The sequence below is a fragment of the Streptomyces sp. NPDC052701 genome (genome assembly GCF_040678355.1).
Classification (GTDB): domain Bacteria; phylum Actinomycetota; class Actinomycetes; order Streptomycetales; family Streptomycetaceae; genus Streptomyces.
Genome location: NZ_JBFATO010000003.1, coordinates 264,701 through 376,965, shown reverse-complemented (window position 1 = coordinate 376,965; position 112,265 = coordinate 264,701). Strand labels below are relative to the sequence as shown.

Genomic DNA, 112,265 nt, shown 5'->3' with positions numbered 1-112,265 from the left:
TACGGACCGGGTTCCTCCGCGCGGCCCGTACGGCGTTCCCCGACCGCCGCGGCCGTCGGGATCCCGGTTTCGCAGCCGGCACGGAGCACGCCGGCCCGACAGGCGGTCGGAACGTATCGATCGCACGGTCAGCGGGGCTCCTGCTCGGCGGTGAGGGCGGAGACGCCGGCGTAGGCGGCTTCGGCGCGACGTGCCTGGGGGGTGTCGTACGGAGCGTGGGCCAGGAAGTCCCGGGTGGGGCCGGTGAAGGCGATCCGGCCGTTCTGCAGGACGGTGACGTGGTCCGCTTCCTCGGCGAGGTCGGCGATGTCGTGGGTGGACATCAGTACGCGGACCTCGGCCGTGGCGAGGCTGACGATCAGATCGCGGAACACGCGCCGTTGGGTGGGGTCCATGCCGGCGGTCGGTTCGTCCAGGAGAAGAACGCCGGCGCCGTGGACGAGGGCGGAGGCGACTCCGACGCGGCGGAGCTGGCCTCCGGAGAGCTGTTTCGCCTTGGCATCGGCGCGCTCTGCCATGCCGACACGGCCCAGGGCGGTGAGTGCGGCGTCCCAGGCGTCCGACTTGGCCATGCCCTTGAGCCAGCCGGTGTAGGCGACTTGTTCCCGGGCGGTGAGCCCCGTCATGGGAGTGATGGTCTGCGGCATCCACGCGACCTGCTTGAGGAAGGCGAGGTCACGGGATGTCGACCGACCCATGCGGACGGATCCCGCCCGGGGTTGGTGAAGGCCGCCGGCGAGCTTCAGCAAAGTGGATTTGCCTGCGCCGTTGGGGCCCAGCAGGACGGTGAAACCGTCGGGGACGGTGTAGGTGAGGTCGGTGAGGACCGGCCGGTTGCTGCGTCCGTACCCGAAGGTGCAGGACTCCAGTCGGATCGACATGGGGGTGCCTTTCAGATGCGGGGGGCGCGGGCGTGGAGGACGAGTCCACTGGCGAAGACCAGCAGGCAGAAGCCGAACGTGGGCAGGAAGCCGGCGGGGTGGAGCGTGACGGCCCATGGCCAGGGGCGGTGGAAGTCGCGGTAGCCGACGAACATCACGGCGAACACCCAGCCCGCCGGGAGCGCGGCGGCGGCCTGCTCGCGCACCGTCCGGCCCAGGAGCATGAGCCCGGTGAGGAACACGGTGTTGCGTCCCGCCACGGTCGCTTCCTGCGAACCGGTGAGCGCGCCGATGGCCAGACAGGCCAGAACGGCAGCCGCAACCACGGCGGCGATCAGAGCCGCGTCCAGGGCGCGGATGTCGCGTTGTGCCGTGGCCTCGATCTCGGTCACGGCCTGGGCAAGGCTGTGGGCGAGCGTGGAGGTGAGGATCAGCGGCACCAGCTGCAGGAGGAAGATCCGGTTCCCCCTGCGGAGAGCAGGCTCGGCAGCTGGACGTACTGGTCGTGCATCATCACGGTGATCACGGTGAACGCGGCCAGCGCCGGCACGAGGACGGCCTGGACTCGGCGGACCTTGAGCCAGAGGGTCACCGTGCGGCCTCCTGCGCGAGGCGGCAGGCCTTCTGCTGCTCCGCGCCGAACCAGTCGCTCTGCCGGTGCCGCGGAAGCCGGCGGGCGTCGTGGGCTCGCTGTTCGACCTTCTCCAGTACCTGGTCGGCGTTTTGGAACGTCCCGCCGTACTCACCGCGCCGCCAGGCCAGGTAGGGCTCGTCGGCGTCGACGACCAGCGCGGCCCACAGCATGGCGGCGTCATGATTGACCACCCAGTCCGCCGGCTGACCGGCTTGGAACGACTGGGGGAAGGAGCAGGGGAAGCGCACCGCGGTGAGCAGTACTCCGTAGCGGACCCCGCTCATCCCGGGACCGTTGTCTCCCGCCTGGTGGGACAGCGGCAGCCACCACTCGGTCCGGGTCGAACGCTTCTTGTGGCGGCCGGTGAGCAGACTGTCCGAGACGGTCGTGGGCACGGTGACTTCCACGCCGGCCCGGCGGAGCGCGGCGATCGACCGGACGATCTGGCTGCGGACCTCGTCCAGCCGGTCCTGAGCCCCGCCGGTGGCGGCGATGCAGACCCGCGGAGCGGCCCCGGCGCAGCGGACGGGCGCGTGGCCGGCGCTGATCGGGCCGTCGCCGTAACCCCAGCCGGAGGCGGTATGGGCACACAGGACCATGACGGCCGCCGCGGCGGCGCCGGCCGCGGCGCGAGCGCCGTGCCGCACCGCGCGTGCGGCGGGCAGCCACCACACGGCCACGGCCACGGCCACGGACGCGGTGAACAGGAACGGGACGAGCAGCGTCGGTGCCCGGTACTGCTCGCCGAAGTCCAGCGACGTATCCGGGGCGCCGGAGACATGACGCAGCCACACCGGGTCCACCTGTCCTGTCTTGGTGATCAGGTAGTGGACCGCGACGGCGGACAGCGGCGCGGAGATCAGCCGCGGGGTGAACTGGCCGAGCGCGCAGCCGATCACTGCCCACGCCACCACCAGCCCCATGCCGAGCAGGAGCGGGGCAAGGGCCTGTGGCGTGGGAACCAGCCGTGTCTCGGCCAGGCGCATCACGACCGGCAGCCCCAGGACGAGCCAGCCGGCACAGACGACCGGGAGGAGGGCATCGGCAGCGATCCGGAACCGGGAGCGTCCGGGAACGAGGGCCCACACGCCGTCCCGTCCGAGGCGCCCGCCCTCCCACACGGCCAGCCCGCAGGTGAGGGCGTAGGCGAAGGCATAGAAGTAGAAGAGGGACCGCGCGACCTGCTGCGGCGCCCACAGGGGCCCGGCGACGACTTCTTCGTACGGGTCCTCGAGGTGGAGGGCGTGGAAGAAGTAGAAGACAACGATTCCGACCCATAGGGGTGCGGTCCACACCGCTGGGGTGGTGCGCAGGCGGGCTCGTAAGTTCACAGGAGGACACCGTTTCCAGAACAGGGCGGGCCGGGAGACACCGCGCGGTGCCTCCCGGCCTCGACGACGTTGCGCTGAAGAAGACGCTCGATCGGCCTTCGTGGTGTCCACGCAGATCTTCCCCACGCCGACCACGGCACGGGGGTGCCCGGAGCCGTTGAGGTGGGCGATGGTGAAGTACCGGTCGTCACCGCCGTCGTAGTGCGCGTCCCACTCGCCCTTCGACGTCCTGCCCGAACCCGTGAAGCAGTTCGTGAACGTCTTCGTGCCCATGTCCTCGTCCTGCCGGAGCGCGATGGCCTGCCACAGCCTCACCCCGGCGGACCTGCCCGCCGCACCGGTCACCTCGCAGGCGATGAACCGGACTTCGGTGCAGTCGTCGTCCGCCCGGTGACGCGACTCCTTCGGGCCCGGCGCCCAGCCGATCGGCTCGCCGGGTTCGAGGCAGCAACCGACGCCGGACGTCAAAGATCAAGTCAGCGGGACAAGGCGTCCCGTACGGCCTCCTCGGTGCGGCCCACGACCGCCGTGCCGTCGTCCGCCGTGATGATCGGGCGCTGGATCAGCCTCGGATGCTCGGCCAGGGCCGTGATCCAGCGCTCGCGCGAGGACTCGTCACGAGGCCACTCCTTCAGGCCCAGCTCCTTGGCGACCGGCTCCTGGGTGCGGGTGATGTCCCACGGTTCGAGGCCGAGGCGCCCGAGCACGTCGCGGATCTCGTCCTCGCCGGGCACGTCCTCCAGGTAGCGGCGGACGGTGTAGTCGGCGCCCTCGGCGTCCAGCAGGGTCAGGGCGCTGCGGCACTTGGAACAGGCCGGGTTGATCCAGATCTCCATGCCGCACACGGTACGCCCAGGGGCCCGGAAACCCGCCTTCCCCCTGCGTCACAGCGCCCCCGAAAGCCTTGTGGCCAGGGGCTTTTGTCAGTGCCGGGCAGTAGAATAGAAGCAGTGTTCGAGGGTGGCGCCGGGGTCGTCGAAGTCCCCGGCGGATGCCCTGACCGCGACAGGAGGATGCCCGTGCCCGCTGCCGCACTCAAGCCGAAGCCGTCGCCCACCCAGTCCACCGCCAAGCGTCCCGTCCTGCTCGACATGCCCTACGCGCCCGTGGAGAAGCGGCCGCTGCCGCCGGGCCGCCCACGCGAGTGGTACATCACCCACAACCGCCGCCTCAAGGCCATGCGCCTGGCCATCGCCCTGCTCGACTCCGGCGTCTACGTGCCCAACCAGGCACGCGACGAGACGATACGGAGCACGGCGGAGCGGATCGGCGTGCACCCGCCCTCGGACACGACGTGCCACATGGTGCGGGCGCTGATGCGGTACTCGCGTTGAGCCGGGCGCCGGGCACCCCGTGTCACGGGGTGCCCGGCGTTCCGCCCTCCGCCGGCCCGTCCGGTCGTGCCTGCGCCGCCCCCGCCGCATCGCGGCGGCCCCCGCGCACCGTCGGCCGCCGCTCAGCCGTACCGCTCCAGCAGTCCTCCCATGTAGGCCTCCAGCCGCTCGCCCAGCACCTCGGGCGTCAGGTCGGTCCGGCCCAGCTCCCGCCACGGCCCGGCCAGTTTCGCCGCGCCCGGGACGTAGGCCAGGGCGTCCAGCAGCCGCCAGTACAGATGGTCCGGCCCGTCGGCCTGCCGGCGGCCGCCCCGCGCCTCGTAGCGGTCCCGGAAGCCGAGGCCGTACTCCGGGCCGTGCAGCAGCGCGAGCGCCGTCGCACAGTGGGCGACATCCAGGTCGGCCGGGCCCCAGGAGGTCTCCACCCAGTCGACGACCCCACTGATCCGCAGCTTTGCGCCCTCCCCGGTGAACAGCACGTTCCCGGGATGGAAGTCGCGGTGCAGGAAGCACCCCTCGTACGGCGGGGGATCACGGCGGATCACGTCCACCGCTCGTGCCCACGGTCCGCCCCGCGGCGCGCGCACCCGATCGGGCGCGGTCCACGCCTGCCAGGGACGCGGGCGCTCCCGCGGGACGATCCGGTGGATCCGCGCGAGCTGGGCCGCCAGCAGCTCCACCCGGGCGTCGAGGTCCTCCTCGTCGACCCGTACCCGGCCCGGCAACCGGGACATCAGCAGGGACGGGTGGTCGCAGTGCTCGGCGGTCGCGTCCACGGCGACCAGCGCGGGAGCCGGCACGCCGGCCTCCCCGGCGAGCAGCGTGAGCACGGACGCCTCACGCGTCAGCAACCCGGGGGCGTGATGCCGGAAGAAGGGTCTGACGAACGTCCGGAGCACCAGGCCGGTGCCGTCGTCGAGGCCGAGGTCCCGCATTTGGGCGCTCCAGCCCCCGCTCAGCAAGCGGGTGGCGTCGACCCTGCGGCCCCGCGGCAGGTGCTTGGTCACCCAGCCGCGGGTCGCCGTCCAGCCCCGCTCTCCCAGGCCGGTCAGCACGGCGGTCACGAACGCCCGCCGGTCCTGCGCGTGATCGCCGAACCACAGCCCCAGCCGGTGTCCGGCGTCCGGGAGTTCGAGGCGCGTGAACTGCGCGCGGGCGGCCAGCGCGTCCTGGACCGCCTCCGTCACGGCGGGCGGTACGACCGCGTCCGTGCCCGGCACCGCGAGCACCGCGCGGCCCTCGTACGCCCGCAGCGCGTCCAGCGCGGGTGACGCGCGCCAGCTGCCGGGCCGGCGGATGATCGCGCTGAAGCGTCCGTCCCCGTCACCGAACGGCACGTCCCACGCCTCGGCCGCGTACACCGCGGGCGCGCACAGTCCCAGCGCCGCCACCCGGTCCCCGTAGTGCCGGACCAGGTCGGCCACCGTCTGGCCGCTCATGCTGAACCCCACCAGCACCAGCGGCCCGTCGGCGGGGGCGTGCGCGTCGATGACGGAGACGGCCTGCTCGAAGCGGCGGCGCAGGCTCGACTCGCGCAGCGCCCCCGTGCTCTCGCCGTGCCCGGAGAAGTCGAAGGCGAGCGCGTGGCAGCCGTGGGCGGCGAACTCCAGGACCAAGGGCCGGAGCCGTGCCCCGTTGCCGTTGCCCGCGCCGTGCAGCACCACGGCGGTGGCCCCGAGCCCCGCGGGACCACCGCCGCCGTGCACCCCGCTGAGCCGTTCACCGCCGTACTCGTGCGTGAAGTGCATGAGATGCGTGATACGTCCGAGATGTTCGAGGTGGTCGTGGCGCGTGGACGGGGTGGGCTCACTCATGGGCCCATTCACCCACGTCCCGCCCGGGCGGTCCCGGGGCCGCGGCCGTCACGACCGGCCCTAGTAGGGCGCCCTGAACTCGAGGTAGCCCAGCAGGACGATCACCGCGGCGACACAGCCCAGCACCACGGCCGTCGACACCCACGACGACCGGCGCGGCGTCACCGGGCCGGGGTCGGCGCGGAAGGGGACCGGGCCGGGCGGATCGTGCTTCCAGCGCGCGGCCAGCATCCGGGCCCGGGCGGAGGGCTCCTTGTGCTCGGCGCTGTCCGCCCACCTCAGGTCGAACTCCCGCTCGTGCTCGTCCGGTTCGGACATCCCCGTTCCCCCTGTCGCACACCAGTGTCAGGAACCATGATTCCGCGTCCGTGCCCGGTCTGTGAAGCGGATCCCGGTCCCCGGACGGCGGCGGGGCCGCCCCCCTCGCGGGAGGCGGCCCCGGAACGCGGTGAGCCGGTTCGGTCACACGTCGAAGTAGAGCTCGAACTCGTGCGGGTGCGGGCGCAGCTGCAGCGGAGCGATCTCGTTCGTGCGCTTGTAGTCGATCCAGGTCTCGATCAGGTCGGACGTGAAGACGTCGCCCTGGAGCAGGAACTCGTGGTCGGCCTCGAGGGCGTCGAGGACCGCGCCGAGGGAGGTCGGGACCTGCGGGACGCCCGCGTGCTCCTCGGGAGCCAGCTCGTACAGGTCCTTGTCGATCGGCTCGGCCGGCTCGATCTTGTTCTTGATGCCGTCCAGGCCCGCCAGCAGCAGCGCCGAGAAGGCCAGGTACGGGTTGCCGGAGGAGTCCGGGGCGCGGAACTCCACGCGCTTGGCCTTCGGGTTCGAGCCGGTGATCGGGATGCGCATGGCCGCGGAGCGGTTGCGCTGCGAGTACACCAGGTTCACCGGCGCCTCGAAGCCCGGCACCAGGCGGTGGTAGGAGTTCACCGTCGGGTTGGTGAAGGCCAGCAGCGACGGGGCGTGCTTGAGGATGCCGCCGATGTAGTAGCGGGCGGTGTCCGACAGGCCGGCGTAGCCCTGCTCGTCGTAGAAGAGGGGCTCGCCACCGCTCCACAGCGACTGGTGGACGTGCATGCCCGAGCCGTTGTCGCCGAAGATCGGCTTCGGCATGAAGGTCGCCGTCTTGCCGTTGCGCCAGGCGACGTTCTTCACGATGTACTTGAACAGCTGCAGGTCGTCGGCGGCGGCGAGCAGCGTGTTGAACTTGTAGTTGATCTCGGCCTGGCCGGCGGTGCCCACCTCGTGGTGCTGGCGCTCGACCTTCAGGCCGGCCCGGTCCAGCTCCAGGGAGATCTCGGCGCGCAGGTCGGCGAAGTGGTCGACCGGCGGGGCCGGGAAGTAGCCGCCCTTGTAGCGGACCTTGTAACCGCGGTTGTCCTCCAGGGCGCCGGTGTTCCAGGCGCCGGCCTCGGAGTCGATGTGGTAGAAGGACTCGTTCTCCGAGGTCTTGAAGCGCACGCTGTCGAAGACGTAGAACTCGGCCTCGGGACCGAAGTACGCCGTGTCGGCGATCCCGGTGGAGGCGAGGTAGGCCTCGGCCTTCTTCGCCACGTTGCGCGGGTCACGGGAGTACTGCTCGCCGGTGATCGGGTCGTGGATGAAGAAGTTGATGTTCAGCGTCTTGTCGCGGCGGAACGGGTCGACCCGGGCCGTCGACAGGTCCGCGCGCAGCGCCATGTCGGACTCGTGAATGGCCTGGAAGCCGCGGATCGAGGACCCGTCGAAGGCGAGCTCGTCGTCCGGGTCGAACGCCTCGGCAGGCACCGTGAAGTGCTGCATGACGCCCGGGAGGTCGCAGAAGCGGACGTCGACGAACTTGACGTCCTCGTCCGCGATGAACTTCTTGGCCTCGTCGGCGTTCTGGAACATCCAGCTCCTCCTACTCCCGACCGTCCCGCCGGGGTGGTAGATCGTTCGTGCGGCCAGTGCGGGTGGCACACGCTGTCCCCGACCCTAAGGACGGGTGATTTCTCGGGCGTGACCCATTTGTTTCGCACAAGTTAACCGGTCCATCTCCCACGGTAGCCCCGCCGCACGCCGCCACACCCCGCCGTCCCCCGGCCGTTTCCGGGCGCAGTACGGTGGACGGGTGGACAACAGGCAAGCAATCGGATCGTGGCTCTCCGGCCCGCGCGCGGCCATGGAAGACGCCGGTGCCGACTTCGGGTACCGGGGCGAGCGGCTCGGTCTGCCGGAGGAGGGACCGGGCTCGATCGCCCGCCCCGGCCGGCGGCTCGGCGCGCTGGCCGTGGACTGGGGCTTGTGCCTCTTGATCGCATACGGTCTCATCACGCACGGCTACGACCAGGCGACCAGCAACTGGGCACTGCTCATCTTCTTCGTGCTGAGCGTCCTGACGGTCGGCACGGTCGGCTTCACTCCCGGAAAGCGCCTGTTCGGCCTGCGGGTGGCCGCCCTCGACACCGGCCGCGTCAGCCCGCCGCGCGCCCTGCTGCGCTCGGTCCTGCTGTGCCTGGCGCTCCCCGCGCTGATCTGGGACCGCGACGGCCGCGGCCTGCACGACCGGCTGGCCCGCACGGTGGAGGTGCGGATCTAGCCCCTCACGGCGAAGGGACCCGGCACCCGCACGACGAAGGGGGCGCCCGGACCGGTCCGGGCGCCCCCTTCGTCGTGCGCGGGTGTCAGCGGGCCCTCGGCCCGCCCTTCGGCAGCTTCATGCCCTTGGGCATCGGACCCTTGGGCAGCGGCATGTTGCTCATCAGGTCGCCCAGGGCGCGCAGCCGGTCGTTGGTCGCGGTGACCTGCGGGCCGGTCAGCACGCGGGGGAGCTTCAGCATGGTGGTGCGCAGCTTCTTCAGCTCGACCTGGCCCTCGCCGGTCCCCACGACCAGGTCGTGCACCGGGACGTCCGCGACGATCCGGTTCATCTTCCTCTTCTCGGCGGCGAGCAGGGACTTCACCCGGTTCGGGTTGCCCTCGGCGACCAGGACGATGCCGGCCTTGCCGACCGCGCGGTGCACCACGTCCTGGTTGCGGTTCATCGCCACCGCGGGGGTCGTCGTCCAGCCCCGGCCGATGTTGTCGAGCACCGCCGCGGCGGCGCCCGGCTGGCCCTCCATCTGCCCGAAGGCGGCCCGCTCGGCCCGGCGCCCGAAGACGATCGCCGTCGCGAGGAAGGCGAGCAGCAGGCCCAGGATGCCGAGATAGATGGGGTGACCGATCAAGAAACCGATCGCAAGGAAGACACCGAAGGTGACGATTCCGACAGCCGCGAGCACAAGGCCGATCTTCTTGTCGGCCCTGCGGGTCATCTTGTAGGTCAGAGCGATCTGCTTCAGTCGCCCGGGGTTCGCAGCGTCCGCTGCGTTTTCCTTCCTCGCCATGCGACGAAGTCTACGTGGCCCCACGAGCGCCGACGACGGCAGTGCCCGGGGGAGCGGGGCCGTCGGGGTCAGGAGGAGCGGCTGGACAGGGTCTGCTCGAGGACGCGCTGCGCCTCGACCCGGTCCTTGGCGCGACGGCGGTCCTCCAGCACGGAGGTCCAGGCGTTGCGGCGTGCGGTGCGCTGGCCGCTGCTCATCAGCAGCGACTCGACGGCACGCAGCGCGGTGGTGAAGGACGGGATCGCGGTGGCGCGGACGGGCGCGGCCTGCATGGTGGAGGTTCCCCCTCGGAACGGCTGCGAGTACGGGTGTACGTGGTGTGACACCAGGGTCACTGATTGGTGTTACCAGGGCGTGACCGGCCGGTCAAACGCCCGTGAAGCCCTGTCGCACGGGCCCCGGACGCCGACGCGGCCCCGACGTGCGCCCTCATCTGCGAGGACGGTCGGGACCGCGCGTTCTCGGCCGTTACCGGCCAGTAGGGTCTTGTGCGGGAATTCACACGTATGCTCCAGCCACCGGCGGGCAGGGGCGGGTGACCTCGGCGTCAGACGGCCTGCGCGGCGACGTACGTGCCCCGCTTCTCGACGGCCATCTGGTAGAGGCGCCCGGCGCGGTACGAGGAGCGCACCAGCGGGCCGGACATCACACCGGAGAAGCCGATCCGCTCGGCCTCCTCCTTCAGCTCCACGAACTCCTGCGGCTTGACCCAGCGCTCCACGGGGTGGTGGCGCACGGACGGGCGCAGGTACTGCGTGATGGTCACCAGCTCGCACCCGGCGTCGTGCAGCTGCTGCAGCGCCTCGCTGACCTCCTCGCGGGTCTCGCCCATGCCGAGGATCAGGTTCGACTTGGTGACCAGGCCGTAGTCGCGGGCGGCCGTGATGACCTTCAGGGAGCGCTCGTAGCGGAAGCCCGGGCGGATCCGCTTGAAGATCCGGGGCACCGTCTCGACGTTGTGCGCGAAGACCTCGGGACGCGCGGAGAAGACCTCCTCCAGCTGCTCCGGGACCGCGTTGAAGTCGGGGGCCAGCAGCTCCACCTTGGTGCGGCCGCCCTCGCGGTGTGCGGTCTGCCGGTGGATCTGGCGCACGGTCTCGGCGTACAGCCAGGCGCCGCCGTCCTCCAGGTCGTCGCGGGCGACGCCGGTGATGGTGGCGTAGTTCAGGTCCATGGTGACCACGGACTCGCCGACGCGGCGCGGCTCGTCACGGTCGAGCGCCTCGGGCTTGCCGGTGTCGATCTGGCAGAAGTCGCAGCGCCGGGTGCACTGGTCGCCGCCGATGAGGAAGGTCGCCTCGCGGTCCTCCCAGCACTCGTAGATGTTGGGACAGCCCGCTTCCTGGCACACCGTGTGCAGGCCCTCGCTCTTGACGAGGTTCTGCATCTTGGAGTACTCGGGACCCATTTTCGCCCGGGTCTTGATCCACTCGGGCTTGCGCTCGATGGGGGTCTGGCTGTTGCGGACCTCCAGGCGCAGCATCTTGCGTCCGTCGGGTGCGACTGCGGACACGTCGGCTCCCTAGCTTCGATTCTTCGGCGTACACCAGGGTACGCCCGTGGTCGGTGGGCCCCTCCGAGGAGGCCAACCCCAGGACCGGAGGGTGCATTCCCCTCCGTCAGGCGGTGGCCCTCTCGATCTCGCGCGGCTTGAGCTCGGCGTTCTCCAGGACGTCCCGCAGGTGCCGCTCGACCACCGGCAGCACCTCCTCGATCGTGACGTCCCGGCCGAGCTCGTTGGCCAGGGAGGTGACGCCCGCGTCGCGGATGCCGCACGGGATGATCCGGTCGAACCAGGAGTTGTCCGGGTTCACGTTGAACGAGAAGCCGTGCATGGTGACGCCCTTGGCCACCCGGATGCCGATCGCGGCGATCTTGCGGTCCTCGCGGCGCTGGCCCGCGTTGGACGGGGCGTACTCCGGGCCGTTCAGGCGCGGGTCGAACTCCTCGTCGTGCAGGCGGGGGTCGAAGTCCAGGGACAGGCCGCCGGACGCGGGCCGCCGCTCGACCGGGTCGCCCAGCACCCACACCCCGCTGCGGCCCTCGACCCGGGTGGTCTCCAGGCCGAACTCCGCGCAGGTGCGGATGAGGGCCTCCTCCAGGCGGCGCACGTGCGCCACGACGTCCACCGGGCGCGGGAGCTTCTGGATCGGGTAGCCCACCAGCTGGCCGGGACCGTGCCAGGTGATCTTGCCGCCGCGGTCCACGTCGATGACCGGTGTGCCGTCCAGGGGGCGCTCGCTGTCCTCGGTGCGGCGGCCGGCCGTGTAGACCGGCGGGTGCTCCAGCAGGAGGACGGTGTCGGGCACCTCGTCGGCGAAGCGCGCCGCGTGCACCCGGCGCTGCTCGTCCCAGGCCACCTGGTAGTCCACGGCCTCGGCACCGAAACCCATACGGACGAACCGCAACTCACTCACGGCAAGCGCCTCCCTGGAAGTCGTAAGGCACGAAACGCGCCCACGCCACTGTACGACCGGTCCCCGGGGGCCGTTCCTCCGGCCGTCGTCCGTCAGCTTCGCGGTCAATCCTCACACGATCGGATGAATGCCTGTCGAAGTGTGCGATGAGGTGTTTACTCTCCGCTACATTCGCGCCGTCCGCGAGGCAAAAAGGGCTGCTCACCGGCGATCCGGGCACCTCGCAAGCACGGAAGGCAGGAGACCGCACCGCAGATGACGGAACGACCCGCGCAGCGCACCCCCAACCGCCAGCTCGCCGCGCTCATCGCAGAAGCGGGGTTCTCCAACGCGGGACTCGCCCGTCGGGTGGACCAGCTCGGTCTCGAACACGGCCTCGACCTCAGATACGACAAGACCTCCGTCACCCGCTGGCTGCGCGGGCAGCAGCCCAGGGGCACCACGCCCGCGCTCATCGCCGAGGTCTTCACCCGGCGCCTCGGCCGCCGCCTGACCGCCCAGGACCTCGGCCTGGACGCCTGCGCCCCCGTCTACGCGGGGCTGGAGTTCGCCGCCACCCCCGAAGAGGCCGTCGACATCGTCGGCGGGCTGTGGCGCAAGGACACCGGCAGCCACGCCGAGCTGCGCAAGATCGCCTTCACCCCGGCCGGGCTGGTCGTCCCCAGCCGGGACTGGCTGATCGGCCGCCCCGACGAGAAGGTGGCCCGCGGCGAGCCGCCCGCCGCCCGGGTCCCGGCGCAGGGCCGGCCCTCCCCGCGGCCCCCGGCGCCGTCCGAGGGGGCACCGGCCTCCGCCGCGTTCCCGGCCTCCCCCGACCGGCAGGCGGCCCGCCGGCGCGGCCCGGCCGAGCGCGCACCCGGCCAGCGGGTCACCGCCGGGGACATCGCCGCGCTGCGCTCGGTCGGCGACCTGTTCCGCACCCTCGACGACGCCTACGGCGGCGGCCACGCCCGGCAGGCGCTCGTGCGCTACCTGGAGCACGAGTGCGAGCCGATGCTGCGCGGCACCTACGGCGAGCAGACCGGACGCCGGCTGTTCGCGGCGGCCGCCGACCTGACCCGGCTCGCGGGCTGGACCTCGTACGACATCGCCGCGCACGGCCTCGCCCAGCGCTACTTCGTGCAGGCGCTCCGGCTCGCGCAGGCGGCCGGGGACCGGGCGTACGGGGCGTACGTGCTGGTCACGATGAGCCGGCAGGCCGTCTACCTCGGCCACGGGCGCGAGGCCGTGCAGCTCGCCCGGGTGGCGCAGCAGGGCGCCGGAACCTCCGTGCCGCCGGCCGTGCAGGCGCTGCTGCACGCGGCCGAGGCGCGCGGGCACGCCGTGCTCGGCGAGGTGCGGGCCTGCACCTCGGCGCTGGTGCGGGCCGAGCGGGCCCTGGAGGCGGTCCGGCCCGGGGACGAGATCCCGCACTGGGCGCGGTCCTTCGACGAGGCGCAGCTCGCCGACGAGTTCGGGCACTGCCACCGGGACCTGCAGCAGTTCCGCGCCGCCGCCCAGCACGCCGAACGCTCCCTGCAACTGCGCGCGCCCGCCTACGCCCGCAGCCGGCTGTTCTGCCGGGTCGTCCTCGCCACCGCCCGCCTCGGCCTCGGCGAACTCGACCAGGCCTGCCGGCTGGCCGCCGAGGCGGCCGGCCAGGCGGCGGAGATGCGGTCGGTGCGGGCGGTGGAGTACGTCCGGGACTTCGAACGCCGGCTGGAGCCCTACAAGGACGCGGCGCCGGTACGGAGCTACCGGGAGAAGGTGGCGGCGCTGGACTGACCGCGCCCCGCCGGGCGCGGGACGGGCGTGGGGCGGGCGCGGGGGACGGCGAGCGCGTGCCGGGACGGGGCCCGGGGACGGCGGCCCCCTCCTCGCCCGGGCGGCGGCGGGTTCCCCGGCCCCGGGACGTCCGCCCGGCGCGGCGGCGGCCCGGGACCGTGCGGCCCGCCCGGCGCGGCGGTGGTCCGGGACCGTGCCGCCCGCCCGGCCCACCGCCGCCGGTTCCCGTGCCGAACCGGCGGCGTGCCCGCTTCAGGCGGCCCGCGGCACGCCGGGCAGCGGATCGGCCCGGTGCATCGGCCCGCCCGCCCCCAGATCCGCCAGGATCGCGGCCGACGCCCGGTGCCCCGAGTGCAGCGCGCCCTGGACCGTGCTGGTGTCCCGGTGGTCACCGCACACGTACAGGCCCGCCAGCAGCCGTACCGGGCGGCGCAGGTCGTGCGGCGGCCGCATGGCGGGGACGGCCTCGGCGGTGTGGTGCACCGCGAGGGTCTCCCAGCGCGCGGTCGAGGTGCCGTACAGGCGGGCCAGGTGCCTGCGTACGGCGGTGTCGACGTCGGGCGGCGGCGGGCCGAGGACCGTCGAGGAGACCAGCGTCCGGCCCGCCGGCGCGCGGGACGGGTCGACGCGGCTGACGACCGCCGTGTGCGCGACCGGGCCGCCCCGGTCGGCGTCGAGCAGCAGGGACGCGCCGGTCCCGGGGGGCTCGTCCGTGGTGTGGTGCACGACCGTCACCGGATGGAAGTCCGGGACGCGCAGGCCGGGCAGCAGCCGGGCGGCGGCCCGGGCGTCCGTGGCCAGCAGGACGGCCCGGCAGCGGATCTCGCCGTGCTCGGCGGTGGTCACCGTGGTCGTGGACACAGAGGTGACGCGGACCCCGGTGCGCACGGTGTCCGGCGGCAGCGTGCGCGCCAGCAGCTCCGGCAGCGCCTCGGCACCGCCCTCGGGCAGGCACAGCCGCCCGCTCGCGAAGGCGCGCAGCGCGAGGTCGGCGCAGCGGCTGGAGGTGGTCAGGCCCGGGTCGCACAGCAGGGCGGCCAGCAAGGGGCGCAGGAAACCGTCGATCGTGCGGGCGGGCAGGCCGCGGGCCGCCAGGGACCGGCCGGCGGGCATCTCCGGGCGGGCCAGCAGCCGTTCGACGGGCGTGCCCGCCAGCCGGGTCAGCGCGGCGCCGAGGCGGGCCTGGTCGAGGCCGGTGCCCAACGGTGCCCCGGTCCGGCCCCTGGGCACCGGCCGCCCGGGCACGGCGGCGGACCGCCTGGGCGGCCTGGGCGCGGACGGCGGCCTCGGAGCGCTCGCCAGGGCGCGCACAGCGTGCAGCGCGCCCCGCGCGCCCCCGGCACCCGCCTGGGCGCCCGCGCGGTGGTGGCGGCCGTCGCTGTGCAGCAGGACCCCCGGCGCGAAGGCGCGCAGGGCGAGCCCTTCCAGACCCGGGGTCAGATGGAGGTCCGGATACGCGGTGGACAGCAACTGCCCGATCCTGTCGAGCCGGAAGCCGTCGACCTTCTCGGTCGCCATCCGGCCTCCCACGTCATGGGCGGCCTCCAGCACCACCGTCGTCACTCCTGCGCTGGTGAGCCGGTGCGCCGCCGAGAGGCCGGCGACCCCGGCCCCCACGACGACGACGTCGGCCTGATACGCGGGCTCAAGCACGTGCCCCTCCTCGAGGTTGCGCGGGCGCTGGAGACGTGATGCCCCCAACCGGCTCTAGAAATAACCGAGTTGTGGTCGAGGGTAGGGACGTGACCGGTCAGGGGGAGTCGCGCACCGGCAGAGCACGGTCGCACGGCGGTCGCATCGGGTCCCTCGGCTATCGCAGCGCCGCACGGATCGCTTCGTCGATCCCCGGGAACGCGAACCGGAAGCCCGACTCCAGCAGCCGTGCCGGCAGCACCCGGGCGCTGCCGAGCACATCCCCGGCCATCTCGCCGAGCACGGTCCGCAGCACGGGCGCGGGCACCGCGAACGGCGTCGGCCGGTGCAGCACGCGGCCCAGGGCCGCGGTGATCTCGCGGTTGGTCAGCGGCTGCGGGGCGGTGAGGTTGAACGGCCCCGACAGGTCGTCGCGGTCCAGGAGGTGGCGGATCGCGGCGACCTCGTCGTGCAGCGCGATGAACGACCAGTACTGCCGCCCGTCCCCCAGCCGCCCGCCGAGCCCCGCCCTGAAGAGCGGCAGCAGCCGCCCCCAGGCGCCGCCCTCGCGGGACACCACCAGCCCGGTGCGGGCGATGACGGTCCGTACGCCCGCCTCCCGGGCCGGCGCGGTGGCCTCCTCCCACTCCACGCACACCGACGGCAGGAAGCCCTCACCGGCGGGCGCGCTCTCGTCGACGGCCCGGTCCCCGGTCTCCCCGTAGAAGCCGATCGCGCTGCCGTTCACGAGGACCCGCGGCCGCTCGCCCCCCTCCAGCGCGGCGACGGCCCCGGCGAGCGCCGCCGTGCCGCGCACCCGGCTGGCACGGATCCGCGCCTTGTACGCCGGCGTCCAGCGGTGGTCGCCGACCCCGGCCCCCGCCAGGTTCACCACGGCGTCGCAGCCGGCCAGCCCGGCCGCGTCGACGGATCCGCCCTCCGGGTCCCAGCGGACCTCGTGCGCCGCGCGGGGCGCACCGCGCACCAGGCGCACCACCTCGTGCCCGTCCGCGGTCAGGGACCGCACCAGGGCGCTGCCGATGAGACCGGACGCGCCGGCCACCGCGATTCGGGAACGTTCCATGGGGACATCCTGCCCGCCGGGCGCCCGAAAACCGTGTGAGCTGCGCGGCTTCCCCACGTAGGGTGACCGGCATGCCCGACGCCATCCGCACCGCCCGCCCCGAGGACGAGGAGGCGCTGCGCCGCCTGGACCGGGCCACGTGGTCGCCGCTGCACGCCGTCACACCGCCGCCCGCGCCGGACGCCCCCTTCTTCCGGGAGCACGCCGGTCCCGCCGACCACCTGGTCGCCGAACTCGACGGCCGTGTCGTCGGCTACGTCCGCCTCGGCTTCCCCACCTCGCTCGCCTCGAACGCGCACGTCCGGCAGATCCACGGCCTGGCCGTCGCCGGGGAGGCCCGTGGCAGGGGCGTCGGACGGGCCCTGGTGCGCGCCGCCGTCGACCGGGCCCGCGCCCAGGGCTTCCGCCGCATCACCCTGCGCGTCCTGGGCCACAACGCCCCGGCGCGCAGGCTGTACGAGTCCGAGGGCTTCGTGGTCGAGGGCGTGCAGCCGGAGGAGTTCTGCCTGGACGGCACCTACGTCGACGACGTGCTGATGGGACGGTCCCTGCTCCAGCGGCTATGAGGAGGTCAGCTCCCCGGTGTCCACCGGGGCCGTCGCGTCCGCCGCGCGCTCGGCGTCAGGGGCGACCTCGGCCGCCGTCAGGACGTAGCCGGTCTCGGCGTCCGAGGTGGAGCGGGCGAAGACCACGCCGTACACCCGGCCGTCGGTGGTCAGCAGCGGGCCGCCGGAGTTGCCGGGGCGGACGGTGGAGCGGATGGAGTAGATCTCCCGGGTGACCGTCCCGTCGTTGTAGATGTTCTGGCCGGTCGCCCGTACGCGGCCGGCGACCGTGGCCGCCTGCAGGTCCAGGCCGCCGTCCTGCGGATAGCCCGCCACGACCGCCTTCTCGCCGCGCCCGGCATCGCCGTCGAAGCGCAGGACGGGCGCCCCGAGGCCGGGCACGTACAGCACGGCCACGTCCTTCTGCGGGTCGAACAGCACCACCCGGGCCTCGTACGGCCGCCCGACCCCGCCGACCCGCACGGTCGGCTCGTCGATGCCCGCCACCACGTGGGCGTTGGTCATCACGCGTTCGCGCGCGTACACGAAACCGCTGCCCTCGCGGCCCTGGGCGCCGGCGACGCCCTCGACCTTCACCGTGCTGAGCCTGGCGGCGTCGGTGGCGGCCGCCGTGACGCTGTCGCCGGAGGGCCGGGCGACCTCGGCGGTCGACTCGCTCTCGAACGGGTTGAAGACCTGGGGGAAGCCCGCCTGCGTCAGCGCGGACGTGGCCCGCGAGAACCAGGCCGGGGTGGTGTCCGGCATCGCCTCCTGCACCGCGCCGAGCAGCCGCGAGTCGCGTATGGCCGAGGTGACCAGCGGGGAGGAGGACGCGCCCAGGACGCTGGCGGCCACCCAGGCCACGATCAGCACGGCGGCCGAGTTGGCCACGGCCCCGCCGACGCCGTCGGCCACCCTCAGCGGCCCCCGGTCCAGCTCCCGCCGCAGCCGCAGCGCCAGCCGCCCCGCCAGTTCGTGGCCCACCACCGCCGGGAGCAGCACCGTGAACACCGCCGTCACCGTCGCCGCCGTGGTCCCCGGCTGCACCGAGTCCATCACCCACGGCAGGATCCACACGCCGACGGCCGCGCCGCCCACGAAACCGGCCAGCGAGACGCAGCCCGCCACCAGCCCGCGCCGGTAGCCGGACGCCGCATAGGCCAGGATGACCAGCAACAGCAGGATGTCGAGCAGGTCCACGCAAGCCGCCTTTCTCCTCGGACCCCTTGGTACGCGGGGGACGGGCCCGGTGATCAGCCACACGCGCGCGTGGCCGCCGGGAACCCGCCACGTGCGCGCGCACCCGGAAAAACGTCGCGGACCCGGACGATGGTTCCGTCGGGTGGCACGGCACACATCGCGGACGGGCCGGATCCGGCCGACAGTGGGACCATGCGTGTCTTCCGAAGACCGCGGGGACCGCGCGGGCGCCGCGCTCCCCGAATACCTGGCATACCCGGCACAACCGGCGGCATACGCGACGCCGACGGTGTACGTGAGGCCGACGGCGTACACGACGGCGCCGCGCGCGCCACCGCGGACCTGCCCGGCACCGCCGCCGGTCCCGGCGATCCGCATGCCGCCGGAGACCCGCATGCCGCCGGAGACCCGCATGCCGCCGGAGACCTGCAGGCCGCGGGCGATCCGGGCACCCCCGGCGATCCGCATGCCGCCGGAGACCCGCACGCCACGGGCGATCCGTACGCCGCGGGCGATCCGGGTATCCCCGGCGATCCGCACGCCGCCCGCGCCGCCCGCGGGCCCCGCGGGGTCCGCCGTGTGCCGGGCGTTCCCGAGGACGCGGCGGACGCCGCCCGGGCCCTGCTCGGCCGCCTGCCGGGGCTCGCGGCCGTCGTCGCCCTGATGCTGTGCGCGCACGGTGCCGAGCGGGCCGCCACGCCCTCCCGCCCGCCCGCGGCCCACCCGTCCACGGCCCGCCCGGCGGCGCCGTACACGGCCCCCAGACCGCGCGTCCTGCCGCGATCGGCGTGGCTGGGCGCCGCCGAGCGTCCCCAGCCGCCCCCGCGCTACGACGACGAGGTCGTCGCCGTCTTCGTGCACCACACCGACTCCCCCAACGGCTACGACTGCGCCGAAGCGCCCGGCCTCATCCGCGCCCTGTACACGGGCCAGACCGGCCCCCGCGACTGGGACGACATCGGCTACAACTTCCTCGTCGACCGCTGCGGCACCATCTACGAGGGCCGTGCGGGCGGCGTCGACCGCCCGGTCACCGGCGCCCACACCCAGGGCTTCAACCACCGCACCACCGGCATCGCCGCCCTGGGCACCTTCGCCGAGGGGGTGCCCGTGCCGTCCGCGATGACCCGTGCGATCGCCGCGCTGGCCGCCTGGAAGCTCGGCCTGAGCGGCACCGACCCGCGCGCGAGCGTCCGCCTGGTCTCCAGCAACGGCCGCAGCCGCTACGCCGCCGGCACCACGGCCACGCTGCCCGCCTTGGCGGGCCACGACGACGGCTACATGACCAGCTGCCCGGGCGCGGCCCTGCGGGCCCGCCTGCCGCAGATCAGGGAGCTGGCGGCCAGGCTGCAGGGCCGGACATGAGACCCGCGGGAACGGCACGCCCGGGCCGCGGGGTCCTCTCGTCCCCGCGCCCCGCGGCCCCCGGCGGAAGCCGACCGGAGGCGGGGACCATGAACGGCGGGCGTACCCTCCACCGGACCCAGCCGGACCCAGCCGGACCCAGCCGGACCGGACCGTCCGGGCCGTCCGGGCCGCGTCACGTCCGGAAACGCGCCCACAGCCGGGGGTAGCGCTCGGCGAGCAGCCCTTCGTCCTCGAGGTCCAGGGGAGTGCCCTCCGGTTCCGCGGGCGCGGGCGGGATGTCCAGATCGGGCGCGACCGTGCCGGTGAGCTGCTCGTACGCCTCGTCCGCCGCGTAGCCGAGCTCCTCGCCGTCGCCGTCCACCTCCTCGTCGAAGTCGTCCAGGAGGTCGGCCAGCGCGTCCGGGTCGTGCAGGGCGCCCTCGAAGACCTCGCGGCCCTGGCCGATCAGCCAGCACCGGAAGAAGTCGAAGGCGTCGTCGCTCGCCCCGTCGAGCAGCACCCAGGCGGCGCCCCACAGGTCCCAGCGGTAGGCGCGGTTGTAGCGGACCTCGAAGTGACGGGCGAAGTCCAGGACCGCCTCCGGGTCCAGCCGCGCGAGCCGCTCCACCAGCAGGTCGGCCTGCTCCTCGGGGTCGCCGTCGGCGGCTTCGCGGGTGGCGTCCACCAGCTCCCAGAACTCGGTCTCGTCCATCACGGGTCCAGCATCGTCCCTGCGGGGGTGGGGCGCACGTGGAGTGCGGCGGACCGTCAGGGGCGGTAGAGCGCCGCCAGCCGTCTCGCGTCCTCGGCGAAACGCGCCCGCAGCCCCTCGGGCGCCAGCACCTCCACCTCCGGCCCGAGCATGGCCAGCTGCGTGTGGGCGACCTCCTCGGACTCCACGGGGAGGGTCACGGTCACCCACCCGTCGGCATCCGGCGCGCCCGCGGCGGAGAGCGCCTCCCGGGCGGACAGCGGATCGACGGCGTACGGCAGCCGGCGCGCGCCCGCCCCGGACAGCCGCACCACGACCTCGGCCCGCAGCAGGGACCGCGCGAACTGCTCGGCCCGCTCCTCCCAGAAGGCGGGCAGGTCGAACTCCCGGTCGCGCTCGAAGCGCTCCTGGCCGGCGTCCACGGCCGTGAAACGGTCGATCCGGTACACCCGGAAGGAGGCGCGCCCCGCGACCCGCGCGCACAGGTACCAGACACCGGCCTTCAGCACGAGCCCGTACGGCTCCAGCTCGCGCACCACCTCGTCCTCCCCGCGCCGGTAGCGCGCGGTGATCCGCCGGTCGTCCCACACCGCGTCCGCGACGGCCGGCAGCAGCTCGGGCGTCTTCGGCTCCCGGAACCAGTTCGGTGCGTCCAGGTGGAACCGCTGCGCCGCCGTCCTGGAGGCGTCCCGCAGGGACGGCAGCAGCGCCGCCGACACCTTCAGCCGGGCCGCCGAGGCCGCGTCCTCCAGACCCATCTCGCGCAGCGCCCCCGGCACCCCGGACAGGAACAGCGCCTCGGCCTCGCCGCGGTGCAGGCCGGTCAGCCGCGTGCGGTAGCCGCCGATCAGCCGGTACCCGCCGGCCCGCCCCCGGTCCGCGTACACCGGCACGCCCGCCTCCGACAGCGCCTGCGCGTCCCGGGTCACCGTCCGCTCGGACACCTCCAGCTCGCGGGCGAGTTCGGCGGCGGTCATCGAGGGCCGGGACTGGAGCAGCAACACCATCTTGATCAGCCGGGCAGCGCGCATACGGCCATCATGCCGGGCACCGCCGACAGCGAAGGGGGGTACGGCCGCCGCCGTACTCCCCCTTCACCGGACGCGGGCCCTCACAGGCCGTACTTGTCGCGGGCCTCCTTCACGGCCGAAGCCTTGACCTCGCCGCGCCGGGCGAGCTGGGCCAGGGCCGCGACGACGATGGACTCGGCGTCCACGCCGAAGTGGCGGCGGGCCGCCTCACGGGTGTCCGACAGGCCGAAGCCGTCGGCGCCCAGCGAGGACCAGTCCTGCTCGACCCACTGCGCGATCTGGTCGGGGACCTGGCGCATGTAGTCGGAGACCGCCAGCACCGGGCCCTCGGCGCCCTGCAGCGCCTGGCGGACGTACGGCACCCGCTCCTCGCCGCGCAGCAGCGCCGCGTCGGCCTCCAGCGCGTCCCGGCGCAGCTCGCTCCAGGACGTCGCCGACCACACGTCGGCCGCCACGCCCCACTCGTCGGCGAGCATCCGCTGCGCCCGGAGCGCCCAGTGGATCGCCGTGCCGGAGCCGAGCAGCTGGATGCGCGGGGCGTTCGCGGGCGGGGTGATGCCCGCCGACTCCGCCGTGTTGAAGCGGTACAGGCCCTTGACGATGCCCTCGTCGATGCCCAGGCCCTGCGGCTTGGCGGGCTGCGGCAGCGGCTCGTTGTAGACGGTGAGGTAGTAGAAGACGTCCTGGTCCTCACCGGGCTTGGCCTCGCCGTACATCCGGCGCAGACCCTCGCGGACGATGACCGCGATCTCGTAGGCGAACGCCGGGTCGTACGTCAGCGCGGCCGGGTTGGTCGCGGCGATGACGGGGGAGTGGCCGTCGGCGTGCTGCAGGCCCTCACCGGTCAGCGTGGTGCGGCCGGCCGTGGCGCCGATCAGGAAGCCGCGGCCGAGCTGGTCGCCGAGCTGCCACATCTGGTCGGCCGTGCGCTGCCAGCCGAACATCGAGTAGAAGATGTAGAACGGGATCATCGGCTCGCCGTGCGTCGCGTACGACGTGGCGGCGGCGATGAAGTCGGCCATGGAACCGGCCTCGGTGATCCCCTCGTTGAGGATCTGGCCGTTGGTGGCCTCCTTGTAGTACATCAGCTGGTCGCGGTCGACCGGCTCGTACGTCTGGCCCTTGGGCGAGTAGATGCCGAGGGAGGGGAAGAGCGACTCCATGCCGAAGGTGCGCGCCTCGTCCGGGACGATCGGCACCCAGCGCCTGCCGGTCTCCTTGTCGCGGACCAGGTCCTTGACGAGACGGACGAACGCCATGGTCGTCGCCACGTTCTGCGAACCGGAGCCCTTGTCGAAGGAGGCGAAGGCCTTCTCGGCGGGCGCGGGCAGCGGGGCGACCGGGTGGACGCGGCGGGCCGGGGCCGGACCGCCGAGGGCGGCGCGGCGCTCCTGGAGGTAGCGGACCTCGGGGGAGTCGGCGCCCGGGTGGCCGTAGGGGACCACGCCGTCGACGAAGTCGCTGTCCTTGATCGGCAGGCCGAGGCGGTCGCGCATCGCCTTGAACTCGTCCACCGTCAGCTTCTTCATCTGGTGGTTGGCGTTCTTCGAGGCGAAGCCCTCGCCGAGCGTGTGGCCCTTGACCGTCTGCGCCAGGATCACGGTCGGCGCGCCCTTGTGCTCCAGGGCCGCCTTGTAGGCCGCGTACACCTTGCGCGGCTCGTGACCGCCGCGGGAGAAGTGGAAGCAGTCGAGGATCTTGTCGTCGCTCAGCAGCTTCGCCATCTCCACGAGCGCGGGGTCCTTGCCGAAGAAGTCCTCGCGGATGTAGGCGGCGTCGCGGGTCTGGTACGTCTGGATCTGCGCGTCCGGCACCTCGCGCAGCCGGCGCACCAGCGCGCCGGTGGTGTCGAGCCGGAACAGCTCGTCCCAGGCGGAGCCCCACAGCGTCTTGATCACGTTCCAGCCGGCGCCGCGGAACTGGGCCTCCAGCTCCTGCACGATCTTGAAGTTGGCGCGGACCGGGCCGTCCAGGCGCTGCAGGTTGCAGTTGACGACGAAGGTGAGGTTGTCCAGCTCCTCGCGGGCGGCGAGCGCGAGGGCCGCCGTCGACTCGGGCTCGTCCATCTCGCCGTCGCCGAGGAACGCCCACACGTGCGAGCCGGAGGTGTCCTTGATGCCGCGGTTGGTCAGGTAGCGGTTGAAGCGCGCCTGGTAGATGGCGGAGAGCGGGCCCAGACCCATGGAGACGGTCGGGAACTCCCACAGCCAGGGCAGCCGGCGCGGGTGCGGGTACGACGGCAGGCCGTTGCCGCCGGCCTCGCGGCGGAAGTTGTCGAGGTGCTGCTCGGTCAGCCGGCCGTCGAGGAAGGCGCGGGCGTAGATGCCGGGGGAGGCGTGGCCCTGGATGTAGAGCTGGTCGCCCGAGCCGTCGCCCTCCTTGCCGCGGAAGAAGTGGTTGAAGCCGGTCTCGTACAGCCATGCGGCGGAGGCGAAGGTGGCGATGTGGCCGCCGACGCCGTACTTGCTGCCGCGGGTCACCATCGCGGCCGCGTTCCAGCGGTTCCACGCGGTGATCCGGGCCTCCATCTCCTCGTCACCGGGCACGGCGGGCTCGGCGGCGGTGGGGATGGTGTTGACGTAGTCGGTCTCGAGGAGCTTCGGCAGCGGGATGCCGGCGCCCTCGGCGCGCTCCAGCGTGCGGCGCATCAGGTACGCGGCACGGTGCGGCCCGGCCGCCTCGGCGACGGCGTCCAGCGAGGCCCGCCACTCGGCGGTCTCCTCGGGGTCGCGGTCCGGGAGCTGGTCGAGCTCGCTCGGCTGGATGGCGTTGGGGTCGGTCATGTCGCCGCCTTCCTCAGTCGAAGGGGGTTCCCTCATCGGTAAGGGTTCGGGGGTGCCCTTGGTCTTTGGCAGGACAGGGCGTGGGGCTCCGGTGCGGTAGCACCGTGCGGCTCGCGCCGCGTGGCCCGTCGGCGACTGTAACTCCCTGATCGATGATCGATCAAAGGGTGAACGCCCAAAAAACACCTCGGACGAAAAATTGGCATCCGGTGCCGCATATCCGGGCACGCGGTGCCGCGTTTTCCCTGCTCACCTGAGTGTCGGGCGGCTACCTTGCGCGGGGGAGACTCATGCCGCCGAGGACTGAGGGGTGAGGACTGAGGGGTGACCGCGGCGGGGGTCAGGCGTGGGCGGCCGTCGCGCCTTTGGTGCCGAAGGTCTTCCAGAGCCGGGCGAGCAGGCGGAGCAGCGCCGCCTCGACGAGGGCGACCGCCACCTGGGTCAGGATCGTGGTGAGGATGTGCGGCATGACCGGACCGCCTTCCGTGCGGACGTGTGCGTACGTCTCCTTTGTGCGCGCCGGCGTCGTCCGGAAGGCGGCACGACGGTGACGTCGAGGTGAACTCTCCCGGACCCGCGGAGAGTGGAGGACCCGCGGAGGGCGGAGGATCAGGCGGACTCGTCGGCGGCGCGGGGAGCGCAGCCCAGGACGTGCTCCTTCACCAGGCGGCCGATGTCCGCGTCCCGCCGCCGGAACGCCTCGACGAGTTCCTCGTGCTCCTCGGCGTAGGACTGCTGGACCGTGCCCAGCCAGCGGATGGACAGGGTCGTGAAGACCTCGATGCCCAGGCCCTCCCAGGTGTGCAGCAGCACCGAGTTGCCGGCCGCCCGGACCAGCTCCCGGTGGAAGCCGACGGTGTGCCGCACCTGGGCCGTGCCGTCCGCCTTGCGGTCGGCCTCGTACAGGGCGGCCACGTGCGGCTCCAGCGCCGAGCAGTCCCGCGCCAGCCGGTCCGCCGCCAGCTCCGCCGCGATGGCCTCCAGACCGGCCCGGACGGGGTAGCTCTCCTCCAGGTCGGCCGCGGTCAGGTTCCGCACCCGCACGCCCTTGTTCGGCGCCGACTCGATCAGCCGCAGCGACTCCAGCTCGCGCAGCGCCTCCCGCACCGGCGTCTGGCTGACCTCCAGCTCGGTGGCGATCCGCCGCTCCACGATCCGCTCGCCCGGCTTCCAGCGCCCGCTGATGATCCCTTCCAGGATGTGCTCGCGGATCTGTTCGCGCAGCGAGTGGACGACGGGCGCGGTCATGGGAGCTCCTTAGGGAGGGGCCCACCGGCCCCCTGAGGGCGTTTGACGCTTAGACAATAAGGCCGTGGCGCTCCGCTGAAGAGGCGCACGGGGGCGCTTTCACGCAGGTGAGACGAGGCTTACACGCGGTCACGCCGCGCCGGCGCGGGCGCGTGGAGCCGCGGGCCGGGGCGCCGCGGTCCGTCCGGCGGCCGACGGCCGGCCGTGCCCACGCCGCAAAGCGGCACGACGGCACGGCCCCGCGTCCCTCCCCGGGGCGCGCCCGCCGCCCGCACGTGCCGGTGCCCCGCCCGGAAGGTCCGGACGGGGCACCGTACAGCCGTACCTGCGACAGGCGTTACAGCCCGAGCTCGACCTCGAACTCGCCCGCCTCCAGGATCGCCTTGACCGCCGTCAGGTAGCGGGCCGCGTCGGCGCCGTCCACCAGGCGGTGGTCGTAGGACAGGGTCAGGTACGTCATGTCGCGGACGCCGATGACCGTGCCCTCCTCCGTCTCGATGACGGCCGGGCGCTTGACGGTGGCGCCGATGCCGAGGATCGCGACCTGGCCCGGCGGCACGATGATCGTGTCGAAGAGCGCGCCGCGCGACCCGGTGTTGCTGATGGTGAAGGTCGCGCCGGACAGCTCGTCCGGGGTGATCTTGTTGCCGCGGACCTTGCCCGCGAGCTCCGCCGTGGCCTTGGCGATGCCGGCGATGTTGAGGTCGCCGGCGTTCTTGATGACCGGGGTCATCAGGCCCTTCTCGGAGTCCACCGCGATACCGATGTTCTCGGTGTCGAAGTAGGTGATGGTCCCCTCGGCCTCGTTGATCTTCGCGTTGATGACCGGGTGGGCCTTCAGCGCCTGCGCGGCGGCCTTGACGAAGAACGGCATCGGGGAGAGCTTGACGCCCTCGCGGGCCGCGAACGCGTCCTTGGCCCGGGCGCGCAGCTTCATCAGGCGGGTCACGTCGACCTCGACGACCGAGGACAGCTGGGCCTGCTCGTGCAGGGCCTTGACCATGTTGTCGCCGATGACCTTGCGGATGCGCGGCATCTTGACGGTCTGGCCGCGCAGCGGGGAGGCCTCCAGGACCGGGGCCTTCCTGGCGGCGGCCTGGCCCCCGGCCGGCACGGCCGCGGCCGGGGCGGCGGTGGCGGCCTTCGCGGCCTCGGCGGCGGTCAGGACGTCCTGCTTGCGGATCCGGCCGCCGACGCCGGTGCCCTTGACGGCGGACAGGTCGACGCCGTTCTCGGCGGCGAGCTTGCGCACCAGCGGGGTGACGTAGGCGCCGTCGTCGGCCGGCTTGGCGGCGGCCGGGGCGGCCTGCTGCGGGGCCGGGGCGGCGGCGGGCGCCGGGGCGGGCGCCGGAGCCGGGGCGGCCTGCTGCGGGGCGGGAGCGCTGGGCGCCTGCGGAGCCGGAGCCGGGGCCGGAGCGGCCGGGGAAGGGGCCGGGGCGGCCTGCTGCTGCGGAGCCGGGGCGGCCTGCTGCGGAGCCGGGGCGGGCTCGGGCTGGGCCGGAGCCTCGGGCTGAGCCGGGGCCTCGGGCTGGGCCGGGGCGGACGCCGGGGCGGCACCGGGGGCGCCGATGACGGCGAGCTTGGCACCGACCTCGGCGGTCTCGTCCTCGCCGACCACGATCTCCAGGAGCACGCCGGAGGCCGGGGCGGGGATCTCGGTGTCGACCTTGTCGGTGGAGACCTCCAGCAGCGGCTCGTCGGCCTCGACGCTGTCGCCGACCGACTTCAGCCAGCGGGTGACGGTGCCCTCGGTGACGGACTCGCCGAGCGCGGGCAGGACCACGTCCGTGCCCTCGGCGGAGCCGCCGCCGGAGGCGGCCTCGGCGGTCGGCGCCGGGGCGGGGGCGGCCTGCTCGGTGGACGGCTGGGCCTGCGGAGCCGGCTCGGGCGCCGGCGGGGCGACCTGCTCGGCGGCGGGGGCCTGCTCGGCGGCCGGGGCCTGCTCGGCCGCGGGGGCCTGCTCGGCCGCGGGGGCGCCGCTGCCGTCGTCGATCACGGCCAGCTCGGCGCCCACCTCGACCGTCTCGTCCTCGGCGACCTTGATGGAGGCCAGCACGCCGGAGGCCGGGGCGGGGATCTCGGTGTCGACCTTGTCGGTGGAGACCTCGAGCAGCGGCTCGTCGGCCTCGACGCGCTCGCCCTCGGCCTTCAGCCAGCGGGTGACAGTGCCCTCGGTGACGCTCTCGCCGAGCGCCGGAAGGGTTACGGAAACCGCCATGGTTTCGGTTGCTCCTAACGGATGGGTCTCCCCCGGTTCGAGCGGAGTCGAGAACCAGGGGAAGCGGAAGTCTGTGTCGTCGCGTTCGTGACCGAGGGTCAGTCGTGCGCGTGGAGGGGCTTGCCGGCCAGGGCCAGGTGGGCCTCGCCGAGCGCCTCGTTCTGCGTCGGGTGGGCGTGGATGAGCTGGGCCACCTCGGCAGGCAGCGCTTCCCAGTTGTAGATCAGCTGGGCCTCGCCGACCTGCTCGCCGATGCGGTCGCCGACCATGTGCACGCCGACCACGGCACCGTCCTTGACCTGGACGAGCTTGATCTCGCCCGCGGTCTTGAGGATCTTGCTCCTGCCGTTGCCCGCCAGGTTGTACTTCAGAGCGACGACCTTGTCCGCGCCGTAGATCTCCTTGGCCTTGGCCTCGGTGAGACCGACGGAGGCGACCTCCGGGTGGCTGTAGGTGACCCGCGGGACACCGTCGTAGTCGATCGGGACGACCTTCAGCCCGGCCAGCCGCTCCGCCACCAGGATGCCCTCGGCGAAGCCGACGTGCGCGAGCTGGAGCGTCGGCACCAGGTCACCGACGGCGGAGATGGTCGGGACGTTCGTCCGCATGTACTCGTCGACGAGGACGTAGCCGCGGTCCATGGCGACCCCGGCCTCCTCGTAGCCCAGGCCCTGCGAGACCGGGCCGCGGCCGACGGCGACGAGGAGGAGCTCGGCCTCGAACTCCTTGCCGTCGGCGAGGGTGACCTTGACACCGTCCTGGGTGTACTCGGCCTTCTGGAAGAAGGTGCCCAGGTTGAACTTGATGCCGCGCTTGCGGAAGGCGCGCTCCAGCAGCTTCGAGGAGTTCTCGTCCTCGGCCGGGACGAGGTGCTTCAGGCCCTCGATGATCGTGACGTCGGTGCCGAAGGACTTCCACGCGGAGGCGAACTCGGAGCCGATGACACCGCCGCCGAGGATGATCGCGGACTTGGGCACGCGGTCCAGGACGAGGGCGTGGTCCGAGGAGATGATCCGGTTGCCGTCGATCTCCAGGCCCGGCAGCGACTTCGGCACGGAGCCGGTCGCGAGCAGGATGTGGCGGCCCTGGACGCGCTGGCCGTTGACGTCCACCGAGGTCGCCGAGGACAGCCGGCCCTCGCCCTCGATGTAGGTCACCTTGCGGGAGGCGATCAGACCCTGCAGGCCCTTGTACAGGCCCGCGACCACGTCGTCCTTGTACTTGTGGACGGCGGGCATGTCGATGCCCTCGAAGCTGGCCTTGACGCCGAACTGCTCGCTCTCGCGGGCCTGGTCGGCGATCTCGCCCGCGTGCAGCAGGGCCTTGGTGGGGATGCAACCCCGGTGCAGGCAGGTGCCGCCGACCTTGTCCTTCTCGATCAGGGCGACGTCCAGGCCCAGCTGCGCCCCGCGCAGGGCCGCGGCGTACCCACCGCTGCCACCGCCGAGGATCACTAGGTCGAAAACGGTGCTGGCGTCGTTCGCCACGTCACGTCCTCCATGCATGTGCGCCACGCCGGTCTCCAGTGACCGGTCGGCGGCTGGTGTCCGGCCGCTCTTTGCTTTCGGCCCTTCGGTGGGGGCCCTGTCCTGCCGAGCCCCATCTTCGCACTTGTCGGCACCGGGGGAGACGCGGGGCCGGTGTGTGAGACGTCCCACGTTCGGCGCCCGACGGTGAGGGGCCCCGCCCTGCCCGCACGCGGGGCCCTCCCACCACGGCCGGCCTCAGCCCAGGTCGCCGGCGGCCGTCAGCTCGGCCAGCCGCACCAGCGTCCGCACCGCCGTGCCCGTACCGCCCTTGGGGGTGTATCCGAACGGTCCGCCCTCGTTGAAGGCCGGCCCGGCGATGTCCAGGTGCGCCCAGGTGATCCCCTCGCCGACGAACTCGCGCAGGAACAGCCCGGCGACCAGTCCGCCGCCCATGCGCTCGCCCATGTTCGCGATGTCGGCCGTGGGCGAGTCCATCCCCTTGCGCAGGTGCTCCGGCAGCGGCATCGGCCAGGCCGGCTCCCCGACCTCCTCGGCGGCCTCGTGCACCGCCGTGCGGAAGGCGTCGTCGTTGCCCATGATCCCGAACGTCCGGCTGCCCAGCGCCAGCACCATCGCGCCGGTCAGCGTCGCGACGTCCACGATCGCGTCCGGCTTCTCCTCGGAGGCGGCCCACAGGGCGTCGGCCAGCACCAGGCGGCCCTCGGCGTCGGTGTTGAGGACCTCCACCGTCTTGCCGCTGTACATGCGCAGCACGTCACCGGGGCGGACGGCGGAGCCCGACGGCATGTTCTCGGCCAGCGCGAGCCAGCCGGTGACGTTGACCTCCAGGCCGAGACGGGCGGCGGCGACCACCGCGGCGAACACGGCGGCGGCACCGCTCATGTCGCACTTCATCGTCTCGTTGTGCCCGGCCGGCTTCAGCGAGATGCCGCCCGAGTCGTAGGTGATGCCCTTGCCGACGAAGGCCAGGTGCTTCTTCGCCTTGGAGTGCGTGTACGACAGCTTCACCAGGCGCGGGGCCGAGGCGGAGCCGGAGCCGACGCCGAGGATGCCGCCGTAGCCGCCCTTGGTGAGCGCCTTCTCGTCGAGCACCTGCACCTTGATGCCGTGCTCCTTGGCGGCGGCCTGCGCGATCGCGGCGAACGCCTGCGGGTCGAGGTCGTTGGGCGGGGTGTTGACCAGGTCGCGGGCGCGGTTGAGTTCCTCGGCGACGGCGGTGGCCCGCTCGATCGCCGCCTTGTACGCCTTGTCCCGGGGCTTGCCGCCGAGCAGCACGGCCTCGGCGAGGGGCGCCTTGCCGTTCTTCGCCTTCGGGTCCTTGCCGCCGTTCTTGTAGGCGTCGAAGGAGTAGGCGCCGAGCAGCACGCCCTCACCGATCGCGCCGGCGTCGGCGGCGTCCGCCACCGGCAGGGCGAAGGCGGCCTTCTTCGTCCCGGCGAGGGCGCGGGCGGCCGTACCGGCGGCCTTGCGCAGCGCCTCGCCGTCGTACGCGGTGTCCTTCTCGGGCTGCGCGCCCAGGCCGACCGCCACCACGAGCGGGGCCTTGAAGCCGGACGGCGCCGGCAGCTTCGTCACCTCGCCCTCGGCACCGGAGGCGCCGAGGGTCTCCAGGACGCCGGCCAGCCTGCCGTCGTACGCCTTGTCCACGGCCTCGGCGCCCGGCGCGACGACCGGGCCCCCGGACTTGGGGCCGGAGCCCTTGGCGACACCGATCACGATCGCGTCGGCCCGCAGGCCGGGCGCCGCGGCGGTGCTGAGAGTGAGAGCAGTCACGGTGGTGAAATCTCGCTTCCGATTGTGTGGTTGCTGTGGTCGGACGGTGTGGGCGACCGGGCCCGACAGCCGACCCTAGGGCCTCTCGTTCGGATCGTGCCGGGCTCGCGGGGTCCGGCACCGCGCCTCGCCGCGTCGGCGTCGGTCGCCAGGGCTTTGCCATGGCGCCCTCCTCCGCCTTGCGACGCACGGCACCGGCCCCGCTCCCCGATCCGGCCCGATCCGAACGAAGGACCCCGGACCCGGGCGCGTCCGGTCCGAGGGCGTGGTCCCGGTGGGGTCTTCCCGGTGCGGCGACCACCCGGGACGAGCCTACGCGCGTATGAGCGTTCGCTCACTCCTGCGAGCGCATACCCGGCGGCGGCGTCGTGACCCCTTCCCGATCCTCGCACCCGGTGAGGTGGGTCACAGCCGCCGGGTTCCGGTGAGCGCCCCGCTCACCGCTTCGCGCGGCCTCCCGGTCGGTCGCGGCGGGGGGCGCGGCCGGTCCGGGAGACCGCCTCCCGGACGGGGCCGCCTCCCGGACAACGGACTGCCTCCCGGACGAACGGGACCGCCTCCGGGCGGACGGGGCGTCCTGCGCCGGGCGGGAGGGGAACGCTTCGGTCACCGCGCGCCGGCCCCTCCCGGCCGGAGGGCTCCGGTCCCGGCGCCTCGCCGTTTCCGTGAACCGGTCGCGGTACGGCGTCTCCGGCGGCTCATCGGCGGCTCATGGGTGTCTCCCGTGGCTCATGAAGCCCCCTCGTTCCCGGACCGAGGGACGAGTCGCGGGCGGGCGGGGGCCGTGGGCGGAGGCTTCCCGGCAACGCACGCCGGCCCGGACTACGGCAGGCAGCACAAGACCAGCACCGCCGTGGCCGCGGTCTCCGCGAGCCCGCCGAACACGTCACCGGTGACCCCGCCGAAGCGGCGGGTGCAGTGGCGCAGCAGGAGTTCGGCGGCGGCCAGGGCGACGAGCACCGCGAGCACCGTACGGACGGCGTCGCGCGCCCCGAGCAGCGCGCCCCCGGCCGCGGCCGCCACGACGACGGCGACCGCGGCGGCCAGCGCGCCGCGCACCGGCACCACGCCCGCGACCGCCGCGCCCAGCCCCTCCGGCCGGGCGGCCGGCACCCCGGTGCGCGCGGCCAGGGTGAGCGCCAGCCGGGCCGTCGTCGCCGCGGCGACGGCCGCGAGCGCCCCCCGCGCCCAGGAGCCGCCGTACGCCTGCGCGAGCGCGGCGACCTGCGCGAGCAGCACGAGGACGAGGGTGAGCACGCCGAACGGCCCGATGTCCGACTGTTTCATGATCCGCAGCGCGTCCTCGGCGGGCTTCGCGCTGCCGAGCCCGTCGGCGGTGTCCGCGAGGCCGTCGAGGTGCAGACCCCGGGTGAGGACGGCGGGGACGGCGGCGGTGGCGACGGCGGCGAGCAGCGGGCCGGCTCCGAGGAACAGCAGCACCAGCCCGGCCGCCGCGGCGGCGGCGCCCACCGCCAGTCCGGCCAGCGGGGCGCAGAGCATGCCGCCGCGCGCGGCGGTCCGGTCCCAGCGGGTCACCCGGACCGGGAGCACGGTGAGGGTGCCGAAGGCGAAACGGAGACCGTCGAGGGGCGAGGCCGGCGAAGGTGGAACCACCGGCGCAGGTTACCCGGAGGTCACGAGAGCGCCCGCAGCCCCTCCGGATAAAGTGCACATATGGGAGATTGGTGGCAGCGGAACATCATCGAGCCGGGCAAGCTCCCGCTGCTCCTCGCCCTCGCCGCGTTCGTCCTGACCTTCCTGGTCACCCGCCTCGTCACCCGGCTCATCCGGGCGGGCAAGGGGCCCTTCGGCAACGTCGAGTCGGGCGGTGTGCACATCCACCACGTCGTGCCCGGCATCGTCCTCACGGTCGTCGGCGGCTTCGGCGCGGTGGCCAGCTCCAGCCACGGGTTCGGCGCGGGGGCGAGCGCGGTCCTGTTCGGCACGGGCACCGGCCTCGTCCTGGACGAGTTCGCGCTGATCCTGCACCTGGACGACGTGTACTGGAGCGAGGCCGGCCGCCAGAGCGTCGAGGTCGTCGTGCTCACCGCCGCCCTCGTCGGCCTGCTCCTGATCGGCTTCTCGCCCTTCGGCGTCGACGACCTCACCCAGGACGAGGAGCAGAGCCGCGCCGGGGTCATCGGGAACACCCTGGTGAACTTCCTCCTCTCGCTCATCGCCCTGAGCAAGGGCAAGACCCGCGTCGCGATCTTCGGCGTGATCGTCCCCGTCGTCGGGCTGATCGGCGCCCTGCGCCTGGCCCGCCCCGGCTCGCCCTGGGCCAGGCGCTTCTACCGCCGCCGCCACCGCGCCCGGGCCCGGGCGACCCTGCGCGCCTACCGGCACGACCGCCGCTGGTCCGGCCCCCGGCGCGCCTTCCAGGACTGGATCGGCGGCAAGCCCGACCCGGAACGCGCCCGCTCCCTCGAACACCGCTGACCGGCCCTTTCGGGCGGGTCAGCCCCTCCCGGCGCTCCCGGCTTCCTGCGCCTCCTGCGCCTCCTGCGCCTCCTGTGACTCCTCGGCTTCCTCGGGCTTCTCGGGCAGTTCCGCCGCCAGTGCCGCCGCGGCCTGCACCAGGGGAAGCGCCAGCAGGCCGCCGGTGCCCTCGCCCACGGTCACGCCCTGGGTGAGCAGCGGCTCCAGCGCCATCCGGTCCAGCGCCTTGGCCTGCCCCGGCTCACCGCTGTCGTGCGCGGCCAGCCACCAGTCCGGCGCCCGGAACGCGATCCGCTGCCCCACCAGCGCGCACGCGGCCGTGACGACCCCGTCCAGCACGACCGGCATCTTCCGCACCGCGCTCTGCAGCAGGAAGCCCGTCATCGCCGTGAGGTCGGCCCCGCCCACCGTCGCCAGCAACCGCAACTGGTCCCCGAGCACGGGCCGGGCCCGCCGCAGCGCGTCCCGGATCGCGGCGCACTTGCGCATCCACGCCAGGTCGTCGATCGCCAGCCCGCCCCGCCCGGTGACGACGGACGCGTCCGTCCCGCACAGCGCCGCGACCAGCACGCCCGCCGCCGTGGTCCCGCCGACGCTCACATCGCCGAGCACCACCAGATCGGTACCGGAGTCGGCCTCCTCGTCGGCCACCGCGACCCCGGCCCGGAAGGCCGCCTCGGCCTCCTCGAGGGTCAGCGCGTCCTCCACGTCGATGCGCCCGCTGCCGCGCCGCACCCGGTGCCGTACGACGTCCTCCGGAAGCGTGGCCGGATCGCAGTCCAGCGCCATGTCGACCACCCGCACCGGCACGCCCAGCCGCCGGGCCAGCACCGACACGGGACGGCCGCCCTCCAGGACCTCCCGCACCAACTCCCCGGCGCCGCCCGCCGGCCGTGCCGAGACGCCCAGCTCGGCGATCGCGTGGTCACCGGCGAACAGCACCACCCGCGGCCGCTCGACCGGCCGCACCGGCACGGCGGACTGCGCCGCGGCCAGCCACTCACCCAGGTCGTCGAGGCGGCCCAGCGATCCGGGCGGCACGATCTGGCGCTCCCGGCGCGCCTCGGCGTCGCGGCGCACCCCGCCGTCCGGACGCTCGATCAGATCGGTGAAGTCGTCGAGATTAAGCGAGCTCATTCGCCGAACAGTACCGGCACCGGCCGACGGGGACGCAGGTCCGTCGCCGCCCGTCCGGCGCATCCGCCCCGGTCCGCGGCCACCACGCCGTCCCGCCCTCCTTGCGCCGGAGACGGCCATCCTCTACGTACCGTTTTGGCGCGGATTGCCGTACATCCTCTGCCTGGGAGCCGCCCATGCCCGCACCGTCCGTCCCCGGCCCCGCCCCGCAGGCGACCACCCGCGTCCACGAGCCGCACCGCGCGGACTGCCCCTGGTGCGGCTCGGCACGGCTGCGCACCCGGCTGCGCAGCGGCGACCTGCGGCGCCACAAACCGGGCCTGTTCACCGTCGACGCCTGCCGGGACTGCGGCCACACCTTCCAAAACCCCCGCCTGACGGCCGAGGGCCTGTCCCTGTACCGCCGCACCGCCCGCGGCGAACCCCTCGACCACGCCACCGAACACGTCCTCGCCCTGCGCGGCAGCCGGCGCCGCCGGCGCTCCGCGGCCCGCGCGATGCTGCGGTTCGGGGAGCCGGAGAGCTGGCTGGACGTGGGCACGGGCCACGGCCGCTTCCCGGCGACGGCCCGGGAGGTCTTCCCGTACACCTCCTTCGACGGCCTGGACCCCACCCTGCGCGTGGAACGGGCCCGCACCGCCGGCCGCGTCGAGGAGGCGTACGTCGGCCGGCTGGCGGATCCCCGCATCACGGCCCGGCTGCGCGCCCGTTACGACGTGGTCAGCATGTTCCACCACCTGGAACGCAGCACGGACCCGCGCGCGGAACTGGCCGCCGCCCTCGACGTGCTGCGCCCCGGCGGCCACCTCCTCATCGAGGCCCTGGACCCCGGGAGCGCGTTCGCCGCGCTGCTGCGCCGGTGGTGGCTGCCCTACGACCAGCCCCGCCACCTGCACCTGATGCCGATGCGCAACCTCCGTGCCGAACTGCGCGAGCGGGGCTGCGCGATCGTCACCGCCGAGCACCGCGCCGCCCACGTCCCCCAGGACCTGGCCGGCGCGACCGCCCTGGCCCTCTCGCACGCCCTGCCCGCCCCGGACACGCCGTGGCGCGCCGTTCCGCCCACCCCGCTCCAACAGCACCTGCGCACGGTCCTGTTGTACGCGGGCGGCCCCCTGGTGGCGGTGGCGGCGGCGACGGACGCCGCCCTCGCGCCCCTGGCGCGCCGCACCCGGCTCGCGAACACCTACCGGATCATCGCCCGCAAGCCGCCGGCCTAGGGCCTGCCGTCGAACTCCCGCCCGCCCCGCCACGCCCTGCACGCGCTCTCGCCGCACCGGGCACGGACCCGGGTACATCCAGCACGAGGGCCCGCGCCCGGCACGCCGGGAGCACGCACCCGACGCCGCGGGGACCGCCCTCCGGGCGGACGACGGGAGTTCGACGACAGGCCCCAGGGACCCTTCGGGCGGGCCCCGGCGTCACCCCCGCAACACCACCGCCTGCCCCGCCACCACCAGCACCACCTGCTCGCACTCGTCGGCGAACGCCGCGTTCAGGCGCCCCAGTTCGTCCCGGTACCGCCGCCCGGACGCGGTGGCCGGCACGATGCCCGAACCCACCTCGTTGGACACGGCCACCACGGTCCGCCGCGCCGCGCGCACCGCCTCCGTCAGCTCCCGCACCCGCGCCCTGAGCGTCCGCTCGCCGCCGTCCGCCCACTCCGCGTCGTCCCACGCCCCGGCCAGGTCCATCGCGTCCGTCAGCCACAGCGACAGGCAGTCGACGAGCAGCGGCGGCCCGTCCTCCTTCAGCAGCGGCACCAGATCGCACGTCTCGACGGTCCGCCAGGACCCCGGCCGCCGCTCCCGGTGCGCGCGGACCCGCGCCGCCCACTCGCCGTCCCCGCCCCGCGACCCGCCCGTCGCCACGTACAGCACGTCCGGGAAGGACTCCAGCCGCCGCTCGGCCTCCACCGACTTGCCCGACCGGGCCCCGCCCAGCACCAGCGTCCGCCGCGGCACGTCGGGCACGTCCTCGTACGCGCCCACCACCAGCGTCGTGCCGTCCGGCACGGCCCGCGCCCCGGCCGCCGCGAGCCGCCGCACGAGCTCCGGGCCCGGCGGCACGTCGTGGTCGAGGTGCACGGCGACGACGTCCGTCGTCGGTCCCGCCGCGCCCACCGCCCGCAGCTTCGCCAGCGCGTCCGGCCGCCCCACGACGTCCGCGAGGACCATGTCGTACGTCTCGGCGGGCTCCTCCAGCCCCGCCGGCGCCCCGCCCGGCGGCAGATACAGCAGCCGCTGCCCGTCCGGGCCGGTCACCGCGTACCCCGTGCCCGGCGCGTCCAGCGCCACCGCCCGCACCCGATGCCCCGTCAGCAGCGCCAGCTCCCGCCCGTCCGGCACCCGGCCGGGCTGCGGCACCCCGGCCGGCACCTCGATCGCCGGTCCCTGGTGCGGGTGCGACAGCAGCACCTGCCGCACGCCGCTCAGGGAGTGGCCCGCGCGCGCCGCCGCGAACGCCGCGCCCGGCGTCAGGTCGAGCAGCAGCGCCCCGTCCACGAGCAGCGCGGTCGCCGCCCGCGCGTGCGAGCCGATCGCGGCGGAGCAGGCCGCGCAGGGACAGTCGGGGCGGGGGAGTCCCGCGGCGGCACCGGTGCCGAGGAGAGTCAGTTCCACGCCCCGATTTTCGCCGGTCGCCGCCGGTCCTGCGCGCCCGGGACGCCCCGGGGCGCGGGCCGTGGCCCGTGCGGCTCTGCCGCGCGGGCGCGACCGGCCCCGCACGGCCCGCACCGCGCCCGGTCACGGGCGATCCCATCCCTGCGCACCCGGCGGAGCGCATAGGCTTCGGGGCAGGAGCCGGACCGTGATCCGGCTTCCGCTGTGCAGTGTGTCCACACACCTGGGAGGCGTACATGGCGGCATGGACGTGGCGGTTCGAGAAGACCGACGGGACGGAGGTCCAGCCCGCGGTGCCGCCGGAGGAGTTCCCCACCCAGGGGGACGCCGAGTCCTGGATCGGCGAGCACTGGAAGGCCCTGCAGGAGGGCGGCACCGACCAGGTGCGGCTGTACGAGGACGCCACGGAGATCTACGGGCCGATGAGCCTGCACGCGGACGAGGCGTGAACCACCGGGCGGGGGCCGTCGGCCCCCGCCTCCGTCGCCGCGCCGGGCTCAGCCCCGCACGCCGCACAGGTGCAGCAGCGCCGCCACCCCGCGGTAGGGGTCCGTCCGTCCGGCCTTCTCCTCGGCCGTGAGCAGTGTCTCCACGTCGGCCGGGATCCCGGCGCCGTCCGCCGCCGTGTCGGTGAAGACGCGCACGCCGTACCAGGCGTGCAGCGGCGCCCCGATCCCCGCGAGGGTCGCCGTCAGCGCGTCCAGCCGGTCGGCCCGCCCGCCGGGGCCCGGGCGGACGGGGGCCTCGTCGTCCGGTTCCGTGCGCGGACGGGGCAGGCGGGCGGTGGTGTCTAAGGCCGCCAGCGCCGCGGCCCAGTCGCCGGCCAGGCCGGGCCGCATGGCGAGCGCGTCGCCGTTGCGCACCAGCAGCGACAGCAGCCCGCCGTGCGCGAGCACCCGCGCCAGCCCCGCCAGCAGCGGGTCCGGCTCCTCGACGTACAGGAGCACGCCGTGGCAGAGCACCACGTCGAAGCTGCCGGGCGGGAAGTGCACACCGGTGTCCCGGCCGTCGCCCTCGATGATCCGCATCCGCTCCCGGATGCCCTCCGGCTCACCGGCGAGTTCCGCACGGACCGCGTCGATCATCCTCGGATCGCGCTCCAGCCCGGTCACCTCGTGCCCCTGGCGGGCCAGCCGCAGCGCCTGCGTGCCCCGGCCCATCCCCACGTCGAGCACCCGCAGACGCCGTCCGACCGGGAACCGCCCCACTATCTGCTCGTCCAGCTGCCGGGCCACCAGCTCCTGCCGTACGACGTCGCGCAGATCCCCCGCCTCGCCCAGCCAGGCATCCGCCGCGCCCCCGGTGGACGGCGTCGTGCTCAGGGCCGCTCTCCGCGCTTGACCTGCGGCTTGGGCAGCCGGAGCCGGCGCATCTGCAGCGAGCGCATCAGCGCGTAGGCGACCGCGCCGCGCCGGTTGTCGTCCGGGAAGCGCTCGGCGAGCCGCTTCTTCAGGCGGAAGCCGGTGACGAACGAGTCGAGCACGATCAGCACGATCACGACCAGCCACAGCAGCAGCGCGATGTTCTGCAGCGCGGGCACCCGCACCATGCTCAGCACCAGGATGACCACGGCCATCGGCAGGAAGAACTCCGCGATGTTGAACCGCGAGTCGACGAAGTCGCGCGCGAAGCGGCGGACCGGGCCCTTGTCACGGGCCGGCAGGTACCGCTCGTCGCCGCTCGCCAGCGCCTGGCGCTGGCGCTCCAGCGCGGCACGGCGCTCCTCGCGGTTGCGCCTGGCGGCCTCCTTGCGCGACATCGACGTGCTGGCGACGCTGCGGCGCTGCGACTGGGCCTGGCTGCGCTTGGGCGTGGGACGGCCCTTGGGGGCCTCCGGATGACGGGGCTGCTTGGAGTCGGTCAGCGGCGCCTTGTCGGCGGCCGGTGCCTTCTCTTCCTTGGCACGGCTACGGAACACAAAAGCCAAGGGTAAGGGCTTGACGGGCATGGACCCCAGCCCGACGGGGAACGATCCGGCAACACCGGTCGTCTGTAAGGGGACAGAGGGGACGTCGTGTACGGCTCCCGTTCCTTCGGGGCGTCCTCGGGTGCGGCTGCGGCCGCCCCCGGGAACCACCTACTCCTCACGCCGGAGCGGGAGCACGCACAGTCGTCCTTGGGGATGAGCGCATCCGTCCCCGAACAGTGCGGTAATGGAAGCAGGGCCCGTACTGTGGGTTCTGTCGCAGAGCTGGAGCTGGACGTCAGAAGGGGGCGCGCGAAGCCCATGAGCGGTGTCATGAAGCGTATGGGGATGATCTTCCGCGCGAAGGCGAACAAGGCCCTTGACCGGGCCGAGGACCCGCGCGAAACCCTCGATTACTCGTACCAGAAGCAGCTCGAACTGCTCCAGAAGGTCCGCCGCGGCGTCGCGGACGTGGCCACCTCGCGCAAGCGCCTGGAGCTCCAGCTGAACCAGCTGCAGCAGCAGTCCTCGAAGCTGGAGGACCAGGGCCGCAAGGCGCTCGCGCTCGGCCGGGAGGACCTGGCCCGCGAGGCGCTCTCCCGCCGCGCCGCCCTCCAGCAGCAGGTGACGGACCTGGAGACCCAGCACGCGACGCTCCAGGGCGAGGAGGAGAAGCTCACCCTCGCGGCCCAGCGGCTCCAGGCCAAGGTCGACGCCTTCCGCACGAAGAAGGAGACGATCAAGGCGACGTACACGGCGGCCCAGGCGCAGACCCGGATCGGCGAGGCCTTCTCCGGCATCTCCGAGGAGATGGGCGACGTGGGCCTGGCCATCCAGCGCGCCGAGGACAAGACCGCCCAGCTCCAGGCCCGGGCCGGCGCGATCGACGAGCTGCTCGCCTCCGGGGCCCTGGACGACCCCTCCGGCATGCACAAGGACGACATCCAGGCCGAGCTGGACCGCCTCTCCGGTGGTACGGACGTGGAGCTGGAGCTGCAGCGGATGAAGGCCGAACTGGCCGGCGGCACCTCCGCCGGGCAGCAGGCCATCGAAGGGGGCACGAGCCAGTCCCAGGCGCAGCCCCAGCAGCAGCCGCAGGACACCCCGCGCTTCGACAAGCAGTGACCACCGGGCGAGGACCGGGGTCCGCGCCGAGGAGGGCGACATGATCGTACGGATCATGGGGGAGGGACAGGTGGTACTGGCCGACCGCCACCTCGCCGAGCTGAACAGGCTGGACGAGGAGCTCCTGGCCGAGATGGAGAACGGCGACGGCCCCGGCTTCCGCCGCACCCTGCGGGCCCTGCTGTCCAAGGTGCGCGAACTGGGCGAACCGGTACCCGACGACTCCCTGGAGCCGTCGGAGCTGATCCTCCCGACGGCGGAGGCGACCCTGGACGAGGTCCGGGCCCTCCTGAACGACGACGGCCTGATCCCGGGCTGACCGGGCCGGCCGTCCCGGCCGCGCTCCGCCGGCAGGGGCCCGGGTCCGTCGCGCGCCCCGCGGGCGGCGCCCCGTGGCGCCGGGCCGCGCGGCCCGGCTTGGCCGACGGCGTACGCAGGGGTGTCCGGCACGGCTACCGTAAAACCCCGTGAGCACCCTCCAGCGGGCCCGATGCCAGGCCAAGGCGCACCCCCTGGCCGTGGACGCGGCCCTGGCGGCAGGTGTCCTGGTGTGCATGGTGGCCGGCTCCTTCATGGACCCGCACGGCCCCGACGGCGTCACCTGGGGCCTGCGCGTCCCCGGCCCGTTCAGCCTGCTTCTCATCGCCCTCGGTGCCGCCGCCCTGGTCTTCCGCCGCCGCGCCCCCCGGACCGTCCTGGCCCTCACCGGCACCGTCTCCGTCGTGGAGGCCGTCACCGGCGACCCCCGCGCACCGGTGGCCATGTCGGCCGTCATCGCCCTGTACACCGTCGCCTCCACCACCGACCGCCCCACCACCTGGCGCTTCGGCCTGCTCACCATGACCGTCCTGACCGGCTCCGCCATGCTGGCCGGGCCCCTGCCCTGGTACGCCCAGGAGAACCTCGCGATCCTGGCCTGGACCGGCATCGGAGCCACCGCCGGCGACGCCGTGCGCAGCCGCCGCGCCGTCGTCCAGGCCATCCGGGAACGCGCCGAGCGGGCGGAGCGCACCCGCGAGGAGGAGGCCCGCCGCCGCGTCGCCGAGGAACGCCTGCGCATCGCCCGCGACCTGCACGACGTCGTCGCCCACCACATCGCGCTCGTCAACGTCCAGGCCGGGGTCGCCGCCCACGTCATGGACAAGCGCCCCGACCAGGCCAAGGAGGCCCTCGCCCACGTCCGCGAGGCCAGCCGCTCCGCGCTCAACGAGCTGCGCGCCACCGTCGGCCTGCTGCGCCAGTCCGGCGACCCGGAGGCCCCGACCGAGCCCGCCCCCGGCCTGGACCGCCTCGACGAGCTCGCCGGCACCTTCCGCAGCGCCGGCCTGCACGTCGAGGTCGCCCGCGCCGACCAGGGCACCACCCTGCCCGCCGCCGTCGGCCTGGCCGCCTACCGCGTCATCCAGGAAGCCCTGACCAATGTGCAGAAGCACGCCGGCCCGAGGGCCAAGGCGGAGATCAGCGTCGTGCGCGTGGGTCCGAACCTGGAGATCACCGTGCTCGACGACGGCGGCGGGGAGGACCACGATCCCGCCTCCGGCGGCGGCCACGGGCTGCTCGGCATGCGCGAGCGGGTCACCGCCCTGCGCGGCACCCTGACCACCGGTCCCCGCTACGGAGGCGGTTTCCGCGTCCATGCGATCCTGCCGGTCCGGACCCGCCCACCGGCCTCGGAGGACCCCGCATGACGATCCGTGTGCTGCTCGCCGACGACCAGGCGCTGCTGCGCAGCGCCTTTCGCGTGCTCGTCGACTCCGAGCCCGACATGGAGGTGGTGGGCGAGGCGTCCGACGGCGCGCAGGCGGTGCGGCTCGCCAAGGAGCAGCGCGCGGACGTGGTGCTGATGGACATCCGCATGCCGGGCACCGACGGGTTCGCGGCCACCCGCATGATCAGCGCCGACCCGGACCTGGCCCACGTCCGCGTGGTCATCCTGACGACGTTCGAGGTCGACGACTACGTCGTGCAGTCGCTGCGCGCCGGCGCCTCCGGCTTCCTCGGCAAGGGCTCCGAACCGGAGGAACTGCTCAACGCGATCCGCATCGCCGCCGGGGGAGAGGCGCTGCTGTCGCCGGCGGCCACCAAGGGCCTGATCGCCCGCTTCCTCGCCCAGGAGGGCACCGCCGCCGACGCCCCCGACCCCGCCCGCTCCGAACGGCTGGGCTCCCTCACCGTGCGGGAGCGCGAGGTGCTGGTGCAGGTCGCCGGCGGGCACTCCAACGACGAGATAGCCGAGCGGCTGGAGGTCAGTCCGCTGACGGTGAAGACGCACGTCAACCGGGCCATGGCCAAACTGGGCGCCCGGGACCGGGCCCAGCTCGTGGTCATCGCCTACGAGTCCGGCCTGGTCCGCCCGAGGGTGGAGTGAGCCCCGTCCGGACGTACTGCGCCGGGAGTATGCGCCGGATAAGGAAATGGACCTCGGGGCTACGGATCGGCGGCTTCCCATGGCTCAGGGTGTAGGGGCGGGCGCTCACATGTGCTGCGCGCCCCGACTCGTGCACTTCTGCCGCTCACAGAAGAGAGACCCCTGACCCATGTCCTGGCTGTCCAGATTCAGCCTCGCGCAACGGACCCTGATCGGGCTGATGTCGATCATCGCGCTCGTCTTCGGGGCGATCGCGATACCCCAGCTCAAACAGCAGCTGCTGCCCAGCATCGAACTGCCCATGGTGTCCGTGCTGGCGCCGTACCAGGGCGCGTCCCCGGACGTGGTCGAGAAGCAGGTCGTCGAACCCATCGAGGACAGCCTGGAGGCGGTCGACGGCATCACCGGCGTCACCTCCACGGCCAGTGAGGGCAACGCCCTGATCATGGCGTCCTTCGACTACGGCAACGACACCAAGCAGCTCGTCGCCGACGTCCAGCAGGCCGTCAACCGGGCCCGCGTCCAGCTCCCCGACGACGTCGACCCGCAGGTCGTCGCCGGTTCCACCGACGACATCCCGACCGTCGTCCTCGCCGTCACCTCCGACCGGGACCAGCAGGCCCTGGCCGACCAGATCGACCGCATGGTCGTGCCGGACCTGAAGGAGATCGAGGGCGTCGGCCAGGTCACCGTCGACGGCGTACGGGACCTCCAGGTCACCGTCACGCCCGACGACGCGAAGCTGGCCAGGGCCGGTCTGACCGCGCAGTCCCTCGGCGAGGCCCTGAAGGCGGGCGGCGCGACCGTCCCGGCGGGTTCCTTCGACGAGGACGGCGCCAACCGCACCGTCCAGGTCGGCGGCGGCTTCACCTCCGTCGAGCAGATCCGCGACCTGATGGTCAGGGGCGAGCCGGGCGAGGGCAGGCCGGTGCGCCTCGGCGACGTCGCCACGGTGAAACAGCAGCCGGCCCCGGCCGACTCCATCACCCGTACCGACGGCAGGCCCAGCCTCGCCGTCGCCGTGACGATGGACCGCGACGGCAGCGCGGTCGCCATCTCCGAGGCCGTCCAGGACAGGCTGCCCGAGCTGCGCAAGGAGCTCGGCTCCGGCGCGACCCTCACGGTCGTCAGCGACCAGGGCCCGGCCGTGTCGAAGTCCATCGAGGGCCTGACCACCGAGGGCGCGCTCGGTCTGCTCTTCGCGGTCCTGGTGATCCTGGTCTTCCTCGCCTCGATCCGCTCCACCCTCGTGACGGCGGTGTCCATCCCGCTGTCCGTGGTCCTCGCGCTGATCGTGCTGTGGACGCGCGACCTGTCGCTCAACGTCCTCACGCTGGGCGCCCTGACCATCGCCGTCGGCCGGGTCGTCGACGACTCGATCGTGGTCCTGGAGAACATCAAGCGGCACCTCGGCTACGGCGAGGAGCGTCATTCGGCCATCCTCAACGCCGTCCGCGAGGTCGCGGGCGCGGTGACGTCCTCGACGCTCACCACCGTCGCGGTGTTCTTGCCGATCGGCCTGGTCGGCGGCATGGTGGGCGAGCTGTTCGGCTCCTTCAGCCTGACGGTGACGGCCGCGCTGCTGGCGTCCCTGCTGGTCTCACTGACGGTCGTCCCGGTCCTGTCGTACTGGTTCCTGCGCGCCCCGAAGGGCACCCCCGAGGACGCCGAGGAGGCCCGCCGGCTGGCCGAGGAGAAGGAGGCCAGGAGCCGCCTGCAGCGCCTCTACGTCCCGGTGCTGCGCTTCGCGACCCGCCGCCGCCTCACCAGCGTGGCCATCGCGGTCGTCGTCCTGATCGGCACGTTCGGCATGGCGCCGCTGCTGAAGACGAACTTCTTCGACCAGGGCGAGGTCGAGGTCCTCACCGTCAAGCAGGAGCTGAAGCCCGGCACCAGCCTGACGGCCACCGACGCCCAGGCGAAGAAGGTCGAGCGGCTGCTCGCCGGCACCAAGGGCGTGAAGGACTACCAGGTCACGGTCGGCTCGTCCGGGTTCATGGCCGCCTTCGGCGGCGGCACGGACACCAACCAGGCCTCGTACCAGGTGATGCTGGACGACTCCGCGTCGGCCGAGGACGTCCAGGACGACCTCGAGAAGGGTCTGGCCGGCCTCAAGGGCATCGGCACCACCACCATCTCCGCCGGTGACGGTTTCGGCGCCCAGGACCTCAGCGTGGTCGTGAAGGCCGCCGACGCCGGCGTCCTGCGCACGGCGTCCGAGGAGGTCCGCAAGGCGGTCGCCTCACTCGACGACGTCACGGACGTCACCAGCGACCTGTCGCAGAGCGTCCCGCGCATCTCCGTGAAGGCCAACGGCAAGGCGGCAGCGGCCGGTTTCGACGACCAGGCCCTCGGGGCCGTCGTCGCCCAGGCCGTCCGCGGCACCCCGGTGGCCAAGGCGGTCCTGGACGACACCGAGCGCGATGTCGTCATCCGCTCGGCGAAGCCCGCGCAGACCCTGAAGCAGCTCAAGGACCTGCGTCTGGGCGCCTCCGTGAAGCTCGGTGACATCGCGACGGTCCAGGTGGTCGACGGACCGGTCTCCATGACCCGCATCGACGGCCAGCGCGCCGCCACCATCACCGCGAAGCCCACCGGTGACAACACCGGCGCGGTCAGCGCCCAGCTCCAGTCGAAGATCAACGCACTGAAGCTTCCCGACGGCGCCACCGCGTCCATCGGCGGTGTCTCCGAGGACCAGGACGAGGCGTTCGCCAACCTGGGCCTGGCGATGCTCGCGGCCGTCGCGATCGTCTTCATGCTGCTGGTGGGCACCTTCCGCTCCCTCGTCCAGCCGCTGATCCTGCTGGTCTCCATCCCGTTCGCGGCGACCGGCGCGATCGGCCTGCTGGTCGCGACCGGCACGCCGATGGGCGTCCCGGCGATGATCGGCATGCTGATGCTGATCGGCATCGTGGTGACGAACGCGATCGTGCTGATCGACCTGATCAACCAGTACCGCAGGCAGGGCCACGGCGTCGTGGAGGCGGTCGTCGAAGGCGGCCGCCACCGCCTGCGCCCCATCCTGATGACGGCCCTGGCGACGATCTTCGCGCTGCTGCCGATGGCGCTGGGCATCACCGGCGAGGGCGGCTTCATCGCCCAGCCGCTGGCGGTGGTCGTGATCGGCGGCCTGGTGACGTCGACCCTGCTGACGCTGCTGCTGGTGCCGACGCTGTACGCGATGGTGGAGCTGCGCAAGGAGCGCCGGGCGCGGAAGCGGGCGGCGAAGAAGGGCGGCGACGGGACCCGGCCGGCGCCGGCTTCCGGGGAACCCGGGCCGGCGCGGGTCTGACCCCGGCGGAGACGGCAGGAGGCCCACCCGGCACCGAGGTGCCCGGGTGGGCCTTTGTCGTGGAGGGAATCGTTACGGCAGCGCCAGCATCCGCTCCAGCGCCAGCTTCGCGAACGCCTCGGTCTCCTTGTCGACCTCGATGCGGTTGACGAGCCTGCCGTCGGCGAGGGACTCCAGGGCCCACACCAGGTGCGGCAGGTCGATCCGGTTCATGGTGGAGCAGAAGCACACCGTCCGGTCCAGGAACACGATCTCCTTGCCCTCGGGCGCGAAACGGTTCGCCAGGCGGCGGACCAGGTTCAGCTCCGTGCCGATGGCCCACTTGGAGCCGGCCGGGGCGGCCTCCAGGGTCTTGATGATGTACTCGGTCGAGCCGACGTAGTCGGCGGCGGCGACGACCTCGTGGCGGCACTCGGGGTGGACCAGGACGTTCACGCCCGGGATCCGCTCGCGCACGTCGTTGACCGAGTCGAGGTTGAAGCGGCCGTGCACCGAGCAGTGGCCGCGCCACAGGATCATCTTCGCGGCGCGCAGCTCGTCCGCCGTCAGCCCGCCGTTCGGCTTGTGCGGGTTGTAGACGACGCAGTCCTCCAGGGACATGCCCATGTCCCGCACCGCGGTGTTGCGGCCCAGGTGCTGGTCGGGCAGGAAGAGGACCTTCTCGCCCTGCCGGAAGGCCCACTCCAGGGCCCGCCGGGCGTTGGAGGAGGTGCAGATCGTGCCGCCGTGCTTGCCCGTGAACGCCTTGATGTCGGCGGACGAGTTCATGTACGACACCGGCACGACCTGCTCGGCTATGCCGGCCTCGGTCAGCACGTCCCAGCACTCGGCGACCTGCTCGGCCGTCGCCATGTCGGCCATGGAGCAGCCGGCGGCCAGGTCCGGCAGGACCACCTTCTGGTCGTCGGAGGTCAGGATGTCCGCGGACTCCGCCATGAAGTGCACGCCGCAGAACACGATGTACTCGGCCTCGGGGCGCGCCGCCGCGTCCCGGGCCAGCTTGAAGGAGTCGCCCGTGACGTCGGCGAACTGGATGACCTCGTCGCGCTGGTAGTGGTGGCCGAGCACGAAGACCTTGTCCCCGAGCCTCTCCTTGGCCCTGCGGGCGCGCTCCACCAGGTCCGGGTCGGACGGCGAGGGCAGGTCGCCGGGACACTCCACCCCGCGTTCGCTGCGGGGGTCGGCCTCACGGCCGAGGAGCAGCAGGGCGAGGGGCGTCGGCTGTACGTCGAGCTCCTGGGTCTGGGCGGTGGTCACGACACGCACCCTTTCTGTTCTGCGGCTCGCCGGGCCCGGCCGGTGGGCCGGGCCCGGCGGGACAATGCGGGACACCGTTTCGACTTTTCGTCGATTTGACGCTATCTATCATAACCGCTTCACGTCACTTTGACGATGGCCATAGCGTCTGTGTGACGTGAATCCCGCGCGGCGCCCGTTCATTCCCGGACGGTGTCCGGAAGACCCCCACTGGAGCCGGTTTCCGCTCCGGGACGCGTGTGCGAGCATGAAGGGGACCGAAGGAACCGAACGACACGCACCCGGCCCGGAATGAATCCGTGGCCCCGCCGGTTGCAACCGTCGGCAAGCAGTCTCCGTACAACCCGGGAGAGATGTAGATGTCCGTATCGGACGAGACCACCACCGTCACCGACGGCATCATCCTGACCGACGCCGCCGCGGCCAAGGTCAAGGCCCTGCTCGACCAGGAAGGCCGCGACGACCTCGCGCTGCGTGTCGCCGTCCAGCCCGGTGGCTGCTCCGGCCTGCGCTACCAGCTCTTCTTCGACGAGCGTTCCCTCGACGGCGACGTGGAGAAGGACTTCGGCGGGGTGAAGGTCGTCACCGACCGCATGAGCGCTCCGTACCTGGGCGGCGCCACCATCGACTTCGTGGACACGATCGAGAAGCAGGGCTTCACGATCGACAACCCGAACGCGACCGGCTCCTGCGCCTGCGGCGACTCCTTCAGCTGAGCCGAGCCCGGCGGCGGACACGACGAAGGCGGCGGCCCCTTCCGACGGGGCCGCCGCCTTCGTCTTCGCGCGCCCTACCGGGTCCGCTCGGGCGGCGCCGGCAGCCGGGCCCCGTCCTTCTGCAGCGGGACCGGCTCGCCGTCCGACCCGACGACCTCGCGGTCGCCGAGCGGCCCGTCCAGCCGCACCGTCTGCTGGTACTGCTTGGCGATCATGATGCAGACCTTGCCCGGCCAGGGCCTCTCGGTCACCGTGACCGTCACCCGGTCCGCGCCCTCGCGCGCCGTCGCCTCGTAGTCGGAGCACACCCCGCCCGAGAAGGTCACGGTCAGCTCGTTGCCCTCGGCCGTGTAGCCCTCCACCTCGACGTCCCGCGGGGCCGGCGCCGAGGTCGGCTCGTCGCCCGGCCCGGTCGGCCGCGGGCTGGGGCGGCCGGTGGGCTGCCCGCCGGGCCCGGGCGCGGCCAGGTACTCCGGCTCGACCGCCGGATACGTCACCGTGAACGCCTCCCCGGCGCCCGCCGCCCGCACCTCGAACAGCCAGGACGGCACCAGGGCCCGCCGTCCCTCCACGACGTGCGCGGCCAGCCCGAACACCGCCTTCTCCACCGTGAGCGGCTCCTGCTGCGGCGCGTCCGCCGACGCCTCGCACGGCTCCTCCCGCCGGTCCTGGAGCGGCACGGGCGAGGCGCAGCCGCCGACGCCCGCGCGCGGGTCGTCCCCCGGCCGCGCGTTCATCAGGTCCAGCGCCTCCCCGGCGCTCACCACGGGGTACGTGTCCCCCTTCACCGGCGCGCCGAGCTGTCCGCTGCCGCCGACCACCTCCCCCTCGCCGCCGACGGTCACCCCCGTCGTCCAGCCGTACGTCGGCAGCCCGCCGACCACGGGATCGGCGTTCACCGTCCGCCTGGCGCCCACGACCTGGCTCGCGTCGCGCCGCGCGTCGTCCTGGCCCACCGCCTTCAGCACGGGCGCGGCCGCCTTCATCGCCGCCTCCTCGCTCACCGGGTCGCCGGCCGGGGAGGCCGGGTCCTGCGCGCACACGGTGGGCTTTCGGCAGTCGTCGGTACCCGGGGCGTACCGGTGGAACGTCCAGGCGCCCGGCGCCTGCCGGTTCACCCGCAGACTCGGCCCCTGGCCGTCCTTGCCGGACCCGGCCTTCCAGACCTGCCCCTCGGCGACGGGCGCCCCGTCCAGCCCGAGGGCCTCGGCCAGCCGGGCCACCTCCTGCCGGGTGACCTCGCCCCGCGCCCGGTACACGGGCGCCGAGCCGGGGCCGTCCGGGAGCGCGCCGCCGGCCCGGTAGACCGCGCCGTAGGGGTCGGGCTCGCCCGGCGCGATGCCGTTCGCACCGGTCTCGGAGGAGCCGTCGAGGACGAGCGGCGGGGGCGTGCCGCCACCGCCGGGCGCCCCGGAGGACGACGTCCCCCCGTCCGGCCCCCCGGAGGCACGGGCGGTCAGGTAGGCCCCGCCGCCCCCGACGAGCAGCACGGCGGCGGTGACGGCGGCGACCATCGCGGACGTACGGCGCCGGGTGGGCGGCGCCTCGGGCGGCCCGCCGTCCGAGGCACCCCCTTCGCCCGCGCCGGGTGCCTCGGCGGGAGGACCGCCGCCGTCGCGCGCGCCGGACGGATCCGCGTCCGCCTCCCGGTCCCCGGCCCCCGGGGCCGCCGCTTCGAGGCCCCCGGTCCGGGCGCCCGGTTCCCCGGGGTCCGAGAGGCCGGGACCCTCCTGGGGGTCCCGCGCCTCGGTGCCGCCGGAAGCGCCCTTGACGTCCCGCGCGTTCTCGGCGGTCCCGTCGGCGCCGGGCCCGGTGGTGGCGTCGTCGTTGTCGGGTCGCTCGGTGTCCACCGCATCGCTCCTTCGGCCGCACAGCTGTCCCGGACGACCCGGCCCCTTCTCGCACGGGCCGCTGACGGGTCGTATCCCGCATCCTCTTTACGGGGGACAGCGATGGGACGCAGCGGGGGAGCACCCGGTTCCCTCCGGGGCCGGCGTCCGCTCAGTCGCCGTAGTCCGACATGGCGTCCAGCAGCCGGGCCGACGCCCGGGGCACGGTCACGCCGTGGATGAGGGAGGGCGGGACCGGCGCGGTGGACACCCGCTCCGGAACCGTCCAGTGGGGTGCCATCCGGGCGCAGTCACCGCGCAGCGACGCCAGGCCCCCTTCGAGGTCGGCCGGGGCGGGGGAGTGGACCTTGAGGTTCGTCATAGCGGCACCGTAAGCACGCCGCGGCTCACGAAGAAAGATCTACTATCGGGTAGTTTTGCCCGCTTCGAAGCCGGCACGCTTCCCGGTAGCGTGAACTGTCAACCTGCCCGTCCGCCGCTCGCCGCTCCTTCCGGCGAGCGCCGCCGCGCCCCACCGTTGCCTCCGGGAGATTCCACGCCGTGCGCATCGCAGTCACCGGCTCCATCGCCACCGACCACCTCATGACCTTCCCCGGCCGCTTCTCCGACCAGCTGGTGGCGGACCAGCTGCACACGGTCTCGCTGTCCTTCCTGGTCGACAAGCTCGACGTGCGCCGCGGCGGCGTCGGCGCGAACATCGCCTTCGGCATGGGCCAGCTCGGCACCCGCCCGATCCTGGTCGGCGCCGCGGGCTCGGACTTCGACGAGTACCGGGCCTGGCTGGACCGGCACGGCGTCGACACCGCCTCGGTCCGCATCTCCGACACCCTGCACACGGCCCGCTTCGTGTGCACCACCGACGCCGACCACAACCAGATCGGCTCCTTCTACACGGGCGCCATGAGCGAGGCCCGCCTCATCGAGCTGAAGACGGTCGCCGACCGGGTCGGCGGCCTGGACCTGGTCCTCATCGGCGCCGACGATCCGGAGGCGATGCTGCGCCACACCGAGGAGTGCCGCTCCCGGTCCATCCCCTTCGCCGCCGACTTCTCCCAGCAGATCGCCCGTATGGACGGCGAGGAGATCCGCATCCTGCTGGACGGGGCGACGTACCTGTTCTCCAACGAGTACGAGAAGGGCCTCATCGAGACGAAGACGGGCTGGTCGGACGCCGAGATCCTGTCCCGCGTCGGCCACCGCGTCACCACCCTCGGCGCGCGCGGCGTGCGCATCGAGCGGACCGGCGAGGACCCGATCGAGGTCGGCTGCCCGGAGGAGCGGCTCAAGGCCGACCCGACCGGTGTCGGCGACGCCTTCCGCGCCGGCTTCCTGTCCGGCCTGGCCTGGGGCGTCTCCCTGGAGCGCGCCGCCCAGGTCGGCTGCATGCTGGCCACGCTGGTCATCGAGACGGTCGGCACCCAGGAGTACCGGCTGCGCCGCGCCCACTTCATGGAGCGCTTCACCAAGGCGTACGGCGACGAGGCGGCGGCCGAGGTGCAGGTGCACCTGGCCTGACGCCCCGCCCGTCAGGAGAGCCGGCGGACCACGTACGCCGACCCCCGGTCCGCCGGCTCCTCGCCCACGTACTCCTGGCCCCGCATCTCGCACCAGGCCGGGATGTCCAGCCGCGCCGCCTCGTCGTCGGCGAGGACGCGGACCGTGCCGCCCATCGGTACGTCGCCGATGACCTTGGCCAGCTCGATCACCGGGACCGGGCAGCGCCTGCCCACGGCGTCCACGACCAGCGCCCCGGCCTCCCCGGCCGTCGCCGTGCCGGCCGGCGCGCCCAGCTTCTCCCGGACCGCCGCCACCGCCCGGGGCAGCACCTCCAGGAACCGCTCGACGTCCTCCCGCGCCGCTCCCGCCGGCAGCGACACCCGCACGTTCCCCTCGCTCAGCACCCCCATCGCCTTCAGCACGTGGCTCGGCGTCAGCGTGCTGCTCGTACAGGACGAACCGGACGACACCGAGAACCCCTCCCGGTCCAGCTCGTGCAGCAGGCTCTCCCCGTCGGCGTAGAGGCACGAGAAGGTGACGATCCCGGGCAGCCGGCGCACCGGCTCGCCGACCACCTCCACGTCCGGCACCAGCCGGGGCACCCGGGCCCGGATCCGGTCCGTCAGCTCCCGCAGCCGCAGGGCCTCCCGGGCCGCCTCCGCCCGGACCGCCCGCAGCGAGGCCGCCGCCGCCACGATCGCCGGGACGTTCTCGAAGCCGGCCGCCCGCCCCGACTCCCGCTCGTCCACCGGCCCCTGCGGCGCGAACCGCACGCCCTTGCGCACGACGAGCAGCCCGACGCCCGGCGGCCCGCCCCACTTGTGCGCACTGGCCGTCAGCAGCGACCAGTCGCCCTCCACCGGCCCCCACCCCAGCGACTGCGCCGCGTCCACCAGCAGCGGCACCCCCGCCGCGCGGCAGACCTCGGCGACCTCGGCCACCGGCTGCCCGGTCCCCACCTCGTGGTTGGCCGACTGCAGGCACGCCAGCGCGGTGTCCGGCCGCAGCGCGGCGGCGTACGACGCGGCGTCCACCGCCCCCGTGCGGTCGACGGCGACCCGGGTGACCGTCCCCCCGCCGGCCTCGTGCACCTCGGCCGCGTGGAGCACCGAGGAGTGTTCGACCGCCGACACGATCAGGTGGCGCCCCACCCGGCGGCGCCCGGCCAGCGCCCCCGCGATCCCGGAGTGCACCGCCCGCGTCCCGGAGGAGGTGAACACCAGCTCGTCCGCGCGGCATCCCACCGCCTCGGCCGCCGCCTCCCGCGCCGCGTCCAGCAGCATCCGCGCCCGCCGCCCCTCCCGGTACAGCCGCGCGGGATCGGCCCACCCCTCGTCGAGGGAGGCCTGCAGCGCCTGCCGGGCGACGGGGTGGAGGGGAGCGGAGGAAGCAGCGTCGAAGTAGGCCACACGGCAACGCTAGACGCCGGCCGGGGGAACGCGCCCCCGGGGGCGCGGGGAAGCGCGCGACCGGCCGCGGACCGTCCGCACGCGCGCACCACGGGCGGAACCGAGCCATGGCCGCCCGGTCCCACCCCTTCGGGGTGACCCGCGGCGCGTATGCGACCCTCCCCGCGAACCCCCGGAGGGCGTCGGCTAGGGTTTGCTCCGCATAAACATCCAAACCCCTGCCCGACGCAGGGCGGCGACCGACCAGCGAGAAGGCCGCAGCCACCAGCGCGGGCGAGACTCTCGGGAAGGCGCTACGTGAGTCCCAACGGCTCCGACCGCTCGCCGCGGCGCCCGATGCGGCGGAAGCTGCTGCAGGCACTGACCGCGGGCCTGGTCCTGGCGACCGCCACCGGTTGCACATACGAGGACTTCCCCCGCCTCGGCATGCCCACCCCGACCACGGAAGAGGCTCCGCGGATCCTCTCCCTGTGGCAGGGCTCCTGGGCCGCCGCGCTCGCCGTGGGCGTGCTGGTGTGGGGCCTGATCCTGTGGAGTGCATTCTTCCACCGGCGCAGCCGCACCAAGGTCGAAGTTCCTCCGCAGACCCGGTACAACATGCCCATCGAGGCGCTGTACACGGTGGTCCCCCTCATCATCGTCTCGGTCCTCTTCTACTTCACGGCCCGCGACGAGTCCGAGCTCCTCAGCATGAAGAAGAAGCCCGACGTCACGGTCAACGTGGTCGGCTTCCAGTGGAGCTGGTGCTTCAACTACGTCGAGAGCGTCGACGGTTCCTCCGGTGACGCCAAGACCTCCAAGGAACTGGACGCCATCCCGGACCGGTACCGGGAGGCCTTCCCGGCCGACGCCGGCGGCGTCTACGACTGCGGCATCCCCGGCACCCGGAACCCGCAGAACGGCAACCCCGGCCCGACCCTCTGGCTCCCCAAGGGCAAGACGGTCCGCTTCGTCCTCACCTCGCGCGACGTCATCCACTCCTTCTGGGTGCTGCCGTTCCTGATGAAGCAGGACGTGATCCCGGGCCACACCAACGCCTTCGAGGTGACCCCCAACAAGGAGGGCACCTTCCGGGGCAAGTGCGCCGAACTGTGCGGCGTCGACCACTCCCGGATGCTGTTCAACGTGAAGGTCGTCTCCCCGGAGCGCTACGAGCAGCACCTCAAGGACCTCGTGAAGAAGGGGCAGACCGGTTACGTGCCCGCCGGCATCGAGCAGGCGGGTCACGAGAAGAACCGGGAGTCGAACATCCTGTGAGCATCCTCAACGAACCCCAGGGTGCCGCGGCAGCAGGGTCCCACTATGAGGACGAGCTGCCGGTCCGGCGCCAGAACCGCGGCAGCGTCGTCATCAAGTGGCTGACGACCACGGACCACAAGACGATCGGCACGCTGTACCTGGCCACGTCGTTCGTCTTCTTCTGCATCGGCGGCGTCATGGCGCTGGTCATGCGCGCCGAGCTGGCCCGGCCGGGCCTGCAGATCATGTCGAACGAGCAGTTCAACCAGGCGTTCACGATGCACGGCACGATCATGCTGCTGATGTTCGCGACGCCGCTGTTCGCCGGCTTCGCCAACTGGATCATGCCGCTGCAGATCGGCGCGCCGGACGTGGCCTTCCCCCGGCTGAACATGTTCGCCTACTGGCTGTACCTGTTCGGCTCCCTGATCGCGGTGGCGGGCTTCCTGACCCCGCAGGGCGCGGCCGACTTCGGCTGGTTCGCCTACACCCCGCTGTCGGACGCGGTGCGCTCGCCGGGCGTCGGCGCCGACATGTGGATCATGGGCCTGGCCTTCTCCGGCTTCGGCACCATCCTCGGCTCGGTCAACTTCATCACCACCATCATCTGCATGCGCGCCCCGGGCATGACGATGTTCCGCATGCCGATCTTCACCTGGAACGTGCTGCTGACCGGTGTGCTGGTGCTGCTGGCCTTCCCGGTGCTGGCCGCGGCGCTGTTCGCGCTGGAGGCGGACCGCAAGTTCGGCGCGCACATCTTCGACGCCCAGTACGGCGGGTCGCTGCTGTGGCAGCACCTGTTCTGGTTCTTCGGGCATCCGGAGGTGTACATCATCGCGCTGCCGTTCTTCGGCATCATCTCCGAAGTGATCCCGGTCTTCTCCCGCAAGCCGATGTTCGGCTACATGGGCCTGATCGGCGCGACGATCGCGATCGCGGGCCTGTCGGTGACGGTGTGGGCGCACCACATGTACGTCACCGGCGGTGTGCTGCTGCCGTTCTTCTCCTTCATGACCTTCCTGATCGCGGTCCCCACCGGTGTGAAGTTCTTCAACTGGATCGGCACCATGTGGAAGGGCTCGCTGTCCTTCGAGACCCCGATGCTGTGGGCGATGGGCTTCCTCGTCACCTTCACCTTCGGCGGTCTGACCGGTGTCATCCTGGCCTCGCCGCCGATGGACTTCCACGTCTCCGACTCGTACTTCGTGGTGGCGCACTTCCACTACGTCGTCTTCGGCACCGTGGTGTTCGCGATGTTCTCCGGCTTCCACTTCTGGTGGCCGAAGTGGACGGGCAAGATGCTCGACGAGCGCCTCGGCAAGATCACCTTCTGGACGCTGTTCGTCGGCTTCCACGGCACCTTCCTGGTCCAGCACTGGCTGGGTGCCGAGGGCATGCCGCGCCGGTACGCGGACTACCTCGCGGCCGACGGCTTCACCGCCCTGAACACGATCTCGACGATCGCCTCGTTCCTGCTCGGCATGTCGATCCTGCCGTTCTTCTACAACGTCTGGAAGACGGCCAAGTACGGCAAGCCGGTCGGCGTGGACGACCCGTGGGGCTACGGCCGCTCGCTGGAGTGGGCGACCTCCTGCCCGCCGCCGCGGCACAACTTCCTCACCCTGCCGCGGATCCGCAGCGAATCCCCGGCGTTCGACCTGCACCACCCGGAGATCGCCGCGCTCGACCAGCTCGAGAACATCGGCCGTGAGGACTCCGAGACGGCGGCCCTCGCTGGCGGCAAGGAGGCCGGCAAGTGAAGATCCAGGGCAAGATGTTCATGTGGCTGAGCGCCTTCATCCTGGTGATGGCGGTCGTCTACGGCTGGTGGTCCAGGGAGCCCGCCGGCACCACCGCCCTCTTCCTGGCCTTCGGCCTGGCGATCATGATCGGCTTCTACCTCGGCTTCACGGCCAAGCGGGTCGACGTGGGCGCCCAGGACAACAAGGAGGCGGACGTCGCGGACGACGCCGGCGAGGTCGGGTTCTTCAGCCCGCACAGCTGGCAGCCGCTCTCCCTGGCCGTCGGCGGCGCGTTCGCCTTCCTGTCGGTCGCCGTCGGCTGGTGGCTGATGTACTTCTCGGCACCGCTGATGCTGATCGGCATCTGGGGCTGGGTCTTCGAGTACTACCGCGGTGAGAACCGCACCCAGTAGCACACACCCGGCACCGCGCGAGCCCGGACACTCCGTACGGAGCGTCCGGGCTCGTGCATGTGCAGCAAATAATGTCCCTCGTACGGGTTATTCGGCGCGCCGCTGTTGACTCGGCTCCCTACGGTGACGGCATGAGCCACACACCGCGCACCTCCACCGTCGCCGGCTGCACGCTGCTGGCGATCGCCCTCGGCGCGACCCTCACCGGCTGCGGCGAGGACGACAATCCGCTCACGGCCGCGCCCTACGACGCGGCGGACCAGATCTCCTTCAGCGGCCCCGGCGCCGCCGGGGGGAAGGCCGACCCGGACAAACCCCTGGAGGTCGTGGCCCAGGGCTCGGACGGGCGCATCACGGACGTCACGGCGGCGGACGCCTCGGGACGGTACGTGGCCGGTGAGCTCTCCGCCGACGGCCGCCGCTGGCACAGCACCTCACCGCTGGCCGCCGACGCCCGCTACACGGTCCGGGTGAGCACCGAGAACCAGGACGGCGCACCCGGCCGCAAGGTCCTCGCCTTCGTCACGGGCAAGCCCACCGCCGAGAAGCGCCTGGACGTCACCTTCGGACCGAAGGCGGGCACCTACGGCGTGGGCCAGCCGCTCACGGCCGAACTGAGCGTGCCGGTCGCCGACCGCGCCCAGCGGGCCGTCGTCGAGCGCGCCCTGAAGGTCAGCTCCACGCCCGCGGTGCAGGGCTCCTGGCACTGGGTGGACGACAAGGAGCTCCACTACCGCCCCGAGGCGTACTGGCCGGCGCACGCCACCGTCCAGGTGCGCAGCAACCTGGACGGCATCAAGATCAACGACCGGCTGTGGGGCGGGAAGGCCGAACAGCTGGAGATCACCACGGGGGACCGGGTCGTCGCCGTCACGGACGCCGCCGCGCACTCGATGACCGTCTACAAGAACGACGAGGCGGTCAAGACCATCCCCGTCACCACCGGCAAACCCGGCTTCGACACCCGCAACGGCGTCAAGGTCGTCCTCGGCAAGGAACGCTTCGTACGCATGCGCAGCACCACCATAGGGATAGCCGAGGGCTCCTCGGAGGCGTACGACCTGCCCGTCCACTTCGCGACCCGGGTGACCTGGAGCGGCGAGTACGTCCACGCCGCCCCCTGGTCCGTCGGCTCCCAGGGCTACGCCAACGTCAGCCACGGCTGCACCGGCATGAGCACCGCCGACGCCGAGTGGTTCTTCGACACCGTCCGCGAAGGCGACGTGGTGGAGGTCGTCAACTCCGCGGGGCACACGATGGAGCCCTTCGGCAACGGCTTCGGCGACTGGAACCTGACCTGGGACGAGTGGCGCGCCGGCAGCGCCCTGGTGGCCGGGGACCCGGCCGGGCCCGGCCCGCAGGACGCGGCGCGGCTGCGGCCGGCGGCCGCGTGACGCCCCGGGCGGCGCGCTCGGCCCCGCCCCCGCCGCGTCCCCCGCGTCACGGGAGGAACCGGACTCCTAGGCGCTCTGCAGCCTCTCCTGGCGCAGCAGGGCGGCCAGGGCCGCCGCGAACTCCACCGGCTCCACCGGCAGCGCCACCGCCGCGTCCGCCCGGCTCCACGTCGCCAGCCACGCGTCCTGGGGCCGGCCGATCAGCAGCAGCACCGGCGGGCAGTTGAAGATCTCGTCCTTGATCTGCCGGCACAGCCCCATGCCGCCCATGGGCACGGCCTCGCCGTCCAGCACGCAGACGTCGATCCCGCCCTTGTCCAGCTCCTTGACGACGGCCGCCGGAGTCGCGCACTCCACGAACTCCACGACCGGGGCGTCCGGGGCCGGCCTCCGGCCGGTGGCGAGCCGCACCTGTTCGCGGGTGGTGGAGTCGTCGCTGTAGACCAGCACCGTGGCGGTCGGCTGCATTGTTCCTCCGTGACGTCAGCGTCTTAAGGACAGGCCCGATGGGCGGATGCTACTCCCTCGAAGGCCACGTCAACACCGGTCCGAAGGGGAGAGACACTCCGAACGGCACCCCCCGGAGTGAGGGCGGGATAAGCGACCGACATAATGTCGGTCGTGGCGACAGCAACGACAGTAGAAACCGGGCACGCGCACCCGTCGGTCAATCGGCCGAACCTCACCAGCGTCGGAACCATCATCTGGTTGAGCTCCGAGCTGATGTTCTTCGCGGCCCTCTTCGCGATGTACTTCACCCTGCGATCGGTGACCGGGCCCGACTTCTGGTCGGAGAAGGCCGACGCCCTGAACTTCCCGTTCTCGGCGACGAACACCACGATCCTGGTGCTCTCCTCCCTCACCTGCCAGCTCGGCGTGTTCGCCGCCGAGCGCGGTGACGTGAAGAAGCTCCGGATGTGGTTCGTCGTCACCTTCATCATGGGCGCGATCTTCATCGGCGGTCAGGTCTTCGAGTACACCGAGCTGGTCAAGCACGAGGGCCTGTCGCTCTCGTCCGACCCGTACGGCTCGGTCTTCTACCTGACCACCGGCTTCCACGGCCTGCACGTGACAGGCGGTCTCATCGCCTTCCTGCTGGTCCTCGGCCGGACCTACGCGGCCCGCAGATTCACCCACGAGCAGGCGACCGCGGCCATCGTCGTGTCCTACTACTGGCACTTCGTCGATGTCGTCTGGATCGGCCTCTTCGCCACGATCTACATGATCAAGTAGCCGGGTCCGCATCCGCGCGCGCTCCTTGGAGCGCACATCCCAAAGCATCGACGCAGAAGATCCTGACACCGGGGTAATCCGTGAAAAAGCTCTCCGCACGACGACGCCACCCGTTGGCGGCGCTCGTCGTCCTACTCCTCGCGCTGGCATGCACCGGGGGGCTGTACGCCGTGCTCGCACCGACGAGCAAGGCGCAGGCCGACGAAACCGCCCAGTCCCTCACCATCGAGGAGGGCAAGAAGCTCTATGCGGTCGGCTGCGCCAGCTGCCACGGCACCGGCGGTCAGGGCACCACTGACGGGCCGCCTCTGGTCGGTGTGGGCGCCGCGGCCGTCGACTTCCAGGTGGGCACCGGCCGTATGCCGGCCCAGCAGCCCGGCGCGCAGGTGCCGGAGAAGAGGAACATCTACACCCAGGCCGAGATCGACCAGCTGGCGGCCTACATCGCCTCGCTGGGCGCCGGTCCCGCCGTCCCGACCGAGGAGCAGTACGGCCCGGAGGGCGCGGACATCGCCAAGGGCGGTGACCTCTTCCGCACCAACTGCGCGCAGTGTCACAATTTCACCGGCAAGGGTGGCGCGCTGACGCACGGCAAGTACGCGCCGAACCTCGAGGGCGTCTCCCCCAAGCACATCTACGAGGCCATGCAGACCGGCCCGCAGAACATGCCCTCGTTCCCCGACACCACGCTGACCGAGCAGAACAAGAAGGACATCATCGCGTACCTGAACGCGGTCAACGGCGAAGAGAGCGAGAGCCTCGGCGGGCTCGAGCTGGGCGGCATCGGCCCGGTGGCCGAGGGTCTGTTCGGCTGGATCTTCGGTCTCGGCGGCCTGATCGCCGTCGCCGTGTGGGTCGCCGCCCGGACCGCAAAGGCGAAGAAGTCATGAGCAGCCAAGACATTCCAGAAGAGAACCTGCCCGTCGCGCAGGACACCGGTCACGGCACGGTAGGCGTCGCGGACGAGAAGAACCCGTTCGCCGACCCGGGCCTGCCGCCCCACGAGCACCGGATCCAGGACATCGACGAGCGGGCCGCCAAGCGGTCCGAGCGCACGGTCACCCTGCTGTTCACGGTGTCGATGCTGGCCACCATCGGCTTCATCGCCGCGTACGTGGCGATCCCGGTCCACAAGGTCGTCTACATCTTCCCGCTGGGCCACATCAGCGCGCTGAACTTCGCGCTCGGCCTGACGCTCGGCATCGCGCTGTTCACCATCGGCGCGGGCGCGGTCCACTGGGCCCGCACCCTGATGTCCGACGTGGAGCTCGCCGACGACCGGCACCCGATCGAGGCGGGACCCGAGGTCCGCGAGAAGGTCCACGCGGACTTCCGCCAGGGCGCCAAGGAGTCGCAGCTCGGCCGTCGCAAGCTGATCCGCAACACCATGTTCGGCGCGGTCGCCCTGGTGCCGCTGTCCGGTCTGGTGCTGCTGCGCGACCTCGGTCCGCTGCCCGAGGAGAAGCTGCGCCACACCATGTGGCGCAAGGGCAAGCTGCTCGTCAACATGAACACCAACGAGCCGCTGCGTCCCTCCGACATCGCGGTGGGCTCGCTCACCTTCGCCAAGCCGGAAGGCCTCGAGGAGCACGACCACGGGTTCCAGAACGAGATCGCCAAGGCGGCCCTGATGATCGTCCGGATCCAGCCGGACGACATCAAGGACAAGCGCGAGCTCGAGTGGTCGCACGAGGGCATCGTCGCGTACTCGAAGATCTGCACCCACGTCGGTTGCCCGATCTCCCTGTACGAGCAGCAGACGCACCACGTGCTGTGCCCCTGCCACCAGTCCACCTTCGACCTCTCCGACGGTGCCCGTGTGATCTTCGGGCCCGCCGGCCACGCCCTGCCGCAGCTGCGCATCGGCGTGAACGACGAGGGTTACCTCGAAGCGCTCGGCGACTTCGAAGAGCCCGTCGGTCCTGCATTCTGGGAGCGCGGATGAGCACTTCAGCCACCAACGAGTCCCGCTCTCGCGGGAAGGCACCGGCCGGCGAGCGTGTCGCCGACTGGGCCGACGGCCGGCTGGGGATCTACTCCCTGGCCAAGGCCAACATGCGCAAGATCTTCCCGGACCACTGGTCCTTCATGCTGGGCGAGATCTGCCTGTACAGCTTCCTCATCATCATCCTCACGGGTGTGTACCTGACGCTGTTCTTCCACCCGTCGATGAACGAGGTGGAGTACCACGGCTCCTACGTCCCGATGCAGGGCCAGCTGATGAGCGAGGCCTACAAGTCGACGCTGGACATCAGCTTCGACGTGCGCGGCGGTCTGCTGATCCGGCAGATCCACCACTGGGCGGCGGTCATCTTCCTCGCCGGCATGTTCGTGCACATGATGCGCGTCTTCTTCACCGGCGCCTTCCGCAAGCCGCGCGAGATCAACTGGCTGTTCGGCTTCCTGCTGTTCGTCCTGGGCATGTTCACCGGTTTCACCGGCTACTCGCTCCCGGACGACCTGCTCTCCGGCACCGGTGTCCGCTTCACCCAGGGCGCGATCCTGTCGATGCCGATCGTCGGCACGTACATCTCGATGTTCCTGTTCGGCGGCGAGTTCCCCGGCGACGACTTCGTCGCCCGGTTCTACTCGATCCACATCCTGCTGCTGCCGGGCATCATGCTCGGGCTCGTGGTGGCCCACCTGATCCTGGTCTTCTACCACAAGCACACGCAGTTCGCGGGCCCCGGACGGACCAACACCAACGTCGTCGGCATGCCGCTGCTGCCGGTCTACATGGCCAAGGCCGGAGGCTTCTTCTTCCTGGTCTTCGGTTTCACCGCCGCGCTCGCCGGCATCGCGTCCATCAACCCGATCTGGGTCCTGGGCCCGTACCGTCCGGACCAGGTGTCCACCGGCGCCCAGCCCGACTGGTACATGGGCTTCGCCGAGGGCCTGGTGCGCGCCATGCCCGGCTGGGAGATCAACTTCCTGGGCCACACGCTCGTCCTGGGCGTGTTCGTCCCGCTGGTGCTCTTCGGCCTCTTCCTCGCCCTGATCGCCCTCTACCCGTTCCTGGAGGCGTGGGTCACCGGGGACAAGCGCGAGCACCACATCCTGGACCGCCCGCGCAACGTCCCGACCCGCACCGCCCTGGGTGTCGCGTGGGTCACGGCGTACATGATCATGCTGATCGGCGGTGGCAACGACATCATCGCCACCCACTTCAACCTGTCGATCAACGCGGTTACCTGGTTCGTCCGCATCGGCTTCTTCGCCGGACCGGTCATCGCGTTCATCGTCACCAAGCGGATCTGCCTCGGCCTGCAGCGCCGGGACCGGGAGAAGGTGCTGCACGGCCGCGAGTCGGGCATCATCAAGCGCCTGCCGCACGGTGAGTTCATCGAGGTGCACGAGCCGCTCAGCCAGGAGCAGATGTACACGCTCACGGCACACGAGCAGTACAAGCCGGCCGAGATCGGCCCGGCGGTCGACGAGAACGGCGTCGAGCGCAAGGTGAAGGGCACCGAGAAGCTGCGCACCAAGCTCAGCAAGGCCTACTACGGCCCGGAGTCCCAGGTCCCGAAGCCCACCGTCGAGGAGTACAGGGAGATCACGAGCGGCCACGGCCACCACTGATCGCTGCGTTCGCCACGCCACGGTCGAAGGGCCCCGTCCGGTGTTCGGACGGGGCCCTTCGCCGTGTCCGGGCTGGATAGGGTGGGATCCACCACCGACGTACGACGACCAGGAGCGGCTGATGAGCGCTGTGACCCCCGCTGGAGGCGACAACGCGGCGGGCCGCACCTGGCCCGCCCTGCTGAACGGCCTGCTGGACGGCCGTGACCTGTCCGCGGACGACACCGCCTGGGCGATGGACCTGATCATGCGGGGCGAGGCGACCGACGCGCAGATCGCCGGGTTCGCGGTGGCGCTGCGGGCCAAGGGCGAGACGGTGGAGGAGATCTCCGGCCTGGTCCGCACGATGTACGAGCACGCCAACGTGATCGAGGTGCCGGGCGACACGGTCGACATCGTCGGCACCGGCGGCGACGGCGCGAGGACCGTCAACATCTCCACCATGTCGGCGATCGTCGTCGCCGGCACCGGCGCGAAGGTCGTCAAGCACGGCAACCGGGCCGCCTCGTCGGCGTCCGGCGCCTCGGACGTGCTGGAGAAGCTCGGGGTCAACCTGGAACTGACGCCGAAGCGGGTGGCCGAGGTCGCCGAGGAGGCCGGGATCACCTTCTGCTTCGCGGTGCGGTTCCACCCGGCGCTGCGCCACGTGGCGGCGGCACGGGGCCAGCTGGGCATCCGGACCACCTTCAACTTCCTCGGTCCGCTCACCAACCCGGCCAGGGTGAAGGCCCAGGCGGTGGGCGTCGCCGACCCGCGCATGGCGCCCATCGTCGCCGGCGTGTTCGCCGAGCGCGGCAACTCCTCCCTGGTGTTCCGGGGCGACGACGGCCTCGACGAGCTGACGACGACCTCGACGTCCCGGGTGTGGGTCGTCCGGGACGGCGAGGTGACCGAGGAGACCTTCGACCCGCGGGACGCCGGCCTCGGCCTGGTGCCCGTGGAGGCCCTGCGGGGCGCCGACGCCTCCCACAACGCGGAGGTGGCGCGGCGCCTGCTGGACGGCGAGACCGGTCCGGTCCGCGACGCCGTCCTGCTGAACTCGGCGGCCGCCCTGGTGGCGTTGCGGCCGACCCGGGCGCCGCTGGTGGAGCAGATCCGGGCCGGGATGCAGGAGGCGGCGGAGGCGATCGACTCGGGGGCGGCGAAGCGGACCCTGGAGCGCTGGGTGGCCGCCAGCAACGCCTGAACCCGCGGGAGCCGACGCGGGGCGCGGTCCGGTATCCGGACCGCGCCCTTGCGCGTCGGTGATCGTGTGGCAAGATGCTCACCAGGTCATGAGCGACAGCCATGAGGCCCCGGCCGGCTGTCCGGCAACCCTCCGTCCGTGGCGGGGTGCCCCGGGTGAAGACCAGGCCGCAGGCAGCGAGGTCTGCGGCAAGCGCGGACCCCTCGCGAAACCAGGGGTCCTGGTCGTTCGAGGGAGTCTCTCCGTGAGCAAGCGAATGCGTTAGGGCCGCAGAGCCCCGCCTCCGCATCCCCTTTCACCTTCTCCCACGCTCGAGCCGTGCGCGCTCGCGTGGTGAGTTCCGCCTGCCTGTACGGGAGTTCAGCCATGTCCGTCCTCACCGCTGCCGCCGACCAGTCCGTCCGTGCCCCGCTGCCCGTTCTGGGCCGGGACGTGACCGTGCCCCTCGTGACCGGCGGCGAGGTCGCCTACGCGGCGCTCGACTACGCCGCCAGCGCCCCGGCGCTGCAGCGGGTCTGGGACGACGTCGCCGCCTACGCGCCGTACTACGGCAGCGTCCACCGCGGTGCCGGGTACCTCTCCCAGCTGTCCACGGAGCTCTTCGAGAACGCGCGCGGGACCGTCGCCGGGTTCCTCGACTGCCGGGAGGAGGACCAGGTGGTCTTCACCCGTTCGACCACCGACTCGCTCAACCTCCTCGCCGCCGCCCTGCCCGGCGGCTGCCAGGTCTTCGTCTTCGAGACCGAGCACCACGCCGCGCTGCTGCCCTGGCGGGGCGCCCGCGTCACCTGCCTGGACGCCCCGGACAGCCCGCGGCGGGCCGTCGAGATCCTGGAGCGCGCCCTCGCCGGCCGCGCCCCCTCCCCGGGCTCCCGGCCCCGCCCGGGCGGGGAGGGCCCCGACGGCCCGGCCCTCGTCTGCGTCACCGGCGCCTCGAACGTCACCGGCGAGCTGTGGCCCGTGCGGGAGCTCGCGGCGGTCGCCCACGCGCACGGCGCGCGGATCGTGCTCGACGCGGCGCAGCTGGCCCCGCACCACCCGGTGAGCGTGCGCGACCTGGACGTCGACTGGGTCGCCTTCTCCGGGCACAAGCTGTACGCCCCGTTCGGCTCCGGCGTCCTGGCCGGCCGCGCGGACTGGCTGCGGGAGGCCGAGCCGTACCTCGCGGGCGGCGGCGCCAGCCGCAAGGTCACCCGGCGCGCGGACGGGGGCGTGGACGTCGAGTGGCACGAGACGGCGGCGCGGCACGAGGCCGGATCACCCAACGTCATCGGCGCCTACGCCATCGCCTCCGCCTGCAAGGCGCTCACCGAGGCCGGTTTCGACGCCCTGGTCGCCCGTGAGCAGCACCTGGTCCGCACGGTGCGCGAGGGGCTCGCCGACGTGCCCGAGGTGCGGATCCTGTCCCTCTTCGGCGACGACGCCCCGCGCGTCGGGGTGATCTCCTTCGTCGTCGAGGGCTGGAACAGCTCCCACTTCGCCGCCGCGCTCTCCGCCGAGTACGGCATCGGCGTGCGGGACGGGCTGTTCTGCGCCCATCCGCTGGTGCGCACCCTGCTCGGCGGCGACCCGCAGGCGCAGGGCGAGTGCGGGGCGCCCGAGGCGGCGCCCGGCGAGAGGGCCCTGAACGCGATCCGGGTCAGCTTCGGCGCGGGGACGCCGGACGAGCACGTGGAGCGGTTCGTGCGGGCCGTGAAGGAGCTCGTGCGGGACGGCGCCCGGTGGAGCTACCGCACGCAGGACGGGCGGTGCGTGCCGGACACCTCCGCCTGAACGGCGGCTCCGGTGAACGGCGGCTCCGGCCGCCCGAGCCCGAGCCGGCGGCGGGGCCCGCGCCCGGGGCGATCACCCGCGGGGCGCGGGACGGTCTCGCCGCCCGGCGGGGACCCGGGCGGCGTGGCGGCGGGGAGGACCGGAGCGTGGCGGCGTCCGCCCGGCCGTCAGTTGTCCAGCCCGATCGCGAACGCCGCCTCCAGGTCGTGCTGCGAGTACGTGCGGAACGCCACGTGGGTGTCCGTCCCCTCCACCCCCGGGATCTTGCTGATGCGGCCCGGGATGACCTCGGCGAGGTCCTCGTGCCGCTTCACCCGCACCATCGCGATCAGGTCGTACGTCCCCGTGACGGAGAAGACCTCGCTGACGCTGTCCAGCGAAGCGATCTGCTCCGCGATCTCGGGGATCCGGTCCACGCTGGTCTTGATGAGGACGATCGCGGTGATCACGGCTGGTTCTCTCCCTCGGACGCCGGAGGCGGTGCGGCCCTCACTTTAGTCGCAGGGCCGAAACGGCCCCACGCGTAGGCGAAGCCCAGGCCGAATCCCACCAGGTGGGCCAGGTAGGCCACGTCCGGCCCCGGGGACGTGCGCCCGGCCGCCAGCCACTGCAGGACCGCCCAGAACGGCAGCACGACCCACGCCGGGAAGCGCAGCGGCAGGAAGAACAGGAAGGGCAGGAGACTGGTCACCCGGGCCCGGGGGAAGAGGTACAGGAAGGCGCCGAGGACGGCCGAGATCGCCCCCGAGGCGCCGACCAGGGACTGCTCGGAGTCCGCGTTGGCGACGGCGTAGCCCAGCAGGGCCAGGTGACCGCAGCCGACGTAGAACAGGACGAACCGCACCCGGCCCATCCGTTCCTCGGTCATCGCCCCGAAGACGTAGAGGAAGAGCATGTTGCCGAGCAGGTGCACCCAGCTGCCGTGGACGAAGAGCGCGGTGACGGGCGTGAGGACGGACCCGGCAGACCCCTCGAACAGGTCCGCGGGGATCACCCCCCACTGCCGGAAGTAGGCGCGCTGCGCGGCGGACAGCGCGTCGCCGGTGCCGTGCGCCGGGTTGAGGCCCGAGGCCGGGGAGACCAGGAAGACCAGCAGGCACAGGGCCATCAGCCCGTACGTCACCGGCGCCGACGGCCCCTCGGCCCGTCCGCGCGCCCTGCCGGGGGCGGACCGGGTCTCGGAAAAGGGTGCGCTCCACTTGCCGACCATGAACACAGAGCATGACGTACCGGGACGCAAGCCGGCAGATCGCCTCGCCGCCGTGGACGGGCGGGCGGCGGGGACCCGCCAGGCCGTAGGGTTACGAGCCACACGCTCCGGGGAGCCCGGCGCGTCACGGACACTAGAAGGAAGGCGAACAGTCGCCATGACGGTTCCCCTGCCGACCGCCACGACGCGGTGGCGCTGCACCCTCTGCGGCAACCTCACGCGCTTCGACGTGACCCGCTCCTCGAAGGTCGTCGAGTACGTCCACCTCGACCTGGCCGGCGACCCGGAGGTCGAGGAGCGCGAGGTGCTCAGTGAGACCATCGAGTCGGTGCGCTGCCGCTGGTGCAACGCCGTGGACCAGGTGGAACTCGTCGACAGGCCGGGCGCCGGCTCCTGACCGGGACCGGCCCCGCACAGGCATTGGGGTGTGACGGATGGTGGAGAGCGCAGGCGGGGGGCCGGGCGACGGCGCCGCTGAGGTGCTCGACCGTCCGCTGCCCGACGGCGTGCGCCGCAGGGTCGTGCAGATCGTCTCCGACGGCTTCGGCGCGCTGACCGTCGCCGAGCTGCCCGCCCAGCTGCGGCAGTACGCCCGGTTCGCCCCGAACCGCCGGGCCAAGTTCGCGGGCAACGCCATGGCCGCGGCGCTGGAGAACGACCCGCTGTTCCGGCAGCGCATCGGGGAGAAGTTCAGGGAGTCCCAGCCGGAACTGGCCGGCGCCCTCGACTCCGGCTCCCTGCCCCCGGCCGCGGACCCCCTCGACGTGGCGGCCGCGGCCTACGTGCTGCGCCCGGCCGGCTGGGTGAAGCTGGTCACCGCGGCCGGCGAGGAGGCGCAGCGCGCGGACGCCGAGCGCGCCGACGAGGAGAGCCGGGCGGAGCTGGAGCGGCTGCGCGCGGAGCTCGCGCGGGCCCGGGAGCACGCCAGGACCGAGACCGAGCGGCTGCGCGGTGAGCTGGAATCGGCCAAGAAGGAAGCGGAGTCGCTGCACCGCAAACTGCGCTCGGCCCTGAGCGACGTCAAGCGCGGCGAGGCGGCCCTGCGCAAGGTGCGGGGCGAGATCGAGGCCGTCCGCGCCGAGGGGCAGGTCCAGGTGTCCGCCGCCGAGAGCGAGGCCCGGCGGCTCAGGGCGCGGCTCGGCGAGACCGAGGCCGCCCTGGAGGCCGCGCGCCGGGCCGCCCGCGAGGGGCGCAGCGTCGAGGACATGCGGGTCCGGCTGCTGCTGGACACCGTGCTGGACGCCGCCCAGGGCCTGCGCCGCGAACTCGCGCTGCCGCCGGTGTCGGTGCGGCCCGCCGAGACCGTGGACGCCGTCGAGCCGGGCCGGATGAGCCCGAAGGACATCGCCGCCCGCGCGCTGTCCGAGGACGACCCGGCGGTCCTCGACCAGTTGCTCGCGCTGCCCCAGGCCCATCTGGTCGTCGACGGCTACAACGTCACCAAGACCGGCTATCCGCAGATGCCGCTGGAGAAGCAGCGCCTGCGGCTGCTCGGCCAGCTCGCGCAACTCGCCGCGCAGTCCGGCGCCGAGGTGACCTGTGTCTTCGACGGGGCCGAGCTGGCCGCGCCGGTGCTGCTGGCGCCGCCGCGCGGGGTGCGGGTGCTGTTCTCCAAACCGGGCGTCACCGCCGACGAGCTGATCCGCCAGCTGGTGCGGGCCGAACCGCCCGGCCGTCCCGTCATCGTCGCCTCCACCGACCGCGAGGTCGCCGACGGGGTGGCCCGCGCGGGCGCCCGGCCGGTCCCCTCCGCGGCACTGCTCAGGCGGCTCTCGCGGAGCTGAGTCCACGAAGTCCGTCGGAGCATGAAACGTCCCGAAGTGCAATGTCCGTGCCTCTTGCCCGATTTGGCGAGGCGGTGGCGCGACGCAGCGTCAACCTCGTATCACGAGTTGTGAGTTACGGGTGAAGAATGCGCTCGGTGGGGGAGATTTTGCAGCTGAGGATTTGATCTGATCACAGCGGGGTCACTAGGGTCTGCCTCCGAACCTCCGCTCGGGTGTTCGCTCGCAAGGGGTGAGTGACGGCGGAGGGTACCGCCCACCGGCGTGTCGGTAGGCGGCTGGAGGAAGAAGGAGCTCGCCTCCGTGGCGTCCCACCGTCGTCCCAAGCAGCCCAGCCGCGCACGTGTGACCGTGCTGACCACCGCTGCCGCTGCTGCTGTCGCCCTGAGTTCGCAGGCCGCCAACGCCGCGCCGAGCGAGAAGCCGAGCAAGGACGAGGTCAAGGCGAAGGTCGACAAGCTCTACGAAGAGGCGGAGCAGGCCACCGAGAAGTACAACGGGGCCAAGGAGAAGCAGGAGAAGCTCCAGAAGGAGATCTCCACCATCCAGGACAACGTCGCCCGCGGCCAGGAAGAGCTCAACGAGCTGCGCGAGAGCATCGGTCTGGCGGCCGCCGCCCAGTACCGCACCGGCAGCATCGACTCCTCCGTCCAGCTCTTCCTCTCGTCCGACCCGGACGACTACCTGGACAAGGCCTCCACCCTCGACCAGTTGAGCAGCCAGCAGGTCGAGGCGCTGAAGAAGATCCAGGACAAGCAGCGCGAACTCGCCCAGGAGCGCGCCGAGGCCTCCGACAAGCTCAAGGACCTCGCCTCCACCCGCGAGGAACTCGGCAAGAAGAAGCAGGAAGTCCAGAACAAGCTCGCCGCCGCGCAGAAGCTGCTCAACAGCCTCACCGCCGAGCAGAAGGCGCAGCTCGCCGCCGAGCAGGACCGCGCCAGCCGTACCAGCGAGCGCGAGGCCCTCACCGCCGACGTCCCGACCGGCTCCGGCCGGGCCGCCGCGGCCTTCGCCGCCGCCCAGAGCAAGCTGGGCACGCCCTACGTCTACGGCGCCACCGGCCCGTCCTCCTTCGACTGCTCGGGTCTGACCTCCTGGGCCTACGCCCAGGCCGGCGTCGCCATCCCGCGCACCTCCGAGGCGCAGTCCGGCTACGGCACGAAGATCTACTCGGTCAGCGACCTGAAGGTCGGCGACCTGGTCTTCTTCTTCAACGACCTGCACCACGTCGGCCTGTACGCGGGCAACGGCCAGGTCCTCCACGCCCCGCGCACCGGCACCGTCGTGCGGTACGAGTCGATGAACACCATCGGCGGCCCGTTCATGTGGGGCGTGCGCGTCTGACCCGGACGGCGCCCTCCCCTCCGGGCGCCTGCGGGACCGGGACACCGCGTCCGCTGTTCGGGCGAATCGCACCACCGTGCAGTGGCCCCACGCCCCGCCGATGACCTGCGTCAGCGGCGGGGCGTCACTGTGCGTGCCCGCGCCGGTCGTTGGCCGGCGCCGCACGGCGGGGCTACTGTCTGCCGCGTTTCCATGTCCGCCAGCGGAAGGGGAGCGGCTTCGTGGGGTCCCATCGCCGCCTTGCACCGTCCAGGTCCGACCGGGGCACCAGTGCCGTCGTCGGCCTTCTGTCCCTCGCGACCGCCGCCCTGAGCGCCGTACCGGCGGCCCAGGCCGCGCCGCACGACGACACCCGTGCCGGGGTGGACCGCCTCTACGAGGAGGCCGAGAAGGCGACCGAGGCCTACAACGAGGCCGACGAGCGCACCGACGCGCTGCGCGAGCAGGTCGGCATCGCGCAGGACCGGATCGCCCGGCAGCAGGAGCGCATCAACACCCTGCGGGAGTCGCTCGGTTCGTTCGCCGGCGCCCAGTACCGCTCCGGCGGCCTCGCCCCCTCCCTCGCCCTGCTCTTCGCCGACGACCCGGACGACTACCTCGACAAGGCCTCCGTCCTGAACCGCATCAGCGCCCGCCACGCGGGCACGTTGAAGGACCTGCGGACGGCCATGCGCGCACTCGCCCAGGAACGCGCGGAGGCCTCCCGCAAACTGGGCGAACTGGAGAGGAGCCGCAAGGCGGTCGCCGACCGCAGGAGGGCCGTGGAGCGCAAACTCGCCCGGGCCCGGCACCTGCTCGACTCCCTCCCGGACGACGAGCGCGCCGCCTACGGCCGTGCCACCCGCTCCGGCCGCGGCGGCGTCCCCGGCCCCGGCGGCGCCGTCCCGGCCTCCGGCCGTGCGGCCGCCGCCGTCGCCGCGGCCCGCTCCGCGGTCGGCAAGCCGTACGTCTGGGGCGCCAACGGGCCCGGCGGCTTCGACTGTTCGGGCCTGATGCAGTGGTCGTACGCGCAGGCCGGGGTCTCCCTGCCGCGCACCTCGCAGGCCCAGCGCCACGCGGGCCGGCAGGTCCCGCTGTCCGAGGCGAGACCCGGCGACCTGGTCGTCTACCGGTCCGACGCCAGCCACGTCGGGATGTACATGGGCGACGGCCAGGTCGTCCACGCGCCCTACCCCGGCGCACCCGTGCGCTACGACCCGGTCGGCATGATGCCCGTCTCGTCGGTCACCAGGGTCTGACCCCGGGCCCGGCCCACCCGTACCCTCGGACGGTGGCTGGTCGAGGGCGGGTGTCGGGATCCGGAGTCGTCGCGCTGTGTCTGCTGTTCGTCTCCCTGGTCGCCTGCGGCGGGCGGTCCGCTGCCGACGGGGCCGCGGCCGACGTGCAGCGGACGCTGCACAGGCGGGCGGCGGCGGTCCTGGACCGCGACCGGGCGGCCTTCGAGCGGACGGGCGCGCCGAGCTGGTTCGGGAACCTCGCCGCGGTCCCGCTCGCGCACTGGTCGTACCGCCTGACCGCGTTGCACCGCACCGGCGACCGGGCCACCGCCGACGCCGAACTGCGCTACCGCCTCGAGGGCTACGACCACGCCCCCGTCACCGTCGGGCGCACCCTGGGCCTGAGCAGGCAGGACGACGGACGCTGGTACGTCGACTCCGACCGGCCCGCGCGGAAGTCCGCGCAGCAGCTGTGGGACCAGGGCGAGGTGCTCGTCGTACGCGGTGCGCACAGCCTGGTCATGGGGGTCGGGCAGTCCCGCGAGGCGCTGCGCGGATACGCGGACCTGGCCGACCGGGCGGTGCCGGCGGTGTCCGGGGCATGGGGGACGCGGTGGCCCCGGCGGGTGGTCGTGCTCGTGCCGGGGTCGCTGGAGGCGATGGCCCGGCTGCTCGGCTCGCCCGCCTCCTCCTACCGGGGCATCGCGGCGGTCACCACCGGCGAGACGGGCGCCCCGGCGCGGGCGCCCGCGGACCGGATCACCGTCAACCCGGACGCGTACGGCCTGCTCGGCCCGCTCGGCAGGCAGGTCGTCCTCACCCACGAGACCACCCACGTCGCCACCCGCGCCGACACCAACGCGGCCACCCCGATGTGGCTGTCCGAGGGGTACGCCGACTGGGTCGGCTACCGCGGCAGCGGGCGCACGCCGGCCCAGACCGCGCCGGAGCTGGCCCGCGCGGTGCGTGAGGGGCGGGTGCCGGACCGGCTGCCGGACGACGAGGACTTCGGCTTCTCCGGCGACGCGAGCCGGCTCGCCCGGGCCTACGAGAGCGGCTGGACGGCCTGCCGGCTCATCGCCGAACGCTGGGGCGAGGCCGGGCTCGGCGAGTTCTACCGGGCTGTCGGCGCGCACGGGAAGCGGGCGGGGGCGGTGCGGGAGGCGATGCGGACGGTGCTCGGGACGACGCCCGAGGAGTTCACCGCGCAGTGGCGGGACCACCTGCGGGACCGGCTCGGCTGATCGAGCGGGGAGAGCGCCTCTCTCCGCGGGGCGCGTTCGCCCGTCGCCCGGGCGGCCCGCGGCCCGCGGCCCGCCCCGCCGGGCCGTGTCCTGCGCCTGCTGCGCGCGGACGGGCCCGCCGTCTTGGTGGAGGAAGCCTGGCGGCGTGCGCGGGAGGTCCGGGCGGCGGCGCACGGCTCCCGGCGGTTCCCCGTGTGTCCCTGTGTGCCCCCGTGTGCCGGGCGGCCCCCGTCAGGAGGAGACCGGGGTCTCGCTGCCGCGGGCCGCCTGGGAGGGCAGCGGGGCCGGGGACGGGCGCCGCACCGTCGCCCGCCACAGCGCCCGGGCCCCGGTGAGCGCCGCGGCCACCAGCAGGCCGTTGCGCACGGCCAGCAGGGTGATGCCGAGCGGGTCGCTGGCCACCACGTGGGCGAACCAGACCGGGAACTCCAGCACCGTCACCAGGGCCGCCGCGAGGACCAGCGCGACGGGCAGCCGCATCCGGCTGCCCCGAAAGCCCAGGCAGACCGCCGCCAGGCCGACCAGCCACACCAGGTACTGCGGGCTGATCACCCGGCTGGTGACGGTGAACATCAGCACCGCCACGAACGCCGCGTCGGCGAGGGTGTGCTCCTCGAAGCGGGCCGCCAGCAGCCGCCACAGCAGCAGCCAGCCGAACGCCGCCCCGGTCAGGAACAGCGCGGCCGTGCTCACCACGCTCACGTACGGGCCGAGGAACTCCACCGACCCGTAGTTGAGCCGCACCTCGCCCCGCCAGCCGTGGTGCCGGGCCAGATGGAAGACGAGCGCGCCCAGCGACTCCACCTCGGTGCCCCGGTCGCGCTGGAAGGTCAGGAACGTGAACGCGCCCGGCATGACCACGGCGAACAGGGCCGCCACGCCGAGGCCGGTCGCCACCGCCGCGCCCCAGGAGCTCCGCCGCCGGGCGCCGAGCAGCAGCAGCGCCGGCCACACCTTCAGCAGCGCCCCGAAGCCCGCCAGCACCCCCATGGCCCGGGGGTGCCGGGCCCCCGCGAGCAGCGCGGCGACCGCCACGGCGGTGACCATCACGTCGTAGCGCGCGTACACCGTCGGCCCGAGCAGCGGCAGGCCCGCCACCCACACCCACGCGCCGCGCGGCGTGCGGCCCGGGCGCAGGCCCGCGCGCAGCAGCAGGACCAGGACGGCCAGGTCGGCCAGGCAGGCCAGGACGAAGAAGGCCGTCGCGTACTCCAGGAAGGGCAGCAGCGCGGGGGAGAGGATCGCCAGGGCGGCGGCCGGCGGGTACTGCCAGGTGACGTCGTCCAGCGGGAACGTCCCGGTGCGCAGGACCTCGTACCAGCCCCGGTAGATCACGGACACGTCACTGGTGACGTCCGGGCCCGGGAAGACGTACACCTTGAGGACGAACAGCAGCAGCGGCAGTCTCGTCAGGCCCCAGGTGACCAGCGGCCAGACCGGGGACCGCCGCGCGCCCGTCGTCTTCACGTCATCCCTGCCCGTCCGCCTGCCGTCCGGAGGAGGCCATGATGGCCCGGCCGTCCGGGTTCCCGTCGTAAGGACGGCCGTGTCCGGCTGGGGCAGCGGGTTCGGCCGTCGTCCGACGGTAACCGTTCGGTAGGGTCGGCGGCGATGCACAAGACCCTGATCGTGACCAACGACTTCCCGCCCCGGCCCGGCGGCATCCAGGCGTTCCTGCACAACATGGCGCTGCGGCTGGACCCGGACCGGCTGGTGGTCTACGCCTCGACCTGGAAGCGCGGCCGGGAGGGCGCCGAGGCGACCGCCGCCTTCGACGCCGAGCAGCCCTTCACCGTGGTGCGCGACCGCACGACGATGCTGCTGCCGACACCGCGAGCCACCCGGCGGGCCGTCGCCCTGCTGCGCGAGCACGGGTGCACCTCGGTGTGGTTCGGGGCGGCGGCACCGCTGGGGCTGATGGCGCCGGCGCTCAGGAGGGCCGGGGCCGAACGCATCGTGGCCACCACGCACGGACACGAGGCCGGCTGGGCCCAGCTGCCCGCCGCGCGGCGGCTGCTGCGGCGGATCGGGGAGTCGACGGACACCCTCACCTACCTCGGCGAGTACACGCGGTCACGGATCGCCGCCGCGCTCGGCCCCGACGCCGCCTCGCGGATGGTGCAGCTGCCCCCCGGGGTGGACGAGAAGACCTTCCACCCGGGATCGGGCGGCGACGAGATCCGGGCCCGGCTCGGGCTCACCGGCCGGCCGGTGGTCGTGTGCGTCTCGCGGCTGGTGCGCCGCAAGGGGCAGGACACGCTCATCCAGGCCATGCCCAGGATCCTGGCCGCCCAGCCGGAGGCCGTACTGCTGATCGTCGGCGGCGGACCGTACGAGAAGGAGCTGCGCCGGCTCGCGCACGAGAGCGGGGTCGCCGGCTCCGTGCGCTTCACGGGCGCCGTGCCCTGGTCGGAACTGCCCGCCCACTACGGCGCCGGGGACGTCTTCGCCATGCCGTGCCGGACCCGGCGCGGCGGGCTCGACGTCGAAGGGCTCGGCATCGTCTACCTGGAGGCCTCCGCGACCGGGCTGCCCGTCGTCGCCGGGGACTCCGGCGGGGCGCCGGACGCCGTGCTCGACGGGGAGACCGGCTGGGTCGTGCGCGGCGGCTCGCCGGAGGAGGCCGCCGACCGGATCGTCACGCTCCTCGGGGACGCGGAGCTGCGCCGCCGCATGGGGGAGCGGGGGCGGGCCTGGATCGAGGAGAGGTGGCGGTGGGATCTGCTGGCGGAGAAGCTGACCTCGCTGCTGTAGCCGTGGCCCCGGGCCGCCGGGGCGTCCCGGCGGCCCGGGCGAACCCACCTTCGGGACCGTCGCCGCGCTCGCGGAACGGACGACGGCGCGGGTCCTCGCCGAGGACACCGCGCCGTGACGTCTCGCCCCGGGCCCCGCTGCTCCGGGCCCGGCTACTTCGCGTAGATGGCCTCGATCTCCTGCGCGTAGTCCTTGGCCACCACGTTCCGCTTCAGCTTCAGCGACGGGGTCAGGTGGCCCGACTCCTCCGTGAACTGGGAGGACAGGATGCGGAACTTGCGCACCGACTCCGCCTTCGACACCGCGGCGTTGCCGTCGTCGATCGCGGCCTGGACCGCGGCGAGCAGGTCCGGGTCCTCGCGCAGCGACGCCGCGGTGGAGCCCGCCGGCTTGCCGTGGTCGGCGCACCAGCGGCCCAGGAACTCCTCGTCGAGGGTGACCAGCGCACCCACGAACGGCCGCCCGTCGCCGACCACCATGCACTCCGCGATCAGCGCGTGCGCGCGGATGCGGTCCTCGATCACGGCCGGGGCGACGTTCTTGCCGCCCGCGGTGACGATGATCTCCTTCTTGCGGCCGGTGATGCTGAGGTAGCCGTCCTCGTCCAGGGTGCCGATGTCGCCGGTGTGGAACCAGCCGTCGGCCAGCGCCTCCGCCGTCGCGCCCGGGTTGTTCCAGTACTCCTTGAACAGGTGCTCGCCGTGCAGCAGCACCTCGCCGTCGTCGGCGATGCGGACCACCGAGCCGGGCAGCGGCTGGCCGACCGTGCCGATCTTCTGCCGGTCCCAGGGGTTGAAGGCGGTGGCCGCGCAGGACTCGGTCAGGCCGTAGCCCTCCAGGACGGTGAAGCCGATGCCGCGGAAGAAGTGGCCGAGGCGCTCGCCCAGCGGGGCGCCGCCGGAGATGGCGTACTCGCCGCGCCCGCCGAGGACCGCGCGCAGCTTGCCGTAGACCAGCTTGTCGAAGACCTTGTGCCTGATCCTCAGGCCGAGGGAGGGGCCGGACGGGGTGTCCAGCGCCTTGCTGTACGCGATGGCCGTGTCGGCCGCCTTGTCGAAGACTCCGCCCTTGCCGTCGGCCTGCGCCTTGGCGCGCGCGGAGTTGTAGACCTTCTCGAAGACGCGCGGCACACCGAGGATCAGCGTCGGCCGGAACGCGGCCAGCTCGTCGGTGAGGTTCCTGATGTCCGGCACGCAGCCCAGCTTGATCGGCGCCATCATCGGCGCGACCTGGACCAGCCGGCCGAAGACGTGCGCGAGCGGCAGGAAGAGCAGCACCGAGCACTCGCCGGTGCGGAACAGCGGGCGCAGCCGCTCCACGACGTTGCCGCACTCGGCGAAGAAGCTGCGGTGGGTGAGCACGCAGCCCTTGGGGCGGCCGGTGGTGCCGGAGGTGTAGACGATGGTCGCCGGGTCGTCGGCCTTCGCGATCGAGCTGCGTTCCTCGACCGTCTCGTCCGTGACGTCCTGGCCGAGCCGCCCGAGCTCCTCCACGGCACCGGCCTCGATCTGCCAGACGTTCTTGAGGGCGGGCAGCCCCTCGCGGACCGACTCGACGGCGGCCGCGTGAGCGTCCGTCTCCACGATGCAGGCGGTGGCGCCCGAGTCGCCGAGGATCCACTGCACCTGCTCCGGCGAACTGGTCTCGTAGACCGGTACGGTGACCGCGCCCGCGCTCCAGATCGCGAAGTCCAGCAGGGTCCACTCGTAGCGGGTGCGGCTCATCAGGCCCACCCGGTCGCCCGGCTGCACGCCGGCCGCGATCAGGCCCTTGGCGGCCGAGCGCACCTCGGTGAGGAAGGCGGTGGCCGTCACGTCCTGCCAGGTACCGCCGGCCTTGCGGGCGATGACGGCGACGTCCGGGTGCTGCGCGGCGTTTCTGCGGACGATGTCGGTCAGATTCCCGTCCGCAGGGACCTCGTACAAAGCCGGAAGGCTGAACTCGCGCAAGACTGCTGCTCCTCATAGGGCGCCGGCGCCACGACGTCGTGTGATGCGGCCGTGCGGTCCAAGGCTCGGACAAGTGCTCGGGGATTCACCTGTTGAAAACCTGAGCACGACTGGACTGCCCGGACGTTACCCGCCGGTATGGCCTCTTCGACAGGGGGGCCCGGCGAGATGTTCGCTGCGTCACACAGGTGGGTGTTCCCTCGCGCACAGTAGTCCAGGGCGTTGAAAACTGGCCAGTAACCTGTGTTTCCGGCCGTACTGTTCACGCCTCCCGCACGGGCCTACCCTTGATCGTCATGGCATCCACACCAGGCGCAGAGGGCAGGACGCGCACCCACCGCGTGCACGTCGTCAGCGACGTGCACGGCAACGCCCGTGACCTGGCCGGAGCCGGGGAGGGCGCCGACGCCCTCATCTGCCTGGGCGACCTCGTCCTCTTCCTCGACTACGCCGACCACTCGCGCGGCATCTTCCCCGACCTGTTCGGCGTGGAGAACGCCGACCGCATCGTCGAGCTGCGCACGGCCCGCCGCTTCGAGGAGGCGCGGGAGTTCGGGGCCCGGCTGTGGGCGGGCATCGGCCAGGACCGGGCCGCCGTGATCGAGAAGGCGGTGCGCAGGCAGTACGCCGAGCTGTTCGCCGCGTTCCCCACCCCGACGTACGCCACCTACGGCAACGTCGACGTGCCGTCCCTGTGGCAGGAGTACGCCGGGCCCGGCACGACCGTGCTCGACGGGGAGCGCGTGGAGATCGGCGGCCGGGTGTTCGGCTTCGTCGGCGGCGGGCTGCGGACCCCGATGCGCACGCCGTACGAGATCGACGACGAGGAGTACGCGGCGAAGATCGAGGCCGTCGGCAAGGTCGACGTGCTCTGCACACACATCCCGCCCGAGGTCCCCGAACTGGTCTACGACACCGTCGCGCGCCGCTTCGAGCGCGGCAGCCGGGCCCTGCTGGACGCCATCCGCCGCACCCGGCCCCGCTACGCGCTGTTCGGGCACGTCCACCAGCCGCTGGCGCGGCGGATGCGGATCGGGGCGACCGAGTGCGTGAACGTGGGGCACTTCGCCGGGACCGGCAGGCCGTGGGTGCTGGAGTGGTGAGCCCTCGACGGCGTGTGCGCAGGTAGCGGTGCGGTCGGTGCGGGTGGCGCGGGCGCTGCGCGGTAGCCTTCACGCTGCACTCACGTGCACACCACGACCTCTTACCGGCCCGCATCTGGAGGAGCCACGGCGATGGCGGAACACACCAGCTCGAGCATCACGATCGAGGCGGCACCGGCCGACGTCATGGGGGTGATCGCCGACTTCGCCCGCTACCCGGAGTGGACCGGCGAGGTGAAGGAGGCCGAGGTCCTCAGGACCGACGCGCAGGGCCGCGCCGAGCAGGTGCGCCTCGTCATGGACGCCGGCGCGATCAAGGACGACCAGACGCTGGCGTACACCTGGACCGGGGAGCACGAGGTCTCCTGGACGCTGGTGAAGTCCCAGATGCTGCGGTCGCTGGACGGCACCTACCTGCTGAGGCCGGCGGGGGCCGGGGCGACCGAGGTGACGTACCGGCTGACGGTCGACGTCAAGATCCCCATGCTCGGGATGATCAAGCGCAAGGCGGAGAAGGTCATCATCGACCGGGCGCTGGCGGGGCTGAAGAAGCGGGTGGAGTCGGGCCGGTAGCCGGCCCGGGCGCGCGGCCGACCCGCCGTCGGCGCTGACGCCGGGCACCTCGCCGGTGCCCGGTAGCGTTCACCTCCATGCGCACCATCCTGATCACCGGCCCGGGCGGCTGCGGCCGCACGACCGTCGCCGCGGCCACCGCCCTGCGGGCGGCCCGCGAGGGGACGAACACCCTCGTGCTGAGCGCCGACCGCACCGACACCCTCGGCGCGGCGCTCGGCACCGGGACGGGCGCCGCGCCGGTGCGCGCCGCCGGGAACCTCACCGCCTGGCGGCCCGACTCCGCCGAGGACTTCCGCGACGACCTCGCCGCCTTCCAGGACCGCGCCCGTGCCGCCCTGGACCTCCTCGGCGCCTCCCCCCTCGACCCCGAGGAGCTCACCCCGCTGCCGGGCGCCGGGGAACTCGCCCTGCTGCGGGCCCTGCGGGACGCGGCGCTGTCGCAGGAGCACGACCTGCTCGTCGTGGACCTGCCGCCCGTCCCCCACGCCCTGGCCCTCCTCGCCCTCCCCGAGGAACTGCGCCGCTACCTGCGCCGCCTGCTCCCGCCCGAACGGCAGGCCGCCCGCGCCCTGCGCCCGGTGCTGGGCCGGCTCGCCGGCGTCCCCATGCCCGCGCAGTGGCTGTACGAGACGGCCGCCCGCTGGGACGTGGAGCTGGCCGCCGTCGAGGCGTTCGTCCGCGACGAGGGCACCGTCGTACGGCTGGTCGCCGAGCCGGGCCCGGCGGGCGCCGACGCCGTCCGCGCCGCCTCGCTCGGCCTGGCCCTGCGCGGCCTGCGCACCGACGTGCTGGTGGCCAACCGGGTCCTGCCCGAGGCGTCCGGCGACACCTGGCTGGCCGGGCCCGTCGCCCAGCAGCGCAAGGTCCTGGAGGAGTGGCGGGAGTCGTACGACGTCCACGCCGTCGGCCACCTCGGACACGACCCGCGCGGCGCCGGCGACCTCGCCGCGCTCGCCGTGCCCGGCGCCGGCCGGGCCGCCGCCCGCGTCGAGTGGCCCGTCACCGACCGGCTCGCCGAGGACGGCGTGCTCGTCTGGCACCTCCCGCTGCCCGGCGCCCTGCGGGACGAACTGGACCTCGTCCGGCGCGGCGACGAACTCCTCGTCACCGCCGGACCCTTCCGCCGGATCGTCCCGCTGCCGTCCGCCCTGCGCCGCTGCACCGTCGACGGGGCGGCCCTGCGCGAGGACGAGCTGCGCATCCGCTTCGCGCCCGATCCGCGGCTGTGGCCGGGCACCCGGTGAACCCGGCGCGCCCGTTCGGGTAACGTCGTAGGGACGAACCGTAGTCAGGAGTCCGTCATGAGCGAAGAGCTCCCCCCGGCCGGCGCCGCCCGGGAACAGGCCGCGGACGAGGTACGGGCGGCCGACGCCGACGCCTGGGCGACCGCCTGCGCCGAGGACCTGGAGGCGGAGCAGGTCCGCCGCCGCGCCCGGTACGGGCCGCCGCCGGGATCGGCCGCCGAGGAGCTGAGGAAGCTCGTCGACGCGGTCGCCGACAAGCTGTCCGGGGCGCGGTCGCCGCTGCTCGGCGCGGTCGCCGGGCCCGCCGCGCAGCAGGTGGTGCGCCAGGTCGTCGAGCAGGCCAGGGCCGCCGTGGAACCCGTCATCGAGCGCAACCCCGACGTCTTCGACCATCTGGCGGCGGCCGGCAACGAACTGCTCGCGGCCTACCGCTCCGCCGTCCAGGCCCAGGAACGGCGCTGGACGACCCGCGAACGGGACGCGCGCGACATCGGCGAACGACGTGACGGGGACGGGGACACCGGCCCCGGCGAGCGCATCGACCTGGACTGACGGGGGATCCCACGGCGGACCCCCGCCGCCCCGGTCCCCTCCCCGGTCCCGCCCGGCGGGCGGACGACGGGAACCCGACGGCAGGGCCTCGGGTACCGTTGGCCGTAGCGGGGCTCGACCGAAACTGAGGGATTCATGGGACTCACCATCGGCGTCGACATCGGCGGCACGAAGATCGCGGCCGGCGTGGTCGACGAGGAAGGCAACATCCTCTCGACCCACAAGGTGCCGACCCCGGGCACGCCCGAGGGGATCGTGGACGCCATCGCCTCGGCGGTGGAGGGCGCGCGCGCCGGGCACGAGATCACCGGCGTGGGCATCGGCGCCGCCGGCTACGTCAACCGCCAGCGCTCGACGGTCTACTTCGCGCCCAACATCGACTGGCGCAACGAGCCGCTGAAGGACAAGGTCGAGGCCCGCGTCGGCCTCCCGGTCGTCGTGGAGAACGACGCCAACGCCGCGGCCTGGGGCGAGTACAAGTTCGGTGCCGGCAAGGGCCACCGCAACGTCATCTGCATCACCCTCGGCACCGGCCTCGGCGGCGGCATCATCATCGGCAACAAGCTGCGCCGCGGGCACTTCGGCGTGGCCGCCGAGTTCGGCCACATCCGCATGGTGCCGGACGGCCTGCTGTGCGGCTGCGGTTCGCAGGGCTGCTGGGAGCAGTACGCCTCCGGCCGCGCCCTGGTGCGGTACGCCAAGCAGCGCGCCAACGCCACCCCCGAGAACGCCGAGATCCTGCTCGGCCTCGGCGACGGCACCCCCGACGGCATCGAGGGCAAGCACATCTCCATGGCCGCCCGCCAGGGCGACCGGGTGGCCGTCGACTCCTACCGGGAGCTGGCCCGCTGGGTCGGCGCGGGCCTGGCCGACCTGGCCTCCCTGTTCGACCCGTCCGCCTTCATCGTCGGCGGCGGCCTGTCCGACGAGGGCGAGCTGGTCCTCGGCCCGATCCGCAAGTCCTACAAGCGCTGGCTGGTGGGCGGCAACTGGCGCCCCGTCGCCGACGTCCTCGCCGCCCAGCTCGGCAACAAGGCCGGCCTGGTGGGCGCGGCCGACCTGGCCCGGGAGCCCGACCCGGTCATGTGACGCCCCGAGGGGCGCGGGGAACGGCGCGACAGGCCACGACGGACCGGCGGTCGCCCGTCAGCCCCGCGCCCCGAGCCGCCGGGCGCCGCACCGCCCGGGGCCGTAGATTGACGGCATGGCGAACTCGCTGCTGCCCAACTCCCGCACCGAGCCCGACGGTTCGGCCGTCGTCCGCGTCCTCGGCTACAACGTCCGCTCGATGCGGGACGACACCGCCGCCCTCGCCCGCGTCATCAGGGCGTGCGCCCCCGACCTGGTCCTCCTGCAGGAGGCCCCGCGGTTCTTCCGCTGGCGCAAGAAGCTCGCCCGTCTGGCCCGCGCCGCCGACCTGGTGATCCTCACCGGCGGGGCGACGGCCGCGGGACCGGCCGTCCTGAGCTCGCTGCGCGCGACCGTCGAGCGGACCGAGGACGTGCTGCTGCCGCTCACCCCGGGACAGCACCGGCGCGGCTTCGCGACCGCCGTCGTACGGTTCGGGGGCGCCCGCCTCGGCGTGCTCAGCTGCCATCTGTCGCTGCAGCGGGAGGAGCGCCACCGGCAGGGCGGCATGCTGCTGGACCGGCTCGCCGCGCTGGGCGTGGAGCACGCGGTCGCGGGCGGCGACCTCAACGAACGCCCCGACGGCCGCACCTTCCGCCTCCTGGCCGAGGGCCTGCAGGACTGCTGGGCCACCGCCCCCTGGGGCGGTGAGCACACCTGGACGCCCGGCGATCCCCGCCGGCGGATCGACGCGATCTTCGCGACGAAGGGCATCGAGGTGCTCGGCTGCGGGGTGCCGTCCGGGCTGCCCGGGGTGACCGGAAGCGACCTGAGGGCGGCCACGGACCACCTTCCGGTCCTGGCCGCCCTCAGGGTCCCCGCGGCGTAGCCGGGCTCAGACCACCGCGCCCCGGCCCGGGTCGTCCTCGTCCTCGTCGTCCGTCTTCATCCGCATCACCAGCGTGGCGACCCCGCCGAGGAAGCCGCCGATGCACAGCGTGGCGAGCCACCAGGTCATCTCCCAGCCGAGCAGGACCGCCAGCAGGAGCAGGACCGGCGCGCCGAGCACCCCGAGCCAGGCGAACCTGGCGGTGGCGTCGGACTCGGGCAGCGGCGGGGGCTCCGGCGGGACGAAGTGACCCTCGTCGTCCTCGGTGAAGTCCTCGTCGGACGGCTCGGGCAGGGTGTGGTCGCGCGGGCCGACGCCGGGCGCGAACGCGACCGAGCTGCCGAGCGGCCTGGCCGGGGCGGGCTCGTCCTCCCCGCCGGCCGGGGGGTTGTCGTCGTTGGTCCCGGCCTCCAGGAGCGCCAGGTCCTCGACGGACTTGAACGGCTTGGCGCCGGACGGGTCCGGCGGCTCCTCGCCGTACCCGGCGACGATCGCCGCCCAGGCGGCCTCCTCGTCGAACGGGGCGTCCTTCTCGTCCGGCTCGCGGCCCTCGCGGTCGGAGTCGTGCTCAGCCACCTGCGGTCGTCCCTTCCTTGCCGGGAGCGGGCTCCCTGCGGAGACTCGGCTCCTCGCCGGAACCGGGTGCGAGCCGGCCGATGAACGCGGTGCTCTCCGCGAGGATCCGGTCCGCGTCGTGGTCCAACGTCGCCACGTGGTAGCTCTGTTCCAGCAGGATCTCCGTCACGTCCGTCGACGAGACGCGGCTGAGGATACGGGCCGAGTCGGCCGGCGGCACCACGTGGTCCTGCGGGCTGCGCAGCAGCAGCAGGGGCTGGGTGACCCGCGGCAGCTCGCGGTCGACGAGGCGGAAGAAGGCCCGCAGGGAGTGCGCCGCGTGCAGCGGCACCCGGTCGTAGCCCAGCTCCGTGCCGGACGGCTTGGCGATGTCGCTCGCGATGCCCTTCGTGCTGGGCACCAGGTGGCGCAGGACCGGAAGGGCGTGCGCGGCCAGGCCGTGCACCTTGTTCGCCGGGTTGACGACCATGACGCCGGCGACCGCGTCCCCGTGCCGGGCGGCCAGGCGCAGGGCGAGCGCCCCGCCCATGGACAGGCCGGCCACGAACACCGTCGCGCAGCGCTCGCGCAGGACGCGCAGTTCGCGGTCCACCTCCGCGTACCAGTCCTGCCAGCCGGTGATCCGCAGGTCCTGCCAGCGCGTGCCGTGCCCGGGCAGCAGGGGAAGCGAGACGGTCAGGCCGTGCGCGGCGAGGTGCTCCGCCCAGGGGCGCAGCGACTGAGGCGAACCGGTGAAGCCGTGGCAGAGCAGGACGGCGACCTCCGAGCCGGCATGGCGGTACGGCTCGGCTCCGGCGAGGAGCGGCACCTTGGGCCTCCTGTTCGTCGAAGAAGGGCTGGCGTGTGTGCGGGAAAGGGGCGGCACGCCGTGTGCGGGACCTTCACCGTACGCGACGGTACCGACACCGACCAGGGCCGTCGGCGCCTTCACCGGCGCCCCGGGTTAAGGTCTGATCCACAGACACAGGAGGCACGCGGTTGTTGTACGGCGCGATGAAGGTCACCGTCGGGGGGCCGCTGAAGCTTGCCTTCAGGCCCTGGGTGGAGGGCCTGGAGAACGTCCCGGCCGAGGGTCCCGCCATCCTGGCGAGCAACCACCTGTCGTTCTCCGACTCGTTCTTCCTGCCCGCCGTCCTCGACCGCAAGGTCACCTTCATCGCGAAGGCCGAGTACTTCACCACGCCCGGCGTGAAGGGCCGGCTGACCGCCGCGTTCTTCAAGGGCGTCGGCCAGCTCCCGGTGGACCGCTCCGGCGCGCGGGGCGCGGGTGAGGCCGCGATCAAAAGCGGCATAGAGGTGCTGGAGCGCGGCGAGCTGTTCGGCATCTACCCGGAGGGCACGCGCTCGCCCGACGGGCGGCTGTACCGCGGCAAGCCCGGCGGCCTCGCGCGCGTGGCGCTCGCCACCGGCGCGCCCGTCATCCCGGTCGCCATGATCGACACGGAGAAGATCCAGCCGCCCGGGAAGATCGTGCCGAAGCTGATGCGGCCGGGCATCCGGATCGGCAAGCCCCTGGACTTCAGCCGCTACCAGGGCATGGAGCACGACCGGTTCGTGCTGCGCGCGGTGACCGACGAGGTCATGTACGAGATCATGAAGCTCTCCGGCCAGGAGTACGTCGACGTGTACGCGACCGCCATGAAACGGCAGCTCGCGGAGGCGGCGAAGGCCGGGAAGGAAGCGGAGAAGGCGGCCAGGGCCGCGCTCGCGCGGGCCGAGAGGGAACAGGCGGAGAAGGAAAAGGCCGAGGAGAGGCGGTCCGAGCCCTAGACGGGGCCCGGGCCGGGTGGGGGACGAGTGGCCGGACGCGAGAAAGTCATGAGGATGTCGGTCGAGCAGCCGCTGTGGCGTGCGCTCACCGGCTACCGGGTGCTCGCCGTGCTGTACGCGGTCGGGCTGTTCGCCACCGCCTACGAGGAGTTCGCGCGCCCCTGGCTCGCCGTCGCCTACTTCGCGGTGCTGTGCGTGTGGACCCTGGCCACCCTGCCGAGGGTCGCCAACGCCGCGAGCTGCACCAGACGGTTCCTCGCCGCCGACCTCACCGTCGCCCTGGCCGGCATCCTGCTCACCCCGCTCGCCGACGCGCACGAGCGGATCCAGGCGGGCGGCCCCACCCTGCCCTCGATCTGGACGGCCGGTTCCGTGCTGGCCTTCGCCGTCAAGGGCGGCTGGCGCTGGGCCGCCCTGGCCTCCACCCTGGTGGCCGTCGCCAATCTGGCCGAACGCGGCAGCCCCGCCCGCGACACCGTCCACAACGTGATCCTCGTGTGGGTCGCCTCCATCGCCATCGGATACGTCGTCGAGGTCGCCCGCGCCTCCGAGCGCACCCTCGCCCGCGCCCTGGAGATCGAGGCCGCGACGAGGGAGCGGGAGCGGCTCGCGCGGGACATCCACGACAGCGTCCTGCAGGTGCTGGCGATGGTGAAGCGGCGCGGAGCCGCGCTCGGCGGCGAGGCGGCCGAGCTGGGCCGGCTGGCCGGCGAGCAGGAGGTGGCGCTGCGCACCCTGGTCTCCGGCGGACTCGTGCCCGTCTCCCGGGTGTCGGAGGACGCCGCCGAAGGGGCGGTCGTACGGGCGGTGGACGTGCCCGACGACGACCGGCCCGCCGACCTGCGCGCGCTGCTGGCGCCGTACGCCTGCGGACGGGTCGGCCTCGCCGAGCCGGGCGCGCCGGTGCTGCTGGCACCGTCGGCGGCGCGGGAGGTCGCGGCGGCCGTCGGGGCGGCCCTGGACAACGTCCGCAGGCACGCCGGGGAGCGGGCGCGCGCCTGGATCCTGGTCGAGGACGAGCCCGACGAGGTGATCGTCACGGTGCGGGACGACGGACCCGGCATCCCCGAGGGCCGGCTCGCGCAGGCCGAGGGCGAGGGGCGGCTCGGCGTGGCCCTGTCGATCCGGGGACGGCTGCGCGACCTCGGCGGAAGCGCCGAGCTGGTCTCGGTGCCCGGGCAGGGCACGGAGGTCGAACTGAGGGTGCCGAAGGACACGGACGACGTGCGGGGCGCACGGGGGAAGGCGGAGCAGCGATGACGCGGACGGCACAGGACCGGCAGGGTCCGATCAGGGTCATGGTGGTCGACGACCACCCCATGTGGCGCGACGCCGTCGCCCGCGACCTGGCCCAGTCCGGCTTCGAGGTGGTCGCCACCGCGGGCGACGGCGAGCAGGCCGTGCGCCGCGCCAGGGCCGCCGGCCCCGACGTCCTCGTGCTCGACCTGAACCTGCCCGGCAAACCGGGGGTGCAGGTCTGCAAGGAGGTCGTCGCCGCCGACCCGGCGCTGCGCGTGCTGGTGCTGTCGGCGAGCGGCGAGCACGCCGACGTGCTGGAGGCGGTCAAGTCGGGCGCGACCGGCTACCTGCTGAAGTCGGCCTCCACCGAGGAGCTCCAGGACGCGGTGCGCCGCACGGCCGCCGGCGACCCGGTGTTCACGCCGGGCCTGGCCGGGCTGGTCCTCGGCGAGTACCGCCGCCTGGCCGCCGAACCGGCCCCCGCCCCCGACACCGGCGGGCCGGGGGCGCCGCGGCTGACCGACCGCGAGACCGAGGTGCTGCGCCTGGTCGCCAAGGGCCTGAGCTACAAGCAGATCGCCGAACGCCTCGTCATCTCCCACCGCACGGTGCAGAACCACGTCCAGAACACGCTCGGCAAGCTGCAGCTGCACAACCGGGTGGAACTGGTGCGCTACGCGATAGAGCGCGGACTCGACGACGAGTGAGGCGGCGCGTGAAGCGGTGCGGCGGCCCGTCCCGCCGTTAGCGTGGCGCCGGCAGGACACCGCGGCGAAGGGACACACCCATGCGAGTCGGAGTACTGACCGGAGGCCGCGACTGCCCCGGTCTCAACGCCGTCATCCGGGCCGTCGTCCGCAAGGGCGTGCAGGAGTACGGCTACGACTTCGTCGGCCTGCGGGACGGCTGGCTCGGGGCGCTGGAGGGCGACGCCGTCCCCCTGGACATCCGCGCGGTGCGCGGCATCCTGCCGCGCGGCGGCACCATCCTGGGCTCCTCGCGCACCGATCCCCTGAAGCAGGAGGACGGCGCCCGGCGCATCAAGGAGAACCTCGCCGGACGCGGGATCGGCGGGCTCGTCGTGATCGGCGGCGCGGACACCCTGGGAGTGGCGGCCCGGCTGTGGCGGGAGCACGGCGTGCCGTGCGTCGGCGTACCGAAGACGATCGACAACGACATGGCCGCCACGGACCGCACCCTCGGCTTCGACACCGCGGTCAACACCGCCACCGAGGCGATCGACCGGCTGCACACCACCGCCGAGTCCCACATGCGCGTGCTCGTCGTCGAGGTGATGGGGCACAACGCCGGCTGGATCGCGGTCCATTCGGGCCTGGCCGGCGGTGCGAACGTGATCCTCATCCCGGAGCAGCCCTTCGACCTCGACGCGGTGTGCGGCTGGGTGACGTCCCGTTTCCGGGCCTCGTACGCCCCGATCGTGGTGGTCGCCCAGGGAGCCCGGCCGAAGGACGGCGGCCCGGCGCCCGGGGCCGGCCCGGCCGGACCGGTGCCCCTGTCCGGGATCGGTGACTGGCTCGCCAGGGAGATCGAGGGGCGGACCGGCAAGGAGGCCCGCACCACGGTCCTGGGCCATGTGCAGCGCGGCGGCCCTCCCAGCGCCTTCGACCGCTGGCTCGCCACGCGCTTCGGCCTGCACGCCATCGACTGCGTGCGCGACGGCGACTTCGGCACGATGGTCGCCCTGCGGGGCACGGACGTCGTCCGGGTGCCCATCGCGCAGGCCACCGCCCGGCTCAAGACGGTCGACCCGCGGCTCTACGCGGAGATCGGGGTGTTCTTCGGCTGACGGGTCATCAGGCGGGGTCGCGGGCGGCCCCCTTCCCGCGCGCTGCCGGCGGGGAACGCGCGGCCGCCCCGGCCGCTCCGGGGCACGGCCGCCGGCGGGCCCGTATATTCGCCCCGTACCGCACCGGTTCGGCGAGCCCCCGGAGGGACCCCGTGGACATCCTGGCCTTCGGCGTACAGGCGGACGAGAAGCCGCTGCTCGAACAGGCCTTCCGGGGCCACCACGACCTCCGCTGCCTGGACGTCTTCCTCAACGAGGACACCGTTCCCATCGCCGCCGGCCACGAGGTGATCTCCACCAGCGTCAACTGCGACCTGGGGCCAGGCGTCCTGGAGGCCCTCGCCGCCGGCGGCACCCGGATGACCGCCCAGCGCTCCACCGGCTTCAACAACATCGCCCTCCACGTCGCCGAACGCCTGGGCCTGACGGTCGCCCGCGTCTCGTACTACTCGCCCCACGCGGTCGCCGAGTTCGCCTGGACCCTCGCCATGGCGGTCAACCGCCGCGTCGTGCGCGCCTCCACCCGCACCCGCGACTTCGACTTCCGTCTCGACGGGCTGATGGGCCGCGACCTGCACGGCCGCACCGCCGGCGTCCTCGGCACCGGCAAGATCGGCGAGGCGTTCACCCGGATCGCGCACGGCTTCGGCATGAGGCTGCTCGGCTGGGACGTCGCCGAGAACCCCGCGTGCCTCGACCTGGGCATGACCTACGTCCCCAAGGAGCGGCTGCTCGCCGAGTCCGACCTGATCAGCCTGCACGTCCCGCTCGTGCCCGGGACGCGGCACCTCATCGACGCCGCCGCCCTGAAGGCGATGAAGGACGACGCGATCCTGGTGAACTCCAGCCGCGGCGGTCTCGTCGACACCGCCGCCCTGGTCACCGAGTTGCGCGCGGGCCGCTTCACGGGCGTGGGCCTGGACGTGTACGAGGCGGAGGCGGGCCTGTTCTTCCTCGACAAGTCCCTGGAGGCCATCGCCGACGACACCCTGGCCCGCCTCGTCACCTTCCCCAACGTCCTGGTCACGTCCCACCAGGCGTACTACACCGTGGACGCCGTCGGCCAGATCGTCGACACCACGGTGCGCAACGTCCTCGACTACACGGCCGGCCGCCGCTCCGGGAACGTGCTGGTGCCGCGCAGCTGACCCACCAGCTCCCGCACGATCGCGGCGCCGTTCAGCGTCAGCACCGACTCCGGGTGGAACTGCACCCCGGCGAGGGACGGCCCGCGCAGCGCGTGCACCTCCCCGTCCGCGGCCCGGCTGACCTCGATTCCGCGCGCGGCCAGCCCGGCGGCCGCCGCGTCGTCGCAGCGCGCCACGAAGCTGTTGTAGAAGCCGACCGTCTCGGTGCGCCCGAACAGGTCGATCCGCGTCTGCGCGCCCTGGTACGGCACGTCCTTGCGCACGATGTCCAGCCCCAGCTCGGCCGCGATCAGCTCGTGCCCGAGGCACACGCCGAGCACGCCGTGCCGGTTCGCGCGCAGGATCTCGCCGGTCAGCTCCCGCAGGAAGCGCATCCTGGGGTCGCGCGCCCCGCCCGGATCCCCCGGCCCGGGTCCCAGGACGAGCGGCCCCCCGTGCCCGAGGACCGCCTCGCGCAGCCCGGGCTCGTCGTACCGCCGCACGGTCACCTCCAGCCCGCCGGCGCGCAGCACGTGCGCCAGCATCGCCGTGAAGGTGTCCTCCCCGTCGACCACCAGGGCGTGCCCGGCCGGCGCGTCCGGCCGTTCCTGCATGCGCAGCCAGAACGGCGCCAGCGAGGCCCGGCGCCCGTCCAGCGCCGCCCGCACCCGCGGGTCGTCGGCGAGCCGGGGCCGTTCGCCCTCCTCGCGCGGCCGCTGCGCGCGGACCCCCAGTGCCGCGAGCACCCCGGCCGCCTTGGCGTGCGTCTCCGCGACCTCGCCGGCCGGGTCCGAGCCCCGCACGAGCGTGGCCCCGACCGGCACCCGCAGCCGTCCGGCCGCGTCGATGTCGGCGGTGCGGATGAGGATGGGGGAGTCGAGCGTCTGGGCGCCGCCCGCGTCCCTGCCCAGCAGCGCGAGGGCACCGGCGTAGTACCCCCGTCCCGCGCCGTCCCGCCCGGGGGGCTCGTGCCGCTCGATGACCCGGCAGGCGTTCTGCACCGGCGAGCCGGTGACGGTCGCCGCGAACATGGTCCGCTTCAGCACCTCGCGCACGTCCAGCGAGGAGCGGCCGCGCAGCTCGTACTCGGTGTGCGCGAGGTGCGCCATCTCCTTCAGCCGGGGCCCGACGACGACCCCGCCCATGTCGCCGACGTCGCACATCATCTTCAGCTCCTCGTCGACGACCATCGACAGCTCCTCGGTCTCCTTGCCGTCGGCGAGGAAGTCCAGCAGGTGCTCCGGGGTGGGGCCGCCGGCCGGATACCGGTACGTCCCGCTGATCGGGTTCATGACGACCGTCCCGCCGGACATCCGCACGTGCACCTCGGGACTGGCCCCGACCAGCGTCCGCCCACCCGTCTCCCGCCCCCGCGTGGAGGGCCCTACGGGTCCCCCACCGTCCCCGGTGTGCACGACGAACGTCCAGTACGCTCCCCGCTCGCCCTCCAGCAGCCGCCGGAACAGCGCCAGCGCGTCGGTCCGCCCGAACCCCGGGATCCGCCCCTCGTACGTCCGCCGGATGACGAAGTTCGCGCCCTCGCCCCGCCCGATCTCCTCGCGCAGCACCCGCTCGACGATCCGGGCGTACTGCGCGTCGCTCACGTCGAAGCCGCCGTCCTCGACGCGCACGGCGTGCCCCGGGAGCTGGGACACCGCCTGTGCGAGCGGGATCTCGTACCTCTCCTCGGGGGTCAGCACCAGCAGCGGTGTGCCGTCGTCGCGGACATCGAAGCCGCGCTCGCGGATCTGCCGGAAGGGGACGAGCGCCAGGCCCTCGTCGGGCAGGTCGGCCAGGCGCTCGCGGGTGCCGACCGGGCCGAGGAGCACCTCGACGGTGTCCCCGTCGTGGCCGGGCGCACGGCGGCGCAGCAGGGCGAAGGGGCGGGGGTCGTGCAGCAGGTCCAGCAGGTTCACGGGTCCGTGTCCTCCTCGATGGAGAGGAACGGCCCCGGAACGCCGAAGGCCGCCCCTCGGGCGGCCTTCGCGAAGTCTTGCGTACGCGCAGTCAGTGGGCCGCCGGAGAAGCGGTCCACCACCAGGTGCGGGTCGAAAGCGCGAACATGCCACGCACCCTACCCCATGTCCGAAACGGATACCGGGTATCTCATTTCCTGGGCACCGGCCGGTCGGAGCCCTCCTACCCCGTAATGTTGGGGGCGTGACCGTGAACGCTAAGACCAGCCCCGGCGCTGGCAACACCTGGCGCAACCTGCCCGCGGCGCAGCAGCCCGAGTACCCCGACCCCGAGGCTCTGCGCGCAGTGATCGCGGACCTCGAGTCGTATCCGCCGCTCGTCTTCGCGGGCGAGTGCGACCAGCTGCGCGCCCGGATGGCGGCCGTCGCCAAGGGAGAGGCGTTCCTCCTCCAGGGCGGCGACTGCGCCGAGGCCTTCGACGCCGTGTCCGCCGACCAGATCCGCAACAAGCTCAAGACCCTGCTCCAGATGGGCGCCGTGCTGACGTACGCCGCCTCGGTGCCGGTCGTGAAGGTCGGCCGCATCGCCGGCCAGTACTCCAAGCCGCGCTCCAAGCCCACCGAGACCCGCGACGGCGTGACGCTGCCGACCTACCGGGGCGACTCCGTCAACGGCTTCGAGTTCACCGAGGAGGCCCGCGTACCGGACCCCGAGCGGCTCAAGCGGATGTACCACGCCTCGGCCTCCACGCTGAACCTGGTGCGCGCCTTCACCACCGGCGGCTACGCCGACCTGCGCCAGGTGCACGCCTGGAACCAGGACTTCGTGAAGTCCTCGCCGTCCGGGCAGCGCTACGAGCAGCTCGCCCGCGAGATCGACAACGCGCTGAACTTCATGCACGCCTGCGGGGCCGACCCGGAGGAGTTCAAGACCGTCGAGTTCTTCTCGTCGCACGAGGCGCTGCTGCTCGACTACGAGTCGGCGCTCACGCGGGTCGACTCGCGCACCGGGCAGCTGTACGACGTCTCCGCGCACATGGTGTGGATCGGCGAGCGCACCCGGCAGCTGGACCACGCGCACATCGAGTTCGCCTCGCGGATCCGCAACCCGATCGGCGTCAAGCTCGGCCCGACCACCACGGCCGAGGAGGCGCTGCAGTACATCGAGCGCCTGGACCCCGAGCGGGAGCCGGGCCGGCTGACCTTCATCGTCCGCATGGGCGCGGACAAGATCCGCGACAAGCTCCCCGAGCTGGTCGAGAAGGTCACGGCGTCCGGCGCGGTGGTGGCCTGGGTGACCGACCCGATGCACGGCAACACCTTCGAGGCGGCCTCCGGGCACAAGACCCGCCGCTTCGACGACGTGCTCGACGAGGTCAAGGGCTTCTTCGAGGTCCACAAGGCGCTGGGCACCCACCCGGGCGGCATCCACGTGGAGCTGACCGGTGACGACGTCACCGAGTGCGTGGGCGGCGGCGACGAGATCTTCGTCGACGACCTGCACCAGCGCTACGAGACGGCCTGCGACCCGCGGCTGAACCGCAGCCAGTCGCTGGACCTGGCGTTCCTCGTCGCCGAGATGTACAGGGACCAGTAGCCGGACCGCCCGGCACCGGGCGTGCGGTGGGGCGCGGATCACACACGATCCGCGCCCCTCCCGCTTTTGCGGCACCTGCGTCATAGGTAAGGTTAGGTTTGCCTCACCGAGAAGTCGGGGCGGGCGCAATCCATCCATCCCGGCGGGAGGTGAACCGCGTGTACGTCTGCAGTTGCTTCGGCGTCACCGAGCAGCAGGTCAAGCAGCACGCGGAGAACGGCGCCTGCACGCCCCGGCAGATAGCCTCCGCCTGCAAGGCGGGCACGGACTGCGGGTCGTGCGTACGCCGCATCCAGGCCCTGCTGGGCCGGGGCGCCTGCCCGCGCCGGGAGCCGGTCGGCCAGGGCGAGCCGGTGCCGGCCGGGCGCGAGGCGCTCGAGGAGGCCGCCGCCTAGGGCCTGTCGTCGGACTCCCGTCGTCCGCCCGGAGGGCGGGCCCCGCGGCGTCGGGTGCGTGCTCCCGGCGTGCCGGGGGCGGGCCCTCGTACCGGATGTACTCGGGTCCGCGCCCGGTGCGGCGGGAGTGCGTGCAGGGCGTCGCGGGGCAGGCGGGAGTCCGACGACAGGCCCTAGCTCTGCGGCTGCTCGATCAGCTGCGCGAGGTAGAGCGCCTCGCCGAGCTTCTCGATCAGCTCGAGCTGGGTGTCGAGGTAGTCGATGTGGTGCTCCTCGTCGGCGAGGATGGTCTCGAAGATGTTGGCGGAGGTGATGTCGCCCTTCTCCCGCATCACCTGGATGCCGCGCCTGAGACGGTCGATCGCCTCGACCTCGACCTGCCGGTCCGCCTCGAACATCTCCTTGACGGTCTGCCCCACCCGCACGTGGAAGAGCCGCTGGTAGTTGGGCAGCCCCTCCAGGAACAGGATGCGGTCGGTGAGCACCTCGGCGTGCTTCATCTCGTCGAACGACTCGTGCCGGGTGTACTTCGCGAGCTTGTACCAGCCGAAGTTCTCCTGCATCTTCGCGTGCAGGAAGTACTGGTTGATGGCGGTCAGCTCACCGGTGAGCTGCTCGTTGAGGAATTCGATGACCTCGGGATCGCCCTGCATCGCAGAGGCTCCTTCCAACCGGTGGGGACTGGCGGGTTGCGCCGCATGATTCCACCGGTGGCGAAGATCGTCCAGTAAGTCTTCACTTAGTAAGTTAGGGCGGGCTTAGTCCATATTCTTGATTCTTGTTGGCTATTGTCACTGATTGCCCGAATTCGAGTGGACCCGGTCCTGTGCATCCCCCGGGGTCTGTCAGGATGGAGTCATGGGTCAGCCGGTGGGACGCGAGTCGGAAGGACGTGGTTCGGAAGGAGCGGCGCAGCCCCAGCTCCCGCCGGGGCAGCGGGTGCAGAAGGGCTGGCCCGTCACGCACTACGGGCCGGTGCCCAGGTTCCGGCCGGAGCGCTGGGAGTTCCGCGTCTTCGGCGCCACGGCCGACGGGGAGAAGCACCGCTGGACCCACGAGGAGTTCACAGCGCTGCCCTACACCACCGTCGTGGCCGACCTGCACTGCGTCACGAAGTTCAGCATGCTCGGCGCCGAGTGGGGCGGCGTTCCCGCCCGGACCGTCCTGGAGATCGCACCGCCCGCGCCCGACGTCACCCATGTGATGGTCTGGGCGGAGTACGGGTTCAGCTCGAACCTGCGGCTGTCCGACTTCGCCGCCGAGCGCACGATCTTCGCCACCCACAAGGACGGCGAGCTGCTGACCGCCGAGCACGGCTTCCCGCTGCGCCTGGTCGTTCCCCACCTGTACGCCTGGAAGGGCCCCAAGTGGGTCCGGGGCGTGGAGTACATGACCGCCGACCGGCGCGGCTTCTGGGAGGAGCGCGGCTACCACAACATCGGCGACCCGTGGCGGGAGCAGCGCTACTCCTACCAGGAGGAGCCCGGGGAGGGTCCCGAACTCTGAGTTCCGCCCGGGGCGTCCAGGCCGTCGCGGAGCTTCTTCAGCCGCTCCACGTCCGCCGCGTGCCCCTCCTTGCCGCCGGGCGTCTCGATGACCAGCGGCACGCCCTCGGTCGCGGGGTGGGTCATCAGCTCCCGGAACGGATCCTCGCCGATGTGACCGGCCCCGATGTTCGCGTGCCGGTCCTTGTGCGCGCCGGCCACGTCCTGGGAGTCGTTGGCGTGGATCAGCTTCAGCCGGCCCTCGCCGACCGTGTCCACCAGCAGGTCCAGCGTCCGGTGCATGCCGCCCGGGCCCGTCAGGTCGTGGCCGGCCGCGAAGACGTGGCAGGTGTCCAGGCACACGCCCAGCTTCGGGTGGGCGTCCAGCGCCTCGAAGTACGGCCCGAAGTCCCAGGTCCGCGAGCACAGCGAGGCGCCCTGGCCCGCCGTCGACTCCAGCAGCAGGTACGGGTCGTCGTCGTGGGTGAGCTCGTCCAGCAGGGGCAGCAGGTGCTCCCGGACCTGCCGCAGGGCCACCGGCCGCTCCCGGCCGCCGGTCGCGCTGCCGGTGTGCACGACCACGCCGAGCGCGCCGATCTCCCGCCCGCGCCGCAGCGAGTGCCGCAGCGACTCCACCGACCGCTCCACCGTCGCCTCGGTGTGCGAGCCGAAGTTGATCAGGTACGGCGCATGGACGTACGCCGGGATCGACCCGGCCTCGCACGCCGCGCGGAACGCCTCGTCCTGCTTGGGGTTGCCGGTGGGCGTGGCCCAGCCGCGCGGATTGGCGACGAAGACCTGCACGGCCTCCGCGCCCAGCTCACGGGCGTAGGACAGGCCGACGGAGTGCAGACCGCCGGCCACGGGGACATGGCCGCCGACGGGGTTGCGCAGGCGGCCGGACTGCTCACTGTTCACCCGTTCAGGGTGTCATGCGGCCGGGAGTGCCCGGCCGCGGGAGCCCTGTGACGTGCGTCAGCGGATCTCGATGGTGATCGTCGAGCCCTTGGGGGCGGTGTCCCCGCCCTCCACGGACTGGTCCTCGACGGTGTCGCCGAACAGCCCGAGCAGACCGCGGTCCTCCTCGACCCGGAAGCCGGCGGCCTCCAGCGTCCGCCTGGCCTCGTCGACGCCGTCGCCGGTCACGTCCGGGACCTCGACCATCTCCGGGCCCTTGGACAGCGTCAGCGTGACCGTGTCGCCCTCGGCGGCCCGGCTGCCCTCGCCCGGGGTCTGCCGGGCGACCCGGCCCTCGTCGTGCTCGGAGTTGACCCGCTCGGCGGCGAGCTTCACCCTCAGGCCGGCGTCCTCCAGGTCGGCCCTGGCGTCGGCCAGGTCCTGGCCGGTCACGTCGGGCACCTCCACCGGGCGGCCCTTGCTGACGGTGAGTGCGACCGCCGAGCCCGCGCGCACCTTCGTGCCCGGCTCGGGCCGCGTGGAGACCACCAGCCCCCTGGCCACGTCCTCGCTGAACGCCCGGGTCACCATGCCCGGCGCCAGCCCCTCGTCCTTCAGGACGTCCCGCGCCCGGTCCAGCCGGTAGCCCTCCAGACCGGGCACCCGCACGGTCCGCGGCCCCTTGGAGATCGTGAGGGCCACCGAGTCGTTGCTGCGGATCCGGGCGCCCACCGCCGGGTCCGTGCCGACGACCGCGCCGCGCTGGACCGTGTCGCTGTACGCGTGCCTGACCGGGCCGGTCTCCAGCCCGGCCTTCTCCAGCCGGTCCCTGGCCTCGGCCTCGGTCTTCTCCAGCAGCGGCGGGACCTTGGTGAACTGGCCCGAGTTGATGTACCACACGCCCGTGCCGAGGCCGAGCAGCAGCAGGACGGCGACGACGACCGCCATCGGCCCGCGCCGCAGGCCCGCCCGGCGGCGGGGCGGCAGCGGCGGGGGCGTCCGCAGCCGGCTGGTGCGGCCGAGCGCGGCGGCGGCGTCCTCGGCGTCCTCGCCGGCCGGCGGCGGTCCGGGCGCGGTCAGGGCGCGCGGGATCACGCTGGTGCGGTCCTCGGAGTTGTCGTGCTCCGAGGAGACCGCCTGCGGCGGCACCGCGTCCAGCTGGTCCGCGCCGAGCAGGCCGTGCGCCCGGCGGACCAGCGCGAGCAGGGCCACCGCGTCGTGCGGACGGACCTCCGGGGTGCGGGCGGTCGCCGACGCGACCAGCTCGTCCAGCTCGTACGCCATGCCCGGCACGGCGGCCGAGGGCGGCGGCACGTCCTCGTGCAGGTGCTTGTAGAGGATCGTGGCGGGGGAGTCCCCGTCGTGCGGCTTGTGGCCGGTCAGCATCTCGTAGAGCATCACGCCGCACGCGTACACGTCGACGCGCGGGTCCGCGGTGCCGTTTTCTATCTGCTCGGGCGCGAGGTAGGAGACCGTGCCGAGGACGGTCCCGGTGGTGTTCGTCACCGTGTCCACCGCCCGGACCAGGCCGAAGTCGGCGACCTTGACCCGCCCGTCGTCCCCTATCAGGACGTTCTCCGGCTTCATGTCCCGGTGCACGAACCCGGCGCGGTGCGCGGCCCCGAGCGCCGCGAGCACCGACTCCAGGATGTCCAGCGCGGCCCGCGGCCGGAGCGCTCCGCGCTCGCGCAGCACGTCGCGCAGCGTGCAGCCGGCCACGTACTCCATGGCGAGGTAGACGTACGCCCCGTCGGTCCCCTGGTCGAAGACCTGCACCACGTTCGGGTGCGCGAGCCGGGCCACCGACTTCGCCTCGCGGATGAACCGCTCGACGAAGGAGCCGTCGGCCGCCAGCGCCGGGTGCATCACCTTGAGCGCGAGGACGCGGTCCAGGCGGGTGTCCACGGCCCGGTAGACCGTGGCCATCCCGCCGACCGCGATCCGCGCCTCGACGCGGTACCGGCCGTCGAGCACCTGCCCGACCAGAGGGTCCTGAAGGGTCGTGTCCACGCAGGCGAGTGTACGAGCAGCCGCCGGCAGCACCGGCCGTTCCGCCTGCCGGGAGACGGAATGCAGCAGACCTGTGACGGTCGCGCCACCAGGGCCTCTCGTTCGGATCAGGCCGGGCTCGCGGGGCCCGGCACCGCACCTCGCCGCGTCGTCGCCGGTTGCCGGGGCTGTGCCGTGGCGCCCTCCTCCGCCCTGCGGCGCACGGCACCGGACCCCGCTCCCCGATCCGGCCTGATCCGGACGGAAGGCCCTAGAACGCGGGGCGCTCCGGGTCCAGGTGCGCGCGGCCCCGGGTGGGCGAGGACGCCTGCGCGAAGTGCCGCCGCGGGATCCGCCCCGCCCGGTACGCCAGCCGCCCCGCCTCCACCGCGTGCCTCATCGCCTCGGCCATCAGCACCGGCTCCTGGGCCCGCGTCACCGCCGAGGCGAGCATCACCCCGGCGCACCCCAGCTCCATCGCCAGGGCCGCGTCCGAGGCGGTGCCGGCCCCCGCGTCCAGGATCACCGGCACGCGCGCCTGCTCCACGATCAGCTGGAAGTTGTGCGGGTTGCGGATGCCCAGCCCGGAGCCGATCGGCGAGCCGAGCGGCATGATCGCCGCGCAGCCCGCGTCCTCCAGCCGGCGGGCCAGCACGGGGTCGTCGTTGGTGTACGGCAGGACCGTGAACCCGTCGTCGACCAGTGTCTCGGCCGCCTCCAGCAGCTCGATCGGGTCGGGCAGCAGGGTGCGCTCGTCGGCGATGACCTCCAGCTTGACCAGGTCGGTGCCGAGCGCCTCCCGGGCCAGCCGGGCGGTGAGGACGGCCTCCCCGGCGGTGAAGCAGCCGGCCGTGTTGGGCAGCACCCGGATGCCGAGGCGGTCCAGCACCGACAGCACCGAGCCGTGCACCGAGGGGTTCACGCGCCGCATCGCGACCGTCGTCAGCTCCGTCCCGGAGGCCACCAGGGCGCGTTCCAGCACGTCGAGGCTGGGCGCCCCGCCGGTACCCATGATCAGGCGGGACGTGAGGGACGTGCCGCCGAGGACGAGCGGATCGTCGGCCATGGTCAGCCTCCTTGGACGGCGGTGAGGACTTCCACGCGGTCTCCCTCGGACAGGGAGGTGGTCGGCCACTGCGCGCGCGGGACGACGGTTTCGTTGAGGGCGGCGGCCACTCCGGACGGCGCCCGGGTGAGCGTCCTGACGACGGTGTCCAGAACCGTGCCGGGCTCGATCTCCCGCGGCTCCCCGTTGACCTGGATGTTCATGCGGGCTGCTCCGTGAGGACGGCGGTGCTGAAGCGCTGGGGGGTGAACGGGCGGGCCTCCTCGGGGAGTTCGCCGGTGGCCAGGACCTGCGCCATGACGTCGCCGGTGACCGGCGTGAGCAGCACGCCGTTGCGGTGGTGCCCGGTGGCCAGCAGCAGCCCCGCCAGCCCGGTCGGGCCGAGCAGCGGCGCGTTGTCGGGGGAGGCGGGGCGCAGCCCGGCCCGGGTCTCGGTCAGCGGCAGCTCGGTGATGCCCGGGACCAGCTCGTGCGCGTCGCGCAGCAGCTCGTAGACGCCGCCCGCGGTGACCGTCGTGTCCCAGCCCGTCTCCTCGCTCGTCGCCCCGACGACCAGCTCGCCGTTCTCGCGCGGCACCAGGTAGACGTGGCTGCCGCGCACCACGGCGCGCACGGTCCGGCTCAGGAACGGCGTGGGCCGCGCCGGCATCGTCAGCCGCAGGACCTGCCCCTTCACGGGCCGGACGGGCGGCAGGACGGCCTCGGGGACGCCCGCCAGCCGCCCGCTGAGACTGCCGGCGGCCAGGACCACCTGCCCGGCCTCCAGTCCGGTGCCGTCGGTCGTGACGACGCCCGTGGCCCGGTCCCGTACGACGGTGAGCCGCTCGGCCCACGCGCGGTGGAAGACCACGCCCGCCCGGTCGCAGGCCGCCACCAGGGCGGCGGCCAGGCGCCGGGGGTCGACCTGGTGATCGCCGTCGACCCGCAGCCCGCCGCGCACGCCCGGCGCGAGCATCGGCTCAAGGCGCCGGCACTCCCGCCCGGACAGCCACTGCGCGTCCAGTCCCGACCGCTGCTGCAGGGCGTGCAGTTCGCGCAGATGGGCCCGGTCGTCGGCGTCCAGGGCGACGGCGAGCGTGCCGCTGCGGCGGTAGCCGAGGCCGCGTCCGGTGGCGTCGGTGAGCTCGGCCGCGAAGTCCGGGTAGCGGCGGGCGGACTCCAGGTTGAGGCCGAGCAGGGTCTGCTCGCCGTGGTGCAGCTCCGTGACGGCGGCCAGCATCCCGGCCGCCACCTGCGCGGCCCCGCCGCCCGGTTCGGGGTCCAGCACGGCCGTGGCCAGCCCGCGCTGCGCGGCCCGCCAGGCCGTGACCAGGCCGATGATTCCGCCCCCCACGACGAGGACGTCTGGTGTGCGCGTGGGCGACATGGGCGTCCAGCCCCTCCCTTCGCCGGCATGACCCGGATCAGGTTCGTACGGTCGGAGGCCGCCAGCCTCCCTCTCAGCCCGGTGCGTCCGGGCTCCCGCGAGTGCTTTACGGTGGCCACCCTAGCCCGACGCCGCACGTCTCAGTAAGGGAGCCTCCGCCCGTGGCCCGCTCGCTCGACGGTCTCGTCCTCGCCCCGGTCGCCGACCAGGCCCCGGGCCAGGTGGGCACCGGCACCCGGTTCGCCTACCACGAGCGGGACGGCGGGATCTGGGCCGAGTACGCGGGCGGCGATGTCGTACGCGGGTTCCTGGTGGGTACCCGGGAGGGAGACCGTCTGGACTTCCGGTACGTGCAGCTCGGGCGCGACGGGACGACCTCGTCGGGGCACTGCGTGTCGACGGTCGTGGAACTGCCCGACGGGCGGGTGCGGCTGGAGGAGAGCTGGCGGTGGGAGTCGCGGCGGGGTCACGGGACGAGCGTTGTGGAGCAGGTCACGGCGCACGAGCGCTGACTGACGGGGCGTCAGGTGTCTATGGTGATCAGGTGAGCGAGCGGACGCGGGAACGGGGGCCCTCAGGGGTGCGGCACGTCGTCGTGGCGGGCGCGGGCATGGCCGGCGTGCAGACCGCCGTGGCACTGCGGGAGCAGGGCTTCACCGGCACCGTGACACTGATCGGCGCGGAACCCCACCAGCCGTACGACCGGCCGCCGTTGTCCAAGGCCGTCCTGCTCGGCAAGGCCGAGGGCTCCGCCTTCGACGTCGACTTCGAGGCGCTCGGCATCGGACTGCGGCTCGGCTGCGAGGTGCTGGGCGCGCGCCCGGCGGACCACGAGCTGGACACCGGGGCCGGACCCGTGCCGTACGACGTCCTGGTCGTCGCCACCGGCGCCGAGCCGCTCCGGCTGCCGGGCTCGCAGGGCGTCCCCGGCGTGCACCTGCTGCGCACCCTGGACGACGCCGAGCGGCTGCGGCCGGTGCTCGCCCGGCAGCAGGACATCGTGGTCGTCGGGGCGGGCTGGATCGGCGCGGAGTTCGCCACGGCGGCGCGCGAGGCGGGCTGCGCGGTGACCGTCGTCGAGGCCGCCGACCGGCCGCTCGCCGGGGCGCTGCCCGCCGAGGCGGCCGAGCCGATGGCCGCCTGGTACGCCGACGCCGGCGTCGAGCTGCGCACCCACGCGCGGGTGGCCCGGGTCGAGCCCGGCGCGGTGCTCCTCGACGACGGCTCCTCCCTGCCCGCGGGCGCGGTCGTCGTCGGCATCGGGGCCCGTCCCGCCACGGCCTGGCTGGCCGGCTCCGGCATCGAGCTGGGCGCGCACGGCGAGGTCGTGGCCGACGCGCACCTGCGCACCTCGGCGCCGGACGTCTACGCGGTCGGCGACTGCGCCTCCTTCCCCTCCGCCCGGTACGGCGAGCGCCTGCTGGTCCACCACTGGGACAACGCCCTGCAGGGGCCGCGCACGGTGGCGGCCGACATCCTCGGCCGGGCCACCGGCGAGGAGCCGCCGGCGTACGACCCGGTGCCGTACTTCTGGTCCGAGCAGTTCGGCCGCTTCGTCCAGTACGCCGGCCACCACGCGCGCGCCGACCGCACGGTGTGGCGCGGTGACCCTTCCGGGCCGGCGTGGACGCTCTGCTGGCTGCGCGAGACCCGCCTGGTGGCGCTGCTGGCGGTGGGCCGCCCCCGGGACCTGGCGCAGGGCCGCCGCCTGATCGAGGCGGGCACGCCGATGGACCCGGCCCTGCTGGCGGACCCGGCCAGGCCCCTGAAGGCCGCCACGGCCTAGCCGCGCTGTCCGGACGCGTCCGCCCGGGTGGACCGTCCCGGCTTCCGGCTGTCGGTGCCGGATGGCAGGCTTGTTCCCGTGACCGAGATTGACGCAAAGATCGATGCTCTCGTCCCCGCCTGGCTCACGCTCCCCGACATCGCCGAACAGTTCGGCGTCGAGGTGACCCGCGTGCGGCAGCTGGTCAAGGAGGGCCAGCTCATCGCCGTACGCCGTGGTGAGAACAGGGCACTGCACGTCCCCGCGGACTTCATCGACGGGGACAGGGTCGTCAAGGGCCTGTCCGGGACCCTGACGCTCCTGCGGGACGACGGCTTCACGGTCGAGGAGATGCTGGAATGGCTCTTCACGCCCGACCCCACCCTGCCCGGCACCCCCGCGCAGGCGCTGCGCGAGAATCGCGGCACGGAGGTGAAGCGCCGCGCCCAGGCGCTCGCCGTCTGACCTGAGCCCGATCGACAACCGTCCGGCCCTGCCCGACCGGGGCCGGACCCGAACACCGTCCGGCGTACGGGCCGCGGCCCGCGGGTCACGGCTCCGGCCCCCCGCGCGCCCGCAGCGGCCCGTACGTCCGGAACGGGGCCCTTCCGCGGCCCCTACGTCACCGACCAACCGGGGGGACACACCATGCCCGACACCGCACGCGCCCGGCTCGCCGAGGCCCGTGTCTACCTCTGCACCGACGCCCGCCGGCGCCAGGGCGATCTCGCGGAGTTCCTCGACGCGGTCCTGGCGGGCGGCGTCGACATCGTGCAGCTGCGCGACAAGGGCATGGAGGCCGCCGAGGAACTGGAGCACCTGAGGGTCTTCGCCGACGCCTGCGCCCGCCACGGCAAGCTCCTCGCGGTCAACGACCGCGCGGACGTCGCCCACGCCGCCGGATCCGACGTCCTGCACCTCGGCCAGGGCGACCTGCCGGTCCCCGCGGCCCGCGCGATCCTCGGCGGCGACGTCCTGATCGGCCGTTCCACGCACACCGAGGCCGAGGCCGCCGCGGCCGCGGTCCAGGACGGCGTGGACTACTTCTGCACCGGCCCGTGCTGGCCGACCCCCACCAAGCCCGGCCGTCCGGCCCCCGGTCTCGGCCTGGTGCGGTACGCCGCCGCCCTGGGCACCGACCGCCCCTGGTTCGCCATCGGCGGCATCGACCTCGGCAACCTGGACGAGGTCCTCGAAGCCGGCGCCCGCCGGGTGGTCGTCGTACGGGCGATCACGGAGGCGGACGACCCGGGCGCGGCGGCGGCGGAGTTCGCGAAGCGGCTGCGGCAGGTGTGAGGGGCGCCGGTCCGTCCCGCAATTGTCCAAAGGGTGGACAGCGAGGCCGCAATTCGGGCAAATGTCCGCTGTTCGGTTGGGGGACCGCCACCCCCTGACTAACCTGCCCGTATGGCCCTCGGAACCGCATCCACCAGGACTGATCGCGCACGCACCGTGCGTGACATGCTCGCCACCGGCAAGACGACGTACTCGTTCGAGTTCTCCGCGCCGAAGACGCCCAAGGGCGAGAAGAACCTGTGGAGCGCGCTGAGGAGGGTGGAGGCGGTCGCCCCGGACTTCGTCTCCGTGACCTACGGGGCGGGCGGTTCCACCCGCGCGGGCACGGTGAAGGAGACCCAGCAGATCGTCGCCGACACCACGCTCACCCCGGTCGCCCACCTGACCGCCGTCAACCACTCCGTCGCCGAACTGCGCAACATCATCGGCCAGTACGCCGACGCCGGGATCCGCAACATGCTCGCCGTGCGCGGCGACCCGCCCGGCGACCCCATGGGCGAGTGGGTCCCGCACCCGCAGGGCCTGACCTACGCCGCCGAACTCGTCCGGCTCATCAAGGAGTCGGGCGACTTCTGCGTCGGCGTCGCGGCCTTCCCGGAGATGCACCCGCGCTCCACCGACTGGGACACCGACGTCGCCCACTTCGTCGACAAGTGCCGCGCCGGGGCGGACTACGCGATCACGCAGATGTTCTTCCAGCCCGAGTCCTACCTGCGCCTGCGCGACAGGGTCGCCGCGGCGGGCTGCCAGACCCCGGTCATCCCGGAGGTCATGCCGGTGACCAGCGTGAAGATGCTGGAACGATTGCCGAAACTCAGTAATGCCTCCTTCCCGGACGCTCTGAAAGAGCGGATCCTCACAGCGCGGGACGATCCGGCGGCGGTACGCTCGATCGGTATCGACTTCGCCACGGAGTTCTGCGCGCGGCTGCTGGCCGAGGGAGTGCCCGGACTGCACTTCATCACGCTCAACAACTCCACGGCGACGCTGGAAATCTACGAGAACCTGGGCCTGCACCACCCGCCGCGGGCCTAGACCGGTCGCACCGGTGTACGACACACTGCGTAACGGCCACTGGGAGAGGGGCGTACATGGGCTGGACGGTCCTCTACATCGCGTTCGGCATCGTCGCGCTGTGGCTGCTGGGCGAGGTGCTGCTGCAGTACAAGGCGCGTCTGCGCTGGCGGCTGCTCGCCTTCACCGGCTTCCTCGGCGTCGTCGTCGGTGTACTGATCCCGTCCGTCGTCGTCATCGGTCTGGGCGCGGCCGCCTTCGCGGTCGGCCAGACCTACGTCACGCTGTCGTTCCGCCGCGGCTTCTCGGCCGGCTGGGCGATGTCCGCGCCGGGCCTGGGCGGCAGCAAGCGCCGCCGGGGCGAACGCAGCCGCCGGGAACCGACCCTGGAGGTCTCGGGCCTGGAGGCCGGCGAGGACGGCTACGACGACCGCGCGCGAAGCGGCGGCAGCGCGTCCTACGGCCACGACGGCCACGACTACCACGACGACCACGACCGCGACGACGTCTTCACGCCCGCCCGGTCCGCGCAGCCGACGGCCGCCGAGACCACCGCCGTGTACGAGCCGCAGCCCCTGCCGGACGACACCAGTCCCTACGGCGTCTACGGCTCCGGCTACTCCCACGATCAGCACGCCACGGCCGCCCAGGGCGCCGACCAGACCTACGCCTACGACTACTCGGGGCACGGGCAGCAGGACTACGGCTACGGCACCGCCGGCCAGCAGCAGTACGCCGCCTACTCCGACCCCTACATCGGCACCCAGTCCTACGGGGGCTCCTACGACGCCGGCTACGGCACCCAGCAGCCGTACGGGCAGCAGGGCTACGGCCAGGACCAGTACGCCGCCGACGGCTACGGCGAGGCCCCGCCCGGCGGCGTGTGGGTCCCGCAGCAGCGCAGCGCCGACGACCCGTACGGCGGTGAGCTCCCGGCGGAGCAGCCGTACCCGTACCAGGGCGACGGGCAGCAGAGCCACGGGAACGGCTTCGACGAGCAGTACCGGTTCTGAGGACGGCGGGGTCCGGGGCCGGTCACCGGGGGCTCACCGGGAGCCCCGGAACTCCGGCCCCTCCACGATCAGCCCGGCGACCAGGGCGCCCGACATGCCCGCGTGCGGCAGCCCGCCGCCGGGGTGCGCCCAGCCGCCGACGGTGAACAGCCCGCCGGTGCGCGTGCCGTTCGACGGGTGCAGCAGCCGCCCGCCCGCCGCGGCCAGCGCCGGTGCCGGGACGGCTCCGCCCGGTGCGCCGGTCTCCTCCTCGACGTCGGCGGGGGTGCGGACCTCGTGCCACAGGAGGCGGTCGCGCAGGCCGGGGATCGCCCGCTCGGCGGCGGTGATCAGGTTCTCGGCGTGCCGGCCGGCGTCCCGCACGCCCGCGGGCACCACCGAGACGAGGGTGACCGCCTCGTGCCCGGCGTCCGGGACCAGCGCCGGGTCGTCGGGCCGCAGGACGGTGACCGTGGGGTGCGCGGGCGCCCGGGAAGGCGTGCCGAACAGCAGCTCCAGCTCGCCGTCCCGGTCCTGCGCGTGCACCACCGTCCGGTGCGCCGTCCCCTCGGGGCGGCCGCCGCGCAGCGCCAGCAGGACCGTGAGGCGGCTCGCCGCCCCGCGCTGGGGCGGGACCTCGCCGTCACCGCGCACCGCCGCCCCCCGGGCGAGACGGTCCAGCACACCGGGCGCGACACCGGCGACCACGAAGTCCGCCTCGGCCACCGTGCCGTCGGCGAGTTCCACCCCGGTCACCCGGCCGTCCTTCTCCAGGATCCCGGCGACCTCGGCACCGAAGTGGAACTCGACCTTCCGGGCCCGGCACCGCTCGTACACCGCGCGCGCCAGCTCCCGCAGGCCGCCGCGCACGTACCAGGTGCCGAAGGCGTGCTCCATGTACGGCAGCACGGCCGCACCGGCCGGGGTGACCCGGGGATCCAGGCCGTACGCCAGCGCGTGGCTCTCCAGCAGGGCGGCGAGCCGGGGATCGCGCAGCTCCCAGGCACCGACCTCGGCGAGCGTGCCGGCCCGGCGGGTGCGCAGCAGCCGCTTGCGGGGGACCGCCGGGTAGGGCTCGCGCTCGGCCAGCACCCGCCAGTTCGGCCACAGCGGCTCCTCCAGGAGCGGCCGGCGCGTGCGGTCCCAGGCCTCGCGGGCCCGCACCAGGAAGTCGCCCCAGCGCTGCCCGGCGCCCGCGCCGAGAGCCTCCTCCAGCGCCGCCACGACGCCCGCGCGGGAGGCGTTGGGCAGCGCGGCCTGCGTCCCGTCCGCGAAGACGTGCCGCGCCGACGGGTCGACCTGGACCAGTTCGACGCACGCCTCCAGCGGCTCCTTGCCCGTCTTGACGAACAGGTCGCGGTGGACCGCGGGCAGCGGCAGCAGGCCGGGGCCGGTGTCGAAGCGGAAGCCGTCCCGCTCGAAGCGGCGCACGGCTCCGCCGTACGTCTCCGTCCGTTCGTACACCGCCACCCGGTGGCCCGCGACGGCCAGCCGGGCGGCGGCCGCCATCGCGCCCATCCCGGCGCCGATCACCGCAATCCGTGCCATGCCAGCGACTTTATCGGCCGTCGGCGGCCCTCCTGCTGCGGGCCTGTGACCAGCGGCGCCCCGCGCGCGAGCGCTACGGCGCGGCCGGCGGCCACGGGCGCGGGCGCGCTCGTGGCCGGAGAGCCGGCACAGCGCCGTGGGCGCCGGTGCCCAGGACTGAGTATCCGTACCTAGCCGGGGAGATGAGTACGCGCGCGGATGGGCCACGGCCGGGGCGGAGGGGAGAGTGGAGGCACGGAGAGGGGCACGGCTGCGGCACCGGCGACACGGGGCGCCGGAACGGAGCGGCCCGCGATCCGCTCCTTCCGCCGGCGGCGCCGGCGGGAGCGAGGCACGGGGATCCCGGGGGACGACCGGACGGGGGTCCGACGGGGGATGTACGGGGGAACGTACGGGGGAGTACGGAAGGCGCCGGTCCGGCGTGGCCCGCGGGGGACGCGGCCACCTCGGACCGGCGCCTTCGCATGCGGCGGGCGTTCGCCGCCGCGGTCCTCAGGGACGGCCGCTCACGCGCCCCTGAAGCAGCCGGGACAGCGCCGCGTGCACGTCGTCCAGGGACCGCTCCGGCTGGAAGGACTTCCAGTCCAGCGCGGCCACCAGCACCATGCCGACCAGCGCGGCCGCCGTCAGCGGGACGTCGATCTCCTCGCTGAACTCGCCGTTGTCCACCCCTTCGCGCAGTACGTCCTCGACGACCGCGACGGCCTGCTGCCGGACCACCATCAGCGTGGACTGCCACGCCCGGTTGGTGCGCCACAGCTCGGCCACGTACAGCTGGGTGAAGGCCGGGTAGCGGTCGATGAAGACCAGGCCCGCGCGGATCATCGCGTCCAGGGCGTCGACCCTGCCGCCGCCCTCCTGCGCCGTCCGCTCGGCCGCCTCCCGCAGGGAGGCGGTCAGCAGGCCCACGCCGTGCCGCAGCAACTCCTCGAAGAGGACCGACTTGCTGGCGAAGTTGTAGTAGACCGTGCCCTTCGCCACCCCCGCCCGCTCGGCGATCTCGTCCACCGTGGTGGCGGAGAAGCCCTGCTCGGCGATGAGCGTGACGGCCGCCTCGTAGAGCTTCTGCCGGGTGGCCTCACGGCGGGTGCTGCCGCCCGACGCGGCACTGCTGCGTTCCATGGCCCTGATTGTCACAGGAACCCTCCCGGGGAAGTCACCGCTGGTCTCACAGGGTCAGCTCCGGATGCAGCCGGTCCAGGGTCCACACCTGCCGGCGGCGGGCCGACAGCGCGGTCAGTGCGAGGGCGCCCGCGGTGAACAGCGTCAGCACCACGCACGCGTGCCCCACCGGTTCGAGACCGCCGCCCGTGATGAGCCTGCGCAGCGCCTCGACGACGTGGCTCATCGGCAGGAAGGGGTGCAGCGCGTTGAAGAAGCCCGGACTGGTCTGCACGGGGTACGTGCCGCCCGCCGACGTCAGCTGGAGCATCAGCAGGGCCAGGACGAGGATGCGGCCGGCCGCCCCGAAGCGCGCGTTCAGCCACTGCACGATCGCCGCGAAGCACGCCGTCACCAGGAACAGGAAGACCACCGTCCCGGCCGCCCGGACCATCCGCAGGCCGACCGCCCAGTGCAGCACCGCCATCAGGGCCGCCGTCTGCAGCACCCCGATCGCCACCACCGGCAGCCAGCCCGCCAGCGCGATCCGCCACGCCGGGGCACCCGCGGCCAGCGCGCGCCGGTTCATCGGCGGTATCAGCATGTACGCCACCATCGCGCCCACCCACAGGGACAGCGGGATGAAGTACGGGGCGAAGCCGGTGCCGTAGTTGGGCGCCTTGTGCAGGTCCCTGGAGACGAGCTGCACCGGGTCCGCCATGACCTCGGTGCGGCGGTCGCGGTCCCGCTTGTCGTAGTCGGGGATCTTCTCCGCGCCCTCGTGCAGCCCGCCGGCGAGTTCGCCGGAGCCGTCCACCAGCTTGTACATGCCGCCGCTGAGGTCGTCGGCGCCCGCCTTCAGCTCGCCGACGCCCTTGTCCAGGTCCACGGCGCCGGTCTCGGCGGTGCCGAGTCCTTTGTGGATCTTCTTCGCGCCGGAGGCCACCGCGGCGGCTCCGTCGTTCAACTCGTTGATCTTCCTGACGGCGTCGTCCAGGTCCTCGGACAGGTGCGGCGCGCGGTCGGCGAGCGCCTGGGACTGCTTGCGGAGGGTGGCAAGGTTCCGCTCGAGCTTCCCGACGTCCCCGTCGTGGTCGGCGATCAACGTGGTGAGGTCGTCGGCCAGGAGCGCCACGTCGGCCGCCGAGTCCCTGGCCTTCTCCAGGTCGGAGCAGGCGGGGTCCGGCGGGGCCGGGTCGGCGCAGCGCGCCCGGTGGATCCCGTCGAGCGCGTCGGACGCCGCGTGGGCGCCCTTGGCGGCGGCCGGAGCCCGCTTCACCAGGGCGTCGAGGTCGTCGCGGATCGCTCCCGCCCCGTCGGCGACGAGCCGGGCGGTGTCCCCGATCGTCTTCTCGTTGTCCCTCAGGAAGGGGCCCAGCCTGGCGTCGGCCCCGTTGACCTTGTCGGCGAGCGTCCGCGTGCCGTCCGCGACCCGCTGCGAGCCGTCCGCGAGGTCGCCCGCCGCCTCGTGGAGCTCCTTGACGCCCTTGGACAGCCTGCCGCTGCTGTCCTGGGCGTCCCGCAGCCCGTCGGCGAGGTCCCCGGCCCCCTTCTCGGCCTTTCCGATGCCGCCCTTGAGCTCGTCGGCCCCCTCGGCCGCCTTCACGGTCTCGCCGTGGATGTCCGAGAAGGCGACGAAGATCCTGTCCAGGAAGGACCGGGACGTCTTCGTCGACGCGGCCCGGCGCACCTCGCCGAAGACGGTCCGGGAGATCTGCCCGACGATGTAGTTGTTGGCGTCGTTCGTGCGCACCTGCAGGGCGCCGGTCCGCGGGGAGTCGCCCGGGCCGGAGGCGACGCGCCTGCTGAAATCGGCGGGCAGGGTGAGCGACAGGTAGTAGGTGCCGTCCTCGACACCCTCGCGGGCCTCGGCGGCGCCCACCTCGCGCCAGTCGAAGGTCCTGCTCTCCCGCAGCCCCTCGGCGATGTCGTCGCCGGCCGTGATCCGCTTGCCGTCGGCGGTCGCGCCCTTGTCGTCGTTCACCAGCGCCACGGGGATCCGGTCCAGACGGCCGTACGGGTCCCAGAACGACCACAGGTACAGCGCGCCGTACAGCAGGGGCAGCACCAGCAGCGCGACCAGGGCCGCACGCGGGAGCCTGCCCCGGCCGAAGCGGCGGAGCTCAAGAGCGGCCAGTTTCGGTGAGCGCACCGGGGGCCTCCTTCGCTGCGTCGGTTTCATCTGCTGCGTCGGCTTCGCGGGCTGCGTCGGCTTCGCGGACTGGGGCCGCTTCGTGGGCGGCGCCGGTTTCGTCCCGCGGGTCGTGGGCCTCCCGGGAGCCGCCGGCGGGGAGCCCGGCGGTGTCCGCCGTGCCGCCGGTGCCGGTGGACACCACCACCGCGCCCTCGGGAGCCTCGCTGCACACCGCGAGCACCGTCGTCCCGGCCTCGGCGACGGACCGCAGCAGGTTCCAGATCCCGGTCCGCTCGGCGGGCGAGAGCTTCAGGTCGGTGTCGTCGACGCCCAGCAGCCGGGGGCGGCCGAGCAGGGCCAGCGCGACCGACAGCCGCAGCGCCTCCGGGCGCTCCAGATCGCGGACGGCGGTCCGCGGACCCTTGGGCAGGGCTTGCGGGTCCAGTCCGGCCGCGGCCAGCGCGGCGTCGATCCGCTGCCTCTCCTCGCTCCGGCGCTCGGCGCGCGGTCGCAGCAGCCCGCGCACCGAGTCGCCGAAACGGCGCTGCAACAGGGCCCGCTCGCGCAGATGCTCCCCGATGGTGAGGGCCGGGTCGAGATCGGTGACGCCCGCCACGTGCGCCAGCGCGCTGACGCGGCGCACCGCCGCCATCCGCTTCGGCAGCGGCGCCCCGCCCACGACGGCCGTCCCCTCGGTGGCCTTCATCCGCCCGGTGAGCGCGAGCAGCAGGCACGTGCGGCCGGAACCGGACGGTCCTTCCACCGCGATCAGTGAGCCGGGCTCCGCGTCGAGGAGGACCCCGCGGAACACCCATCCGCGGGGACCCTTGAGCCCGAGGTCCCGGGCCGTGACGGCGACTCCGTCCACGGTTCACCCACCCCCTGAACTTGCCCCCGTATTTGAACTGACTGGTCAGTGCAAAAACTAACCCGAACTCGCGATCGAGGCAAAACCCCAGGTCAGAACGGATTGTCAGTGCCATACCTCACGATGGGCACATACGGCACTCCGTAGCAGGTGTGCCGTCACGCAGACGACAGGAGGTTCGTCATGGCCAGCTACCACGCAGCAGCCGCCCGTCGGCGCCGCGCCACCGGCCCTGCCCCCTCACTGAGCGGCCCGGCGAGCGACGTCCACCCGGTGCTGCGCCGGGCCACGGCGCCGCCCGCCGCCCTCGACCTGCTCGCCCAGGCCCGCGCGGGCCTCGACGAGGCCACCGGCCTCGAAACGCCGAACGAGCGCTATGCGACGGCCCACCTGGCCGCCCTGCGCACCGCCGCGGCCGTGCTCGCCGCGCGGGGCCGGCCGGAGTCCTCGGCGCGGGCCAGGGCCAAGATCAGGAGCGCCTGGGAAGTGCTCCCCGAGATCGCGCCCGAACTGACCGAGTGGAGCGCTCTGTTCGCCGCGGGCGCCCGGCGCCGCGCCCGGGCCGAGGCGGGCATCCAGGGCGCGGCCAGCAACCGGGACGCCGACGACCTGATACGGGACGTGTCGATGTTCATCCGCCTGGTGGAGCGCATGCTGGTCCTCCAGCCGGTGCTGCCCCAGTCCGGCCCGGACGCGGAGCGGCCGGAGAAGCGCGGCGCGGAGCGGGACATGCCGGACGCGGGCTGAGGGCGCCCCCCGCCCCTCGGGCACGGGCGGGTGCCCCTCAGCCCCAGGCGCGGGTACCCCCCGGACGCGGGCGGGTGCCCCTCGGGCACGAGCGGGCCGGTCCGCCCCCACGCCCGCCGGCCCGCCGCGCGGTCGCCGCACCGCGGTGACCAGGCCGGGCGCCGGAGGCAATAGGGTGGAGGGCGCCTGAAGCCTTCCCTCCCGCAGCCGGGCCGGGGAAGGCGCCCCGTTCGCTCCGCCCGTACACGGGGCGGTGCCGCGCCGAGGAGTCAACTGCCGTGTCGGACCCGATGCGCCCCCGCGCCTCTCTCCGTACCGCCGTGGTCTGGGAGGTCCTCCGCGACGCCCTGGACCGCAGGGTCAAGGCCGCGGGGCGCCAGGCGCTGGACGTCCTCGACACCGGGGGCGGCAGCGGCAACTTCGCGGTGCCCGTCGCCCGGCTCGGCCACCGGGTCACCGTCGTCGACCCCAGCCCCGACGCGCTGTTCGCGCTGGAACGCCGCGCCGCCGAGGCCGGCGTCGCCGACCGCGTCCAGGGCGTCCAGGGCGATGCCCACGGGCTCTTCGACGTCGTGGAGCGGGGCGGCTACGACGCGGTGCTGTGCCACGGCGTCCTGGAGTACGTCGACGACCCGGCCGAGGGCGTCCGCAACGCGGTGGCGGCCCTGCGGCCCGAGGGCGTCCTCAGCCTGCTGGCCGCCGGCCTCGGCGGTGCCGTGCTCGCGCGGGCCCTCGCCGGCCACTTCAAGGAGGCCAGGCAGGCGCTGGAGGACCCGGACGGACGATGGGGCGCGGGTGACCCCGTACCGCACCGCTTCACCGCCGGCCAGCTCACCGGACTGGTCGAGGACGCTGGTCTGAGGGTCGCCGCCGTGCACGGCGTGCGGGTCTTCGCCGACCTCGTCCCCGGCGTCCTGGTGGACACCGAGCCCGGAGCCCTCGAGGCGCTGCTGAAGCTGGAGGAGGCCGCGGCCGAGCTTCCGGCGTTCCACTCGGTGGCCACGCAGCTCCACGTGCTCGGTGAGACACCCGGGGCCGCCGAGGCGTGAGAGGCCTCGTGCGAGTACGCCGCTGATCAGCGGCTCGGCTGCGGATGGAGTACGCCACAGGCCCCCCGAACGGGGGCCTGGCGCCGTATGATCGAGGGAGACCGTCCGGCATGACGGATCGGCCGCTGGGGAATGACAGCCTCAGCGAGCCGGGACGCGCGTGGTGGTTCCGGTTGGCCAATTGGCGCAGAGGGGCGGGTTTCACGGGGGCGATTCCCTGCCTATCCTGAAGAGACCCCCCAGGGTCGCCCTGGCGACTGCACGATGAGGAGGACTCCGTGCCGCTCTCGGAGCACGAGCAGCGCATGCTCGAGCAGATGGAGCGAGCGCTGTACGCCGAAGATCCCAAGTTCGCGTCGGCGCTTGAGGGAAGCGGGCTGCGTACGTACACCCGGCGGCGGGTCTACCAGGCGGTCGCGGGCTTCCTCGTTGGTATTGCGCTCCTCATGGCCGGTATGGTCGCCCAGCAGGTCTGGCTCAGCGTCGTGGGCTTCCTCGTCATGCTGGGCTGCGCGGTTCTCGCCGTGACCGGCTGGCGCAAGACCCCCAAGCCGGGCGAACAACCCGCCGGTGCGCCGCACGCCCGTCATCAGGGCCGACAGCGGCGCTCCATGATGAACCGCATAGAAGAACGCTGGCAGCGACGCCGCGACGAACAGGGCCATTAGCCCGCGCAGCGCGCTCCAGGCCCTACGCGACGGCATGCGTCTGGGGGCGGCCACCAAGGTGGCCGCCCCCCCCCCCCCGCCGGGGGCCCGGGAGTGGGGGGGGGGGCCCCCCCCCCGGGCGGCCAAACCGTGGGCCGGGCCCCGCCCCGCGCGGAG

General features: G+C 73.3%; 105 protein-coding genes and 2 riboswitches. Of the genes, 54 read left to right on the top strand and 51 right to left on the bottom strand.

Annotated features, from left to right (window positions below; genetic code table 11):
* Positions 1-128: 128 nt before the first annotated feature.
* From AB0L29_RS06730 to AB0L29_RS06710, 5 genes are read right to left on the bottom strand one after another with little or no spacing between them, the layout of a single operon-like run.
* Complete coding sequence (locus AB0L29_RS06730) at positions 129-881, bottom strand: ATP-binding cassette domain-containing protein (RefSeq protein WP_365824048.1); 753 nt, start codon at positions 879-881, stop codon at positions 129-131.
* Positions 882-892: 11 nt separating this feature from the next.
* Entirely contained in the window at positions 893-1,321 is a 429-nt protein-coding gene (locus AB0L29_RS06725) for a hypothetical protein (protein WP_365824046.1), read from the bottom strand.
* Positions 1,312-1,473 carry a hypothetical protein gene (locus tag AB0L29_RS06720; protein ID WP_365824045.1) on the bottom strand — a complete coding sequence of 54 codons (162 nt, stop codon included), beginning with the start codon at positions 1,471-1,473 and terminating at the stop codon, positions 1,312-1,314. The genes AB0L29_RS06725 and AB0L29_RS06720 overlap by 10 nt, the downstream gene beginning before the upstream one ends.
* Complete coding sequence (locus AB0L29_RS06715) at positions 1,470-3,314, bottom strand: hypothetical protein (RefSeq protein WP_365824043.1); 1,845 nt, start codon at positions 3,312-3,314, stop codon at positions 1,470-1,472. Before AB0L29_RS06715 ends, AB0L29_RS06720 begins: the two co-directional genes overlap by 4 nt.
* An 8-nt stretch (positions 3,315-3,322) precedes the next feature.
* Entirely contained in the window at positions 3,323-3,682 is a 360-nt protein-coding gene (locus AB0L29_RS06710) for an arsenate reductase family protein (protein WP_365824041.1), read from the bottom strand.
* Between the two features lie 183 nt (positions 3,683-3,865).
* Between AB0L29_RS06710 and AB0L29_RS06705 the strand changes: the two genes are divergently transcribed.
* Positions 3,866-4,180, top strand: coding sequence for a hypothetical protein (locus AB0L29_RS06705; RefSeq protein ID WP_365824039.1), 315 nt, complete (start codon positions 3,866-3,868; stop codon positions 4,178-4,180).
* A gap of 122 nt (positions 4,181-4,302) precedes the next feature.
* Here the strand turns inward: AB0L29_RS06705 and AB0L29_RS06700 are convergent, their stop codons facing one another.
* The 3 genes from AB0L29_RS06700 to glnA all read right to left on the bottom strand — a co-directional run bounded on the left by AB0L29_RS06700 (position 4,303) and on the right by glnA (position 7,866).
* The gene (locus AB0L29_RS06700; protein WP_365824085.1) at positions 4,303-5,928 is read right to left on the bottom strand and encodes an alpha/beta fold hydrolase; all 1,626 of its coding nucleotides are present in this window, start codon (positions 5,926-5,928) and stop codon (positions 4,303-4,305) included.
* Positions 5,929-6,054: 126 nt separating this feature from the next.
* A complete protein-coding gene (locus tag AB0L29_RS06695; RefSeq protein WP_365824037.1) occupies positions 6,055-6,312 on the bottom strand; it encodes a hypothetical protein in 258 nt (85 codons plus the stop codon).
* Positions 6,313-6,456: 144 nt separating this feature from the next.
* A complete protein-coding gene (gene glnA / locus AB0L29_RS06690) occupies positions 6,457-7,866 on the bottom strand; it encodes a type I glutamate--ammonia ligase (RefSeq protein WP_365824035.1) in 1,410 nt (469 codons plus the stop codon).
* A 220-nt stretch (positions 7,867-8,086) separates the two neighbouring features.
* Here glnA and AB0L29_RS06685 point away from each other — a divergent pair, with 220 nt between their 5' ends.
* The gene (locus AB0L29_RS06685; RefSeq protein WP_365824034.1) at positions 8,087-8,554 is read left to right on the top strand and encodes an RDD family protein; all 468 of its coding nucleotides are present in this window, start codon (positions 8,087-8,089) and stop codon (positions 8,552-8,554) included.
* Between the two features lie 85 nt (positions 8,555-8,639).
* Here AB0L29_RS06685 and AB0L29_RS06680 read toward each other — a convergent pair whose 3' ends face one another.
* From AB0L29_RS06680 to lipB, 4 genes are all read right to left on the bottom strand, one after another.
* The gene (locus AB0L29_RS06680) at positions 8,640-9,341 is read right to left on the bottom strand and encodes a DUF4191 domain-containing protein (protein ID WP_365824032.1); all 702 of its coding nucleotides are present in this window, start codon (positions 9,339-9,341) and stop codon (positions 8,640-8,642) included.
* Positions 9,342-9,409: 68 nt separating this feature from the next.
* Entirely contained in the window at positions 9,410-9,613 is a 204-nt protein-coding gene (locus AB0L29_RS06675; protein ID WP_365824030.1) for a hypothetical protein, read from the bottom strand.
* Between the two features lie 275 nt (positions 9,614-9,888).
* On the bottom strand, positions 9,889-10,854 hold the full coding sequence (gene lipA / locus AB0L29_RS06670; protein WP_365824028.1) for a lipoyl synthase: 966 nt from the start codon (positions 10,852-10,854) through the stop codon (positions 9,889-9,891).
* 106 nt (positions 10,855-10,960) lie between these two features.
* On the bottom strand, positions 10,961-11,758 hold the full coding sequence (gene lipB, locus AB0L29_RS06665; RefSeq protein WP_365824026.1) for a lipoyl(octanoyl) transferase LipB: 798 nt from the start codon (positions 11,756-11,758) through the stop codon (positions 10,961-10,963).
* A 255-nt stretch (positions 11,759-12,013) separates the two neighbouring features.
* Here lipB and AB0L29_RS06660 point away from each other — a divergent pair, with 255 nt between their 5' ends.
* Positions 12,014-13,522: a regulator gene (locus tag AB0L29_RS06660; RefSeq protein WP_365824024.1), complete on the top strand. Its 1,509-nt coding sequence runs from the start codon at positions 12,014-12,016 to the stop codon at positions 13,520-13,522.
* Positions 13,523-13,774: 252 nt separating this feature from the next.
* Here AB0L29_RS06660 and AB0L29_RS06655 read toward each other — a convergent pair whose 3' ends face one another.
* Both AB0L29_RS06655 and AB0L29_RS06650 read right to left on the bottom strand, forming a co-directional pair.
* The gene (locus AB0L29_RS06655) at positions 13,775-15,175 is read right to left on the bottom strand and encodes an NAD(P)/FAD-dependent oxidoreductase (RefSeq protein WP_365824022.1); all 1,401 of its coding nucleotides are present in this window, start codon (positions 15,173-15,175) and stop codon (positions 13,775-13,777) included.
* 157 nt (positions 15,176-15,332) lie between these two features.
* Positions 15,333-16,238, bottom strand: coding sequence for a TIGR01777 family oxidoreductase (locus AB0L29_RS06650; RefSeq protein WP_365824021.1), 906 nt, complete (start codon positions 16,236-16,238; stop codon positions 15,333-15,335).
* Positions 16,239-16,309: 71 nt separating this feature from the next.
* Between AB0L29_RS06650 and AB0L29_RS06645 the strand changes: the two genes are divergently transcribed.
* On the top strand, positions 16,310-16,804 hold the full coding sequence (locus AB0L29_RS06645) for a GNAT family N-acetyltransferase (protein WP_365824019.1): 495 nt from the start codon (positions 16,310-16,312) through the stop codon (positions 16,802-16,804).
* On the opposite strand, the gene AB0L29_RS06640 is transcribed toward AB0L29_RS06645, so the two are convergent.
* A complete protein-coding gene (locus tag AB0L29_RS06640; protein WP_365824018.1) occupies positions 16,799-17,983 on the bottom strand; it encodes a MarP family serine protease in 1,185 nt (394 codons plus the stop codon). The two genes, AB0L29_RS06645 and AB0L29_RS06640, sit on opposite strands and share 6 nt — an antisense overlap.
* Positions 17,984-18,646: 663 nt before the next feature.
* Here AB0L29_RS06640 and AB0L29_RS06635 point away from each other — a divergent pair.
* Positions 18,647-19,348, top strand: a complete 702-nt coding sequence (locus AB0L29_RS06635) for a peptidoglycan recognition protein (RefSeq protein WP_365824083.1) — start codon at positions 18,647-18,649, stop codon at positions 19,346-19,348.
* Positions 19,349-19,523: 175 nt separating this feature from the next.
* On the opposite strand, the gene AB0L29_RS06630 is transcribed toward AB0L29_RS06635, so the two are convergent.
* The 9 genes from AB0L29_RS06630 to AB0L29_RS06590 form a co-directional block, all read right to left on the bottom strand.
* The gene (locus tag AB0L29_RS06630; RefSeq protein ID WP_365824081.1) at positions 19,524-20,042 is read right to left on the bottom strand and encodes a DUF4240 domain-containing protein; all 519 of its coding nucleotides are present in this window, start codon (positions 20,040-20,042) and stop codon (positions 19,524-19,526) included.
* Between the two features lie 56 nt (positions 20,043-20,098).
* Positions 20,099-21,073 (bottom strand): YafY family protein, encoded by a 975-nt coding sequence (locus AB0L29_RS06625; RefSeq protein WP_365824016.1) that lies wholly within the window; start codon positions 21,071-21,073, stop codon positions 20,099-20,101.
* 80 nt (positions 21,074-21,153) lie between these two features.
* Positions 21,154-23,856, bottom strand: coding sequence for a pyruvate dehydrogenase (acetyl-transferring), homodimeric type (gene aceE, locus AB0L29_RS06620; RefSeq protein WP_365824014.1), 2,703 nt, complete (start codon positions 23,854-23,856; stop codon positions 21,154-21,156).
* A 340-nt stretch (positions 23,857-24,196) separates the two neighbouring features.
* Positions 24,197-24,325: a hypothetical protein gene (locus AB0L29_RS06615; protein ID WP_365824012.1), complete on the bottom strand. Its 129-nt coding sequence runs from the start codon at positions 24,323-24,325 to the stop codon at positions 24,197-24,199.
* A gap of 140 nt (positions 24,326-24,465) precedes the next feature.
* Positions 24,466-25,104, bottom strand: a complete 639-nt coding sequence (locus tag AB0L29_RS06610) for a GntR family transcriptional regulator (RefSeq protein ID WP_365824010.1) — start codon at positions 25,102-25,104, stop codon at positions 24,466-24,468.
* Positions 25,105-25,441: 337 nt separating this feature from the next.
* A complete protein-coding gene (gene sucB / locus AB0L29_RS06605) occupies positions 25,442-27,322 on the bottom strand; it encodes a 2-oxoglutarate dehydrogenase, E2 component, dihydrolipoamide succinyltransferase (protein WP_365824008.1) in 1,881 nt (626 codons plus the stop codon).
* A 98-nt stretch (positions 27,323-27,420) separates the two neighbouring features.
* The gene (gene lpdA / locus AB0L29_RS06600; RefSeq protein WP_365824006.1) at positions 27,421-28,809 is read right to left on the bottom strand and encodes a dihydrolipoyl dehydrogenase; all 1,389 of its coding nucleotides are present in this window, start codon (positions 28,807-28,809) and stop codon (positions 27,421-27,423) included.
* Positions 28,810-29,046: 237 nt separating this feature from the next.
* Complete coding sequence (locus AB0L29_RS06595; protein WP_365824004.1) at positions 29,047-30,585, bottom strand: leucyl aminopeptidase; 1,539 nt, start codon at positions 30,583-30,585, stop codon at positions 29,047-29,049.
* Positions 30,586-31,407: 822 nt separating this feature from the next.
* Positions 31,408-32,199, bottom strand: coding sequence for an adenosylcobinamide-GDP ribazoletransferase (locus AB0L29_RS06590; protein ID WP_365824002.1), 792 nt, complete (start codon positions 32,197-32,199; stop codon positions 31,408-31,410).
* A gap of 60 nt (positions 32,200-32,259) precedes the next feature.
* Here AB0L29_RS06590 and AB0L29_RS06585 point away from each other — a divergent pair, with 60 nt between their 5' ends.
* Positions 32,260-33,024 (top strand): hypothetical protein, encoded by a 765-nt coding sequence (locus tag AB0L29_RS06585; protein ID WP_365824000.1) that lies wholly within the window; start codon positions 32,260-32,262, stop codon positions 33,022-33,024.
* Between the two features lie 18 nt (positions 33,025-33,042).
* On the opposite strand, the gene cobT is transcribed toward AB0L29_RS06585, so the two are convergent.
* The gene (cobT, locus tag AB0L29_RS06580) at positions 33,043-34,161 is read right to left on the bottom strand and encodes a nicotinate-nucleotide--dimethylbenzimidazole phosphoribosyltransferase (protein WP_365823998.1); all 1,119 of its coding nucleotides are present in this window, start codon (positions 34,159-34,161) and stop codon (positions 33,043-33,045) included.
* Between the two features lie 176 nt (positions 34,162-34,337).
* Here cobT and AB0L29_RS06575 point away from each other — a divergent pair, with 176 nt between their 5' ends.
* Positions 34,338-35,381: a class I SAM-dependent methyltransferase gene (locus AB0L29_RS06575; RefSeq protein ID WP_365823996.1), complete on the top strand. Its 1,044-nt coding sequence runs from the start codon at positions 34,338-34,340 to the stop codon at positions 35,379-35,381.
* A 201-nt stretch (positions 35,382-35,582) separates the two neighbouring features.
* On the opposite strand, the gene AB0L29_RS06570 is transcribed toward AB0L29_RS06575, so the two are convergent.
* Positions 35,583-36,782, bottom strand: a complete 1,200-nt coding sequence (locus AB0L29_RS06570; RefSeq protein ID WP_365823994.1) for a bifunctional adenosylcobinamide kinase/adenosylcobinamide-phosphate guanylyltransferase — start codon at positions 36,780-36,782, stop codon at positions 35,583-35,585.
* Positions 36,783-37,018: 236 nt separating this feature from the next.
* On the opposite strand from AB0L29_RS06570, the gene AB0L29_RS06565 reads away from it, so the two are divergent.
* Positions 37,019-37,231, top strand: a complete 213-nt coding sequence (locus AB0L29_RS06565; protein WP_365823992.1) for a hypothetical protein — start codon at positions 37,019-37,021, stop codon at positions 37,229-37,231.
* Between the two features lie 48 nt (positions 37,232-37,279).
* On the opposite strand, the gene AB0L29_RS06560 is transcribed toward AB0L29_RS06565, so the two are convergent.
* Positions 37,280-38,017 (bottom strand): class I SAM-dependent methyltransferase, encoded by a 738-nt coding sequence (locus AB0L29_RS06560; RefSeq protein ID WP_365823990.1) that lies wholly within the window; start codon positions 38,015-38,017, stop codon positions 37,280-37,282.
* Positions 38,018-38,100: 83 nt separating this feature from the next.
* On the bottom strand, positions 38,101-38,730 hold the full coding sequence (locus AB0L29_RS06555; RefSeq protein WP_365823988.1) for a DUF3043 domain-containing protein: 630 nt from the start codon (positions 38,728-38,730) through the stop codon (positions 38,101-38,103).
* A 279-nt stretch (positions 38,731-39,009) separates the two neighbouring features.
* On the opposite strand from AB0L29_RS06555, the gene AB0L29_RS06550 reads away from it, so the two are divergent.
* The 5 genes from AB0L29_RS06550 to AB0L29_RS06530 all read left to right on the top strand — a co-directional run bounded on the left by AB0L29_RS06550 (position 39,010) and on the right by AB0L29_RS06530 (position 45,476).
* Positions 39,010-39,813, top strand: a complete 804-nt coding sequence (locus AB0L29_RS06550; protein WP_365824079.1) for a PspA/IM30 family protein — start codon at positions 39,010-39,012, stop codon at positions 39,811-39,813.
* Between the two features lie 40 nt (positions 39,814-39,853).
* Positions 39,854-40,132 carry a hypothetical protein gene (locus AB0L29_RS06545; protein WP_365823986.1) on the top strand — a complete coding sequence of 93 codons (279 nt, stop codon included), beginning with the start codon at positions 39,854-39,856 and terminating at the stop codon, positions 40,130-40,132.
* 148 nt (positions 40,133-40,280) lie between these two features.
* Entirely contained in the window at positions 40,281-41,501 is a 1,221-nt protein-coding gene (locus tag AB0L29_RS06540) for a sensor histidine kinase (RefSeq protein ID WP_365823984.1), read from the top strand.
* Positions 41,498-42,181: a response regulator transcription factor gene (locus AB0L29_RS06535; RefSeq protein WP_365823982.1), complete on the top strand. Its 684-nt coding sequence runs from the start codon at positions 41,498-41,500 to the stop codon at positions 42,179-42,181. Before AB0L29_RS06540 ends, AB0L29_RS06535 begins: the two co-directional genes overlap by 4 nt.
* 169 nt (positions 42,182-42,350) lie before the next feature.
* On the top strand, positions 42,351-45,476 hold the full coding sequence (locus tag AB0L29_RS06530; RefSeq protein WP_365823980.1) for an efflux RND transporter permease subunit: 3,126 nt from the start codon (positions 42,351-42,353) through the stop codon (positions 45,474-45,476).
* Positions 45,477-45,548: 72 nt separating this feature from the next.
* On the opposite strand, the gene nadA is transcribed toward AB0L29_RS06530, so the two are convergent.
* Positions 45,549-46,733: a quinolinate synthase NadA gene (gene nadA, locus AB0L29_RS06525; RefSeq protein WP_365823978.1), complete on the bottom strand. Its 1,185-nt coding sequence runs from the start codon at positions 46,731-46,733 to the stop codon at positions 45,549-45,551.
* A 359-nt stretch (positions 46,734-47,092) separates the two neighbouring features.
* Here nadA and AB0L29_RS06520 point away from each other — a divergent pair, with 359 nt between their 5' ends.
* The gene (locus AB0L29_RS06520) at positions 47,093-47,449 is read left to right on the top strand and encodes an iron-sulfur cluster assembly accessory protein (RefSeq protein WP_028422454.1); all 357 of its coding nucleotides are present in this window, start codon (positions 47,093-47,095) and stop codon (positions 47,447-47,449) included.
* Positions 47,450-47,523: 74 nt separating this feature from the next.
* Here the strand turns inward: AB0L29_RS06520 and AB0L29_RS06515 are convergent, their stop codons facing one another.
* The gene (locus tag AB0L29_RS06515) at positions 47,524-49,299 is read right to left on the bottom strand and encodes a hypothetical protein (protein ID WP_365823976.1); all 1,776 of its coding nucleotides are present in this window, start codon (positions 49,297-49,299) and stop codon (positions 47,524-47,526) included.
* Between the two features lie 151 nt (positions 49,300-49,450).
* Positions 49,451-49,660, bottom strand: coding sequence for a hypothetical protein (locus AB0L29_RS06510; RefSeq protein ID WP_365823974.1), 210 nt, complete (start codon positions 49,658-49,660; stop codon positions 49,451-49,453).
* Positions 49,661-49,839: 179 nt separating this feature from the next.
* On the opposite strand from AB0L29_RS06510, the gene AB0L29_RS06505 reads away from it, so the two are divergent.
* Complete coding sequence (locus AB0L29_RS06505) at positions 49,840-50,814, top strand: carbohydrate kinase family protein (protein ID WP_365823972.1); 975 nt, start codon at positions 49,840-49,842, stop codon at positions 50,812-50,814.
* An 11-nt stretch (positions 50,815-50,825) separates the two neighbouring features.
* Here the strand turns inward: AB0L29_RS06505 and AB0L29_RS06500 are convergent, their stop codons facing one another.
* Complete coding sequence (locus AB0L29_RS06500; protein WP_365823970.1) at positions 50,826-52,205, bottom strand: aminotransferase class V-fold PLP-dependent enzyme; 1,380 nt, start codon at positions 52,203-52,205, stop codon at positions 50,826-50,828.
* A gap of 297 nt (positions 52,206-52,502) precedes the next feature.
* Between AB0L29_RS06500 and coxB the strand changes: the two genes are divergently transcribed.
* The 4 genes from coxB (at position 52,503) to AB0L29_RS06480 (ending at position 56,993) form a co-directional block, all read left to right on the top strand.
* Positions 52,503-53,462 carry a cytochrome c oxidase subunit II gene (coxB, locus tag AB0L29_RS06495; RefSeq protein ID WP_365823968.1) on the top strand — a complete coding sequence of 320 codons (960 nt, stop codon included), beginning with the start codon at positions 52,503-52,505 and terminating at the stop codon, positions 53,460-53,462.
* The gene (gene ctaD, locus AB0L29_RS06490; protein WP_365823966.1) at positions 53,459-55,204 is read left to right on the top strand and encodes a cytochrome c oxidase subunit I; all 1,746 of its coding nucleotides are present in this window, start codon (positions 53,459-53,461) and stop codon (positions 55,202-55,204) included. The genes coxB and ctaD overlap by 4 nt, the downstream gene beginning before the upstream one ends.
* Positions 55,201-55,599 (top strand): cytochrome c oxidase subunit 4, encoded by a 399-nt coding sequence (locus AB0L29_RS06485; protein WP_365823964.1) that lies wholly within the window; start codon positions 55,201-55,203, stop codon positions 55,597-55,599. The genes ctaD and AB0L29_RS06485 overlap by 4 nt, the downstream gene beginning before the upstream one ends.
* 131 nt (positions 55,600-55,730) lie before the next feature.
* Positions 55,731-56,993 carry an Ig-like domain-containing protein gene (locus tag AB0L29_RS06480; protein ID WP_365823962.1) on the top strand — a complete coding sequence of 421 codons (1,263 nt, stop codon included), beginning with the start codon at positions 55,731-55,733 and terminating at the stop codon, positions 56,991-56,993.
* A gap of 66 nt (positions 56,994-57,059) precedes the next feature.
* Here the strand turns inward: AB0L29_RS06480 and AB0L29_RS06475 are convergent, their stop codons facing one another.
* A complete protein-coding gene (locus AB0L29_RS06475; protein WP_365823960.1) occupies positions 57,060-57,461 on the bottom strand; it encodes a hypothetical protein in 402 nt (133 codons plus the stop codon).
* A gap of 144 nt (positions 57,462-57,605) precedes the next feature.
* Between AB0L29_RS06475 and AB0L29_RS06470 the strand changes: the two genes are divergently transcribed.
* From AB0L29_RS06470 to AB0L29_RS06445, 6 genes are all read left to right on the top strand, one after another.
* Positions 57,606-58,226 (top strand): heme-copper oxidase subunit III, encoded by a 621-nt coding sequence (locus AB0L29_RS06470; RefSeq protein ID WP_365823958.1) that lies wholly within the window; start codon positions 57,606-57,608, stop codon positions 58,224-58,226.
* Positions 58,227-58,306: 80 nt separating this feature from the next.
* The gene (locus AB0L29_RS06465) at positions 58,307-59,116 is read left to right on the top strand and encodes a c-type cytochrome (protein ID WP_365823956.1); all 810 of its coding nucleotides are present in this window, start codon (positions 58,307-58,309) and stop codon (positions 59,114-59,116) included.
* Positions 59,113-60,171 (top strand): Rieske 2Fe-2S domain-containing protein, encoded by a 1,059-nt coding sequence (locus tag AB0L29_RS06460; RefSeq protein WP_365823955.1) that lies wholly within the window; start codon positions 59,113-59,115, stop codon positions 60,169-60,171. The genes AB0L29_RS06465 and AB0L29_RS06460 overlap by 4 nt, the downstream gene beginning before the upstream one ends.
* The gene (locus AB0L29_RS06455; RefSeq protein ID WP_365823953.1) at positions 60,168-61,805 is read left to right on the top strand and encodes a cytochrome bc complex cytochrome b subunit; all 1,638 of its coding nucleotides are present in this window, start codon (positions 60,168-60,170) and stop codon (positions 61,803-61,805) included. The genes AB0L29_RS06460 and AB0L29_RS06455 overlap by 4 nt, the downstream gene beginning before the upstream one ends.
* A 121-nt stretch (positions 61,806-61,926) precedes the next feature.
* A complete protein-coding gene (gene trpD, locus AB0L29_RS06450) occupies positions 61,927-62,991 on the top strand; it encodes an anthranilate phosphoribosyltransferase (protein WP_365823951.1) in 1,065 nt (354 codons plus the stop codon).
* 84 nt (positions 62,992-63,075) lie between these two features.
* Positions 63,076-63,192: riboswitch (SAM riboswitch) on the top strand.
* A 165-nt stretch (positions 63,193-63,357) separates the two neighbouring features.
* The gene (locus AB0L29_RS06445) at positions 63,358-64,764 is read left to right on the top strand and encodes an aminotransferase class V-fold PLP-dependent enzyme (protein WP_365823949.1); all 1,407 of its coding nucleotides are present in this window, start codon (positions 63,358-63,360) and stop codon (positions 64,762-64,764) included.
* 167 nt (positions 64,765-64,931) lie between these two features.
* Here the strand turns inward: AB0L29_RS06445 and AB0L29_RS06440 are convergent, their stop codons facing one another.
* On the bottom strand, positions 64,932-65,213 hold the full coding sequence (locus AB0L29_RS06440) for an Lrp/AsnC ligand binding domain-containing protein (protein WP_365823947.1): 282 nt from the start codon (positions 65,211-65,213) through the stop codon (positions 64,932-64,934).
* Positions 65,210-65,872, bottom strand: a complete 663-nt coding sequence (locus tag AB0L29_RS06435; RefSeq protein ID WP_365824077.1) for a rhomboid family intramembrane serine protease — start codon at positions 65,870-65,872, stop codon at positions 65,210-65,212. Before AB0L29_RS06435 ends, AB0L29_RS06440 begins: the two co-directional genes overlap by 4 nt.
* A 259-nt stretch (positions 65,873-66,131) precedes the next feature.
* Here AB0L29_RS06435 and AB0L29_RS06430 point away from each other — a divergent pair, with 259 nt between their 5' ends.
* The 5 genes from AB0L29_RS06430 (at position 66,132) to AB0L29_RS06410 (ending at position 71,563) form a co-directional block, all read left to right on the top strand.
* On the top strand, positions 66,132-66,371 hold the full coding sequence (locus tag AB0L29_RS06430; protein WP_365823945.1) for a hypothetical protein: 240 nt from the start codon (positions 66,132-66,134) through the stop codon (positions 66,369-66,371).
* A 37-nt stretch (positions 66,372-66,408) separates the two neighbouring features.
* Positions 66,409-67,758, top strand: coding sequence for an NYN domain-containing protein (locus tag AB0L29_RS06425; protein ID WP_365823943.1), 1,350 nt, complete (start codon positions 66,409-66,411; stop codon positions 67,756-67,758).
* A gap of 303 nt (positions 67,759-68,061) precedes the next feature.
* Positions 68,062-69,102: an NlpC/P60 family protein gene (locus tag AB0L29_RS06420; RefSeq protein WP_365823941.1), complete on the top strand. Its 1,041-nt coding sequence runs from the start codon at positions 68,062-68,064 to the stop codon at positions 69,100-69,102.
* 221 nt (positions 69,103-69,323) lie between these two features.
* Complete coding sequence (locus tag AB0L29_RS06415) at positions 69,324-70,340, top strand: NlpC/P60 family protein (protein WP_365823939.1); 1,017 nt, start codon at positions 69,324-69,326, stop codon at positions 70,338-70,340.
* A 32-nt stretch (positions 70,341-70,372) separates the two neighbouring features.
* Positions 70,373-71,563, top strand: a complete 1,191-nt coding sequence (locus AB0L29_RS06410; protein ID WP_365823937.1) for a hypothetical protein — start codon at positions 70,373-70,375, stop codon at positions 71,561-71,563.
* A 231-nt stretch (positions 71,564-71,794) separates the two neighbouring features.
* Here the strand turns inward: AB0L29_RS06410 and AB0L29_RS06405 are convergent, their stop codons facing one another.
* Complete coding sequence (locus tag AB0L29_RS06405) at positions 71,795-73,030, bottom strand: glycosyltransferase family 87 protein (RefSeq protein WP_365823935.1); 1,236 nt, start codon at positions 73,028-73,030, stop codon at positions 71,795-71,797.
* 144 nt (positions 73,031-73,174) lie between these two features.
* Between AB0L29_RS06405 and AB0L29_RS06400 the strand changes: the two genes are divergently transcribed.
* On the top strand, positions 73,175-74,317 hold the full coding sequence (locus AB0L29_RS06400) for a glycosyltransferase family 4 protein (protein ID WP_365823933.1): 1,143 nt from the start codon (positions 73,175-73,177) through the stop codon (positions 74,315-74,317).
* A gap of 152 nt (positions 74,318-74,469) precedes the next feature.
* Here AB0L29_RS06400 and AB0L29_RS06395 read toward each other — a convergent pair whose 3' ends face one another.
* Positions 74,470-76,266, bottom strand: a complete 1,797-nt coding sequence (locus tag AB0L29_RS06395) for an AMP-dependent synthetase/ligase (protein WP_365823931.1) — start codon at positions 76,264-76,266, stop codon at positions 74,470-74,472.
* A 296-nt stretch (positions 76,267-76,562) separates the two neighbouring features.
* Between AB0L29_RS06395 and AB0L29_RS06390 the strand changes: the two genes are divergently transcribed.
* The 6 genes from AB0L29_RS06390 to AB0L29_RS06365 all read left to right on the top strand — a co-directional run bounded on the left by AB0L29_RS06390 (position 76,563) and on the right by AB0L29_RS06365 (position 81,698).
* Positions 76,563-77,369 carry a metallophosphoesterase gene (locus AB0L29_RS06390; RefSeq protein WP_365823929.1) on the top strand — a complete coding sequence of 269 codons (807 nt, stop codon included), beginning with the start codon at positions 76,563-76,565 and terminating at the stop codon, positions 77,367-77,369.
* A gap of 132 nt (positions 77,370-77,501) precedes the next feature.
* Entirely contained in the window at positions 77,502-77,942 is a 441-nt protein-coding gene (locus AB0L29_RS06385; RefSeq protein ID WP_365823927.1) for an SRPBCC family protein, read from the top strand.
* A 77-nt stretch (positions 77,943-78,019) separates the two neighbouring features.
* Positions 78,020-79,189 (top strand): ArsA-related P-loop ATPase, encoded by a 1,170-nt coding sequence (locus AB0L29_RS06380; RefSeq protein ID WP_365823925.1) that lies wholly within the window; start codon positions 78,020-78,022, stop codon positions 79,187-79,189.
* 57 nt (positions 79,190-79,246) lie between these two features.
* A complete protein-coding gene (locus tag AB0L29_RS06375; RefSeq protein ID WP_365823923.1) occupies positions 79,247-79,741 on the top strand; it encodes a DUF5304 domain-containing protein in 495 nt (164 codons plus the stop codon).
* Positions 79,742-79,876: 135 nt separating this feature from the next.
* Positions 79,877-80,830: an ROK family glucokinase gene (locus tag AB0L29_RS06370; protein ID WP_365823921.1), complete on the top strand. Its 954-nt coding sequence runs from the start codon at positions 79,877-79,879 to the stop codon at positions 80,828-80,830.
* Between the two features lie 115 nt (positions 80,831-80,945).
* Positions 80,946-81,698 carry an endonuclease/exonuclease/phosphatase family protein gene (locus tag AB0L29_RS06365; RefSeq protein WP_365823919.1) on the top strand — a complete coding sequence of 251 codons (753 nt, stop codon included), beginning with the start codon at positions 80,946-80,948 and terminating at the stop codon, positions 81,696-81,698.
* 6 nt (positions 81,699-81,704) lie between these two features.
* Here AB0L29_RS06365 and AB0L29_RS06360 read toward each other — a convergent pair whose 3' ends face one another.
* Together AB0L29_RS06360 and AB0L29_RS06355 are read right to left on the bottom strand one after the other, a co-directional pair.
* Entirely contained in the window at positions 81,705-82,274 is a 570-nt protein-coding gene (locus AB0L29_RS06360; RefSeq protein WP_365823917.1) for a hypothetical protein, read from the bottom strand.
* Complete coding sequence (locus tag AB0L29_RS06355) at positions 82,267-83,082, bottom strand: alpha/beta fold hydrolase (RefSeq protein ID WP_365823915.1); 816 nt, start codon at positions 83,080-83,082, stop codon at positions 82,267-82,269. The genes AB0L29_RS06360 and AB0L29_RS06355 overlap by 8 nt, the downstream gene beginning before the upstream one ends.
* 185 nt (positions 83,083-83,267) lie before the next feature.
* On the opposite strand from AB0L29_RS06355, the gene AB0L29_RS06350 reads away from it, so the two are divergent.
* The 5 genes from AB0L29_RS06350 (at position 83,268) to AB0L29_RS06330 (ending at position 88,238) form a co-directional block, all read left to right on the top strand.
* Positions 83,268-84,044, top strand: a complete 777-nt coding sequence (locus tag AB0L29_RS06350; RefSeq protein ID WP_365824075.1) for a lysophospholipid acyltransferase family protein — start codon at positions 83,268-83,270, stop codon at positions 84,042-84,044.
* A gap of 27 nt (positions 84,045-84,071) precedes the next feature.
* Positions 84,072-85,304: a DUF5931 domain-containing protein gene (locus tag AB0L29_RS06345; protein ID WP_365823913.1), complete on the top strand. Its 1,233-nt coding sequence runs from the start codon at positions 84,072-84,074 to the stop codon at positions 85,302-85,304.
* Positions 85,301-85,990: a response regulator transcription factor gene (locus AB0L29_RS06340; RefSeq protein WP_365823911.1), complete on the top strand. Its 690-nt coding sequence runs from the start codon at positions 85,301-85,303 to the stop codon at positions 85,988-85,990. Before AB0L29_RS06345 ends, AB0L29_RS06340 begins: the two co-directional genes overlap by 4 nt.
* Before the next feature lie 80 nt (positions 85,991-86,070).
* Positions 86,071-87,090, top strand: coding sequence for an ATP-dependent 6-phosphofructokinase (locus AB0L29_RS06335; RefSeq protein ID WP_365823909.1), 1,020 nt, complete (start codon positions 86,071-86,073; stop codon positions 87,088-87,090).
* 152 nt (positions 87,091-87,242) lie between these two features.
* Positions 87,243-88,238: a 2-hydroxyacid dehydrogenase gene (locus AB0L29_RS06330; RefSeq protein WP_365823907.1), complete on the top strand. Its 996-nt coding sequence runs from the start codon at positions 87,243-87,245 to the stop codon at positions 88,236-88,238.
* Here the strand turns inward: AB0L29_RS06330 and AB0L29_RS06325 are convergent.
* Together AB0L29_RS06325 and AB0L29_RS06320 are read right to left on the bottom strand one after the other, a co-directional pair.
* Positions 88,190-90,133 (bottom strand): anthranilate synthase family protein, encoded by a 1,944-nt coding sequence (locus tag AB0L29_RS06325; RefSeq protein ID WP_365823905.1) that lies wholly within the window; start codon positions 90,131-90,133, stop codon positions 88,190-88,192. The two genes, AB0L29_RS06330 and AB0L29_RS06325, sit on opposite strands and share 49 nt — an antisense overlap.
* 91 nt (positions 90,134-90,224) lie before the next feature.
* A complete protein-coding gene (locus tag AB0L29_RS06320; protein WP_365824073.1) occupies positions 90,225-90,281 on the bottom strand; it encodes a trp operon leader peptide in 57 nt (18 codons plus the stop codon).
* Positions 90,282-90,377: 96 nt separating this feature from the next.
* Between AB0L29_RS06320 and AB0L29_RS06315 the strand changes: the two genes are divergently transcribed.
* Both AB0L29_RS06315 and AB0L29_RS06310 read left to right on the top strand, forming a co-directional pair.
* Complete coding sequence (locus tag AB0L29_RS06315) at positions 90,378-91,730, top strand: class II 3-deoxy-7-phosphoheptulonate synthase (RefSeq protein ID WP_365823903.1); 1,353 nt, start codon at positions 90,378-90,380, stop codon at positions 91,728-91,730.
* 149 nt (positions 91,731-91,879) lie between these two features.
* Positions 91,880-92,125 (top strand): (2Fe-2S)-binding protein, encoded by a 246-nt coding sequence (locus AB0L29_RS06310; protein WP_365823901.1) that lies wholly within the window; start codon positions 91,880-91,882, stop codon positions 92,123-92,125.
* Between the two features lie 173 nt (positions 92,126-92,298).
* Here the strand turns inward: AB0L29_RS06310 and bfr are convergent, their stop codons facing one another.
* A complete protein-coding gene (gene bfr / locus AB0L29_RS06305) occupies positions 92,299-92,778 on the bottom strand; it encodes a bacterioferritin (protein WP_365823899.1) in 480 nt (159 codons plus the stop codon).
* A 205-nt stretch (positions 92,779-92,983) separates the two neighbouring features.
* Between bfr and AB0L29_RS06300 the strand changes: the two genes are divergently transcribed.
* Complete coding sequence (locus AB0L29_RS06300) at positions 92,984-93,631, top strand: sulfite oxidase-like oxidoreductase (RefSeq protein ID WP_365823897.1); 648 nt, start codon at positions 92,984-92,986, stop codon at positions 93,629-93,631.
* Here AB0L29_RS06300 and AB0L29_RS06295 read toward each other — a convergent pair.
* From AB0L29_RS06295 to thiO, 5 genes are all read right to left on the bottom strand, one after another.
* Positions 93,595-94,527, bottom strand: a complete 933-nt coding sequence (locus AB0L29_RS06295) for a deoxyribonuclease IV (RefSeq protein WP_365823895.1) — start codon at positions 94,525-94,527, stop codon at positions 93,595-93,597. The two genes, AB0L29_RS06300 and AB0L29_RS06295, sit on opposite strands and share 37 nt — an antisense overlap.
* A gap of 57 nt (positions 94,528-94,584) precedes the next feature.
* The gene (gene pknB, locus AB0L29_RS06290; protein ID WP_365823893.1) at positions 94,585-96,516 is read right to left on the bottom strand and encodes a Stk1 family PASTA domain-containing Ser/Thr kinase; all 1,932 of its coding nucleotides are present in this window, start codon (positions 96,514-96,516) and stop codon (positions 94,585-94,587) included.
* A 250-nt stretch (positions 96,517-96,766) separates the two neighbouring features.
* A complete protein-coding gene (locus AB0L29_RS06285) occupies positions 96,767-97,561 on the bottom strand; it encodes a thiazole synthase (protein ID WP_365823891.1) in 795 nt (264 codons plus the stop codon).
* A gap of 2 nt (positions 97,562-97,563) precedes the next feature.
* Positions 97,564-97,764 carry a sulfur carrier protein ThiS gene (gene thiS, locus AB0L29_RS06280; protein ID WP_365823889.1) on the bottom strand — a complete coding sequence of 67 codons (201 nt, stop codon included), beginning with the start codon at positions 97,762-97,764 and terminating at the stop codon, positions 97,564-97,566.
* Positions 97,761-98,927: a glycine oxidase ThiO gene (gene thiO / locus AB0L29_RS06275; RefSeq protein ID WP_365823887.1), complete on the bottom strand. Its 1,167-nt coding sequence runs from the start codon at positions 98,925-98,927 to the stop codon at positions 97,761-97,763. Before thiO ends, thiS begins: the two co-directional genes overlap by 4 nt.
* A riboswitch (TPP riboswitch) is annotated at positions 98,925-99,036 on the bottom strand. (Overlaps the previous gene by 3 nt.)
* A 52-nt stretch (positions 99,037-99,088) precedes the next feature.
* Here thiO and AB0L29_RS06270 point away from each other — a divergent pair.
* From AB0L29_RS06270 to AB0L29_RS06245, 6 genes are all read left to right on the top strand, one after another.
* Entirely contained in the window at positions 99,089-99,439 is a 351-nt protein-coding gene (locus AB0L29_RS06270; protein ID WP_365823885.1) for a hypothetical protein, read from the top strand.
* Positions 99,440-99,471: 32 nt separating this feature from the next.
* Positions 99,472-100,713 (top strand): FAD-dependent oxidoreductase, encoded by a 1,242-nt coding sequence (locus AB0L29_RS06265; protein ID WP_365823883.1) that lies wholly within the window; start codon positions 99,472-99,474, stop codon positions 100,711-100,713.
* A 78-nt stretch (positions 100,714-100,791) separates the two neighbouring features.
* A complete protein-coding gene (locus AB0L29_RS06260) occupies positions 100,792-101,157 on the top strand; it encodes an Rv2175c family DNA-binding protein (RefSeq protein ID WP_365823881.1) in 366 nt (121 codons plus the stop codon).
* Between the two features lie 183 nt (positions 101,158-101,340).
* Positions 101,341-101,988: a thiamine phosphate synthase gene (gene thiE / locus AB0L29_RS06255; protein ID WP_365823879.1), complete on the top strand. Its 648-nt coding sequence runs from the start codon at positions 101,341-101,343 to the stop codon at positions 101,986-101,988.
* Between the two features lie 111 nt (positions 101,989-102,099).
* A complete protein-coding gene (gene metF / locus AB0L29_RS06250) occupies positions 102,100-103,023 on the top strand; it encodes a methylenetetrahydrofolate reductase [NAD(P)H] (protein ID WP_365823878.1) in 924 nt (307 codons plus the stop codon).
* Positions 103,024-103,079: 56 nt separating this feature from the next.
* Complete coding sequence (locus AB0L29_RS06245; RefSeq protein ID WP_365823876.1) at positions 103,080-104,015, top strand: hypothetical protein; 936 nt, start codon at positions 103,080-103,082, stop codon at positions 104,013-104,015.
* 33 nt (positions 104,016-104,048) lie between these two features.
* Here AB0L29_RS06245 and AB0L29_RS06240 read toward each other — a convergent pair whose 3' ends face one another.
* From AB0L29_RS06240 to AB0L29_RS06225, 4 genes are all read right to left on the bottom strand, one after another.
* Entirely contained in the window at positions 104,049-105,542 is a 1,494-nt protein-coding gene (locus tag AB0L29_RS06240) for an NAD(P)/FAD-dependent oxidoreductase (protein ID WP_365823874.1), read from the bottom strand.
* Positions 105,543-106,034: 492 nt separating this feature from the next.
* Positions 106,035-106,664 carry a TetR/AcrR family transcriptional regulator gene (locus tag AB0L29_RS06235; RefSeq protein WP_365823872.1) on the bottom strand — a complete coding sequence of 210 codons (630 nt, stop codon included), beginning with the start codon at positions 106,662-106,664 and terminating at the stop codon, positions 106,035-106,037.
* A gap of 46 nt (positions 106,665-106,710) precedes the next feature.
* Positions 106,711-108,795, bottom strand: a complete 2,085-nt coding sequence (locus AB0L29_RS06230; RefSeq protein ID WP_365823870.1) for a YhgE/Pip domain-containing protein — start codon at positions 108,793-108,795, stop codon at positions 106,711-106,713.
* Complete coding sequence (locus tag AB0L29_RS06225) at positions 108,767-109,645, bottom strand: ATP-binding cassette domain-containing protein (protein WP_365823868.1); 879 nt, start codon at positions 109,643-109,645, stop codon at positions 108,767-108,769. The genes AB0L29_RS06230 and AB0L29_RS06225 overlap by 29 nt, the downstream gene beginning before the upstream one ends.
* 183 nt (positions 109,646-109,828) lie before the next feature.
* Between AB0L29_RS06225 and AB0L29_RS06220 the strand changes: the two genes are divergently transcribed.
* The 3 genes from AB0L29_RS06220 to AB0L29_RS06210 all read left to right on the top strand — a co-directional run bounded on the left by AB0L29_RS06220 (position 109,829) and on the right by AB0L29_RS06210 (position 112,109).
* Entirely contained in the window at positions 109,829-110,392 is a 564-nt protein-coding gene (locus AB0L29_RS06220) for an SAV_6107 family HEPN domain-containing protein (RefSeq protein ID WP_365823866.1), read from the top strand.
* Between the two features lie 278 nt (positions 110,393-110,670).
* The gene (locus tag AB0L29_RS06215; RefSeq protein WP_365823864.1) at positions 110,671-111,441 is read left to right on the top strand and encodes a methyltransferase; all 771 of its coding nucleotides are present in this window, start codon (positions 110,671-110,673) and stop codon (positions 111,439-111,441) included.
* Between the two features lie 278 nt (positions 111,442-111,719).
* A complete protein-coding gene (locus AB0L29_RS06210; protein WP_365823862.1) occupies positions 111,720-112,109 on the top strand; it encodes a DUF3040 domain-containing protein in 390 nt (129 codons plus the stop codon).
* The last annotated feature ends 156 nt before the right edge of the window (positions 112,110-112,265 follow it).

What these genes read in the sequence shown, in the direction of transcription:
- AB0L29_RS06350 (WP_365824075.1), top strand. Translation starts at nt 83,268, where the DNA reads ATGAAGGTCACCGTCGGGGGGCCGCTGAAGCTTGCCTTCAGGCCCTGG.
- AB0L29_RS06575 (WP_365823996.1), top strand. Translation starts at nt 34,338, where the DNA reads ATGCCCGCACCGTCCGTCCCCGGCCCCGCCCCGCAGGCGACCACCCGC.
- AB0L29_RS06730 (WP_365824048.1), bottom strand. Translation starts at nt 881, where the DNA reads ATGTCGATCCGACTGGAGTCCTGCACCTTCGGGTACGGACGCAGCAAC.
- AB0L29_RS06430 (WP_365823945.1), top strand. Translation starts at nt 66,132, where the DNA reads ATGACGGTTCCCCTGCCGACCGCCACGACGCGGTGGCGCTGCACCCTC.
- AB0L29_RS06480 (WP_365823962.1), top strand. Translation starts at nt 55,731, where the DNA reads ATGAGCCACACACCGCGCACCTCCACCGTCGCCGGCTGCACGCTGCTG.
- AB0L29_RS06555 (WP_365823988.1), bottom strand. Translation starts at nt 38,730, where the DNA reads ATGCCCGTCAAGCCCTTACCCTTGGCTTTTGTGTTCCGTAGCCGTGCC.
- thiO (WP_365823887.1), bottom strand. Translation starts at nt 98,927, where the DNA reads ATGTCGCCCACGCGCACACCAGACGTCCTCGTCGTGGGGGGCGGAATC.
- AB0L29_RS06400 (WP_365823933.1), top strand. Translation starts at nt 73,175, where the DNA reads ATGCACAAGACCCTGATCGTGACCAACGACTTCCCGCCCCGGCCCGGC.
- sucB (WP_365824008.1), bottom strand. Translation starts at nt 27,322, where the DNA reads ATGGCGGTTTCCGTAACCCTTCCGGCGCTCGGCGAGAGCGTCACCGAG.
- AB0L29_RS06680 (WP_365824032.1), bottom strand. Translation starts at nt 9,341, where the DNA reads ATGGCGAGGAAGGAAAACGCAGCGGACGCTGCGAACCCCGGGCGACTG.
- AB0L29_RS06675 (WP_365824030.1), bottom strand. Translation starts at nt 9,613, where the DNA reads ATGCAGGCCGCGCCCGTCCGCGCCACCGCGATCCCGTCCTTCACCACC.
- AB0L29_RS06380 (WP_365823925.1), top strand. Translation starts at nt 78,020, where the DNA reads ATGCGCACCATCCTGATCACCGGCCCGGGCGGCTGCGGCCGCACGACC.
- AB0L29_RS06435 (WP_365824077.1), bottom strand. Translation starts at nt 65,872, where the DNA reads ATGGCCCTGTGCCTGCTGGTCTTCCTGGTCTCCCCGGCCTCGGGCCTC.
- AB0L29_RS06550 (WP_365824079.1), top strand. Translation starts at nt 39,010, where the DNA reads ATGAGCGGTGTCATGAAGCGTATGGGGATGATCTTCCGCGCGAAGGCG.
- AB0L29_RS06385 (WP_365823927.1), top strand. Translation starts at nt 77,502, where the DNA reads ATGGCGGAACACACCAGCTCGAGCATCACGATCGAGGCGGCACCGGCC.
- cobT (WP_365823998.1), bottom strand. Translation starts at nt 34,161, where the DNA reads ATGAGCTCGCTTAATCTCGACGACTTCACCGATCTGATCGAGCGTCCG.
- AB0L29_RS06700 (WP_365824085.1), bottom strand. Translation starts at nt 5,928, where the DNA reads ATGCACTTCACGCACGAGTACGGCGGTGAACGGCTCAGCGGGGTGCAC.
- AB0L29_RS06535 (WP_365823982.1), top strand. Translation starts at nt 41,498, where the DNA reads ATGACGATCCGTGTGCTGCTCGCCGACGACCAGGCGCTGCTGCGCAGC.
- AB0L29_RS06585 (WP_365824000.1), top strand. Translation starts at nt 32,260, where the DNA reads ATGGGAGATTGGTGGCAGCGGAACATCATCGAGCCGGGCAAGCTCCCG.
- metF (WP_365823878.1), top strand. Translation starts at nt 102,100, where the DNA reads ATGGCCCTCGGAACCGCATCCACCAGGACTGATCGCGCACGCACCGTG.
- AB0L29_RS06630 (WP_365824081.1), bottom strand. Translation starts at nt 20,042, where the DNA reads ATGGACGAGACCGAGTTCTGGGAGCTGGTGGACGCCACCCGCGAAGCC.
- AB0L29_RS06625 (WP_365824016.1), bottom strand. Translation starts at nt 21,073, where the DNA reads ATGCGCGCTGCCCGGCTGATCAAGATGGTGTTGCTGCTCCAGTCCCGG.
- AB0L29_RS06425 (WP_365823943.1), top strand. Translation starts at nt 66,409, where the DNA reads ATGGTGGAGAGCGCAGGCGGGGGGCCGGGCGACGGCGCCGCTGAGGTG.
- AB0L29_RS06695 (WP_365824037.1), bottom strand. Translation starts at nt 6,312, where the DNA reads ATGTCCGAACCGGACGAGCACGAGCGGGAGTTCGACCTGAGGTGGGCG.
- AB0L29_RS06460 (WP_365823955.1), top strand. Translation starts at nt 59,113, where the DNA reads ATGAGCAGCCAAGACATTCCAGAAGAGAACCTGCCCGTCGCGCAGGAC.
- glnA (WP_365824035.1), bottom strand. Translation starts at nt 7,866, where the DNA reads ATGTTCCAGAACGCCGACGAGGCCAAGAAGTTCATCGCGGACGAGGAC.
- AB0L29_RS06220 (WP_365823866.1), top strand. Translation starts at nt 109,829, where the DNA reads ATGGCCAGCTACCACGCAGCAGCCGCCCGTCGGCGCCGCGCCACCGGC.
- aceE (WP_365824014.1), bottom strand. Translation starts at nt 23,856, where the DNA reads ATGACCGACCCCAACGCCATCCAGCCGAGCGAGCTCGACCAGCTCCCG.
- AB0L29_RS06245 (WP_365823876.1), top strand. Translation starts at nt 103,080, where the DNA reads ATGGGCTGGACGGTCCTCTACATCGCGTTCGGCATCGTCGCGCTGTGG.
- AB0L29_RS06660 (WP_365824024.1), top strand. Translation starts at nt 12,014, where the DNA reads ATGACGGAACGACCCGCGCAGCGCACCCCCAACCGCCAGCTCGCCGCG.
- AB0L29_RS06285 (WP_365823891.1), bottom strand. Translation starts at nt 97,561, where the DNA reads ATGGCCGACGATCCGCTCGTCCTCGGCGGCACGTCCCTCACGTCCCGC.
- AB0L29_RS06650 (WP_365824021.1), bottom strand. Translation starts at nt 16,238, where the DNA reads ATGGAACGTTCCCGAATCGCGGTGGCCGGCGCGTCCGGTCTCATCGGC.
- AB0L29_RS06235 (WP_365823872.1), bottom strand. Translation starts at nt 106,664, where the DNA reads ATGGAACGCAGCAGTGCCGCGTCGGGCGGCAGCACCCGCCGTGAGGCC.
- AB0L29_RS06635 (WP_365824083.1), top strand. Translation starts at nt 18,647, where the DNA reads ATGCTGTGCGCGCACGGTGCCGAGCGGGCCGCCACGCCCTCCCGCCCG.
- AB0L29_RS06365 (WP_365823919.1), top strand. Translation starts at nt 80,946, where the DNA reads ATGGCGAACTCGCTGCTGCCCAACTCCCGCACCGAGCCCGACGGTTCG.
- AB0L29_RS06375 (WP_365823923.1), top strand. Translation starts at nt 79,247, where the DNA reads ATGAGCGAAGAGCTCCCCCCGGCCGGCGCCGCCCGGGAACAGGCCGCG.
- AB0L29_RS06545 (WP_365823986.1), top strand. Translation starts at nt 39,854, where the DNA reads ATGATCGTACGGATCATGGGGGAGGGACAGGTGGTACTGGCCGACCGC.
- thiS (WP_365823889.1), bottom strand. Translation starts at nt 97,764, where the DNA reads ATGAACATCCAGGTCAACGGGGAGCCGCGGGAGATCGAGCCCGGCACG.
- thiE (WP_365823879.1), top strand. Translation starts at nt 101,341, where the DNA reads ATGCCCGACACCGCACGCGCCCGGCTCGCCGAGGCCCGTGTCTACCTC.
- AB0L29_RS06530 (WP_365823980.1), top strand. Translation starts at nt 42,351, where the DNA reads ATGTCCTGGCTGTCCAGATTCAGCCTCGCGCAACGGACCCTGATCGGG.
- AB0L29_RS06520 (WP_028422454.1), top strand. Translation starts at nt 47,093, where the DNA reads ATGTCCGTATCGGACGAGACCACCACCGTCACCGACGGCATCATCCTG.
- AB0L29_RS06300 (WP_365823897.1), top strand. Translation starts at nt 92,984, where the DNA reads ATGGGTCAGCCGGTGGGACGCGAGTCGGAAGGACGTGGTTCGGAAGGA.
- AB0L29_RS06510 (WP_365823974.1), bottom strand. Translation starts at nt 49,660, where the DNA reads ATGACGAACCTCAAGGTCCACTCCCCCGCCCCGGCCGACCTCGAAGGG.
- AB0L29_RS06645 (WP_365824019.1), top strand. Translation starts at nt 16,310, where the DNA reads ATGCCCGACGCCATCCGCACCGCCCGCCCCGAGGACGAGGAGGCGCTG.
- AB0L29_RS06455 (WP_365823953.1), top strand. Translation starts at nt 60,168, where the DNA reads ATGAGCACTTCAGCCACCAACGAGTCCCGCTCTCGCGGGAAGGCACCG.
- AB0L29_RS06475 (WP_365823960.1), bottom strand. Translation starts at nt 57,461, where the DNA reads ATGCAGCCGACCGCCACGGTGCTGGTCTACAGCGACGACTCCACCACC.
- AB0L29_RS06565 (WP_365823992.1), top strand. Translation starts at nt 37,019, where the DNA reads ATGGCGGCATGGACGTGGCGGTTCGAGAAGACCGACGGGACGGAGGTC.
- trpD (WP_365823951.1), top strand. Translation starts at nt 61,927, where the DNA reads ATGAGCGCTGTGACCCCCGCTGGAGGCGACAACGCGGCGGGCCGCACC.
- AB0L29_RS06445 (WP_365823949.1), top strand. Translation starts at nt 63,358, where the DNA reads ATGTCCGTCCTCACCGCTGCCGCCGACCAGTCCGTCCGTGCCCCGCTG.
- AB0L29_RS06710 (WP_365824041.1), bottom strand. Translation starts at nt 3,682, where the DNA reads ATGGAGATCTGGATCAACCCGGCCTGTTCCAAGTGCCGCAGCGCCCTG.
- AB0L29_RS06340 (WP_365823911.1), top strand. Translation starts at nt 85,301, where the DNA reads ATGACGCGGACGGCACAGGACCGGCAGGGTCCGATCAGGGTCATGGTG.
- bfr (WP_365823899.1), bottom strand. Translation starts at nt 92,778, where the DNA reads ATGCAGGGCGATCCCGAGGTCATCGAATTCCTCAACGAGCAGCTCACC.
- AB0L29_RS06470 (WP_365823958.1), top strand. Translation starts at nt 57,606, where the DNA reads ATGTCGGTCGTGGCGACAGCAACGACAGTAGAAACCGGGCACGCGCAC.
- AB0L29_RS06615 (WP_365824012.1), bottom strand. Translation starts at nt 24,325, where the DNA reads ATGCCGCACATCCTCACCACGATCCTGACCCAGGTGGCGGTCGCCCTC.
- AB0L29_RS06240 (WP_365823874.1), bottom strand. Translation starts at nt 105,542, where the DNA reads ATGGCACGGATTGCGGTGATCGGCGCCGGGATGGGCGCGATGGCGGCC.
- AB0L29_RS06610 (WP_365824010.1), bottom strand. Translation starts at nt 25,104, where the DNA reads ATGACCGCGCCCGTCGTCCACTCGCTGCGCGAACAGATCCGCGAGCAC.
- AB0L29_RS06370 (WP_365823921.1), top strand. Translation starts at nt 79,877, where the DNA reads ATGGGACTCACCATCGGCGTCGACATCGGCGGCACGAAGATCGCGGCC.
- AB0L29_RS06390 (WP_365823929.1), top strand. Translation starts at nt 76,563, where the DNA reads ATGGCATCCACACCAGGCGCAGAGGGCAGGACGCGCACCCACCGCGTG.
- AB0L29_RS06335 (WP_365823909.1), top strand. Translation starts at nt 86,071, where the DNA reads ATGCGAGTCGGAGTACTGACCGGAGGCCGCGACTGCCCCGGTCTCAAC.